This window comes from Achromobacter sp. LC458, assembly GCF_001005835.2.
Taxonomy (GTDB): domain Bacteria; phylum Pseudomonadota; class Gammaproteobacteria; order Burkholderiales; family Burkholderiaceae_B; genus Achromobacter; species Achromobacter spanius_B.
The window spans coordinates 54338-169118 of record NZ_LBHW02000004.1 but is presented as its reverse complement, the minus strand read 5'-3'; the positions used below and the strand labels follow the sequence as shown (position 1 = coordinate 169118).

Annotated in this window: 104 protein-coding genes and 2 pseudogenes (2 of these 106 cut by a window edge); 49 read left to right on the top strand and 57 right to left on the bottom strand. The window is 62.2% G+C overall.

From position 1 onward, the window contains the following. Positions 1-856: the 5' portion of a LysR substrate-binding domain-containing protein gene (locus YH64_RS05370; RefSeq protein WP_046803339.1), read on the bottom strand. It extends 92 nt beyond the left edge of the window; 856 of the gene's 948 nt are visible here — the first part of the coding sequence; its start codon is at positions 854-856; its stop codon lies beyond the left edge, outside the window. A 139-nt stretch (positions 857-995) separates the two neighbouring features. Here YH64_RS05370 and YH64_RS05365 point away from each other — a divergent pair, with 139 nt between their 5' ends. The 5 genes and pseudogenes from YH64_RS05365 to YH64_RS05345 all read left to right on the top strand — a co-directional run bounded on the left by YH64_RS05365 (position 996) and on the right by YH64_RS05345 (position 5456). Next, positions 996-1985, top strand: a complete 990-nt coding sequence (locus YH64_RS05365) for a tripartite tricarboxylate transporter substrate binding protein BugE (protein WP_006216191.1) — start codon at positions 996-998, stop codon at positions 1983-1985. 1 nt (position 1986) lies between these two features. Next, positions 1987-2844 (top strand): N-formylglutamate amidohydrolase, encoded by an 858-nt coding sequence (locus YH64_RS05360; protein ID WP_006216190.1) that lies wholly within the window; start codon positions 1987-1989, stop codon positions 2842-2844. Positions 2845-2922: 78 nt separating this feature from the next. After that, positions 2923-3743, top strand: a pseudogene (locus YH64_RS05355) (sulfite exporter TauE/SafE family protein). 65 nt (positions 3744-3808) lie between these two features. After that, on the top strand, positions 3809-4021 hold the full coding sequence (locus tag YH64_RS30745) for a JAB domain-containing protein (protein WP_006216188.1): 213 nt from the start codon (positions 3809-3811) through the stop codon (positions 4019-4021). 946 nt (positions 4022-4967) lie between these two features. Then, complete coding sequence (locus tag YH64_RS05345) at positions 4968-5456, top strand: hypothetical protein (RefSeq protein ID WP_143215256.1); 489 nt, start codon at positions 4968-4970, stop codon at positions 5454-5456. 27 nt (positions 5457-5483) lie between these two features. On the opposite strand, the gene YH64_RS05340 is transcribed toward YH64_RS05345, so the two are convergent. From YH64_RS05340 to YH64_RS05280, 11 genes and pseudogenes are all read right to left on the bottom strand, one after another. After that, a complete protein-coding gene (locus YH64_RS05340; RefSeq protein ID WP_026382169.1) occupies positions 5484-5990 on the bottom strand; it encodes a GNAT family N-acetyltransferase in 507 nt (168 codons plus the stop codon). Between the two features lie 6 nt (positions 5991-5996). Then, positions 5997-6641 (bottom strand): DUF1778 domain-containing protein, encoded by a 645-nt coding sequence (locus tag YH64_RS05335; protein WP_006216184.1) that lies wholly within the window; start codon positions 6639-6641, stop codon positions 5997-5999. 467 nt (positions 6642-7108) lie between these two features. Continuing rightward, positions 7109-7771, bottom strand: a pseudogene (locus YH64_RS05325) (SOS response-associated peptidase). Positions 7772-8185: 414 nt separating this feature from the next. Beyond that, positions 8186-10462, bottom strand: coding sequence for an SNF2-related protein (locus tag YH64_RS05315; protein ID WP_006216179.1), 2277 nt, complete (start codon positions 10460-10462; stop codon positions 8186-8188). Positions 10463-10542: 80 nt separating this feature from the next. Beyond that, positions 10543-11157, bottom strand: coding sequence for a hypothetical protein (locus tag YH64_RS05310; RefSeq protein ID WP_006216178.1), 615 nt, complete (start codon positions 11155-11157; stop codon positions 10543-10545). 33 nt (positions 11158-11190) lie between these two features. Next, the gene (locus tag YH64_RS05305) at positions 11191-11634 is read right to left on the bottom strand and encodes a hypothetical protein (RefSeq protein ID WP_006216177.1); all 444 of its coding nucleotides are present in this window, start codon (positions 11632-11634) and stop codon (positions 11191-11193) included. 288 nt (positions 11635-11922) lie between these two features. Further along, a complete protein-coding gene (locus YH64_RS05300) occupies positions 11923-13026 on the bottom strand; it encodes a DUF6094 domain-containing protein (protein ID WP_006216176.1) in 1104 nt (367 codons plus the stop codon). Between the two features lie 71 nt (positions 13027-13097). Next, on the bottom strand, positions 13098-13727 hold the full coding sequence (locus tag YH64_RS05295) for a DUF3275 family protein (RefSeq protein WP_039883689.1): 630 nt from the start codon (positions 13725-13727) through the stop codon (positions 13098-13100). Between the two features lie 141 nt (positions 13728-13868). Next, entirely contained in the window at positions 13869-14102 is a 234-nt protein-coding gene (locus YH64_RS05290) for a hypothetical protein (RefSeq protein WP_039882442.1), read from the bottom strand. 91 nt (positions 14103-14193) lie between these two features. Continuing rightward, positions 14194-14535, bottom strand: coding sequence for a hypothetical protein (locus YH64_RS05285; RefSeq protein ID WP_006216173.1), 342 nt, complete (start codon positions 14533-14535; stop codon positions 14194-14196). 91 nt (positions 14536-14626) lie between these two features. Beyond that, positions 14627-15229 carry a glycine zipper 2TM domain-containing protein gene (locus tag YH64_RS05280; RefSeq protein ID WP_006216172.1) on the bottom strand — a complete coding sequence of 201 codons (603 nt, stop codon included), beginning with the start codon at positions 15227-15229 and terminating at the stop codon, positions 14627-14629. Positions 15230-16694: 1465 nt separating this feature from the next. On the opposite strand from YH64_RS05280, the gene YH64_RS05275 reads away from it, so the two are divergent. Beyond that, on the top strand, positions 16695-17156 hold the full coding sequence (locus tag YH64_RS05275; RefSeq protein WP_006216169.1) for a DUF3577 domain-containing protein: 462 nt from the start codon (positions 16695-16697) through the stop codon (positions 17154-17156). Positions 17157-17655: 499 nt separating this feature from the next. Here the strand turns inward: YH64_RS05275 and pilM are convergent, their stop codons facing one another. The 13 genes from pilM to YH64_RS05210 form a co-directional block, all read right to left on the bottom strand. Then, the gene (gene pilM / locus YH64_RS05270) at positions 17656-18108 is read right to left on the bottom strand and encodes a type IV pilus biogenesis protein PilM (RefSeq protein ID WP_006216168.1); all 453 of its coding nucleotides are present in this window, start codon (positions 18106-18108) and stop codon (positions 17656-17658) included. A 206-nt stretch (positions 18109-18314) separates the two neighbouring features. Continuing rightward, complete coding sequence (pilV, locus tag YH64_RS05265) at positions 18315-19595, bottom strand: shufflon system plasmid conjugative transfer pilus tip adhesin PilV (protein WP_232294642.1); 1281 nt, start codon at positions 19593-19595, stop codon at positions 18315-18317. Continuing rightward, on the bottom strand, positions 19592-20587 hold the full coding sequence (locus YH64_RS05260) for an ATPase, T2SS/T4P/T4SS family (protein ID WP_006216165.1): 996 nt from the start codon (positions 20585-20587) through the stop codon (positions 19592-19594). The genes pilV and YH64_RS05260 overlap by 4 nt, the downstream gene beginning before the upstream one ends. After that, positions 20587-21150: a type 4 pilus major pilin gene (locus tag YH64_RS05255; RefSeq protein ID WP_039882440.1), complete on the bottom strand. Its 564-nt coding sequence runs from the start codon at positions 21148-21150 to the stop codon at positions 20587-20589. The genes YH64_RS05260 and YH64_RS05255 overlap by 1 nt, the downstream gene beginning before the upstream one ends. Positions 21151-21199: 49 nt before the next feature. Then, a complete protein-coding gene (locus YH64_RS05250) occupies positions 21200-22249 on the bottom strand; it encodes a type II secretion system F family protein (protein ID WP_081451494.1) in 1050 nt (349 codons plus the stop codon). Beyond that, a complete protein-coding gene (locus YH64_RS05245) occupies positions 22236-23942 on the bottom strand; it encodes a GspE/PulE family protein (protein ID WP_006216162.1) in 1707 nt (568 codons plus the stop codon). Before YH64_RS05245 ends, YH64_RS05250 begins: the two co-directional genes overlap by 14 nt. 6 nt (positions 23943-23948) lie before the next feature. Then, positions 23949-24464 carry a type IV pilus biogenesis protein PilP gene (gene pilP, locus YH64_RS05240; RefSeq protein ID WP_006216161.1) on the bottom strand — a complete coding sequence of 172 codons (516 nt, stop codon included), beginning with the start codon at positions 24462-24464 and terminating at the stop codon, positions 23949-23951. Beyond that, a complete protein-coding gene (gene pilO2, locus YH64_RS05235) occupies positions 24454-25782 on the bottom strand; it encodes a type 4b pilus protein PilO2 (protein WP_006216160.1) in 1329 nt (442 codons plus the stop codon). Before pilO2 ends, pilP begins: the two co-directional genes overlap by 11 nt. A gap of 4 nt (positions 25783-25786) precedes the next feature. Continuing rightward, positions 25787-27535: a PilN family type IVB pilus formation outer membrane protein gene (locus YH64_RS05230; RefSeq protein ID WP_006216159.1), complete on the bottom strand. Its 1749-nt coding sequence runs from the start codon at positions 27533-27535 to the stop codon at positions 25787-25789. Then, positions 27532-28524, bottom strand: a complete 993-nt coding sequence (locus YH64_RS05225; RefSeq protein ID WP_006216158.1) for a TcpQ domain-containing protein — start codon at positions 28522-28524, stop codon at positions 27532-27534. Before YH64_RS05225 ends, YH64_RS05230 begins: the two co-directional genes overlap by 4 nt. After that, positions 28525-29838, bottom strand: a complete 1314-nt coding sequence (locus YH64_RS05220; RefSeq protein ID WP_052945932.1) for a TrbI/VirB10 family protein — start codon at positions 29836-29838, stop codon at positions 28525-28527. Beyond that, on the bottom strand, positions 29835-30806 hold the full coding sequence (locus YH64_RS05215; protein ID WP_006216155.1) for a TrbG/VirB9 family P-type conjugative transfer protein: 972 nt from the start codon (positions 30804-30806) through the stop codon (positions 29835-29837). Before YH64_RS05215 ends, YH64_RS05220 begins: the two co-directional genes overlap by 4 nt. Continuing rightward, positions 30806-31615 carry a VirB8/TrbF family protein gene (locus tag YH64_RS05210; protein WP_006216154.1) on the bottom strand — a complete coding sequence of 270 codons (810 nt, stop codon included), beginning with the start codon at positions 31613-31615 and terminating at the stop codon, positions 30806-30808. The genes YH64_RS05215 and YH64_RS05210 overlap by 1 nt, the downstream gene beginning before the upstream one ends. 246 nt (positions 31616-31861) lie before the next feature. On the opposite strand from YH64_RS05210, the gene YH64_RS05205 reads away from it, so the two are divergent. Then, the gene (locus YH64_RS05205; RefSeq protein WP_006216153.1) at positions 31862-32074 is read left to right on the top strand and encodes a hypothetical protein; all 213 of its coding nucleotides are present in this window, start codon (positions 31862-31864) and stop codon (positions 32072-32074) included. Beyond that, entirely contained in the window at positions 32071-32232 is a 162-nt protein-coding gene (locus tag YH64_RS30070) for a hypothetical protein (RefSeq protein ID WP_006216152.1), read from the top strand. The genes YH64_RS05205 and YH64_RS30070 overlap by 4 nt, the downstream gene beginning before the upstream one ends. Positions 32233-32237: 5 nt before the next feature. On the opposite strand, the gene YH64_RS05200 is transcribed toward YH64_RS30070, so the two are convergent. The 9 genes from YH64_RS05200 to YH64_RS05160 all read right to left on the bottom strand — a co-directional run bounded on the left by YH64_RS05200 (position 32238) and on the right by YH64_RS05160 (position 39952). After that, on the bottom strand, positions 32238-33257 hold the full coding sequence (locus YH64_RS05200; RefSeq protein ID WP_006216151.1) for a type IV secretion system protein: 1020 nt from the start codon (positions 33255-33257) through the stop codon (positions 32238-32240). 1 nt (position 33258) lies between these two features. Further along, a complete protein-coding gene (locus YH64_RS05195; RefSeq protein WP_006216150.1) occupies positions 33259-33531 on the bottom strand; it encodes a hypothetical protein in 273 nt (90 codons plus the stop codon). Between the two features lie 32 nt (positions 33532-33563). Beyond that, a complete protein-coding gene (locus tag YH64_RS05190) occupies positions 33564-34190 on the bottom strand; it encodes a hypothetical protein (RefSeq protein WP_232294641.1) in 627 nt (208 codons plus the stop codon). A gap of 145 nt (positions 34191-34335) precedes the next feature. Beyond that, positions 34336-34980 (bottom strand): hypothetical protein, encoded by a 645-nt coding sequence (locus YH64_RS05185; protein WP_143215254.1) that lies wholly within the window; start codon positions 34978-34980, stop codon positions 34336-34338. After that, entirely contained in the window at positions 34964-37597 is a 2634-nt protein-coding gene (locus tag YH64_RS05180) for a VirB4 family type IV secretion system protein (RefSeq protein WP_006216147.1), read from the bottom strand. Before YH64_RS05180 ends, YH64_RS05185 begins: the two co-directional genes overlap by 17 nt. Beyond that, positions 37588-37920: a VirB3 family type IV secretion system protein gene (locus YH64_RS05175; protein WP_006216146.1), complete on the bottom strand. Its 333-nt coding sequence runs from the start codon at positions 37918-37920 to the stop codon at positions 37588-37590. Before YH64_RS05175 ends, YH64_RS05180 begins: the two co-directional genes overlap by 10 nt. Positions 37921-37924: 4 nt before the next feature. Further along, positions 37925-38299 (bottom strand): hypothetical protein, encoded by a 375-nt coding sequence (locus YH64_RS05170; protein WP_006216145.1) that lies wholly within the window; start codon positions 38297-38299, stop codon positions 37925-37927. Beyond that, positions 38292-39347 carry a CpaF family protein gene (locus tag YH64_RS05165; protein ID WP_006216144.1) on the bottom strand — a complete coding sequence of 352 codons (1056 nt, stop codon included), beginning with the start codon at positions 39345-39347 and terminating at the stop codon, positions 38292-38294. The genes YH64_RS05170 and YH64_RS05165 overlap by 8 nt, the downstream gene beginning before the upstream one ends. After that, positions 39347-39952, bottom strand: a complete 606-nt coding sequence (locus tag YH64_RS05160) for a lytic transglycosylase domain-containing protein (protein ID WP_046803183.1) — start codon at positions 39950-39952, stop codon at positions 39347-39349. Before YH64_RS05160 ends, YH64_RS05165 begins: the two co-directional genes overlap by 1 nt. A gap of 1240 nt (positions 39953-41192) precedes the next feature. On the opposite strand from YH64_RS05160, the gene mobH reads away from it, so the two are divergent. The 4 genes from mobH to YH64_RS05135 are packed head-to-tail and all read left to right on the top strand — an operon-like array spanning position 41193 to position 46519. Then, positions 41193-43121 (top strand): MobH family relaxase, encoded by a 1929-nt coding sequence (mobH, locus tag YH64_RS05150; RefSeq protein ID WP_232294640.1) that lies wholly within the window; start codon positions 41193-41195, stop codon positions 43119-43121. A 2-nt stretch (positions 43122-43123) separates the two neighbouring features. Continuing rightward, the gene (gene traD, locus YH64_RS05145) at positions 43124-45241 is read left to right on the top strand and encodes a type IV conjugative transfer system coupling protein TraD (RefSeq protein WP_006216140.1); all 2118 of its coding nucleotides are present in this window, start codon (positions 43124-43126) and stop codon (positions 45239-45241) included. Beyond that, positions 45231-45929 carry a DUF4400 domain-containing protein gene (locus tag YH64_RS05140; RefSeq protein ID WP_039882433.1) on the top strand — a complete coding sequence of 233 codons (699 nt, stop codon included), beginning with the start codon at positions 45231-45233 and terminating at the stop codon, positions 45927-45929. Before traD ends, YH64_RS05140 begins: the two co-directional genes overlap by 11 nt. A 35-nt stretch (positions 45930-45964) precedes the next feature. Beyond that, on the top strand, positions 45965-46519 hold the full coding sequence (locus YH64_RS05135; RefSeq protein ID WP_006216138.1) for a hypothetical protein: 555 nt from the start codon (positions 45965-45967) through the stop codon (positions 46517-46519). A gap of 122 nt (positions 46520-46641) precedes the next feature. Here the strand turns inward: YH64_RS05135 and YH64_RS05130 are convergent, their stop codons facing one another. The 6 genes from YH64_RS05130 to YH64_RS05105 form a co-directional block, all read right to left on the bottom strand. Then, the gene (locus YH64_RS05130) at positions 46642-48567 is read right to left on the bottom strand and encodes a hypothetical protein (RefSeq protein ID WP_006216137.1); all 1926 of its coding nucleotides are present in this window, start codon (positions 48565-48567) and stop codon (positions 46642-46644) included. Beyond that, the gene (locus YH64_RS05125; RefSeq protein ID WP_006216136.1) at positions 48564-52625 is read right to left on the bottom strand and encodes an HNH endonuclease; all 4062 of its coding nucleotides are present in this window, start codon (positions 52623-52625) and stop codon (positions 48564-48566) included. Before YH64_RS05125 ends, YH64_RS05130 begins: the two co-directional genes overlap by 4 nt. Before the next feature lie 268 nt (positions 52626-52893). Beyond that, the gene (locus YH64_RS05120; protein WP_006216135.1) at positions 52894-54348 is read right to left on the bottom strand and encodes a Shedu immune nuclease family protein; all 1455 of its coding nucleotides are present in this window, start codon (positions 54346-54348) and stop codon (positions 52894-52896) included. Positions 54349-54657: 309 nt separating this feature from the next. Continuing rightward, on the bottom strand, positions 54658-55407 hold the full coding sequence (locus YH64_RS05115) for a hypothetical protein (protein ID WP_006216134.1): 750 nt from the start codon (positions 55405-55407) through the stop codon (positions 54658-54660). A 333-nt stretch (positions 55408-55740) separates the two neighbouring features. Next, complete coding sequence (locus tag YH64_RS05110) at positions 55741-58797, bottom strand: TrlF family AAA-like ATPase (RefSeq protein ID WP_338075850.1); 3057 nt, start codon at positions 58795-58797, stop codon at positions 55741-55743. 211 nt (positions 58798-59008) lie between these two features. Beyond that, entirely contained in the window at positions 59009-59989 is a 981-nt protein-coding gene (locus YH64_RS05105) for a site-specific integrase (RefSeq protein ID WP_082134353.1), read from the bottom strand. A gap of 559 nt (positions 59990-60548) precedes the next feature. Here YH64_RS05105 and YH64_RS05095 point away from each other — a divergent pair. Further along, complete coding sequence (locus YH64_RS05095; protein ID WP_046803185.1) at positions 60549-61325, top strand: EAL domain-containing protein; 777 nt, start codon at positions 60549-60551, stop codon at positions 61323-61325. Here YH64_RS05095 and YH64_RS05090 read toward each other — a convergent pair whose 3' ends face one another. After that, a complete protein-coding gene (locus YH64_RS05090) occupies positions 61326-61577 on the bottom strand; it encodes a DNA-3-methyladenine glycosylase (RefSeq protein ID WP_046803186.1) in 252 nt (83 codons plus the stop codon). Between the two features lie 132 nt (positions 61578-61709). Next, complete coding sequence (locus YH64_RS05085; protein WP_046803342.1) at positions 61710-62165, bottom strand: fasciclin domain-containing protein; 456 nt, start codon at positions 62163-62165, stop codon at positions 61710-61712. Between the two features lie 172 nt (positions 62166-62337). Here YH64_RS05085 and YH64_RS05080 point away from each other — a divergent pair, with 172 nt between their 5' ends. After that, positions 62338-63309, top strand: coding sequence for a MerR family transcriptional regulator (locus YH64_RS05080; protein ID WP_046803187.1), 972 nt, complete (start codon positions 62338-62340; stop codon positions 63307-63309). A gap of 15 nt (positions 63310-63324) precedes the next feature. Here YH64_RS05080 and YH64_RS05075 read toward each other — a convergent pair whose 3' ends face one another. The 3 genes from YH64_RS05075 to YH64_RS05065 form a co-directional block, all read right to left on the bottom strand. After that, positions 63325-65427, bottom strand: a complete 2103-nt coding sequence (locus YH64_RS05075; protein WP_143215253.1) for a PhoX family phosphatase — start codon at positions 65425-65427, stop codon at positions 63325-63327. A gap of 164 nt (positions 65428-65591) precedes the next feature. Then, positions 65592-66815, bottom strand: coding sequence for an ABC transporter substrate-binding protein (locus YH64_RS05070; protein WP_046803189.1), 1224 nt, complete (start codon positions 66813-66815; stop codon positions 65592-65594). A 29-nt stretch (positions 66816-66844) separates the two neighbouring features. Continuing rightward, positions 66845-67600, bottom strand: a complete 756-nt coding sequence (locus YH64_RS05065) for an enoyl-CoA hydratase/isomerase family protein (RefSeq protein ID WP_143215252.1) — start codon at positions 67598-67600, stop codon at positions 66845-66847. Between the two features lie 177 nt (positions 67601-67777). Between YH64_RS05065 and YH64_RS05060 the strand changes: the two genes are divergently transcribed. Continuing rightward, positions 67778-69406 (top strand): AMP-binding protein, encoded by a 1629-nt coding sequence (locus tag YH64_RS05060; RefSeq protein WP_046803191.1) that lies wholly within the window; start codon positions 67778-67780, stop codon positions 69404-69406. 143 nt (positions 69407-69549) lie between these two features. On the opposite strand, the gene YH64_RS05055 is transcribed toward YH64_RS05060, so the two are convergent. Further along, positions 69550-70191 (bottom strand): TetR/AcrR family transcriptional regulator, encoded by a 642-nt coding sequence (locus tag YH64_RS05055; protein WP_046803192.1) that lies wholly within the window; start codon positions 70189-70191, stop codon positions 69550-69552. A gap of 230 nt (positions 70192-70421) precedes the next feature. Here YH64_RS05055 and YH64_RS05050 point away from each other — a divergent pair, with 230 nt between their 5' ends. The 5 genes from YH64_RS05050 to YH64_RS05030 all read left to right on the top strand — a co-directional run bounded on the left by YH64_RS05050 (position 70422) and on the right by YH64_RS05030 (position 75311). Further along, positions 70422-70904, top strand: a complete 483-nt coding sequence (locus YH64_RS05050) for a MaoC family dehydratase (protein WP_046803193.1) — start codon at positions 70422-70424, stop codon at positions 70902-70904. Positions 70905-70909: 5 nt separating this feature from the next. Further along, a complete protein-coding gene (locus YH64_RS05045) occupies positions 70910-71845 on the top strand; it encodes an SDR family NAD(P)-dependent oxidoreductase (RefSeq protein WP_046803343.1) in 936 nt (311 codons plus the stop codon). 119 nt (positions 71846-71964) lie between these two features. Next, on the top strand, positions 71965-72363 hold the full coding sequence (locus YH64_RS05040; RefSeq protein WP_046803344.1) for a thioesterase family protein: 399 nt from the start codon (positions 71965-71967) through the stop codon (positions 72361-72363). Between the two features lie 51 nt (positions 72364-72414). Continuing rightward, complete coding sequence (locus tag YH64_RS05035) at positions 72415-73992, top strand: aldehyde dehydrogenase family protein (RefSeq protein ID WP_052945933.1); 1578 nt, start codon at positions 72415-72417, stop codon at positions 73990-73992. 113 nt (positions 73993-74105) lie between these two features. After that, positions 74106-75311, top strand: coding sequence for an acetyl-CoA C-acyltransferase (locus tag YH64_RS05030; protein WP_046803194.1), 1206 nt, complete (start codon positions 74106-74108; stop codon positions 75309-75311). A 14-nt stretch (positions 75312-75325) separates the two neighbouring features. Here the strand turns inward: YH64_RS05030 and YH64_RS05025 are convergent, their stop codons facing one another. The 5 genes from YH64_RS05025 to YH64_RS05005 all read right to left on the bottom strand — a co-directional run bounded on the left by YH64_RS05025 (position 75326) and on the right by YH64_RS05005 (position 79253). Next, a complete protein-coding gene (locus YH64_RS05025; RefSeq protein ID WP_046803195.1) occupies positions 75326-75715 on the bottom strand; it encodes a hypothetical protein in 390 nt (129 codons plus the stop codon). A 61-nt stretch (positions 75716-75776) separates the two neighbouring features. Continuing rightward, the gene (locus tag YH64_RS05020) at positions 75777-77240 is read right to left on the bottom strand and encodes a caspase family protein (RefSeq protein ID WP_143215251.1); all 1464 of its coding nucleotides are present in this window, start codon (positions 77238-77240) and stop codon (positions 75777-75779) included. A 17-nt stretch (positions 77241-77257) separates the two neighbouring features. Further along, entirely contained in the window at positions 77258-77884 is a 627-nt protein-coding gene (locus YH64_RS05015; RefSeq protein ID WP_046803196.1) for an anti-sigma factor, read from the bottom strand. Between the two features lie 2 nt (positions 77885-77886). Then, positions 77887-78552 (bottom strand): RNA polymerase sigma factor, encoded by a 666-nt coding sequence (locus YH64_RS05010; RefSeq protein WP_046803197.1) that lies wholly within the window; start codon positions 78550-78552, stop codon positions 77887-77889. A 113-nt stretch (positions 78553-78665) separates the two neighbouring features. Beyond that, positions 78666-79253, bottom strand: a complete 588-nt coding sequence (locus YH64_RS05005; RefSeq protein ID WP_046803198.1) for a hypothetical protein — start codon at positions 79251-79253, stop codon at positions 78666-78668. Positions 79254-79465: 212 nt separating this feature from the next. Between YH64_RS05005 and YH64_RS05000 the strand changes: the two genes are divergently transcribed. From YH64_RS05000 to YH64_RS04935, 14 genes are all read left to right on the top strand, one after another. After that, a complete protein-coding gene (locus tag YH64_RS05000) occupies positions 79466-79927 on the top strand; it encodes a hypothetical protein (RefSeq protein ID WP_046803199.1) in 462 nt (153 codons plus the stop codon). Between the two features lie 105 nt (positions 79928-80032). Then, on the top strand, positions 80033-80938 hold the full coding sequence (locus YH64_RS04995; protein ID WP_046803347.1) for a hypothetical protein: 906 nt from the start codon (positions 80033-80035) through the stop codon (positions 80936-80938). A gap of 1 nt (position 80939) precedes the next feature. After that, positions 80940-82544 (top strand): hypothetical protein, encoded by a 1605-nt coding sequence (locus YH64_RS04990; protein WP_046803200.1) that lies wholly within the window; start codon positions 80940-80942, stop codon positions 82542-82544. Further along, positions 82534-83430 carry a glycerophosphodiester phosphodiesterase gene (locus tag YH64_RS04985; protein ID WP_223264759.1) on the top strand — a complete coding sequence of 299 codons (897 nt, stop codon included), beginning with the start codon at positions 82534-82536 and terminating at the stop codon, positions 83428-83430. Before YH64_RS04990 ends, YH64_RS04985 begins: the two co-directional genes overlap by 11 nt. A gap of 65 nt (positions 83431-83495) precedes the next feature. Then, positions 83496-83948 carry a hypothetical protein gene (locus tag YH64_RS04980; RefSeq protein ID WP_046803202.1) on the top strand — a complete coding sequence of 151 codons (453 nt, stop codon included), beginning with the start codon at positions 83496-83498 and terminating at the stop codon, positions 83946-83948. Positions 83949-84011: 63 nt separating this feature from the next. Further along, entirely contained in the window at positions 84012-84908 is an 897-nt protein-coding gene (locus YH64_RS04975) for an amidohydrolase (protein WP_370512723.1), read from the top strand. Between the two features lie 37 nt (positions 84909-84945). After that, positions 84946-86175 carry an MFS transporter gene (locus YH64_RS04970; RefSeq protein WP_046803203.1) on the top strand — a complete coding sequence of 410 codons (1230 nt, stop codon included), beginning with the start codon at positions 84946-84948 and terminating at the stop codon, positions 86173-86175. Between the two features lie 214 nt (positions 86176-86389). Further along, positions 86390-87028: an aldolase gene (locus YH64_RS04965; RefSeq protein WP_046803204.1), complete on the top strand. Its 639-nt coding sequence runs from the start codon at positions 86390-86392 to the stop codon at positions 87026-87028. A gap of 75 nt (positions 87029-87103) precedes the next feature. Further along, positions 87104-88441: an MFS transporter gene (locus YH64_RS04960; protein WP_046803205.1), complete on the top strand. Its 1338-nt coding sequence runs from the start codon at positions 87104-87106 to the stop codon at positions 88439-88441. A gap of 46 nt (positions 88442-88487) precedes the next feature. After that, positions 88488-89273 (top strand): 2-oxo-tetronate isomerase, encoded by a 786-nt coding sequence (otnI, locus tag YH64_RS04955; protein WP_046803206.1) that lies wholly within the window; start codon positions 88488-88490, stop codon positions 89271-89273. A 99-nt stretch (positions 89274-89372) separates the two neighbouring features. Further along, positions 89373-90347, top strand: a complete 975-nt coding sequence (gene denD, locus YH64_RS04950) for a D-erythronate dehydrogenase (protein WP_046803207.1) — start codon at positions 89373-89375, stop codon at positions 90345-90347. A gap of 22 nt (positions 90348-90369) precedes the next feature. Continuing rightward, entirely contained in the window at positions 90370-91296 is a 927-nt protein-coding gene (ltnD, locus tag YH64_RS04945) for an L-threonate dehydrogenase (RefSeq protein ID WP_255444167.1), read from the top strand. Beyond that, the gene (gene otnK / locus YH64_RS04940) at positions 91293-92552 is read left to right on the top strand and encodes a 3-oxo-tetronate kinase (protein ID WP_046803209.1); all 1260 of its coding nucleotides are present in this window, start codon (positions 91293-91295) and stop codon (positions 92550-92552) included. The genes ltnD and otnK overlap by 4 nt, the downstream gene beginning before the upstream one ends. 95 nt (positions 92553-92647) lie before the next feature. Then, positions 92648-93997 carry an amino acid permease gene (locus YH64_RS04935; RefSeq protein ID WP_370512726.1) on the top strand — a complete coding sequence of 450 codons (1350 nt, stop codon included), beginning with the start codon at positions 92648-92650 and terminating at the stop codon, positions 93995-93997. Here YH64_RS04935 and YH64_RS04930 read toward each other — a convergent pair. Further along, entirely contained in the window at positions 93978-94685 is a 708-nt protein-coding gene (locus tag YH64_RS04930) for a FadR/GntR family transcriptional regulator (protein ID WP_046803211.1), read from the bottom strand. The genes YH64_RS04935 and YH64_RS04930 overlap by 20 nt on opposite strands. A gap of 171 nt (positions 94686-94856) precedes the next feature. After that, positions 94857-95762: a LysR substrate-binding domain-containing protein gene (locus tag YH64_RS04925; protein WP_046803212.1), complete on the bottom strand. Its 906-nt coding sequence runs from the start codon at positions 95760-95762 to the stop codon at positions 94857-94859. Positions 95763-96014: 252 nt separating this feature from the next. On the opposite strand from YH64_RS04925, the gene YH64_RS04920 reads away from it, so the two are divergent. The 9 genes from YH64_RS04920 (at position 96015) to YH64_RS04880 (ending at position 106739) form a co-directional block, all read left to right on the top strand. Continuing rightward, positions 96015-97436: an MFS transporter gene (locus tag YH64_RS04920; protein ID WP_046803213.1), complete on the top strand. Its 1422-nt coding sequence runs from the start codon at positions 96015-96017 to the stop codon at positions 97434-97436. Then, positions 97433-98530, top strand: coding sequence for a M14 family metallopeptidase (locus YH64_RS04915; protein ID WP_082134355.1), 1098 nt, complete (start codon positions 97433-97435; stop codon positions 98528-98530). Before YH64_RS04920 ends, YH64_RS04915 begins: the two co-directional genes overlap by 4 nt. 343 nt (positions 98531-98873) lie before the next feature. Beyond that, positions 98874-99737, top strand: a complete 864-nt coding sequence (locus YH64_RS04910) for an ABC transporter permease (protein WP_046803215.1) — start codon at positions 98874-98876, stop codon at positions 99735-99737. A 3-nt stretch (positions 99738-99740) separates the two neighbouring features. Next, entirely contained in the window at positions 99741-100787 is a 1047-nt protein-coding gene (locus YH64_RS04905; protein WP_046803216.1) for an ABC transporter ATP-binding protein, read from the top strand. A gap of 8 nt (positions 100788-100795) precedes the next feature. Beyond that, complete coding sequence (locus YH64_RS04900; RefSeq protein WP_046803217.1) at positions 100796-101677, top strand: ABC transporter permease; 882 nt, start codon at positions 100796-100798, stop codon at positions 101675-101677. A gap of 25 nt (positions 101678-101702) precedes the next feature. Beyond that, positions 101703-102950, top strand: a complete 1248-nt coding sequence (locus tag YH64_RS04895) for an amidohydrolase family protein (protein ID WP_046803218.1) — start codon at positions 101703-101705, stop codon at positions 102948-102950. Between the two features lie 5 nt (positions 102951-102955). After that, positions 102956-104614 carry an amidohydrolase family protein gene (locus YH64_RS04890; protein WP_046803219.1) on the top strand — a complete coding sequence of 553 codons (1659 nt, stop codon included), beginning with the start codon at positions 102956-102958 and terminating at the stop codon, positions 104612-104614. Position 104615: 1 nt separating this feature from the next. After that, on the top strand, positions 104616-105599 hold the full coding sequence (locus YH64_RS04885) for a GTP-binding protein (RefSeq protein ID WP_046803220.1): 984 nt from the start codon (positions 104616-104618) through the stop codon (positions 105597-105599). Between the two features lie 90 nt (positions 105600-105689). Then, complete coding sequence (locus YH64_RS04880; protein WP_046803221.1) at positions 105690-106739, top strand: ABC transporter substrate-binding protein; 1050 nt, start codon at positions 105690-105692, stop codon at positions 106737-106739. A 63-nt stretch (positions 106740-106802) separates the two neighbouring features. On the opposite strand, the gene YH64_RS04875 is transcribed toward YH64_RS04880, so the two are convergent. After that, positions 106803-107282: a VOC family protein gene (locus YH64_RS04875; protein WP_046803222.1), complete on the bottom strand. Its 480-nt coding sequence runs from the start codon at positions 107280-107282 to the stop codon at positions 106803-106805. 94 nt (positions 107283-107376) lie between these two features. On the opposite strand from YH64_RS04875, the gene YH64_RS30740 reads away from it, so the two are divergent. The 5 genes from YH64_RS30740 to YH64_RS04855 all read left to right on the top strand — a co-directional run bounded on the left by YH64_RS30740 (position 107377) and on the right by YH64_RS04855 (position 111960). Continuing rightward, positions 107377-107499 (top strand): hypothetical protein, encoded by a 123-nt coding sequence (locus YH64_RS30740; RefSeq protein WP_370512725.1) that lies wholly within the window; start codon positions 107377-107379, stop codon positions 107497-107499. Continuing rightward, a complete protein-coding gene (locus YH64_RS04870; protein ID WP_046803223.1) occupies positions 107486-107743 on the top strand; it encodes a type II toxin-antitoxin system RelE/ParE family toxin in 258 nt (85 codons plus the stop codon). Before YH64_RS30740 ends, YH64_RS04870 begins: the two co-directional genes overlap by 14 nt. A gap of 116 nt (positions 107744-107859) precedes the next feature. Further along, positions 107860-109875, top strand: a complete 2016-nt coding sequence (locus tag YH64_RS04865) for a TonB-dependent receptor domain-containing protein (protein ID WP_240434183.1) — start codon at positions 107860-107862, stop codon at positions 109873-109875. Positions 109876-110019: 144 nt separating this feature from the next. Then, positions 110020-110805 carry a 2-oxo-tetronate isomerase gene (gene otnI / locus YH64_RS04860; protein WP_046803225.1) on the top strand — a complete coding sequence of 262 codons (786 nt, stop codon included), beginning with the start codon at positions 110020-110022 and terminating at the stop codon, positions 110803-110805. Between the two features lie 162 nt (positions 110806-110967). Continuing rightward, positions 110968-111960, top strand: a complete 993-nt coding sequence (locus tag YH64_RS04855) for a tripartite tricarboxylate transporter substrate binding protein (protein WP_046803226.1) — start codon at positions 110968-110970, stop codon at positions 111958-111960. A 26-nt stretch (positions 111961-111986) separates the two neighbouring features. On the opposite strand, the gene YH64_RS04850 is transcribed toward YH64_RS04855, so the two are convergent. Together YH64_RS04850 and YH64_RS04845 are read right to left on the bottom strand one after the other, a co-directional pair. Next, the gene (locus YH64_RS04850) at positions 111987-112892 is read right to left on the bottom strand and encodes a DMT family transporter (RefSeq protein ID WP_046803227.1); all 906 of its coding nucleotides are present in this window, start codon (positions 112890-112892) and stop codon (positions 111987-111989) included. Positions 112893-112949: 57 nt separating this feature from the next. Then, complete coding sequence (locus tag YH64_RS04845) at positions 112950-113594, bottom strand: LysE family translocator (RefSeq protein ID WP_082134356.1); 645 nt, start codon at positions 113592-113594, stop codon at positions 112950-112952. A gap of 291 nt (positions 113595-113885) precedes the next feature. On the opposite strand from YH64_RS04845, the gene YH64_RS04840 reads away from it, so the two are divergent. Further along, positions 113886-114356: an Lrp/AsnC family transcriptional regulator gene (locus YH64_RS04840; protein ID WP_046803228.1), complete on the top strand. Its 471-nt coding sequence runs from the start codon at positions 113886-113888 to the stop codon at positions 114354-114356. On the opposite strand, the gene YH64_RS04835 is transcribed toward YH64_RS04840, so the two are convergent. Continuing rightward, on the bottom strand, positions 114343-114781 hold the 3' end of the coding sequence (locus tag YH64_RS04835) for a tripartite tricarboxylate transporter substrate binding protein (RefSeq protein WP_052945935.1). Its footprint extends 548 nt past the window's final position; 439 of the gene's 987 nt are visible here — the last part of the coding sequence; the start codon falls outside the window, past its right edge; it ends in the stop codon at positions 114343-114345. The two genes, YH64_RS04840 and YH64_RS04835, sit on opposite strands and share 14 nt — an antisense overlap.

Below are 114781 nucleotides of genomic sequence, written 5' to 3'. Positions count from 1 at the left end.
CAGGCGGGGGACGGCGATTGGACGGAATGCACAGGAAGTAGCCACGCTCGAGCGTGATGGGTAGATCGAAGGGCACGGCGAGTTGGCCGGTTTCGAGTTCATGGCGCACGAGACAGCGCTGTACGAGCGCAATGCCCATGTCCGCGATCGCGGCACGAACAAGGATCGACACTTGATCGCAGGCCATGGACAGATTCGGCGCGGGTGCCTGCGGCCCCGCCCAACGCAGCCATTGTGTCCAGTTGCCCGGCGCGGTCGTGTGGTAGAGCAGAGGCTCCGCAGCGAGATCGTGCGGTTCGCGCCAGCGGCCCTCGGCCCTCATGCGCGCCAGACGTTCGGGGTGGCAGACAGGCACGATTTCGCGCCCGATGACGTAATCGCAATGCCAGCCCGGCCATTGGTGCTGACCCAGGCCGGTCAGGATGGCGGCATCCACGGTGTTGTCGCTGAAGTCCTCGCCCTTGCGATAAGGGGCAAAGTTGAGCCGCACGTCGGGGTGCAGCCGCCGGAATTCCGGCAGGCGCGGCACCAGCCACACGCTTGCGAAGGTCGGTACCACCGCGAGACTGAGCGGCCGGTCGGCAGGGGCCGTGCGCAATCCGGCGCTCGCCGCCTCGATCGCCATCAGCGGTTCCTGCACCGCGTCGAGAAAGGCGCGCCCCGCCTCCGTGAGCTGCAAGCGATGGGAGTCGCGCTGCAACAGAACCTGGTTGAAGTGGGCTTCGAGTCTTGCCACCGCGCGGCTGATCGCACCCTGAGTGACGCAGAGCTCATCAGCCGCCTGCGAAAAGCTGCCCAGCCGCACCACGGCTGCAAAGGCATGGAGTTCGGACATCGAAGGAGAATGCAGGCGCATGGCGGCTGGGTCGTGCACGGATTGTGACCATTGTATGACTTTCCGTCATACAGGCTTCCATTCTTGTCGTTTGCCAGTGGGCGGGCCCAGCCTGGACACTAGGCACGGTCTATAAATTTCCTTTCATGACGACAAGCCCATGACACTCCATGCCAGATATCGCGCCGGTTTCGCGGCGCTGGCCCTCGCGGCCGCCACTCCGCTCACCGCTACCGTGGCGCACGCCGAATTTCCCGACCGTCCGCTAAAGCTCATCGTGCCATTCGCGCCTAGCGGTTCTACCGACCTGGCCGCGCGGTTGATCGCCGAGTATGCCGGCCGCGAGTTGGGCCAGACCATCGTGGTGGAGAACCGCGCGGGCGCGGGTGGCTCGATGGGCATGGAGCAGGTCGCTAAGGCGGAACCCGACGGCTACACGCTCGGCATGGCCACGATGAGCACCCACGGCTCCAACGTCGCCGCCTACGGCGCGCGCCTGAAGTACGACCCGATCAAGGATTTCGCGCCGGTATCGAACGTGGCCACGGTGCCCAGCGTGTTCGCGATCAATCCCAAGATCCCGGCCAGGACAATTCAGGAGTTCATCGCGCTGGCCAAGGCTGAGCCGGGCAAATACAGTTATGCGTCGCCCGGCGTGGGTTCACTCGGCCATACCAACATTGAGCACTTTACGGCGCTCTCCGGCATCCAACTGCTCCACATTCCGTATAAGGGCGCCGGCCCTGCCATGAACGACGCCGTGGGAGGCCAGGTCGACGGCATCACCGACAATCTACCTTCGGCGCTGGCGCACATCAAAGCGGGCCGCCTGCGCGCGCTGGTCCTACTGTCGGACAAGCGTTCGCCCGCGTTGCCCGACGTGCCCGTGTACGGGGAGATCGGCTATCCGCAGATGGGCACGGGCGGCTGGTTTGGCATCGTCGCACCTGCCGGCACGCCGCCCGCCGTCGTGGGCAAGCTGAATGCCGCGATTCACAAAGCCATGCAGCAGCCAAATTTCGTACAAAAGATGGACGAAGCGGGCGCCACACTCATTCCCAACACGCCCGCGCAGTTCCAGGCACAGATCGAGCAAGCCGTGGCGCGTTACCAGGCAGTGGCGAAGGTCGCCAAGCTGTCGGCGGAGTGAAATGATGACGGATGCTCTGTACACCCTGCATCTGCCGGCGGACGAAGCGATCCCGCTGGTGTGCGACTCGCCGCATAGCGGCACGGACTACCCCGAGGATTTCCGACATGCGGTGCCGCGCGCCATCCTGCGAGCCGCTGAGGACACCCACGTCGAAGCCCTGTGGGCCGGTGTGCCGCGCGTAGGCGGCACGCTGCTCGAAGCGCATTTCCCGCGCAGCTACCTTGATCTGAACCGCATGCTCGACGATATCGATCCCGAGCTGCTCGAGAGCGCTTGGCCCGCACCCTTGCATCCCGGAGAGAAGACGCGCCTAGGCTCTGGCTTGATCTGGCGCTCCGTCAAGGGCGGCACGCCGATCTATGACCGCAAGCTGCCCGTGGCTGAAGTGCGGGCGCGAATCGAGCGGTGCTACCAGCCCTACCATGCCTCGCTACAGCAGGCGGTGCAGGGCGCGCACGCGCGCTTCGGCAAGCTCTGGCACCTCAACCTGCATTCGATGCCGAACAACGCCTACGAGCGCCTAAAGATCCGCAGCGACAAACCGCTTGCGGACTTCGTGCTCGGCGACCGCGACGGCACCACCTGCGAACCCGGCTTCCTCGACCTCGTGGAATCGCACCTGCGGGGCTGCGGCTACACCGTGGCGCGAAACGACCCCTACAAGGGCGTGCAGCTCATCGCCAATATCGGCCAGCCCGCGCTGCGGCGCTACAGCATGCAGATCGAGATCCGGCGTCCGATCTACATGGACGAGAACACCCGGGAGCGCAACGCGAACTTCGGCGTGGTCCGGCGCGATATCGACGCCTTGCTCACCCGAATCGCCGCCTACATTCGCGACGCCGTTGTGCGTTGAACCAGCGGGCGCAGCGCGCCCGGCATGCCTTCTGTCTTTCCGCGCCCGCCGTCGCAGCGGCGGGGCGTCCTGCATATTATGACTTTCGAATTCATTCCCCATTTTCTGGGACTAGCCGCGCTTGGCGTCGCGAGTGGCTTTCTCGCCGGATTGCTCGGCATCGGCGGAGGCATCGTGCTGGTGCCCGTCCTCACTTTCTTCCTGCAAGGGCAGGAATTGTCCGCCGGCCTGGCGGTAAAGATGGCGATTGCCACATCGATGGCAGTAATCCTGTTTACCTCCTTCTCGAGCGTGAGCGCGCATCATCGCCGCGGCGCCGTCGACTGGCAAATCGTGCGCGGGCTGACCCCCGGCATTGTGGCCGGCAGCCTCATTAGCAGCCTGGGCGTCTTCGCCCTGCTCAAGGGCAACGTGCTGGCTGTGGTGTTCAGTGTGTTCATGCTGTTTTCCGCGGTGCAGATGTTTCGCGGGCGCCAGCCGGCGGCGGCTCGCGGCCTGCCCGGGGCACCCGGGCTGCTCGGAGCCGGAAGCGCGATCGGCGCACTGTCGGGCTTGGTCGGGGTGGGCGGCGGCTTTATCAGCGTCCCATTCCTTTCTTGGTGCAACGTGCCCGTGCACCGTGCCGTCGCTACCTCCGCCGCGCTGGGATTCCCGATCGCGCTGGCGAACGTCGGCGGCTTCATCCTCGGCGGTCTCGACACCGCCGGGCGTCCTGCCCACTCGATGGTTTCGTCTGGACGCCAGGATTGGCGCTGGTGGCTGCCTTCAGCGTGCTGACGGCACCCCTCGGCGCGCGTGCGGCGCATCGTCTGCCCGTGGCGCGGCTCAAGCGCGCATTCGCCGGCATGTTGTTTGCCGTGTCGGCCTATATGTTGATCACCGGTGTACGCGGGGCCTGACCGGGGGCAAGGCGTGCGCATGCTCTGCCGACCTTTGGCGAAATGTTCCTTTATGCGCAATTGAGATGATCGCCTTTGAGGAAATGTTCAAAGGCATTTCGTCAGAGACCAGCGTGTATCGACGTGAGGTCGTCAAGGCGGGGATTCGGCACAACGCGCATTCCATCTTGATTGCCCACAATCGTCCGTCGGGCTCGTCGCAGCCGAGCTGGGCTTACGTCGAGGTTGCGCGGCGCTTGAGGTCATGTGCCGATAGGCTACTAACAGCTTGCGCATAGGCCGTAATTTGTCATTGACCACAGCCTGCTATTTTCTCACCGACCGTTGCGGTCGCAGCCAGATCTGGTCGGGATGGCCGTCGTCGTGGAACTCCGCCAGATAGTTGAGATATGAGGAGATCAGCCTTGGACTATAGCCTGCATTTTCCACAAGACGCTGCATTTCTCGCACTGTAGGCCGGTTGATCTCTTTGCTCGATCATTAACGCCGTGCCAATTGTTTGAATTGCCGGCGTCTTCCCACAGATAATCGTGCTGCGCTTCGGTAGCAGCGCATCCACCATGCTCTCGGCGTGGCTCGGTGGGTTCATGAACCATTCCGAGTCTCGCCCCGAAGCGATATGTTTGCGAGCAGAACCGAATGCGGTTCTTCCGTGTATGTAGTTCTCAATAACGCGCAATTCCTGTTGCGAGATCCCGTTGTGCATCTCGCTAGGTCGTAAGTTGTGAACAGGGTGACAAGGTTGTATGTCCGACCCTCGGCAATTCGCTGTCTGGGGACTCTTTTGTCGTAAGCCAGATCTTGGTGAAGGTCAGATATCGCATGCCGATCGCGATATAGAGCCAGCCGTACCGCACGGTTGGGTAAGACGCATACGCGGGCTTGATCTCCACCTTCATTTTCGTAGTTCATTGAAGGTCCTAGTGCAATGCACATGGTTGCGGCCTACGAACAACGGACGAACCCGAGTGCGTTTCCCCTGCCTTAGCCGACGGACGCTCCGGCCTCGGTGCTGGCGGAATTCGCGAGGAAGTGTATCAGGGTGAGTTGCGTGATCGCGGTGGTGGCAGGAATGTTCCGATGCGGGTCTTCTCTGGCATGCGTAGCCTACTGCGGCAAGGCAAGCATTAATTTTTGGTTGACTCGTGCCGTTATCCCCTATATGGCGCGCGAAAGACGCGACGCGCCGATCCATCGACGTAAAACCTAGTGAGGGGGAAGGACGTGGACCAGATTTCGCAGTTTCAGAGCATCGATAAGGAATATCCGCGGCTCCGATTTCCCGGCTTCGTTGCTGAAGGTACGTGTTTTGTTCGTGCTCGCATTCGGCAGGATGGGCTCGTGATTCTGTGCGCCCAGCTTTACGGATACAACGGGACTTCAGTCACGAATGCCATTGAAGAGGTGCGCAGGGCCGCTATCGAGCGTTTGCACGAAGAAGTCGGCCTGCAGCATCTCTTGCCTACCAAGAAGTGGTGGCAACGCGAGCGCACTCGTGATGAACTGCTTGCGATAGCGGCGGCTCAGACAGCCATGGTCGAGCACTATCCGAAGGGTCGTGGCCTAGCACCTGCAGGGTCTTTTGCCCTAGTCGAATTCGATGACGCAGGGCGGCCTGAGTGGGACTACAAGCCCTTGGCCACGGTGGCGCAGCAATGCGCAGTGGAGTCGGGATTTTTGACGATTGATCCGGAGCAGCTCCATTACCGCTAGAACAGCGGAAAAACGGGCGCTGGTAGTTTATTCTTCCAACTCTTCGAGCGCCTTCCGCACGTCTTTCGCGGTCATGAATAGCTTCAAGGGGTCGACATCCTGCAGGGCAGCGAAGCCATACTTACGATAGAACGCCGCAGCTTCTTCATCCTTGGCGTCGACCAGCACAACCGTCACGGCCAGGGGGCCAGAAACGATCATGGTCAACGCTTCGATAAGAAGCTGGCCTCCGATGCCCTGACCCTTGTACTTCAGATCCACGGCGAGCCGCCCGATTACAGCGGCGGGAACTTGAGCGTACCGGGCAACCTTCTTCAGGACCTTTTCAGGCAGACGCGTCAATTCCACGGCGCCGGCGGAGATCGTGAAGAATCCCGCCACCGAATCGTCCCTCATGAGCAGATGCGCGCGCGCGGCATCGCGCGCTTCGTCTTGCCCAAGCTGCTCGATGAAGTACTTATCAAGCTCCGGTTTGCCACAGCGAAAATCCTTGCGATCAATGGACTTCGAGAAAGGCACGGTTAGGCTACGCATACTGCATCAGTCCTTGTCTGCCTTCATGTCGTGAACGATCTTGTTCCGCATCGCGACGGCGCGTTTAAACGCAGCGGTCGGTTCGGCCGGCTCGGCATCGAGGGCCGCTGCGAGCGTTTCCGAGTCACGCTCAGAGAGCCGTAGAACCACCTGATGCTCAATTTCGAGGAGTGCTGCTTGATGGGCCGCGTGTATCACGAACTCTGAGAGCGAGCGGCCAGAAATATCTGCGGCGCGCTGAATCACGCTCCGCTCTTTCGCGGTCAACCTGGCGTCGAGTCGGGCAGTTCGCGGTTCGTCAACACGTTTGAGCTCTTGTCCGATGAGCTCGCGTAGCTGTTCAACGAAATCGATCGATAGCTGGTGACGGTCACGCTCTGCAGCTCGCGCTTTCTTGACTTGCGACCGGGCGGCGACAGCGGTTCGGGCGCCTCGGCGTTCGAGGCGGAGAAGCCTAGGGGGCTCCTCAGTCGGCGACCCGGCCGCTTTGGATCGCATCACGTTTGCCCAGCGGGCGTAGGCCGCTGCAAAGCCTGAGTCCGGCACGGCCACGACGAAGCTCTCAGAAGTGTTCTGCGAATCCTGCCGCTGGCGTTTCCGCTTCTGGCTGATCTTGGATGCCGGGGTTAGGTCTTCGTAATGTGTGCGCATGGCGTGTTCCTCCGTGTACGGGAATTAACGTACAAAAATATTGTACGGCATTCCTCGTACGGCGTCGATGGTTTGGCACACCGTGAGGTTGGGAAGCGAACGATAGAGTGCTGTCACCGTTCTTGAACTACCGCGGTGCCACTCCTTTACGAAGTTTGTCCGGCGCCTCCATCATGGCGCGAACCTCCTCATCTCGCTCTATTACACAGGGTTCTGCCGCGAGGCGAATCAGGAGTTCCTGATAGATGTCGCCCATGAGGCCGTGGGGCCGTTTGAGGTCACCGGACACCTGATGCAGCGCATCAGTTCCGAGCGGCGGCGCTTGGTTTCCCACAACAAGAGGATTACATCCGCATTTTGCGGATGGCGTTCACGAAGGGCGCGAAGCGCCTCGTAGGCCAAGGTCTGTTTGAAAGGCATAATGGAATCACTGGCTATCCATCCAGTATATTCCGCCTTTATCAGGGTCAGTTCACGGGCCTGGCGACCAGCATGTCGGAGGGGAAGGGCCGAAGAAAGTCCCGACTTTGCTCTGCGGGCGCCGCCAGCCAGTCCCTGTATGCCCCCTCAGGCAAAATCACAACCATCCGCTTTTCTTTGCCAGCTTGGTGGTAGTCGCGAAACAGCGGGTCCTCATCGGCGTTGATCGTCAACATGGTGTAGCTGTCCTGCCACTGACCGGATTGGTCCCGGTAGCGGTCCCAGAGTCCAGCGATGCCCATCGGCGCGCCGTCGGCACGCGCGAAGCGTGTAGCGACGGCCTTTCCCGACCGCCAGTCGGGCTCGAAGATAGCATCGGCGGGTATGACACAGTGTTGTGCGCGACGCTAGGCGTTGCGGAAGGTGAACGCATTTGCGACGCGGTCGTCACGAGCGTTAAATGTCGACAGCTTTTCCGCGCCCGCGAGATCGTCAGGACGGGTAGACGGCGATATCAAGCCCCACCGGCCGACGGCCGCTTCGCGCGGTGGAACCGCCTCATCGCCGACATCGTATTCGGGTGGTCGGCGGACGAAGACCCCTTGATATCGAGGCCACATATCGTATTTCCCGACTGTCGCTGGCCTTTGCGCGCCGAACTTTCTGAGCAGCAGCTCGGCGTCCTTCAGTGTTTGATAGTGGCTGCACATGAGGAGTTCCCCCAGAGAGAAGCCTCATAATAAATTGCCGGCGTCCTGCCGAAAGCGACCATAAAGCACCGCCTACTTGGTTAGGTGCTTACGGGCCTTCCATTGGCCGATGAATTCGTCCAGGCGGACGCGTTCGCAGCGGAAATGCAGGCGCTGCCACGCCGAGCGCATGCCGCATTGAGTCTTCACCATTCGAGCGAGCACTACCCGCTGGTCAACTTTCGGAGGAGCCCCGAAATGGTTCTATGCTCGCCATTGCACGCGCGATGTTGATCCAGGCAACGGGAAGGCCGAAATTAACCCTATTGGGTCGGAGCGAGTTTTGCGTTCATGTCTGGGCGTGCTGGGCGAGCCTCGGCTGTCGAAAAAAAAGGCCACCCTTTGTGGGGTGGCCAGTCCAGCTGAAAAACGAAGTCAGCTTACCAACTGCTTCGCAAGGGCGACTTCAATGCTGTCCCCCCCTTGATTGAGGATGTCCAGCCCCGAGTCAGGCATGTCTCCGGATGTGGATTGAGATACTGCGATTTTCTGAGCCATGAGTTGCAAGCAGCGCATCTGCGCCGTGCCCTGATAACCCAGAAAATCGACGTCCACATCTCGCGTCTGACCAATCCGCCAACTACGCCTTGCAGCCTGCTGCAGCGTGTAAACGTTGTAGCCGGTCTGCATGAACAAGATGGTCGGAAACTCCAACATATCTAGTCCAGTCTTGACGAGCTCTGGGTTGCAGATGAGCGCGTCTATCCCGCGATCGACCTGCTCCATCACCCAGTCTTCCCGCTTCTCGGCGGCTACGCTGGAACGAAGTACAGCGCTGCGCACCCCAGCCTGGTCGAAAAGGGCCTTTAGCCTGGCCGAAGTGTCGCGAGTGCCTGTGTACGTCGTGTACACCAGCGTGCGACGACCCTTCGCAGTCTCCCGCCGTACTCGTTCCAGTAGTGCCTCTTCTTTTGGAGCCATCTCCTGATTGCCGAATAGCGAGGGAAGGCTCGCAAGCACCGACTTAGTATGAGGATGTCGCACAGTCTCAGGCCGAAAGCAGCATTCCGGCCACGCGAGGAGAGCGTTGAGCACGACCCCCATAAGCGACTTGTCACCGGCGCGCAATGCCCGACGTAACTCGTCGACCAACGTTCGCTCAAGATACTTGTAGGCAGATTCCATGTCGGCAGACATGGCCACCTCCACCATGCTTTCGCGGTACGGAGGAAGAACGTCCTGACCAAGCTGGGAAAGCTTCAAGAACGCGGTGTAAGGAACCACATACCGCATGATTCCCTTGGGACCAAACCCCGGGCCTTTGACGGTAGAGATAGTCTTCTTATCCCCTTTTGCCGTGCGATGAGATCCTGAGTTCGATTCTTTGTGAATATCGATCAGGACTCCATGCTCGCGCATGAAAGCCATCGTCGCGGAAGCCATCGACCCCTTCGAGTTGAAGTTGAACCCGTCTTCAATCATCATCTGCGGGTGCAGGCGATAGAGAAGATGGTAGAGGTCGTCGGCATAGCCCCCCATTAGCGTGCCGGTAAGCGCAAGAGCCTTTGAGCACTTGCGCGCCAGAACTCCCATCGCTTGGCCCTGAGCAGAACCCTCGTTCTTATACTCGTGTCCCTCGTCTGCGATTAGCAGGCCGAAATAGCCCTGCGGAAGATAGCGCTTGATGAACTCAGTAGGTTGAAAACCACCCTGACCGAAGGACACTTCGGTATAGGCTAGTGCTCTTTCCATGCGCTTTGCCTGTCGGTCCGAAAACACCAGGTCCCCTTCATCGTCCATCAAGTTGATGAACTCGTAGACGTTGTCCTGCAGCATATCGCCAAGCATGGTTTCGCCGAATCGACAAAGAAGATTGTCCGCGGTGCGCGGGCCGACCGTTGGCATTTGAACAAGAGCCTTCTTAACCATGTCGCGGTAGCTTGTCGGCGTAGCCCGTTTGGGTACCAGCGTCCAAAGCCGTTCACCACATCCGCAGGCAGTTCGCCGTTCATTCAACGCTGATGTTGCTAGCGCTGGCGTGAATGGAACACCTTCCTCATCGCAGACGAACTTACCGCACTGAGGGCAGCAAGCGGCACTTCTGTAAACGCGGCCGAGCTCTGAGTCGTAAATTGCCGGACGAGTCGCGAAGGCGGGACGCCAATCGAACCCCATTCGCATGCGAACGCGGCCCAAGATGAAGAATTGCGGCACTACCGGCTTGCTTCGCATGCTCCTGAGCTGCAGCAGCTTTCGAAGCGTGTCGGGGCCGTTGAGGATCCAGACTTGCGCGTTAGGAACCGTTGCACGAATCTCACGCCGCCATTTGTAAACCAAGTGGGGAGGCGCAAGCACCAAAGTGCGCGGGAAGCCCGCGTGATGGAGGAGAGTCGCCACGAGGATGCCCATAAGGGTCTTTCCCGTGCCCATCTCCGCATTGATGACGCCGGCAGGTGCATGCTGTGTCAGAAGGGTGGTTATGGCGTGAACAACGCGTCGCTGAGCTGGAAACGGCGTGCGCGATAAGGAATTGATGATTCCGTCCCAGATGGGGTTGGACGCCTCGTCGAAGATAGGGGGATTCTGACTCCGGACGGCCTGTAACAGGCCAGAGCCAAATTTACTGATGAACTCCGATAGAGGGATGCTCGCGGTTTCATCGGATTGAACTTCTTCCAAGGCGACAACTTCGTCGTCAACGATTGCATTCATGGTGGTGCTCCAAACAAAGGGAATTAAGAGACACCGGCCCCTTCCGGGCGGGTGTCCCGGAAGGGGGGGGAGCGGCGCCGTTAGGCGTCCGCCAGGAGGGTCAGTCGGCCATCACGGACGTATGAGGAAATGCGGGAAGAGAAGTCACTCGGCAGGCGGACAAACGTAGGATGTATGCGCCCCACCGGCCTGGAAGTTTCGTCATCAAGATCGGCCAAAAGGTCGCAGCGAAGTTCGCTCATCACGAAATCACGCCAGTGGTCCAAGAGGGGAACCTCGGAGATCTGTTTAACTAGATCCCAGACGGGGTCAGAGGCCAGGTCAGGTGCTTGCGCGGCAGTAGAGTCGCGCAACACCCAGCCACTTCGAGTAGGGCGGGATGGTTTCAGCAGCGCCGGGTCATAGATCCAGCAGTGCAAGAGTCCGCCGAAAAGAGTCTGCTTGGGAAGCCGGCCTGTGTGCTTTTCAAGACGCTTCACATCCCCAACGGAGACCACGGTTTCGACGGTCGATGACGTCGTCATCAACGTCAACTGTCGTAGGCCTCCTTCTTGAGATCCCAGTTGAAGAGACGCAAAGAGCTGCTGTACTGATCCGTCTCTGCCATAGAACGAAAGAAATGCGAGATCGCCGCTTGGCAACCTGATGCAGGCATCCACATACAGGTCTTGCAGCTCACGAATGCGATACATCATGCTTTGCTCCAAGAGTTTGGTAGGTCTGGATCGTCACAGTGCGGGCTCTACTTCCGCCAAGTGGGGCAGTAGTTCCCGTAGCTGCTGGATCGACCGCGCCGACAGCTTCACTTCAAACAGGCGGTCTAAATCGACGATCTGTTCGGTCAGTGAGGGTGCGGCGTCGGAAACCATTCGGCAAAAGCTGAGAAGGCGACGTGCGCGCGAGTGGAGCTCAAGCTCGTGCACGGTCGCATCAGGAGGCGGGAAAGCGCCATTGCCCAGGTGGGAAACGGACAGGTCAACCCGTTCTCCTTCTTCGTGGAAGTCGTCATGTAGGAGTTGCAGCGCGCAATCTCCTGTCCATAGCGAACCACTCCCGAAAGCAGACTCCGCTAACTGCAAAGCGGCTAACTCATTGGCGGCAACCACGCCGACCTTGATGACGTGTTGGTACGCGACTTCAAGGGTCACGATGAACTTAGAGGACGTTGTCATTGGCATATCCAAGCGACAGCAGGCACCCTCGCGGGCAAGCCCGCAAGGGTTTAGAGGACACTCCAGGTCGATGCGACCTTGGTCTGGGCAAATGCCCATGGAGCCAAACCAAGAAGGGCGCCGGTTACGCCGGCAGCGGCCCAGTACCGTAGGGCTTCGTAGAACGCTGTCCTAAGCGCAGGTGAATGCGTTTAGGACAGCGCCCTCGTGGATACGAGGGGCTGATGTTGAAACCGCCATTGTTCTCCCCGGGGCGATGCGCAGCAGTCGCTGCTATCCCCGAGAGATTTAGCGGATGTTGACCAGGCGGCCAAGGGTCGGCCCGGGCGTGAAGTCGATTCCTACGATCGTTGGCACGAACTTGTCGCGCATCACAATCGTCGTGCGAATGTCTCCGTTATCAGCCTCTTCAAGCTGCACCTCCTGATCTTTGACCTTGATCGTGTCGCCGCGGATGAGTAGCTTGGTCCCGTCGTCGCTCTCTACCACGCCGCTTATCTGGCCGGCCGCCAGAGCAAGCGCCAGATGCCAGTCGGAGAGGTTGCACAGCGGGCGGCGATGGGCTAGTTGGCCGGTCGAGAAAACTCGATCAAACTGCGGCCACAACGTCGAAGCCTCCACGCGTTGCAGCTCAAGCTGCAACTGCTCCGCGTCGATCTTTGTCGAAATAAAGGCGGGCTCGCCTGGAACGTGCGGGATGAGATACGGAGCGGTTGTCCACTCTTCCGGTAGTTCCATTGGTAGCTGCCCTTGACCGATATCAACCAAGCGCTTCACCGTCTCTGGATCAGGGGACTCCGAGCGTCTCTTGATGCCGAATACGACCAACTGGCGAAACTCTTGCTCTGGCGCCAAGTAGGCTTGCACGCCTTCAAAGTTCCTGGAGATCATCGTCGCGAATTGCTTGTCCATGACGTAGTGCGGGACGATCAAAACCAGTACGCCTCCGAATGTCAGCGATGGCACGGCGGCCTGGTAGAAGACCTTTTCCAGACGGTCGTAGTGCCGATCGCCGGTGTGACCTTTGTCTGCAACTACAGCCCCATAAGGTGGATTCAGAAACAGAAGCCCCATGGATCGCGCAGATACAAAAACATCATGTACATCTGCATGGAGCCCTGATGAGAGAAGCTCCTTCGCGTGCCAGGCGCGGCCTTTGTCGTACTCGACGCCATAGGTCACCGTCGTTCGAGTTTCATGAAGCGTGTCGAGGTTGGAAGCCACCCAATGAAGTGCGCATCCTTCGCCGCAACACGGGTCATACAGCCTTGCCCCTGCGTCAGGATCGAGTAGCTCAAGTGCGGAACAAATCCGTCCAAGTGTCTTCTCATCGGTTGGAAAATAGCCGTTTCGAACAAAGTTCTGAGCCAGTCTTGGAAAAATAAGAGCCATAAAAATTTCCCTGTTTGTAGTCGTGAAGTGCGGGCCGGCGGAGGCCGGACCCGCCCATCTGGCGGAGAGTTCTACTTGATGTGCCACGTCTGCGAAGCAGCTCGGAAGCTGTACCCCAATCGCTTTCCAAGCCAGTCGCGTTGCGATCGGAACAGAGTGCGGTCGACAGACGGATCGAGCTTCACCGGTTGTCCATCCCTGATGAGCTCGGCGAGCTCATCACCGAAGATGGCAAGAAGCTCGCTATCGTCGAATTCAACGTCTGGCGACGTGGGCCGTTCCGCGGGCTGTGCCCCGGAAACACTGCGCGCCGGGGTCGCTGGTGCTTGATCTGTGATCGCATCAGGCAGGACTGTTGGTTCTGCCTGAGGCGTGGCCGATGGCGAAGTGCGTTCTTCGTCTGCAGGGTCCGGCTCACTCGCTTGCGCGGGGGGGTCGGAATCGTCGGGCTCGTCGCAGTCCAACATGACTTCTGCGAGCGAAGCCCGGATCTCGATGGTGATCTTTCCGTACCACGTGTAGGAGTGCGGATAGATCTTGGAAATGAGGAACTCGCCGGGATAGGAGCCCGATTGAAACTGCTCCAAGATCTTGTCTTTGATCTTGAACTCGCCGATCGCGGTCTGCAGTTCGCCGACGTTGAAGTCGCCGTTGCCGCCTCGAATCGTCTTGACCTCCAGGGTGCCGGGGATCTTGATCATGGTGTTGCTCCAGAAATAAAAAACGGCCCCGTAGGGGCCAAGATGAATGAGAGGGGCTGCGGGCATGAGGCCCGCATGAAGGATCAAAATATTTGCGTCAGGAGCTGCGGAACCGAGCTTCCTGGTGCAGTGCTACGCCGATTAGGCAGACGCGTCGCCGAGGTGCCTTTCGAGCTTGTCTTTGATTTCCTGGGCGACACCCCGCCATGAGTGAACATGAAACATCGGGTTCGCTGGCCAGGCTTCGAGTTCTGCATCGCTAAGCTGTGCCACGGTCGTGGCATGCTTAAGCAACGCATCTACGACGAACATCTGAGCGAGCGGGCCATAGGAGGAGAACTCCATAAGGTCCGCAACGCACTCGACGTTGGTCATCTTTTCTTCGTTCGCATGAAATGGCATATGGGGCCTTGAGGAAAACGAGGCCCCCCATCGGAGGCCCCGATGGGTGAGTAAAGTGCAGTAGTTACATGGAGCTTTCGGTGAACGTACCGTCAGCCTGGTGCGTCACGACGCGGTTTCCAACGTCGTTGAACATATCCTCCTCCACTTCCTTGAACATGCTTTCCGGCACGGAAATGCTGAAGTGGTTCAAGACATGGCGGTAATAATCAAGATCCATTTCGAACGGTTCTCGTTCGTGAAGGTTGGAGTAGAGGTAGTCTTCGTCGTCTACAAGCTGCGACTCGTCACGAAGTTCAACAGGCTTGGAGATGACCATGAAGAAGTAACTGAGCGGCCTGTCCCAGCCAAGGTTGACGGTAACAGGATGACCCTTGTGCGTGGTGGCGAAGTAGTGGTTGCTCATTGCATAGCCAGGGAGTGGACCCGTTCGCCCTTCCGGGCGTGGGCCCGGATTGGGAAAAGGCAGGGCGTTGAGTGGGCGCCGCTGCTTGGGTTTAGATCGGGACGACGCGCGTTGCGCCGGCACCGCTTAGAACGTTGACTCGTTGACCGGGCTTCAGCGGGATGTCCGCCTCTTGCGCGACCGCTTGCGTTTGACCGCTGTCGAGTTTCACCACGACTTCCAGGCCTGCGGCCTGAGACACCGCGCGTTCCACGGAATTTCCTGCCAGTCCGCCAAACAAAGCACCTAGCGCTGCGGCGATATAGGAGCCTTTGTGGCTTCCGATAGCGCTGCCTGCTAAGCCTCCAATTGCACTGCCGGCAGCCATGCCTGCACCCGAGTTGTAGCTGGCCTGAATGGTGATGGGCCGTGCCGAAACGACAGTACCCGGTTGGACCAGTTGCACCTGCTGGGCTTGCTGATAGCTGTAGACGCCGCCGGACGCGCTTTGATTTGCGCAGCCGGCTAGGCTTACTAACGCCATGGCAGCGAGGCATATGCGAAGGCGGAAGCGGAGTCCGCAAGCGACGCGAAGGATCGCGCCGCGCAGTTGGGCTGATCGTGTTGCGCCTACGGTGAAAGCGACCCAGGTTAGGGAGCCCAAGCCGAGGCCGAACGTGATGGAAAGGATCGCAACGCTAAGGGTTGAACTCATGTCGGTTCTCCTAAAGAAAAAGGGGAACCGCCGCCCCAGTCGGGGAGGAAGGTTCCCCGATGGGCTGAAAAGACACTCCTGGTCGCTAGACCTGCGGTCACCGAATGGTGGAGCCAAACCGCGGCACTGCAAAAGATGCCAGATGAGCTCTGGCGGGCGTACTGGGCCGAATCCTACACACAACACCAACTATTTGGCAAGGGGCGCACTGCGCTTTTTGGAACAGACGCACGGCTCTATGATGGCTGGGCTGGACCAGCGACACTCCCCTTTTCGTCGCGACTTGGGAATGACCTTGACCCCCGTACTTCCGCCTTTAAATCACGTGCCCCGGTTGCTGTATGCGGCTCTCTGCCTAATCGGAGCGATCTCAGTTGCGGGTTGCGGGACGCCTGTCTCCGATCTGCGGGTCGCACCGGAAAGGTTGGATTTCGACTACACGGTAAGCTCGGGCGGCGGCAATGGCGTGATGCAGGCGTTTGCACATGAGGGGAAAGCCATCTTGGTGTTGGACAAGCCCTTGCCGGCCGGCGTGAACTCGGTGCCAGTTGAGTTGCCCGGGAGTGTTCGCAGTTCTGCGGACGTGCAGGGAAACTACGTTCTTGTCCCCGGTCGGCCCGAGAGGTTTATCGTGGATCTGCCTTCGGGCCCCGTTGAAGTCACGCGATCGAGCTCAGGAGCAATAGCCGGTCGCACGAGCGTTACGCCCAGCAGCGTGTCGCTATGGAGCACTGATGCCGGCTCCGAGGATGGCGCCGGCGACGAGGTAGAGGACAGTGACGAGGTCGAGTCGAACCTCGACTGGGGAGTTGCAGACGGGGCGCGGGCGGTCAGTGATCCGACTATGGATCAAGGGGGGGCCGTCCCGGGTAGACCAGGTCATGACGGCGAGCAACGACGAGGGCCGCTCCCTACATCGATTGAACAACTTAGATAAAGGATTTTGGCGATGAACATCATTTCTCCTTGGGCGAATAAGTGTCCCGTTGGAACGCAGGCGCGGCATATCCGCCTTGGTGACGTGACTGTCCTTGTCGAGCTCGGCGAGAGCAGGGAGGTTGAGGCAATATCGTTGGACGCTGAGGGAAATGAAGTGCGCTGCGTTGAGCTCGTGCTGACGTCGGAGCTGACCGCGATCGACCCATGTCGGGATCTCGCACCGCCTCGCGCGACTGCGGCCACGATACTGCCCTTCAGGGCTTCGAGTCCGCAGTAAGGGACTTTTCTAAGCCCCAAGTGACAGCACTGCGGTGCGCAAATCTCGTTGCATTCTTCATTTCTGAAACGTAAGATGTCGGCTAGATAGCGCTCCGACGGCTTATGTCGGAATCTTTTGTAGCAATGCGGTTTGGCTCCACCATTCGGTGACCGCAGGTCCTAGCGACCAGGAGTGTCTTTTCAGCCCATCGGGGAACCTTCCTCCCCGACTGGGGCGGCGGTTCCCCTTTTCTTTAGGAGATCCGTCATGGCTCAAGCTAACACCCCTAAGTACTTCGATGCTCACCTTCGTGGTCTCGGCTATGTTCGTCGCGTTCGCGAAGTTAAGCCCAAGAAAGGTGCTCCGTTCCTTTCGTGCAGCATCAGCATCTTTCATGGTGAAGCGCAGGAAGGCAGTGCGGATTCACTCACCTGGCTCAATTGCGACGTCAAGATTGTCGGCAAGGAAGCCATCAAGGTCATGAGCGAAAAGCTTCAAGAAGCCGCGAACGACTCCAACCGAAAGGTCTTGGCGTCCGTGACCATCGGCGATCCGTACATCGATACCTATAAGATCACGAGCGGCACGCGTGCCGGTCAAACAGGGGTGGTCCTCAAGGGCCGTCTGCTGAAGATCCATATGGCGAAAGTCGATGGCGTGATGGTCTATCAGTACGTTGAACCCGAAGCTTCGGCAGAAGGCGTTCGAACTGGCACGGACGATAATTAAGTCCTAGCCAAACCCGGAAACTCCACTTAGGTGGAGTTTTCTTCAATGTGCGCCGTGGGCGCTTATTGAAGAGAACTTCACAGGTTGTTCAGTGTGCGCCACACTTAAAAAGGCGCATCCCGAGTATCTGGTTAGGCTGCTGAATAGGCCAGGTGAAAAAAGCAGTGTCCTCCACCCTCATTCGATTCGGTGAATTGGCGTTCCTCGATCGAGTCTGAGCTACCCGTCGCGGCCCTGAACCGGCCGCGGCTTCTCCCTCCATTCAAGGTCCTGCTCGAAGCGGGGCATACATAGCCCGAGTAGGCTTACCAGAAGCGATTCCGTCGCTTGTGGCAAGCCTACAATTGAGCTTACTCGGGCGCCAACCCACTCCAGCATCCCAGGCCAGCAGCGGCCCATAACGCTTGCACCTTTAGCGCAAGAGCGCTCCAACCCCCGTACGGCACACCCGGCGGGGGTTTTTTGTTGCCGCTCGCCGCGTGCGTGGTCGCCAGTTGATTTACAGCACGTAAACGACCGCGCCTTCAGGAATCCCCGTCGGGAGCGGGAGCGCGGCCGCGCCGGCAGATGGTGAATTCAAAAAGCCGTTCCTTGCCACGCCGAAGAGGAGAGGAAGGCCGACTTCGTCCTCAGGAAACATGCGATAGAGATCACCGGCGCCGTTGCTGGGCACGAAGAAGACGTAAGCACTGCCCGCGGCAACGACGTTGCTGGTCCCAAGCTGTGGATTGAACCAGGTCGGCAGGTCCAACGCGCTGGCGGTTGCGGTCCCTGAGAAGCCGGGGTTGGCCTTAGCAAACCTTGCCACAGCGTTCGCATAGATGCGCAAACTGCCGCCGGAAGCAACAGCTTCGTGTTGCTGCAGTAAATCTAGAGTCCCTTGCTCGGACGTTGAGGCAAGCGCGGCAACAAGAGCGAGCAGCGCCAGTAGTGGGATCATCAGTATGCTCATGGACGGCCGTCCTTCGGCGTTAGGGTGGGCAAAACTGGATTGCATGGTTGAACCCAGAGAGCAATCCCTGGGCAGGGACGCGTGACGTTATTGGCAATAGACCAGCGTTGATTCAGATCATCAAGGTGTCTGGCCAGGAAGCCAATGTGCCGACACCTCTGTGTCGGCCGTTCCATATCAGCATGCAAAGCGTCAATTACCCGAACTTAGCCGCACTTAACCATGGAAATTGAAGCGCGCGCGGGATCGTTTATATTGTGATCGCCGGTGCATGTGCCTCCGGCATCTCCACCTCCATTCGAGCATCCCATCGTGTAGTCCGTCATGTCTCCCACCGAGAACCAGCCAGTCGGGGAGCGTCCGCTGTAGGTGTTATAGAGCGATCCGTAGTACATGATGGCAGTTAGGCCTGCCGGGCAGCTCGTACCAGGCACCGTCATGAGCGAAGTAGTCGGCGCGCGCCACACACCGGATTGGCAAAACAGTGGTTCGCCATTTCCCGTCCTCCCCACCAAGCCATTTGCGTCGCAAGCCCAGCCTTCGTTGGCCACGCCGCCGACGTAGAGGTATTCGTATGCGTTGATCCGGCCGTGCGAATAGGTTTGTCCCATGGAGCGTAGCGCTCCGCCGCGGACTTCGCCGGCGGTAACTAGATGGTTGTCGTTGAGGACTCGAAGCCAGCCGTCATTGCCGGCGGTGTACCAGCCGCTACGGGTGGACCCATCCGCGTTCTGAATTACGAGCGCGCCCTTCGTATTGATATTGCCTGATGCTTCAACCGTCTGTGTGCGAACCGCGCGCGTGTTATTGAGGTCATTGCCATTGACGTCGATGCTGGTGTTCATCCGGTTAACTTCCGGTCTGCCAGCTACAGCATTCCGATACAGATAGTCTGTCACCTGCCCAGCGCTGTTGAAGAACAACGCGGTCGCGAGATTCCCACCAGGCAGCGACAGCCCGAAATCAGCGACGGGGACCCGCCAACTCCCCATCGAGCCCTGAGCGATTGTCGGTTGCCGCGCAAGGATGAACCCGCCTCCGTCAAGCAGCGCCGCGGTGCGGCGCACGTCCTGCTCAGGCACGTCGACGCCACTGGTCACAAGAAGCGCTTCGAGCGTGTCCTGTCCACCTTGCGAGGCCCGACGCACTGCAATCGTGTAGGCCTGCCCGTATGGATTCAGCAGAGGTAGTGCTGCAGGCAAGTTCCCGGCGAGTCGTATCGTGTCCAAAGAGACCGTGATCGGTCCGCCAGCCGTAGCGGACAGGAGGGAGGCGTAGTTGTTCTTGACGTAGGCCGCTGCGGCGTTGCCAACTTGCTTTTGGTGGTGTGCAGCTTGGCGGCTCGTGAGAGTGGCCAAATAGTCGGTTTGCTGCCAAAGCCAGGCTACCAAGCCAATGGCAAATAGAAGGAGCACCAGTGTTCCCTCCAATACTGTGAACCCCGCCTGCTTGCGTGCAGATGTGGCCATCCGACAACGTCGATTCATGTTCTGCTCCCGAAGATCGCGGCAGCCTTCTGCGCTGCGATTTCTGTGTTCAGGCCCGCAAAGTCCCCTTTGCGGATCTTCGCGCGGATGGCAGTGTCTTCTTTGCCGTCCAGCACCAGCCAGTTGATTTGAAGGCGTTTGGCACTTCCAGTGGCTGTCTTGACCGTTTCAAGCTGTTGGTGGATCACGGCGCTGATGTTGTCCGCCAGCATCGCGTTGAACGAATCGACTGTCGCGCCAGATCCACCGCATAGCGATTGGAGCTTTGTGAACGTCAGTTCTGGGCTATCGGCGTGCAGCGTGGTTAGCACGGGCCACCCGTTGCCGCTAACCCGGACGACCTCGATTGCGGATGGTGAGTCCCGAGTCTCTCCAAGATAGAAGATGTTCGCTCGGGACCGTAGCCCCCGCATAAGCTGCTCTTGATAGCCCCCGTGCTCGCGTGCGACCTCAATCTGAATTGCGCGTCCTCTGCCGTGCATGCCGTTCAACGACGTTTCTGGTGGGTCCGCGAGTGCGATCCCCAGCCCACCATGCCGCTCAAGACGATCGATGAAGATCGCATCGGCTGTAGATGTTTTTCCATGGCGCATGCCACCGGACACGACAATAAGCCCACTGAGCTTAGGCTGCGTTAAATGATTGAACAGCCGATCCGCCATACCAAGCGACTTCAGCGGCCTGGTCTTCACGTCTGCTCGGGCCAAGATAAATATGTCTTGTGAGTCCACATCGAAGAGTTGCGTGACCCTGAATTTCTCCTCGCCCAAGGTGGCGGTGAACTCTGACTTAGTCAGAGTTCTAAGTGCCTGCCTGCATTGCTGACGCAGCAAGCTGACGTCCGCCTGCAGGTGACCCGGGACCTTGTCCGATAGAGAGGGGCTTCCTTCCAATTCGCGAAGCTCGGCGTAGTCGGGTCCGATGATCATGTCGACGAAGCTCAGATCCAGCAGGCTGGTGGCCTGCTCCAAGGTAACGGGCACGGTTTCCATCAGCGGGCGGTCATTACGAAGTCGACGTTGCCCGTGGTTGGGCAGTTGGTCATGCTGACGAATTGTGCTGTCCGTGAGAGATTGGCCCGCAGAGGTATGCAGTTGCTGCTCGGAACGGCCCTATACGTGATCACGACTTGCGTGGCTGATCCGACGACTGTTACCTCCCCGTTCCAACTGTGGTACAGAGTGCCCGTCGTCGCTCCGATCATGTTGCTCGGAATGGCGCCCGCGGCCTGAAGTGCAGCGGTAGTGACATTGCCGTACCCGCTTATGTCTCGCAGTAGCTTGGCGCCCTTAACGAGCTGGGCGATATTCTGAGCCTCAGTATTGTTCTCAGTGTCTTTGTTGAGGACGTAATAGCCGCCGAAGATCGCGCCGGCGACAAGGACTGCCAGCAGCATCCAGGCCAGAAAGTCGGCGACGGACGCGCCCGCTTGGCGAGCGAGAGGCGTGCCTGCATGTGGAAGTGCGTGGCCGGCGGTGCCCGTGATTGCTGTGTGGGGCGCCGAATCAAGATTGGCAGGCGACGGGGAAAATGCGGACTGCTGGGTAGTAGTCATTTGTTGCTCCAGATCGAGAGTGGTTGTGCGACACGCGTAACGCGCGCAGTTAGAGAATGCGATCGCCCATGGCGGCGGTCTGCAGGCCGAATAGCCCTAAGAAGATCAGCGCGGCAAGCGCCGTAACACCAATCAAACCAAGGAAGAAGATGACCTTCCCCGACGCTTCAAGGCGGACGGCTGCTCCCTCCGCCGAATTGGTCGCGAATTCGGAGAGCGCATAGGCGAAGCCTTCGCGCGAGGCGATGGTCGTGATGTAGGCAATCGATTCTTCGTCCGGGAACTTGTGCCCCGCGAGGTCTAAGGCGACCCCCAAGTTCTTGCCCATGCTTAGGCCGTACATCGTGTCTTGCAGGCGCTGTTTCAGCCACGGGTTTGCGTGCTTGTGAATATGGACCATGGTCTGCAGTAGGTCCGCGCCTGCGTTGAGCAGAATGGCGAGATTCGAGAAGAAGATCGCGCCCTGCATGGTCTTGTAAGTGGACCAAGGCGGAAGGCACTCAACTGCCTGCCGAAGCGGGCCTGTCCAGTTGGGTAACGACCAGCGGATGGCTAAGACTAAGCCGATGAGTCCGGCCAACAGGAAGAGCCCGTAGTGCCGGATTGTCTCGCTCATCCAGTAGACGAAGGCCGTGTACCCAGTCCAAGTCGCTGGGTCAGAGCCCCTCGCAAAGACGGGCACCACCTTGAATGAGACAAAAGTGAGGAGGACAGTCGCCATCGTCAGAATTACTGCTGGATAAGCGACGGCGCCAATAATGGCCGCTCGGACGCGCGCCTGGCGCTTAATATGTTTGATCGCATCCTCGCATCCCGTGGCGATGGCGCCCGCCTTCTGAGCGGAGGCCAACATGGAGATCTCGGTGGCGGGAAGCCAACCTTCAAAGGCCTCGGCAAAACGATCGCCGCTCATTCCGCTGGACAAGCGGACAAGCACCTCATGTGCAAACACGGCGATAACGGCTTTTGGGCGACGTCCGTTGCGGCTGTGGGCCTTCTGAATGTCCACCAAGGCGTCGAAGACTGGTACTTTGGACCGTGCCATCGCGTAGAGAGTGCGGTAGATCACCATACGACGCCCTGAGCTAAGCTTTGCCATGGTGAGCCTTCCAGCGACGGGAAATGGACTTGTGTGAGCCTCGCCTAGAGGCGATGGATGTGCGTAGCACTACCCCCTCGTTGAGCCAGTCATCGCTGTCCAGTGGCCGAACCATGAGCTCCCCAAGGTCGGGGTCCACCCGCCCAGCTTCGATCAGGCGGATCAAGTGCGCGCATTGTGTTATTCCCCCCATTTCTTGAACCCAATGTTTCTGAGCTGCAAACGTCCCGTGTTTGCGATAGACCGCCATTAATGCAGGATTGGGAGACACGACCTCCGCACATACGGTGCGTCCGACCAGGCCGCGGCGACAATTGGGGCAGCCAGCACCCCGAACACGAACGCCCGACACATCGCAGAACCGTCTTACGCGATCACGCAGCCCCTGATCCAGAGTGGCTTCGCCGTCAGAAAAGGGGATGCTGCAGTGCGGACACAGCACCGGTACCAACGCCTGGTTGATGATGCCGATGAACAAGGTGGGATCGGTAAGCAAATTTCGAGGCACGCCCGAGTCTTCCAACCTGTCAAACGCACTGATAGCGTCCTTGACGTGGAGGGTGGCGAGAGTGGGGTGTCCGGTGAGCGCTGCGCGGATCGCAGACCGGACCGAGGCTTTGCCGCGGATCTCGCCAATCAATATCGAGTCTGGGTCAGACCGCAGCATGTGATCGATGGCGTCCACCCAAGCGGCTTCCACGTCCTCTTCACTGGTCCCCGCAGGAATGATTGGCTCTTGCACTGCGACATAGACGACTTCGGCGCCATTGCGGATGGTGACCACGCGGATAGGCTGCTCAACGGGGTCTTCAGCCGTGGCGATAATGAGTTCACCATCCGACTGCAGGAGCGCTTGCTTGAGGTAGTGATTCAACGTGGTGGATTTTCCTGAACCCGTGGTTCCGGTCACCAATACGATCCCAGACGTATTGCGAGCGAACTGGCGTATTTGCGCGCACTGCTCGGGCAAGAACCCCAGTTCGCCCATAGACTTCGGTGTGTCGCCTGTGTCGGGATAAAGACGAATGACGAGTTTTCGCCCTCGTGCGGCCGGGCCGGTCGCGATTCGGCAGACAAACAGCCCGGACTGACGAGCGTAACGCTCCATTAGGCGCGCGTTCTGCTTGCGGGACGGCTCATAGTTGTCGGGCTTTTCGCACATCGACGTGTACAGCGTCGACACCAGGTCTTCGGCAACGCTTCGGTCGAGGGTAAACCTCGCCTCTGGGATACCGTTGATCCGATACTTCACATAGGTCTTTTCCACGTCTGGCAGAAAGTGGATATCGCTTGCACCAAGGCGGGCCGCCTCGGAAATCATTCGATTGATCTGCTCTTGTTGGGCGGTCTTGGCGTTTCCCTGGCCCTCGGCCATCGACAACGACGCGCCGTCCTTGGCAGACTGCTGCAGGCGCTTCATTTCCGAATGGCTGACCTTCCGCTGCTCAAACGTCACGCGGTTAAGACGCAGGCGCGATATGTACGACATGACCCGCATGTCGTCGCTGTGCTCTTCATCCAAGTAAAGAATGCCGTCATCGGCAAGAACGACCCGGTCGATAACGTACTCGGGCGCTTGCCAGTCCGCACCTACAGCGCTCAGGTTTTGGATGCGGCGTAGCGGTCCTGCGGGCAGCGCGAGCGCATCGCCATCAGAAACGGGAGAATTGGGGGCATGGATCGTCGTGTCCATCGGCGCTTACCTACCTGGTTGAAAGGGCACCGCAGCGCCCGGGAAAGGAGAGCTGAGACGAGCCGGGCCATCTGATGTGCCTTGCGGGGCAGCTGCCGAGAACCCAAGTCGCAGGTCCTGGCCGTTGCGCGTAAGGACTACGCGATCCACGGACACCGACTTCACTCGGTATCCGCCAGGCACGTCCTCGCCGGCGCGCGCGGTTGCCTGAGCGCCGCCGACATAGACCAGTACCGCGGAGAGCTGTGCTCCGACCCCTTGGACAGATCGAACCGTGGGAACGCCGGACGCGCTGCGGTCTTCGACGCGGGAGGTCTTCTCGTAGGCGAGCTTCGCTTCATTCATCCCCGTTAGGGCTTCATAGGTCAGCCTCCGCAGTTGAATCTCCGTGAGATCCGCCAGCGTGTTCGCGGTCGAAGGGCTTTGGTCTGGTGTGCGTGCTGTCTGCGCAGATGCGTGGAAGGCTGGGGCAAGCAGCAGGGTTACGGCCCAGATAAGCGCAGTTTTCTTATTAATTTCCATAGATCTCTCCCTTAAGCGTGTAGGAGAGCTTGCTCTCCTTGATGGTCGTAGACTGCTCCAGCAGACGAACGCCCCGCGTATCGAAGCCATCAAAAATGGAGACTGCGGGCCAGTCTGAGTTGATTTCGAAGGTCGCGGTGCTCCAGTCCGGAGGCGGCATGGCCACCTGGCTCTCCGACGCGCCGTGAGTCTGCTGAGCCTTTGGAGCGACCTTGATTGAAATCAGCTGCTTCTGGAGGTGCGAAACGAGGTTGTCCACCCGGAAGTGGACGTCCTGCATCTCGTCATCGCCTCCGGCCGGCGCTTGCGAAATGACGTGCACTGTCGCTTGGTCTGCGTCTGCCTGGATGGACACCGTAGAACCCGTGGGGAAGGCGACGGCGGCGGCCGCTCTGAAGTCCAAGACGGTTGCGCGAGGCTGGCGCACATATGCCGCCTCGTAGGCATTTGGTGTGCAGTTATGACCTTGCAGCTCCCATGCTGCCAGGTACAGGGGCGTGGACCTAGCGGCGGCACGGCAGTGGGAGATCATGGCCTGCACCGATGGTGTCGTCGTCCAGGGGTGAACCAAAGCTGCAGGCAGCACATCCTGGCCGCTGTCCTTCAGAATTCGCGCGAGCTCGGCTTCTCGCTGCCGTTCGAGCTGCTCTTCGCGTTCTAGCTGGTGCTGGCGCCAAGTTTGGTAGGCGACAAGCGCGACAATTATTGCGACCAAAGCAGCGCCCAAGAGGATCCATTCGCGGCGGCTAAGGCCGAACCGAAGAGGCTTAAGCTTGTGGGTACGCGAAGCGGCACGCGCGAGGGCTTCCAGGGTGACCGATGAATCCCCACCAAATTCAAGCTCTGCGGGCGCGTAGACGGTGACTTCCTTGCCTTTCGACGAGAGCAACGCATAAAGCGCGCGAATAGCTTCCTGCGCTAGCGGCAGGGAAGCGAAAACGACATCGGAGTCCGGGACGACCCCGCCATCTTTGAACGCCACAATAGCGAATCGACCGTCGCCCACAGCAAAGGCGGCGATCAACGGATCAAGGGTGGATTGCCCATCTTTACGAAGGAGCAGGTCCGCCACGATCGAGGCCAGACTGAACATGCCCTTTTGCACGCCGGCTTGTTTACGAACAAAGCCAGCCTGAATGATCGTAGGAAGGCGACGTATCGCGACGATGTCCATACCGTCGCGTCTGCCGATCTCCCTGGCCTCCTTCATAACTTTCTGGGGTTGAGAGAGCGTTTGCCAGTACAGACCAGAAACGAGAAATTTTCCGTCGGCAGATATGACCGTGACGGTACCGGCCGCGGTTTGGTTCGGACCCATGACCTCAGCTCGCTCTTGCTTGGAGCGCGCCGGTTGCGCCGGCGCCCTCGTCGAACGCGGAGTCATCTTCCAGAACAATCGGAGTGATGAGGATCACCACCACTTCACGCCGGTTGTTGGTCGAGCCACCGCCTCCGGTGAGCCAATTTGACGGGCTAAACATGCCGCTCCTGTTGCCCCTGTCCACGTTCTGCTCGAAGCCGGAGAGAATTAGTGTCTGGCCGGAGCGCAAGCGCACGCGTTGAGAAAAGATCCGGCTGTCTACCTCGGGCACTTCGATCGAGTTGTCGCCGCTCGTGACAGTGCGCAAGCGCGGATCGGTCGACAGATTCATCGTGAACTGAAGGAGCATCTGTTCGCTGTCGATCATGAACGGCAGAAGATCCATCGAAAAGCCCGTCGTGACCGTTCCGGGCGTTAGTGCCGACGTCGAGCCCACTTGAGCCGTGGCGGTGTTGGAAACGGCGGCCAGGTAGCTTGTCTGCTTTGCGACTTGAACAGGAACTGGCTGGTAGTTCAGCGTGGTTACAGATGGCTGCGTCACGATGGACACGCGACCCTGGCTCGATAGGGCCCGGAGAATGGCTTTTGATCCGGCAAATTGGCCCGCCGTGCCAGTCGCGGTGTCCAGAATGCCTATCGAGGCTGAGCCAGCGCTGGAAGCGGCGGTAAATGCGTTGGCGACCGTAATTCCATAATTGCCGTTGAGCGACTTGTATACGGCGGTCAAGTCCAGCCCTTGGTCGTCGGTCTCCGTGCGCTGCACGACCGCCACGGTGATGTTGAAGAGAGCCTGCCGTGTGATGTTCCGGTTCTCGGTCTTCAGATACGCCGCGATGCGGGCGAGCACGTCAGGCGTGTCGGTAACGGCAATGGTTCCGGTGCTTACCGACAGACTCGATTGCCCCAGGCCTGGCGTGAGCATGCTCTTGACCATCCGATCTACGTCTTCTGCCAGGTTCGATTCAATCGAGACCATAGTGGTCTGCGTGGATCCCCCGGACACTGTGCTGCCGCCTGCGCCAGAGGACGAGGTGGCGCCAGTGGCGCCCTGGCCACCGGCACCAGAAGATGCGAGTTGCGTGCCGGATTGGACGACAGACTGCATGTTGGTCTTAGACTGGATCGCGTACACACGGAAGACCTTGGTGTCCAAGTAGTGGATCAGGACCGTGCCGTCGCGGAAGGTCCAACTGAGCCCGAGTCGGGCGGTGATGGCGTCCAGCAGGCCGGGGAGGGGTTTGCCGTCCCACCGAATGCCGGAGATCGTCGTGTCGCGCGCCGACATCGAGGGCGCCGCCGCCGCGCCACCGAGCGCGCTGACTCCACCTGGCGGCATGGGGCCACCGTTGGCGCCAGGTGGGGTCATGTCTGGCGCTCTGGCCGCACGGGAGCCACCGCTCAGGGCCGCAATCGCGTCAGGCGTGACTCGCACGGGGACCCCACATAACGCAGTGACCGTCTGCCCGAACTCAAAGACGCTGATAGGTGCCATCGGCACGAACGTGATCGGGCACTGCAGGGGTGCGGGATACGCGGCAGCAGACGGCCGGCTGATGGGCGTTTTGGACACCCAGGGACGATCGATCACTTCCACAGCCCGATCGCGCGTCTTGCGCAGGCTTTCCGCGCTGGCGGCGTGCTCGCCGTAGGCATCGTCTACACGAGCCTCGGTATCTTTGATTCGTTGCAGGGCGCATCCGGATAGAGCTGTCGTTACGGCGATCGCGAAGACGAGTGCTTTCTTCATCATTTCTTCTCCCACACTTCCAGTACCTTGTTGTCCCGATATGCGAGCCCTCGGAACTTCCTTTTCGCTGCGTCATACGCTGAAAGCAGATCGTTGGCTGCATCCAAGAACTCGCCTCGGAAGGAAGCCTGGGCCTCGATGACGTAGTCGTAATCGGGCTGCCATTTCACGGGTTGCCAGCCAGCTTCCTGCGCCCAGGCGTCGAGCGTTTGCTGAACGGTCTTTCCGACTTCGGCTTGCCAGGACCGATCGGGCGGCGGAGCCGGAGTTGCCGCGACCGTGCTCACGTCAACGGTTGCAATGGCGGAGGGCGGGGCGACTGCTGGCGCAGCGGCATTGGCGGCGAGTCCAGGCTCGGCCGCCAGCTGGGTCAGTAGCGGCCCGCCGATCGCGGCGCTCATGAATGCGGACAGGCTAGAGCCATCCGGGACAGAGGCCACAATAGGTTGGGCGGGAGCTTTAACGGGCGCTTGCAAGGGGGGCATGGAAACAACGATGGGCCGATACGAGGGATCGGGCCCTGCAGCGGCGTCGGCCGCTGTGCGCCGGAATGCCAACTGTTCTCTCGTCGCCGGCGTCGCTGCGCTGCCCGTCAAGCGCGCGGGCGTGGCCATACCGGTATAGCTGCCTTCAGGCGGGAGGCCCGCACGCCACGCGAGCGCCTCTCGCTTGCCAAGCCTGAACGCCAGACGCGACTCCATATGAGGCACGACGATATAGGGTGACTGCGACTCCCATGCGAGCAGGATTCTGCCGCCCGGAGCATCGGCGAAAATGGCGGGGATCTCGGTGCCAGGGGCGAATTGCAGATAGACCCGCTGTCCGTTATCGAAGATCTGCACGGGCGATATGCCACTGTCTCCGGATTGCTTCCAGTTGAATTCGTAGACAGCGGGGATTGGGGCCGCAATCTCCGGCTGTGCCATGGTTGCGGCTGGCGCTAGCAGCGCGACCCATGCAGTCGCGAGTAGATGGGTGAGGCGTTGCTGCATTCAGTAGCTCCTGACTATGTTCGGGTCAAGCACGAGATCTCGCGCGACGACGATGTTGATCTTGTCGGCAGGTTCAAGCGTGAGAGTCCTCTTGATCGATTGATTGCGTTGGAGGATTTGGCGGACGGTGTCGCTGAGAGCCTGCCCCGCCGTCCCGGTAAGCGTGGACGTTGCATTGCCGTTATTCGAGCTTCCACTGCCCACGTTGATGGTCACGTTCTGGCTGTTGTCATACCGACCCGCCAGGGCGGCGACTGCTGCGACCCCGAATGCGCTACCGAATCGCTCCCAGAAGTGGTCGTCAACCTTCGCGGCAATGCCGGCGGCGCCAGTGCGATCGGAGATGTCCCAGCCCCCAAGCGCGACTCGGCCGCCGCTCGGGAAGTCCATTCGGTTGACGGACATAATCATGCGACTCTGCCCCTCGGCGATGTCCGTACTGACCTCGCCGGTTAGTGCCGTGCCTCGCTCAATCAGGAGGTGCTCTCCGCGCAGGCTGTCGTAGACGTCCGAGGTCACCATGGCGCGGAAGGTTCCAGGGGCGTCAGTGTTCAAGGACTGCTGGATCACTGCGGGAATGATCCAACCCTCCCGGATGTAGTAGGGCGATGGAGCTGCAGACGCGAACAAGGGCGACTTGATGTCGCCTGCACCACCTCTTGGGCGGGCCGGATTGGCCTGCGGCCCGACGACTTGGCCAACCGTGTTGGCCGACTGGCCGCCAGACTGCATCCGGGCAGCAGCCGGGGGTGCGAAGCCGCTGGTGTCAATGCCGGCGGCGGCAGCGACCGCTGCAACATCGCGGAGTGCGCTATCAGGGTTGGTCGTTGCAATTGGGGGAGACCTGGCGGGCTCGTCCTGGTCCTGTGCCTCCCAGAAGCCTATTTCAATACCCGAAAGGTCTTCGTGCTGTGCAACTGCCGTCGTATTGCGATGGTCCTCGATGCGCTTGGCATCGGCCTCTGTGCGCGTCGGCGTGAGGTTAGAAGCCTCCGCTGCCGGCTGTTGTGCCGGCGCTTGTGAGCGAGGTGGCGCTTCATCATCGTTTCTGGCCAGCCGGTCGCGAAGCTGGTCAGCGATCAGCCGCTGCACCGCGAAGGGGTTGCCCGCCTCTTTTGCGGCGCGCTCCTGTTCCTCCTTCTTCGCGCGGGCCTCTGCAGCGGACTCGGGCGCTATTCCTGCGATTCGTCGGACAAGCACGAAGCCCAATACGACCACGATGAAGGTGATCAGCACGATCTTAATTAGGCCACGCGACACCGCAGTGCGGCGTTGGGGCGCCGGGCCGTTCGTTGTGGTGGTTTGAGCGCTCATTGATATGTCGCGTTGTTCAGGTTCTTGACGCCGGAGACGCCGCAGCCGAAGAGACCACATGCCTTGCCGCGGCGGTTGAAGATGCGGACTTCATCCTTCCGCAGCTTCAGCAGCGCGCCGTCGGGGAATAGGCGCTGAACCACGAAGTAGTTGCGGCGCACGGTAAAGTTGACGAGCTCTGCTGTACCGTCAGCGCCGAGTGCAAAGATGGCGGGAATTTCTTGTACGTCAGCGGGAAGCTGTATCCAGGTGAACTTGCCATCGTCGAACACCATGGCCGGCTTGAACGGGGCACTGCCATCAATGCGATAGTCGAAATTCGCCTTGGAGATGTCGACGATGTCCGCCGGCCGGCTGCCTTGGTCGGCGCGAGCTGAAGGCGACGTGCGGGAAGGGGAGGGCGCGGGCGCGTCCCATTCTGATCCACCCATCGGCCCATTTGTCCGGCTCGGCATAGGCCCGTTACCGCCGAATGTGTCGAAGCCCGCTGCGGCGAGATCTTGATCTGCGTCTCCAGCCCAATTGACGCGCTTGTAGTAGGAGCCCTTGGAGGCAGATACAAACGTCACTTGGTAGGTTCGAAGATTCGTGATGATCGTTGCAGTATTGAGCAGGTTGTCGCCCTTCGACATCACGAACAAGTCACGCTTAGTCCGCGCAGGCTTGAAGGTCCAGCGGCTCGCGCTGGTATCGGATGCGTAGTACCCCTTGAGAATCTCGCCTGGCGCGAACTCAAGGTGAACCATCGTGAATGGACGCATGAGCACGGGATAGTCGTAGTCACGATCGAAGTTGAACGTGACCAATCGAGCATCGAGCGGCATAGGAACCGCTGCGTTCGGGCCTGTGCTGGCGCGCTTCTGAGCCTGCGCGACTTCCGTACGGACGTCACTTTCCTGTGAGTGCGCTGGCGCCCCGATGCAGAGCAGGCCAACAATCGTCGCAATGAGGGAAAGGGCGTGACGCATTACTGAGCTCCCTGAATTCGGACGCTTGTGGGGCCAAAATAGTCTGTGAGCGTCCACCACTCGATCTTGACGCCGAGTGGGTTTGAACGCTGTTCGTCGATCGCCTGTTTGTCGGTCGAGAGAAGGAACCGCATCGTCAGAAGCTTTGTCTTTGGTTCTCCGAATTCCTTCCCATTGACTCGCTCCTGTAGGGTGAGAAGCATGTAGGCCTGTTTGCCGTCGACGCTGTATGTCGTCGAGTTTTCGGTGACCTCTCGCGTCAGGCCCTGTTGATCGGCAATGCGAACCCCGATCGGGTCGACCTTGGAGAAGTAGTTCGTGACCTGGTCGGTCGCGGTGCCGATCGTCCAACGCGTAGCCTTTGGAATGTCCACGTCGATGGAGTCGGACGGATTCGGCTTAATGGTTAGCAACCAGGTAGCCCACTGACGCAGGAAGAACGTCTTGTTGGCAGTCTCAGGCGTGAAGCGCTCGGCAACGCGGTCGGAGATCCAGACCGCGCCGGATCGCGAATCCCACTCCACAAAGTAGGGCGTCTGTTGCTTAAGCGGCACCAACTGATAAAGCGCGATGCCCTCAATAAGCGCCAATAGGAAGAACGCGAACGCGACGAGCGCTGAGCGGTCGGCCTGCTGTAATGGCCGTTGAAACACCGCGTAGTAGAGACGGTGTGCGCGTTCGGTCAGAGGCAGGGCGTGCGTATCGAATTCGGGCGTGGCGACCTGCGTTGCGGCTGGAGCCGCAGTTTCTAAGGGACGCAGGTCAGGGCGACGGCGGCGCAAGAATCGGCCCGTGAGTTTGAAGGGCATGGTTAGGCTCGGCGATGTGAGTTAAGCGTGCGCATCCGGCTCTGGAATCGGAGGATGCACTTATCTCTTGAAGAAAGTCCGTATGAAGGGATAAACTGATGGCGTGAGTTCGATCTTTGGCCGCAAGAAATGTCGGCCACACCAGCGGGCAGGGCACCCTTGGGGAGGCCCTCCATACCAGAGTGATTCGAGTTGCCGTTTGGTAGACTCGGATCCATCGAACAAGAAACGTATGGGGTGTCTTCCGTGTCCAAAGCAAAAATCGTCTTGCTTGTCGCAGCCATCGCAATTGCAGGCGGCGCGGCGGTCTTCGCACTGCAGAAGCCGCAGGGTCCCGCTGCTGCGACGTCGATTGAGCAGTCGAGCGTCGCCAAGCGGGAGGCCATCAAGCAGATGACGCCGCTTTGCCTGGCGGGCATGGATTGCCCCGCAAACGCATCTGCTGGAGGTAAGAAATGAGTGGATTTTTGGGCATCGTTGTTCTGGCGCTTATGGCACGCGCCTTCATGAAGGGGTACGCCTCGTCCGGCCGTGCCGATAACGCAGGCGAGACGTACGCCGACCGCTTCGACAAAGAGTGGGAAGAAGAGTGGGACCGGGAGCTGCGCGAAGGCTGAGCACTTCATCGCTTGCCTCCGCTTCGCAAGATCTTCGCGGCCATACCCCGGCCCACCATTCCGCGTCCAAAGCTTTGTGCGTTTGACCCCCCGCCCGAGACCAAGCCTTGTGCGAGATTTGGAACTTGCCACATCATGAAGGCTGCAATGAACCCGAGTAGGGCGATGGCGATCATCGCAATCTCGTTCGAAGCAAAATAGAGATCAGCCTCTTTCCTACTGTCAATCTTGTCGTAAAAGCCGACCAGAGTTGGCACAATTCCCTTTGTCACGAGGACGGCCACGAACCACGCGACTAGCTGTTGCAGAGACGCAGCGATCATGAACCGTAGCCAGCCGTCGAAGAGAAACGACACCGCGGGAATGATCGATAGTCCGACGAGCAATGGACCGAGTGCGAGGCCGAGCTGGAGCATCACGTACGACATCTGCAGGACGACGATGAACGCAATGGACATAAGCACCATCGCGATGATCGCCAAAACCTGACAAAGGAAAATCACCAGGATGATCGGCAGGTTCTTCAGAATCTCAAAGAATCCGATTTCATCCTTGCTGACACACTCGGAAGGTCGCGAGTCAATGATCCAGTCCAACGGGTTCAGCGACCAGCCACCGTGCATCTTGCAGTACAGCGATTTCTCTGACTCCTTTCGCTTGCCGTCGGCAATAAGCGAGATGGTGTCCATCGTCAGCTTCAGGATTTCCACAGGGTTGGCTGAACCCTTAGTAATCTTGGTCGCCGCCTCCTGGGTCGCGGTGACGAACATGTCCCGCGGGACGCCGTTCATGCTCTGGACAATCACCAGCACCACACCCATCCGCAGGACCAGATTGAACAGGCTCACAAGGAACTTGACGGTGTCGCTGGCGAGAAAGTAGTCGCGCAGCAGGAACCAGATGCCGGTCCCCGCCGCGCCTACAGCCAGGATGACCCGGCCCTCTTCCGCAAAGATATCGGCCATTGCGAAACCGGCCGTGTTTACTGCGGAGAATGCCTGATTGAATAGAGCGGCGACGTCCATGTCAGCCTCCGAATTGCCAACCGAGGGCGCGCACTCCCGCGTCGAGCGCAAAGAGCGCGGCCGACACGAAGAAGACGGCGATAAAGCCGGCAAGCGCGTTTGGGGACGTACAGTCGATTTGCACGATCGCGATGGCAAGCGACAACCGCATTGACTTCGCAGCCGCCCGCATCGGCTTGTGGTCGAGGCGCCCGCGTGCTGCTATCTCCACGCGGTAGCGGCGGCGTTCCTTGCATACGATGCGGAGCTCGCGGCGGCTGCGGCAGAGGGCCATAAGTACCCTTCGGAGAGGCTTACCCGTCATCGCTACAGACCGAAATCGAGACTTTGCATTTTTCCGATCGCCGAGCGCTTGTTCGCGGCCTCCTTGGCCACCGCGTCGTACCGCTGCTGAGCGCCCTCCACGGAAAGCTTGTTCAGGTCCTCTTTGGTCGCGCGGTCCTGCAGGTCGAGCACGACCTGGCGTTGCATTAGGCTGCGCATTTCAAGAAGCTCACCGGCGAGTACGCTTGACTGCTGATTGAGCAGTTGCAGGCCCTGCACGTTGCCTTCGATTCCGGGAATTTGGCGCGACAACTGCCGAAGATTGGCCGCTCGGGAGGAAAACGCCTCCATGGTGGCGAAGTCCTGATCGAGCTGCTTGCGGTACGCGCCGCCCTTGGTTTGCGCCAGGTGGACGTAAGCCGTTCCCCAGCGCTCGGGAGTCATGTCGAGAGACTTCATCTCGGCACTTGCACTGTCGTACATTCGCTGGAGCTGCGCTCCGGCTTGGTATAGATCGGAGACACTGGAAGCGAGGTCCCGCATCGCGACCCCCTGACCGCCATATGCCTGTTCGGCCAGGCTGAGGACGTTTCCGCCCAGGCTCTGCAGGTTCGTGAGGTTTTGCTTCACCATCATGGTCTGCTGCGTGAGCTGTTGAGTTTGGTTCATCACACTCAGCAGCTGTTGTGCAAAGTTCGCGCCGTCGAACGTCGGAATCCCCGACGCCCTAGATGCGGTCCCAATGCAAGTCAACGCGACAGCTGCGACAGCACGGAGGGCCGTCCTGCGAGAGGGAGAGTGCATAGTCGGTACCTTAGTAGTGAACACGGTTGTAGATCGCGCCATCGATGATGACGTCGATCGCACGGGGACCCTTGTAGGGCAACCACACGACGCTGCTGTAGACGTTGACGGTGGTCGGGACTCCACCGCCAGCGTCACCGCCGGGTCCGCAGTTGTCGCAGACGTCGTAACGGCCAACGTATCCGCTCACGCACGCGCGTTCACCGGGCCCGCTGCCCTCATCGGTAGTGGGCTCTGATGTGGCGTAGGTGCCTTGGAGTAGATATTTGGGACGAAATGGCTTGGTCTCGCCGGTAGGCGTGCCCTGGGCGACGACCTGGCCGCGCCGCGCCGGCTCGTGGCCTTCGGGACAAAGGTCATAGGGCTCGCGCGACTTCTTGGCGTAGTTGTTTGCCCCAGCGATCGCGCAGGTGGGGAACGGTCCCGGAGGAATCGCGTTGAGAACACGCCAGAGTCGGTTGAGGTAGCCGCTGCATTGGCTCGGCGGTTTAAGCCCGGCAAGGCATAACAGCACGCCGCATCCCCATTCCGAACCGCCGGGCTCATATTCGGACGTGTCTGGAAGCTGCGGCAGAGCAGCGGTGACGGGCAGGGCGCCCGTGAGCAACAGCAGCGCGGCCATCAGCCGCGCAACGGATTTACGGATTTGATCCACGGACAACCTCTTCAAAATATGCCTCGCGCCAGTCTTGCCGGCCGGACGCTCTGTGGTGATCGAACAGCGCCTGGGCGTCTAGTTCGCTTCGTAGCACCGCCAACGAGCGTGGATCCAACCTCAAAGCGACCTTGCGCATGAACCCGTCTTTCTGCGTCAGGAAGTAGTCTTGTTTGGGCGTCCCTTCCGCCAACTGATCGATCTGTTGCGGGTTCAAGCCCAGCTCGGTAAACGCCTTGCGCAGAGACGGAGACGTTTTTGCCGCGGGGTACGGCAGGATGATGCGGTTCGGCACGTTGTCGCGAATTGATGCGTAGATCGGTGAGTTGATGTATCGCTCTGGCGACTGTGCGTCCATCCACACACATCCGAGAAGCTTTCGAAGGGTGTCGATCCACTCGGCGAGCTTGCGCGCGAAGACTGGTTCCTCCAGGAATCCCCACACCTCGGGCAGCCCAATGAACGTCGGGGCGATCAGGCCCGAGTTGCGGCGGCTCTCGATTCGATCCTGGATGCGATAGAAGCAATAGATGAGGTAAGGGATGAGGACATCGGGCTGTGCCAAGAGCTTTCCCATTTCTATGCCCAGCACGGCGGCCGCGCGACCTGCCGCGATCTCGTCGAAGATGTCCAAAGCATTGTCGAACCAGCGCGCGTTCAAGGCCTCGCCGACCCACTCGGAAAGGGCGTTCTGGAACGAACCTACGGAGAGCTGCACATGCACCGCGTGCAGCCGCCAGTCCTTCCGTTTCAGTTGGCGTGTCGCCAGAATCGCCTTTTCGAGCTCCTCGCGGTCGGCGCTCGTTGCCACATATCCGCGTCGCTCAGCGAGCATGCAGATCCAATCCTTGACGAACTTCAGGTGTCGGACGTCGCCGATGAGGGACAGAGGATTGACAGTCAGTCGACCTTCGCTGGAGTCTTCTGGATCGCAGTAGACGCCTCCTTGCATCATGATGGGAATGCGACTTGAGAACGTCCTGTCGAAGACAAAGACGTCAGAGCCGAGGTATTTCCGGAACAGTGTCCACCCCAGATTGACGATCGTGGTCTTTCCCAAGCCCGTTTCACCAGACACCAACGTGTGTCCTATATCGTGATAGAAGCCAGTCCAGAAGTACGGCGTGCCGTAATCGGTCGGCAGCCCAGCCAAGGCCGGCGACGGCTGTTTCATCGTAGCGGCCAGGTGGCGATTCTCCTTCGAGCCTTGGGCCACCGTTCGAAGAGGTACGGCGCGTGCTACTACGGCAGCTCGCAAAGGCGCCCAGCGGGCAATATCGCGCCAGGCGCCCGGTATGGATGCCGTCCAGCTAGACAGCGCGCCCAAGGTCTCAACCAGGGGTAAAAACTTCGCGCCGATCAGCGCGTCTCCGACCTTTCCGGCCGTCGTTCGAGCCTGCTCCATGGCGGCGTCCCACTCCTCGACTTGGTCGCTGTGGAATGGAGCCGATAGCGATGTGACGCTCAGGGTGTATTGTCCGTAGGAGGTCTTTCCGCGGCTTACCCCCTTTTTTAAGTCTTCCGTTTCGTCAGCGGCTTCAACTCGGCCCTTGTCCTCGCGCGGAGCGTAGTTAGGATCTCCGGAGTTCGCGGCAACCGCAGCCAGTGCACGCAGGTCGAGTGCGTTCGTGCGGTGGTACGAGCCCATTTGGTCGATCATCCTGGCGCTGGCGTCGGCGTCCTGAATTCGATAGACGTGGCTGATCGTCAGTTCACCGGGGACCTTGAGTAGATCGTCCAGCGCGTGCGGCCGGAGGCGTGCCGGGTAGAACTGATGAGCGGCGGGTATCGCTGTAACCACGCCAATGCGCTTGCGGCCCTCAGCCTTGAAAAGAATGTAGTCTTCGGCGGGAATGACCTCCCCGTGAGACATGGACTCGTCGAGAAAGTCGACCATGGCGACCGACGCGCGGCGGGGTGCCGCTGGGGCGGCGCAGGACGCGAGAAACCCGCCAAGCTCCTCGCCGGCCAGGCGTGTGAGAGTCAAGGCGGGTAGACTGGCCCTCCAGCGGGTGAGCTGTTCTTCGAAGTCTTTCACGGCGGCCGCCAGCTCCACGGAGGTGTAGGCGAAGTCAGCTTGGTCAGACCAGATCCCGCGCAGAGCGTGCATAACTGCGCGGAACGGGCCCACCTTTTCATGTGCCATAGCATGGAAGAACCGTCCTGCCACACGGTCCAGGCCTGCGGAGGCACTTAAGGCAATGGCAAGGTAGTGTCGATTGATGTAGTTCGACTTTGTCTTGAAGGCATTGCTGCGCTCGTCTTCGACGATCTGCGAGTATGGGTCAGGCATTGAGGCGGGCGCGTAGGGGTCGCTCCGGCGTCGATGCGTGATGAACCAAAATGTCAGCGGGTTGCGGCTCGCAACCTGGAAGGCATGTTCAGCCTGGTGCATGAGCCCCAGCAACTGTGCTGACGACTGGCTGTCGGTGTCTGGGCCGGTGTACTCAAAGCAGGCCATCAACGCCGAATCTTTGTTGACGACGACCTGCTCGTTGTAGCGGAACATCCACGGAAGCAGTTCGGCAGTGGACGCCAAACCTTGTGTTCGCGCTGATTCGATTTCGCCAAGTGTGCCGGCATCGAGCAGGTAGCCGTCTTTTTCAGTCAGTAGCATGGGAAGTCCCTGCCGAAGCCGAACGGGCGCTTGTTTCGCTTCTGAGTGCGTGTAGCGCGGGGAACATAGTGATCGTGTTGAGTTTTGTAGGCTTGGTACACGTCGATCTTGTCTGGATCCTTGCGCATCACATAGCGGATGCCGAGGTACATCGGTATGGCTATGAGCGCCATCCAGAAGCTGCGGCTGATAAGCACCACTAGCGGCGCAAGCAACAGGAACGCGCCGGCAGCTCGTCGATCGAGGCCGATGATGCGCCGCTTTTCGATGAGGGCCTGGTCGACCTCCACCTCTAGCTCGTCGACTGGGTCGCGTTCTTCCATTGCCTTAAGCGCCGATGGTGCACATCAGATTCCGCCCGGATACGAGCGCGACAATGGTGGCGATGCCGAAGATCGACGCAATGCCGCCGGCCAGTCGCAGAGCAAACACCTTTACCTTCGATTGACCGTCATCGAGCAGCCACATCAAGATCGCGCCGACGCAGGCGACGAGGACAACGACCGAGATCAGCTCGTTGTTCACGACCGCTTGAAACGCGGTGCACAGGCGGCCCCCGAAGATGCTGGACTGTGCAAACGCAGGGGACGGCGCAACGAGTGCGCTCGCGGCATAACCGGCCAGTAGCAGCTTGTCCGCCGGCTTGGCGAGGGCGCGACCACGGAACCATTGACGGAGCTGGTTCAATCGGGGGCTATTCATAGTGTTGGTCCTGGAGTTGGATTTTCGAAAACAACAAGCGGGTCTGATACAACCCATTCGAATCGACGCCCAGGATTTCTCTGATCTCACGCGGGCCTCTGGATGAGCCGACGCGCTGGGCGTGGACAACGAATCTGAATGTGGACGCGATCTGGCGGCGGAGGTCATGCAGAGGCCAGTTCTGTGTTTCTGGTGCCATCCTCAGCATCGACTCCAAGCGGGGCAGAGCCATCGCGCTGGAGTCGGCGTGCAGCGATACCTGGCTGCCCGGATGCCCAGTGTTTAAGGCGTCCAATAGATCAAAGGACTCGGCGCCGCGAACCTCTCCCAGCACGATTCGATCTGGCCGGCATCGAAGGCTGAGGCGGACTAGGTCGCGCACACTGACGCCAAGTGCCTGGTTCGCTTCAAGGCCGACGTGATTGGGTACGTTCAAGCGGAGCTCGGCGGTGTCCTCTACCGTGATGACCCGGTCCGAGCTGGGCACAAGGTCGAGTAGGGCGTTAAGGAGCGTTGTTTTGCCAGCGGAGGTGGAGCCACTGAGGACAATGTTGTGCCGCCGCTCGATGACCCATTGGAAGAAGTCGCGGAGTGCACCGCCGCCATGCCGCATGGCGTGCTTGAGGGATGCCTGCTCTTGCTGGTCGGTTGCGGATTGCGACGGATCCTGCTTGACCACGTCGAAGGCGCCGCTCTCCACGTAGCTTTCCAGGGAGATCCGCCTCGCCGCAAATCGGCGTACGCAGAGCATTGATCCTCGAAGAGCAGTGGGTTTTCGCGCGGCGGCAATACGAAGGCCTGGCAAGCGCGCGTCGAGCAGGGGCGAATTCGCCTTGCCGTTCTTGCTCGCAATTAATGTGATTGCTCGGTCGACCTGTTCTTCGCTCAGGGAAGCGTCCACTTTGCGCATGACGCCACGCTCTTCTACCCAGATGTCGTCTGCCGCGTTGACCATTACCTCGTTCACTTCATTGGAGGTGAGGTAAGGCTCGATGGCACTCAGGTGTTGCCGCAGGATGCCCTCGGCGTAGCTAGTGGATGCGTCCATTAGCGTGCCTCTTCTTCATTTCGAACAATTGACCCCGCGGCTGAGGTCTGTGCAGACAGGTCTTCGGCGGCGTTGGAAGCGGTGGTCGAAACTGACGGTGACCTGCCCGCTGTCTGCGCAATGACCGCTCGTGGCGAGAAGGGGACGTGTACGGGTACTAGCGTGCCGGCTCGAATTGCGTTGAGCTTCGCCTGAATCTTGTTGGCATATGCAGCTCGCTTGGCCGGACTAGCCGCGTTGTACGCGCCGACCGCGTCCCAGGTGACACCTAGTCGGTCAAAGTTCTCGCCCAGAATCCAGGCGCCCACATATGCGGAGACGCATGGGTTGAAGAGGTCCTGCTTGGACACCCCGAATCGGTTTAGGCGTTCAAGGTGGATGCTGTTGATCTGCGCGAGGCCGTAGTCGCATGAAGCGTTTGCATTCGCGCAATTGACCGCCTCAGCCCGCCCAGACGACTCCTGCATCACGATGGCTTGCAGGAGCTGGATGTCAATTCGGTGATAAGCGGCGGCGGCAGCAATGCAGTCGGCGTGCGCCTGGGAAGACAGCAGGGCCCATATCGCGATGGCTGCGGCGAATCGAAACCGGGGTTGGAGCTGCACGTCGCACCTTGAAGGAAAAAAGCCCGCCAGGCATTGAGCCCAGCGGGTAAGCCAGCGGATCGGCAACGAGGGAAGCCGACGGCTGAACTTTCGCTTCGCCCACAGAAGTTGGCACTTGGTGAATTAAAGAGAATCCAAACGTTACGGTAGCGGCCCGCTTGTTTTGATGTGGCTTGCGTGCTAAAGCGGCTTTTTTAAACGTGCTTGTTTGCCAACAAAAGCTACCCTGCGGTTCACGACGTTCACGAGTAGTTGCAAAAATATGCGACGCTTGTGTTTCGTCGTTTGTGAGAAACGAAACTAAACGCTACGAAGGGGAAGGGGCTTACCCAAAGGCCGGGCACTAAAACAGGTGCCCTCAAAAGGCGCAAATGCTTAAGGGGGAAGGGCCACACCAAAGGGGGAAGGGGAAGGCAAATGCATGAAAGGAGTAAGCGCAAAGGATCTGGGCTCTCGATCTGTGCGCGCTCGCTTTAAGACGTGCAGCATTTGTCAACGTGTCGTAGATCGTTACGTATGCCGGCACGCCAGTTTGGTCGTTGACCCAGGTATCGACTGGCGGCGAGGCTTGTCGCATTTTCCCTGCTGCCGACACCAATGAACTACCTCAGGCATTCCACGTTTCGCCCGACCTGGCCGTCCCACGCGATGCCGTTGCCAGATAAGGCAAAAGCGGAGATGCACCGGGAACTTGGTCGTGTGTGTAGTGGACCGCAGCTCGCTGTAGCGTTGATCTGGCTTGGCCGATTTGACGGATGGCAGACCGCCACCGGTGGGGAAGGCGGTGACGAGCTTTACGACGTAGCGTGTCAGCAACTGAAGCGTCTAGCTGGCCCGTTTAGCAGCCCGATCTGCTTTGTCGAGTGGCTGGTGGACCTTCCGTGTACGCGCTGGCGGGCGGCCACCATTGACTCGACGAGGCAGTGGGACCCTCTCGCTGAACGCTTCAGTGATTTTCAAGCTGCCTCCGGCACGCTTGTCGTTGTGTACGCGTCTGAGGTCGGTGCAGACACCTGGCGCAGCTACGTTCGGGGCTACCTGGTTGCAGCACTGATTCAGCTTGAGGGCACAGACGGTGCTGACGGTGGAGTCTGACCTGGTACTTCTCGCGTGTGCTGGAGCTGCCGCCGGCGCGCTATGGTGGCTGCGAAGGGCACCACGCTCAAGCGTAGAGGCTGGTGGTCATCCCGAAGGCGAGTCGGCTCGCCGCATGGCTCCGAGCTCTCGACATCTGGAGGTCATGCCCGCACATCATCTGTTCGACGCTGTAGGGGCGACTCCATTACTGGAGCAGATTCGCCAGCGCATGGGGTTCACGCCTGAAAACTTTTCGCGGGATGTTCAGCCGCTACTGGATGCCTTCGCAGAGTTTGTCCAATTGTTGCCTGCATCTGAATCACATCATCATGCGCAGCCGGGCGGCCTTCTGGTGCATCTACTTGAGGTTGCGGCGCACGCCCTGCATTTTCGTGATGCGTACAAGCTGCCTATGGGCGTGGCGCCAGAAGAGCAAACACGGCTCGCTGCAAGGTACACGTATGCGGTGCTAGTTGCGAGCTTGTTGCACGACATTGGAAAGCCGGTTACGGACGTGTTGGTCCAAGTGCATACCGCAACGGGAGCTGCAAAGCCTTGGGTGCCGCTTGGGGGCACGATGCTGGAGCAGGGCGGTGAGTGGTACGTCGTCAATTTTCCTGAGCAGAAAAACTATCGCCAGCACGAGCGATTGAGCCTGCCGTTGCTGCGCACGCTCGTTCCCGGCCAGGCTCTGGCCTGGATCGGCGAGCATCCTGCCCTCATGGACGAACTCTTCGACTATCTTGGGGGAGAGCAACGGAAGGGTGTGATCGCGGAACTGGTGGGCAGGGCGGACAAACAGTCCGTGGCGAGCAACCTCGCGATTGGTCCAAGAACTCGTTTTGCGTCCGCTCGAGCGGTCCCGCTGATTGAGCGGCTTATGGGGGGGCTCCGTCGCGCCTTGGCCGAAGGGTCCGTGTCCATGAATCGGGCTGGAGCGGTTGGCTTTTGCGACGGAGAATCGCTCTGGTGCGTCTCTGGGTCAATTGCCAAGCTAGTCAGGGATCATCTGGCGCAAACCGAGCAGCGCCGGCCTGGCGCAGCGGGGATACCGGAAGACAACTCACGCCTGTTCGATACATGGCAGGAGTATGGCGCAGCGAAGTCGAATGACGCTGGCGCAGCCATTTGGACGGTCAGGATTGATATCGGTGCGTGGTCTCAACGTCTTACCGTGCTCCGATTTCCCCTTTCCTTGTTGTTCCTGGACGAATCTCAGTATCCAGCAGCGTTACCGCCTGGTGCAATTTCCGTAGTCGATGGAAAGTCCGGGGCTAGCGCGGCTGGATTGGAGCGGGGCAGCGACCCACTCCCAGCACCCGAGCCGCTGTCTCAGCGGCCCGAGGATGATGTGCCCCCACCGGAAGCAGTGGACGATGTGCTCCCCAGCGACCAGGCCCTCGCTGTTTCATGCGAGCCCGATGCGGTTCCGTCCATAGACGATCTCCCTGCGCTTGATGCTCATGAACCCGAAGATTTGGGGTTGGTGCAGGACGTTCAGGGGTTGGCGGCTGACCCTCTTCCAGCGGCAGACGACGGATATCTTGACGACATCGACTGCGCACTTCCGGAGCTGGTGCAAACCATTGAAGTTGAAGCACCTCAACTGATGAGTGCGCCAGTGGCGCCGCGCGTCAGGGCTGCGCCAGCTCCCAGCGCGCTGCCCACCATGCCCGCACGAAAAGCGAACGTTGAGCGGTTCATGGCGTGGATTCAGACGGGCGTTAGTACAGGATCGCTACCTTACAACGAGGCGAACGCGGCAGTGCATTTTTGCGAGGAGGGCATGCTGCTTGTCTCTCCAAAGATCTTTAAGGACTACGCGGAGAATTTCGAGGCCAGAATTGACGTGCCAGCGCCGGTGCACGGCGCCGCGGCCAAAGAGCCGTGGCGAATCCTGCAGCAGCAATTTCAGAAATCCGAGTATCCGCAGAAGAGCTCGTCCGGCTCCTTTCTGCATCGGTACAACGTGAGCGGGCCGGGCGGAAAGCAGCTAACCGGCATTCTTGTCAGAGGGCCCGAGCGCTTCTTTCAACCTGTCCCAACGCCGAACCAACTGTTGAAGCCGGCCTCCACGGGCGCGAGCTCTTGATCATGGCACATCCATACGAGAATCTTTTCCGGCGACCGTATGAGGCAATCTCATCGGTCGCCGCACTTGCGTCTGTCGGCGCTCTTTGGACTTTTCAAGGCCTGTTCCTGGTCACTCCTGCCACGGGCGGGATACTGAGCGCAGGACTGCTCTCGCTCGCGGCGATCAGAGCTCGTCAAGCGCGGCGCCTTGTTCGCTTTCAACGTAATCTGCGACAGTTGCCGACGTACTCGCTCACCGCCGATGAGATCCCTTGCTCGTCGACTGAACTGTTTTTAGGAAAGGGTTTTTACTGGACCCAAGAGCACACGCAGCGGCTCCACATTGCTCGCCTCCCCCAATACAAGCACCTGACTGCGAGGAACGAGCTTTATCAGTGGGCCCGTCGAGTAGAACGCCAACATCCTGGATGGCTAGCGGATCAGCTCCGAAAGGACGCTTGGTGGAACCCGGCCAAACCGTTGCCTCCCGTCGGTGGAGATCCCGCAATTCACGGCGTGGAGCCAGACGAACGGGATATGTGGTCCAACCTTGGCGAGCGAGTCGGGCATACGTTGGTGCTCGGCACAACGCGAGTGGGCAAGACGCGGCTATGTGAACTGTTAGTCACGCAGGATATCCGCCGGGGCGATGTTGTCGTCGTCTTCGACCCAAAAGGGGACGTCGAGCTGCTGCTTAGGATGTATGCAGAGGCTTGCCGTGCGGGGCGTGAGAAAGATTTCCGCTTTTTTCATCTTGGCTATCCGGATGCGTCTTCGAGGTACTCACCCATCGCGACGTTTTCCCGGATTACCGAGGTGGCAACACGACTCGCGGGGCAACTGCCTTCAGAGGGCCAGGCCGCGGCTTTCAGAGAGTTCGTGTGGCGCTACATCAACGTGATGGCGCGCGCGATGGTAGCGCTTGGCATGAAGCCCAGCTATGAAGTGATCTACCAGAACGCCGTCAACATTGATGATCTTTGTCTGAAGTACTTCGAATACTGGCTGGACCGAGACTATGCAGGCTGGCGTGATGAGATGGCGGAGCCAGACAAGCAGCTTCAAGCCCAGGCTCAAAAGACAGGCCGCGCGATGTACCCATTGCAGATTCTCAAGCTAATTCGAGACAAGGGCTGGCACGACCAGATTGCGGACGGCCTCGCCAGCGTTCTCACGAATGACCGGTCGTACTTCGAGAAGCTGGTTTCTTCCCTCTATCCCTTGCTGGAGAAACTCACAACTGGGCCAGTATCGAAGCTGTTGTCGCCCGACTATTCAGATCCTACGGATCCTCGCACAGTGTTCGACTGGCAAAAAGTCATAGACACAGGCGGTATCGTGTACGTCGGCCTGGACGCGCTGAGCGACTTTGAGGTTGCTGGTGCAGTCGGCAATTCGATGTTCGCTGACCTGACATCCACGGCCGGGCGCCTGTACAAATTCGGGTCGGGATACGGACAGACGACGCCAGGCCGTAAGCGGAACGTGTGCATCCACGCCGACGAGTTCAACGAGCTCGTCGGTGACGAGTTCATTCCCATGGTGAACAAGGCGGGCGGTGCCGGCTATCAGGTGACGGCGTACACGCAGACGGGGTCGGACGTTGAGTCTCGGATTGGCTCGAAAGCCAAGGCGGATCAGATCTTCGGCAACTTTAATACCCTGGTGATGATGCGGGTCAAGAACCTGCCAACTGCGGAAATTCTCACCGATCAACTGCCGAAGGTGCAGATTTACACGCGGCAATTGGACTCCGCGACCGGGGATGGAACTGACGACGGAGTAACGGATTTCACGTCGCGTACTCAGGATAAGTACTCGCCGCGGGAGGTGCCTTTGGTCGACCCATCGGATCTGGTGCAATTGCCTAAAGGACAAGCGTTCGCCCTCATTGAGGGCGGACAGCTCGTAAAGCTGCGTTTGCCCTTGGCCAGCAAAGACGCAGATCCGCTGATGCCAAGTGGGTTGGCTGACGTTGTCAAGAGTATGCGATCGACTTACCAGGCATACGCAGATGCGGCGGACGCGGGACGAATCATAGGCATGCAGGACTTTGAGGGTTCGTACTCAGTCGCTGAGCAGCGAATTGAGGCTGTATCGTCCCGTGTGACAGTGGAGGGGACTGGAAGTGGCTTCTAACGACAAAGCGTCGGGAGAGGATGGCGTACGAGCATTCTTTTGGCCGATACACGCCGCGCTTCATCTTTCCGTTTGGCTCATCATGGTGATGTTCCTGTCCGTTGTGGCCTCCCTTGTGGTTGCCGTAGGCCTCCAGACCGAACAGGAGCCGTCAAAGTACATGAGCGACCTGGTCGAGCACTATCTCGACCAAGCGCCCAACCGAAATGCCGCTGATGAGGTGGCTGGCATATCTCGGGCATTGGTGTTTGGTTGGCCAGGGGTGGCAGCGGCGCTATCGAGCGAGACAAGTGCTTCCCCGCCCAGTCTTCTCGGAGGCGCGCTGCAAAGGTCGACCCGAGGACAGGGGCGCGAGCTAGTGCTCGTGACTATGCATGCCGTCGAGTTGCTTGGTGTGCGGTTGCTGCTGCTGTTTAGCGCGCTGCCCGCCCTGGCGCTGCTGCTCGCGCTCGCTCTGACGGACGGGCTGGTGGCGCGTTATGTGCGACGGGAATGCGGGGGCCATGAATCGGCAACACGTCACACGCGCGCCAAGCGCCTGCTTAATCGGGGCATTGTTCCAATGGTGGCGGTAGTCTGGCTCATCGTGCCGGCACCGATGTCGCTGTCCATGTTCTTCCTTCCCGTCGCGGCGGGTGGAGCAGTTCTCGTTTGGATCATGGCCAAATACTTTAAGAAGTATCTATAAGTCAAAAAAGCGCCTACGGCGGTCAGGACGAATGAATGAAAGAAATTATGCGCGTTGCGGTCGGCCAGGTCTTCCTATGTATTGAAGGCCGGCCGAGCAGTCATCATGTCGAAATTCGGATCCGCGAGAGGAAGGACAACGGCCGGCCAGGTCGGACTATTGGACTGGGGGTTGAGCGGCGTTCGGGGCTCTTCGCAATTGCGATGGGAATTCTTGCCGTCGGTGGCTCACTGCCGCCTGAGCAGGCGTTCGATCAAAGCGAGACAATTGGCACCGCACGGAACACGCCACACCGCATCCCCCTGCGCCAACAGGATTGGCAGCTCTTGGATAGCATGCGTTCGGTTGACGCTGGCGAGCCTCAACGCAGCATCCAGGCCGTAAAGGCGATGCAGCGTAAGCTGCAGCGCCGTATGCACATCGTTCAGCGGTGTGTGCAACTGATGGAAGTGTTGGGGGACCAGGACGCGCAACAGATCGATCTGCTCCTAGCGCTCGCGGCAACGGGGCGCCCGTTGCCGTTTTCGATCCACGTCGGCTTGGCGCCGACGTCAGAGCAGGAAGAGCTTCGTAGCGGGGTGACGCATTGACGATGTGAACGGTCCGTTGTGAAAACGATATTGAAGAAAATTACCCACAGGCATGCGTCGTTTCCGCGGCTGACCGGACTTGCCCTTCAGCTTGCCCCTCGACGCCTATTTCCCTAGCGAGCCTACTTTCCTAGTGCCAGACCGAAGGCGGCATCGGCTTGCCCGCATGTTCCCCAAAGTTCCGGTACGAGATGAGCCATGGTCGCGAGATGGGACCGCAGGATGGCCGTTTCTTCCATACCCCAAGTTTGCATTGAAAGTTCAGTCATAAACTGACCAACGTACGCCGCCCAGTCGCCCAACTCGACATGCGCAGCGCAAGCAAACATTCCAATGCGAAAGCTCTCTTCAGCGGTGATCTGACCGGGGCAGACGCGCAAGCTAACCCGCAGCGCCTTATGGACGGCCTCGCACAGTTTCGAGTTGCGATTGATACCAGCAATCCTCGCCAAGCCGAGAAGGCAATGAGATACTGCAATCTGCTCGTTCACTGGGATATTGAAGTGACACCGCTCTAGAGCTTCAGCAGCCTGATTCGCCTGTTGTTCAGGTACACGGCAGAGCAGAGATGCATTGATTAAAGCTGTGAATGCCGAGGTGTCAACAGCCCCTTTCAAACGCTCCTCGATCTGCGCCGCGATCTCCCGTGGGGGCTCGATCTGCGGCTGAACACCACCCTCGAGTGGGCCCGGAAAAAAGGCTGCCGAGCGATCGATCTGCCGGATAATAGCTTGAGGAGTTTCACCGATAAGTCGTTCCGCAAGGCCTAACGCTTCGACGGCCTCCGGCGCGGCATTCGCCGCAACCCAGACACGGCCCAACAGCTCATTCTTCCAGTGCTCGGCCGAATTAAGCTCCGGAAACCAACGGGGCTCGACTCGCAAGTCGACGATGGTCTGCATGACGAAATGGGCCTGGTTAGCGCCGCGCAACCACTGGACGAACGCCGTACCGTCTGCGAAGTCCGATAAACAGTTATGAGCGACCAGACTCGCGTGGGTGAGTGCAGCCAGACGCCGAGCAAAGGGCGGCCACATTGGGAGGATGCGACATCTGGCCATTTGCCCATAGATGCAGCTGAACAAGGCGGAAAGAAGTTCGTACTCATCTGCCTTCTCATCGGGAACGCCGTCAAGAAACGCGTTAATCAATTCTGCCAACGGCTGCTTCAACGCCGAATTCTCGTGTACCCGGCTTAGACCCACCTCGATCGCACCTGTGCGGCTAATAGGATCGCCGTCATATGCGAGGCGCGCGAAACTGTCGGCCAAGACATCATCGCTGAACCTGCATTCCCGCTCAATCACATGGCTGATCGATTGGTGGGAACAGAGAGGCCAAGCAAGGACCAATGATTCTTGACGACCATCCGCGAGCAAATCGCCTAGGAACGGCACCGCCACCTCGCCAACGTAGGCTTCGAGCGTGTTAATGGTACCGCCTCCGCCAACTAATTGCCGATAGTAAGCTTCGCTGCGGGGCACCAGGGTTTCGAGTGATAGATTCCCGCTTTCTAGGCTCTCTCTAACGGCGTTGACGGCACCAAAGGGCGTGTTCCGAAGATCGCTGCGAAGCCCAATTATTTCGTGGTCTGTCGGCATCCTTTCAGAAAGCAGGGTGCGCCAGCGCTCTACGACATCCCCTGCGAGCTGGTGTTCGTCGGCGAACAATTGAAAAGCTTGGAGTCGTGCCTCAGCGCCCGGAGCCAGTAGGGCGAAATGAGCCACGAGCAGTTGTCGCCCCTCGTGCATGAGCGCCACATTGGGCGGCTTGGCTTCAGGAACAAAGGTCGCCAACCATACGTCGCCAGAAACGGTCGCAATGGCTGCGCTTGAAACTCCGGCATAGGCCCCCGCAATGGCAGGGAACAGTTGCGAGCGTCGAAACGACAAATTCCCGGCACCGAGAGTGATTACCGCGTCGGTTTCGATGTCATCCTGGCGCAAGATTTCGGGGTTTGAGAGTAGCTCATCCCTGATCAGTGGCGAATAGCCATTGGCGAGTGCGATGGCATAAGCCGCCTTAAGGTACGCGTCCTGGTCGGTCATGCCTCTTCCTTTGCGTCGGCCTTCACAGATTCACTGAGTAACTCTGTCGCTAAGGAGATGACTTGATTGAAGATCTCGGGCTCCGTTTCTTTCATCTCCCCGATAAGACGTTCATCGATCCATCTGTGATAAGGCTGGCTCTTTTGCTTAAGGGTAATCTCCGGAGCGCAGCTGAGCGAATGAAGTACTCCTGCATAGCTCATCACCGAAAATCGCCTCGCAGCCCCCTTCTCGGAAATCGATGCCCATCCGCGAATGTCAAGTCGAGCAAGGAGCCATTCGCAGCGGGCTTCCGCGGTCGCCGGATCACTCTCAGTGACCCAGACTGTGCGGACTGCGCGAATCAATGCGATCGTGTACTGGTTGAGCCAAGCGAGTTCGTGGGGAATTTGGAGGACCTTCGCCAATTGGAGCAGCTGCGCGGACTCTCGAATCGCTCGAAGCTCTGCGGTTTCGATAAGTGATCCGTTGTCGACCGGAGCCTGCATCAGATGATGCGTCAACTCATCTTCCCGTACGGGCACGAACGTATATCCGGATCGCCTCAACGTGGTCCGGTGCTCTCGACCTTCTTCGACTCGCAGGCTGCCGGAAGCTACCAGATATTCGACCACATCAAGGCTAGTCAATATCGGTGTCTGCTGGCCGCCGCGATCCATATGGACATAGCGATTCACGAAGCGATCATCTACAACGAATGCATCAATCGGCTTGTCCGTCGCCAGAAAATTCAATTGCGCTTGTAGCTCGGCATCTTCGTTATCGTTATCAGGCGACGCGATCGTCTCGACCCTTCCTGTGGCAAGCGCGGAGGTCAGCACAGAGCGAATGTTTTCGATCGTGGCCAGCTGCTCGCCGGCGAAGCTCTCATAAGTGAGCAGTTGATTGTCTTGATCCTCCAACGACTTTGTGACATGAGCCTTGAAGCCTGCACCCTTCAACTTATTAAGGACGCCCGCCATACGTAGGTAGGTCGTGGAAAGGTCATCCAGATATAGGATCGCGCCGTCTCGGATACGCGGCTCGGCGGGCCAACGCTTTTCATGAATACTCAGATAAGAAAGGGCACGCTGCTCCTCGGCGGCTGTGATCATTCCCTTTAGGCGCAAGACATCGATCACCGCCTGACAGCTGCACAAGCATGCCTCATAAGACTTGAGATCAGCCTCCTCTCCCATAACGTTGCCGAGGCGATGAACTGGCGAAGAGCGAACGACGTAAGCGTCGGTCGTGGACTGAGCCGCGGCTTCCAACATGGAAGCGAGGTCAAACCCAACCTCCCGAGCGAGGTTGGCATTGGCTTGCCTTTGAGAAGAGAAGATTTTCAGAGAACCGTCTGCAAGTAAGCGTCTCAGAAACCGAGCATTCGCAATCCTGCTTGGTTGATGGAAGGCGACACGCTGACGCTCTTGAAACAGCCATACCAGCAACCGATCCGGAATCAGCACGCGTTCGAAGTGAGCAATGAGCTTCGGCAGTAGGCCGAGCTGCGCGAAGGTGAAAATGGCCGTGAGATCAAGCGCTATGCGATCCGGCCTCAGTTGCAAAATTGCTGGTCGTGCTCCGCTGAAGGCATGAACAAGGCTACGCCTCCGCGCATCAGACTCCAGCCGATTGGCCGCAGGGCGCAGCAAGCAATTCTGAAACATCGACTGGTTCAGCACATTAGCTGCACCAGACACTGTGATCTTGCCGGCATTCAAGGCGGTGTAGATTTGATCTTGGCGACGATCCCAATCAGGCTTGAGCTCGAACAGCTCTTTCATGGTGACCGATTTTAGAGGCCCCTGATCCCCCGAGGTTTCTGCTGCACGCAGCAGCCAACCGCTCACCGTAGGATCGTCCTCCCATCCGGCTCTCGACGCATGAAAGTAAGACGAAGCCAAGATGTGAGGATTATCGGGGGCTGCTTCAGTTGCCGCGAGGATCAAGTCCCTCGCGTGTGGCGCATTGACGGCCTGTGCCAGTTGGACCGTGCGAAGCAATTCCTCCGCGGTGCGCTGGCCTCTTTGCTCCCACTCACGAGTCGTGTACCCGACCAACAAGTCCCATTGGCCAGAAGCGATAGCTAGGTTGACGAACAGCGCGCGGTCGTGGACGTGATCTCGCTTCGTCCGCAAAGGTGCCAGAACTTTCGATGCTTCACTAAATTGACCATCCTGATAAAGCGCCCAAGCAAGAAGCGCTTGCAGGTCGTCATCTTGAGCAACGATATCGGGGACTCGTTTCAGAAACTCCAGAACACGCTTTGAATCGCCGGCGTAGTTAAATGCGCGAGCCACGCGAACAGCATCTTCGACCGAGCGTGTCTGGTCGAACAGCAGTTCCGCCAATGGAAATAGATCCTGCCAAGCCTCTTCCTGTTCAAGGAAGTTCACTAGGTCTACGAGGTCGCGAAGTTCACCTGTTTTTTCGTAGAGTCTCCGCCGCTCGGCGGCCGGATCGGCCCCTTCGGCTTCTGCGATCATGCGTTGCAAGCGCTCGTAATTGAGCTCGCCGATATCGACTTGCTCCATTTGGGCTAGCGTTTGCTTTGCAGTTTCGATCTGTCTCGACTTGCACAGAAGTTCAATCTCCATACAAAGGAGCCGTGGTCGGTCCAAAAACTCGAATAGCTGATCACGATGCGCAGCGATGTATTCGACTATCGCGGCAGGATTCTTTTTAGTCATCGCGATCGCGAGGCGAGCCACGGCTTCGTCAGGCGTGCCTTTGCCGCTCAGAGCAACACGTTGGTTGATGCGCCGCTCGACCGCAACCAGGTCGACGTTGAGACCGAACTGCAAGGCCAGCGGTAAACGTCTGAGCATTATCGTGTCGTCATTCATTTGCTCACGCAGGACTTCCAAAGCGCGATCATGAAACTCGGAGTCACGAAGGCGAAGCCAAAGAGCCATTTCGACGCTCAGCTGTTTAGCCTCGACGGCGCCGAATTCTTCGGCGATGGTCGCCAGCTTTTCATACAACTCGATGGCACGCCTTCTATCCTGCAACGCCTGCTGATCGTCCGCCATGGGGAAGCGCGCCGCGTCAAATGGCACTTGGAACTGCGTCTGCCTCCGGAGGTCTTCGGGAATGACGCGGGCAAAATAGGCCTGAGCCGCCACATAGTTTAGAACTGGAGTTTCATCGAAGTCCGAAGGGCCGAGGAGTTGGACGTGCGCGTAGGCCTCGCTCCAGCGCCCGGCAAGCTCTTCGTTCATGATGAAGTTCAGTTTGCCGTCACTATCGAACGAACTGAAATCCAAGCCGGCTTTTTGCGCCCAATCCAGGCCGCCTGCTGGGCCCTTCTCATTGCTGACTATTCGCAGCATGGCGGACCGGGATTCAGGCGTACCCATCGGCGCGAGCTGTGACAGAGCAGCCGCGCTTGTCCCGGCTTCCGCAGCCACGATGAAAGCGCTAGCAATGTCTGCTTCTGGACCTCCCCCTAGATCACGCGATTTCGCTAATAGTTCCTTTGCTCGATCTCGATTCTCCTTCCAAGATAGGATCCTCGCGCACCAGGCTAGCGCTTGAGCCTTCACAGTGCTGGAGCCGCCCGCCAGTTCGTTGTTCTCGATGCTGGCCGCTAAAGCGCGCGCCTTTTCGGCGCCCGCATATCCAGTGAGATGCCGAGCCTGACGGATACGACGCGCTTCCGCGGCGATCTGCTGATCCGTCAGCTTCGTCGTGAAGGCTAATTGTTGAACCTGCTCGAGGCGACGCATAGCCTCAGCGGTTGCCGGCTGGAATTTTGCCTCGTGATCTCGTTTCCACTGCTTCAAAACCTCGGCAGGGTACTCTTGGTATTGGGTGTCCACCATCGGATGGTGAAAGCCACATAAGAGAATGAGATTCTCGGGGCTATTTCGCTCCTCATCAGTGAGATCGGGCTTTCCTCGCGGCCCGTTATCGGACGCTGCGAAAATATGGCATATCTGCCCCGCGACTGCGTTGTCGGATTGCTCCGTGCCAGAAACAATTACGGGGTTAGTACACTCGGGATGAGCGCACTGATTGCCACTGCTGCCAAATAAAACCTTGAGGGTCTTTTGGGTATATGAACGGTTTGCCATTCCTGTACGTAGCCTTGGCGATCAGGTGGATCCTGGTCAAGTAAAGGGTCGCATCGGGACAGGGAGTCTGCTCGGTCCACCTCGGACAGAGTGGCGCTCTCTGTTCCGGATCCTGACACGCTTGCGACAAATCCTGCCATCTGCCCATCGTCTTGACCAGTGATTGTTGTTAGGATGCTACTGGAAAACAAACCAGAGTGCGGGTAGAGAAAATGCCCGTCAACTTAGTGCAGGCGGGCTGCAATCAACAGATATGCTTGTTCAGGTTTTAGAACGGCACATCATCCTCGGGCGTGGTGAGCTGCGGCGGTGCATGCGGCGTCAGATGCTTCAACAACAGTTGTAGCTTGCCCAGCAGCTCGTCGAAGGTAATGATCTCAACGTTCTTGCAAGCGTTGCGGAACACTTCAAGGCTCTGTCGTTGCATCTCGTTTGTGGGCAACACTCCACTGATGACCACGCACTTGATCGCCTCCGGACGCGAGTTCTGAAGCTCTGGGCGGCTCTGATGAAATAGCCAGTTTTCATGAAATTTGCTCTGTTGGTAGAGTACTTGCGATACCGCGCCACTCAATTCTTCATCCGGCGCAAACACTTCCCTATTCCGGTAAGCCTTTTCGCGTAGCAGTGGACTACTCGGTCTCTTGATTTCCACGATGGCCATCGCGAAACCCTTTTCAGCGAGTAGGAAGTCGCCAATCTGCGCGCCAGTGCCGTCCAAGCCCCCACCTCGGGCGTGGAACTGTGCATGAAGGAGCCTGACCGGGCGGGCGAAAACCATTGTGAGAATGAATATGTTGCGTTCGAAGAATTTCTGCCATACCGGTTCGGGCAGGTTCTTCTGCAGCATGTCCTCGTACTTTTCAATCATCTGCTCAAGGGTGACCCGTTCGATCTCGGCGTGCAGCTCCAAGAGCTCCTTAGGGGCTTCTGCAGCTAGCGTTTCAACATTTGTGCGTACGGCTTCCACCGTGGCTTTTCTCGCTGCGCGTCCGGCGGCCTTGCTCTGCTTTCCGCGGTCCAGGCGAACCTCCATAAGCTCACCGCTTTTCGCGACATGTACTATCGGCGGAAACCGTTCAGGATCAAGCGGCGCCAGCAGCGCATTGCGAACGTGAATTGATTTGGACTGTCGAAAATAACCGCGTATTCTGCGTGCTTCACGGCTGAAAGCCCGGCGAATTTGATCAATGTCCTCTTCAGGAATCCGTACCGTATTTCCGTCAATCCGAGCTTCGCCGTCGCGCGCCACCACAAGGGTGTTGAGAGTTGGGAAACGCGAGAGGCCTAGCCAGACTTCATCCAGTTCCTGAATAAAACCTAATCCGTAGGTGCAGGGGTTGGATGACCGCCAGGGCAGCGCCAGCTCGATATCTGAAACTAGTGCGTCAGGGCTGTCGGGCAGCGTGTTCACCACTCGTCGTTCGTAAACGACGGTCGCGAATCGGCCGTGTCGAGTGGACAGGTAGCGCTGCGCATGAGGATTGGTAAATACGGGATAGGTGACGATGCGGTCCGAGAACACTCGGGCTAGCAAATGCCATTTGTTCTCGGGCTCGCTCTGCCAACGCCGATTTTGCATTTCCTCCTCTACGAAGGTTTGCATCATCAGATCCCTGTATTCTTGACCATCGGCTACGCCAGATCGAAATTGGAACGCTGGTTCCATGACCTGACCATCCGTGTACGACTCGGCCTGTTCTTGAAGTTTCCCATTTGCCATCGGTCTCCCTCCTGAGACATTGGGGCTGAGCCCTTAAGAAGAACGCAGAGTGATTATCGCGGACAGGCGTGTCCTTGTTAGCCCTGAGCTCGAAGCTTCTTACGCTCGGTCAGCGAGCTCTTCGCGCTGCTGCTGGCATAATCTTCGGGTGGAATTGCCACATCTCGGGGCGGCCTTTTCTCGGTGCCGGCTTTCGACTTTGAGCAGCAATTCTATCGGCCCTTGAATTGGGTACAGCTCAGTGATGGGCGTGGAGCGCTCGAGCAAAATTTCGATGCAAACGCTAACCCTCACGCGCGCAAAGGGCACCTAAGCAGCGGGGGGCTGTTGGCTGCCGTCGTCCGAACTGATTCCTCTGGAGGTCTCAAGCGCACTTTGCACCGTCTCGTAGACCTTTTGAATTGACCGAGAGATAACACGCTGAGACGCTTCCGCACCAATGTATTGGGGGTCACCGGGGTAGCTGCCAGTTTCCAAAAGGTGCTTGAAGACTCTATCTCTATCATGCTCTGGAATTGCGGCGCGATCGCATAGGTCGTCAAAGGGGCTAGAAGCTCCAGAAAGAGCGACGATTTCACTGCCTCGCAGTGGAACTTGCAGAACTACCTCGCTCTGACTGTCGCGGAAATTCAGAAGTGCTGTTGCGAACCTTCCCCCTCTATCAGAATAGGCTTGGACAGAGTTCGTGAACGCTGGGTCGGCCCACAACGCGGTCAAGTTAACTATTACGTTGGCGTCCGTAGGGCAGTGCTGAAAGATTGCTGCTGCGACGGCGTTCGTACGCACTAAGCCCTTCATGCGTTCGGCGAAACGCAGGTCGGTTGTCCAACTTGCGAGCCCTTCGTCCCGTGAGTTATCGAGGAGGATCTCCACCATTTCGCCCTTGTGAATAAAGCGCTTTCTGAAGCAGGGCTCGGACACGGTTCGATATCTCAGAGGGAGGCTTGCCGCTTCTGTCGTTAGCGCGAGCGCCAAGATGTCCTTGCGCGCTTGGTCTTCCCCCCAGCCGTTCTGCCAGGCGCCAAGAGCTTCGAGAAATTCGTCTGTAAATAAGGCCAACTTGTGTCTTCCTGCCGAAATTTTCTATATGCGCATCATCAACGATACTGACTCAGTGCCGCGGATGATCGCGACTCGACCATGGCGAGTCCGGCGGTGTGCAGTACCTTGGGGCAACGAGGGTATGAGACTCGAGAGTGGCCGTTAACCGATGCTCCGATCTGCGGGACTGCGGTCACGCGAGCGGATTTATGGAGTGGCAATATCGGGCGATCATGGTGAGTCTGCGCTCGACGCAGTCTTCACGCGGTTTCGCTCTCTTCGGTCATCGCAGCGTGGAGCTAATCGACTCTTACGGAGACAGCCTATTGCTCCCCGAGGCGTTTCCTCGCTTCAGTGAAAGTACTTCTCCCGTCGGTTGTCGAACGCCGGGATCGTGCCTTCCAGCACGTCCAGGACCGAGCGATTCAGCTTTGAACTCTCGATGGCGCCGGATGCGTATGCCAGTGCAAACTGGTCGCCACGGTCAAACTCAGCATGGATAATTTGCTCTGCGTCGCAGCACACCGCCAAATTGGCGTTGTGGGTCACCATTACGATTTGGCGGCGCTCCTTGGCGCGTTTGATGATGGGGACCAACATGGAATAGACGGTCTGGTTGTCCAGATTCTCTTCCGGTTGGTCCAGGATGAGCGGCGTTGGGTCCGTATCGACCAATAGATAGAAAATGAGAAGCAAAGCTCCGCGTTGACCTGGCGACATCTGTTGGATAGTCGTCCCTGCCAGACTAAGTGAGAACTTGGCCTCCACCTGCTTTAGGTCGAAAAGCTGCTCATACAGTTGTTCTGCTGTGACCTTGGTTCGAAGGATTGGCAATAGAGCAGGACCGGGTAAATCCGCACCAACGGTAATCGCCGCCCGGATCTTTCTGAGCCCCTTGGCCAAGCTCTCGGCGTCGTCGAAGTCGATGCCCCGAAGTAGAGCCATGAGCTTTGCTGGACCCTCATCGTCGCCCCGGAAACCTCCGGTGTTCTGTTTGACCAGTGTGAAGAACCGCTCAACAAAAGCCTGGCGGTCGAAGAAAAGGCCACTCTGGAATTCCACCTTGAGTTCGGTCGCTACACCCGGGACGCCCGCAACCAGATCTTCCACGACGGCGAACAACGGCCGGCGCGACTTCGCGATGGCCATCAGCTCTGCATGAATTTCCTTCACAAACTTGTCCTGTTCATCTTCTAGGACCTTACAGCGCCCAGGCAACTGAGCCAGTTCCGCAAGTCGGGCCTCGTAGAACGCTATCGTCTCGGCTTCGTCAGCGGTGCCAATCAAAGCCTTAACAGCCTTGTCCCAGGCTGTGAGCTGGATCGTATATTCTTGGTAAAGCTTGTTGGGCTGGTCGAGTTGCTCCTGCAGCAGCGTGCGCTCCGCATCTAAAGATTGTTGCTTGGCAACGCGATCCGATTGCTCGATCGCCAACTGTCCAAGCTCGGTTTCTGTGGTGCTAAGAACGTCCTGAATGGCAGCCCGCTGCGTCTCAACCTTCAGCACGTGCTGCACAGTCACGTTGACTTTCTGCAATTCAGCGACGAGCTCCTCGTTGGTCTTGGTCGCCTGCCGCTCGAGTGCCGACACACGCTGAGCAACGCTTGATAGCGTGGTCCTGCGCTCTACTCGCTCTCGCCGTGCGGCATCCGCTGCAGTCGTAGCCACCTCCAGCTGGGCGAGTTCTTTTGCTATGGCAGCCAGGCGTTGAGATTCAGTCGTTGGTGCTGCGGTGGCATTGGCGTCCACAGGCTTCACGACTTCAGCAGGCCTTTTTGCCAGAAGGTCACCAAGCTCAAGCTTCTTGGACGCAAGTCTCTCCTTAAGCTCATTCTCATGCGCAGTGCCCGAAAGACGCTCCAATTCGGCGAGTTGGGCATTGACCTTATGCAGCGTCTGGCGGAGCCCCTCAATCCGCTCCTGCGCTGGCTGCTCTTTGGCCGCGAGGTAGTCGTCCAAGCTCTGGTGGCGGCCACGGTCAGCCTGGTCCAGGTGCGAGAACAAGACCTTACGAATCTCGGTGCTGAAGCGATCCGACTTGCCGGTGATGTGATCGTTGCAAAGATCCTCAAAGTACGTTTGCGAGATGTACTTGACTCTTTCCGGCTGGTCGGCCTTGGCCTGCTGATTCAACGTGGCTTGACCAATGTCGCCGTTGCGCCAAGTCAGCTTCGCTTCGAAGGCGCTTGCACGATGACCACTGCCACTCTTGAAACGATCGTCCACGAGGAAGGTGAAGAAGTCGTGTGCTTTAGAGTTTCCCGCCAGAGCGAGTACCTCAGCCAAACCACTCTTGCCAGATCCCTTATTGCCAATGATAGCTACCAGATCTGGATTCAGTTTCAGATCGGTACCGCTAAACCACTTCTCGTCCGTCTTGACGCCAGGCTTTGTAGCGATCTGCAGGCGGTGCATGAAGAGGCGCCCGTTGGCATCAACGAATGCCTTTTTGGGTGGCACATCCCCAATGTACGAGCGAAACAGCGGCTCTTTGATGGCATGGCGCAGTCCCTGGAACGTGGGCTCAGACTTGATCCACGTCTTCATGTTGCTCGGAAAGACGCCATAGTCGGAAAAGCTGTGCGCGTCTGTTCCGCGAACGCAAAGACGTTCCTTTTTGTCCAGCGAGTCCCAAAAACTGTCGAAGTACTTCTCGTTGAGCTTGGTCTTGAGTCCGTGGAAGGCCAAGCGATTTCCCTCATCTTTGCACTCAAAGATGTCCGCAGCCGTCCGGAACCGCCTTACCTCGGCGTAGTGTGCCACCCAGTCGATGTCCGATAGGCCGCCATACGTGTCCCAGGGCATCAGGAGTAGACCTTTGTCACCTATCACTTTCAGGGCTTCTCTCAGTGACTCCTGAGTGACCATAGCGGTCTCCCAGCCCACCTCAAGTGCGTACTCGTCGTCGGTGGCTACCTTCCTGCCGTCGAAGCTGCCCCTCGCCAGCCGGTCGGCACCGAGCTCGCGGGAATGTTGGACTAGACATTCTTCACTCAAGGAACGATCGCCACCCCTTAAATTGATTTTGAGGACCGCCAAGACGTCCTTGAGAGTCTGTTGCGAAACCTCGGGATCAAGCACCAGGTGCACGTTCAACCGCTGCTTCAGCGAACTCTCTACGCGCAACTCGATCCCCGGAAAGATGACCTTGCCGGCAAGAGCCTCAGGATGCGCCCTTGCGTACTCGACGATCGTGAGGTACCCGTCGAAGGTCCAATAGTCCATCGTTACGAATACATCAGGGGCGGCCCTGCTCATTGCACTGACAGTCTGAGCAATTAGCTGGTCCCTCTCTGAACCAGCTAAGCCACGCAACTTTCGGCCTTTCCACTTGTAGGAAGCAGGTGTATGGCAATGAAAGTCCCACAGCCGCCACACAGATCCCTCGGGTGTGCTCGGCTTCGTCATCGTCGTAGTCACGTTACGCCCGGAATAGTTGACAAGATGAAAGAAGAGTTATTGATATGTCATGGTAGAAGAGTTGGTCCGAGAGTTCAATGGACTGGCCACAACCACAGTGTCTACCGCGGCGCGTAAAAGGGAAGGATGAATATACGGGCGCGCTTCGGTGCCGGGTTTCGCATCAGGAGGACGAAATGATCCGACCGCTTATGTGTCCCTAGTTTTGGTGTAGCCATGCGTCCTCAAGGCGGCGCATGGCGTCGTGAACTTGGTTTGGGGCCAGGTGCGCGTATCGCTCGGTCATTTCGATCGAGCAGTGGCCGAGAAGGTCGCGAACGACCAACAGCGGCACCCCAGCCATGACCAGCCACGACGCGCACGTGTGGCGAAGGTCATGGATTCTGAAATCCTCGATATTGGCTTTGGTGCAAACGGACCGAAAGCTTTTCTGAATGGTGGTCAGGGGTTTGGAGTGGTCCCTTGGGGAAGGGAACACCCAAGGCGAAGTCGGGCAGTGTTCCGCACGCCACGCCGCCATTGTTTCAAGGGCTTCAAGTGCCGGCGCATTCAGCGGAATAACGCGGTGCTTCTTGGTTTTGGTATCTTCGCTTTCGAGAGTAATAAGACCCTCCACGGTACGGACACGCTGCAGACGGAGCGTAAGCAACTCGTTGCGCCGGCAGCCGGTGTGCAGTGCCAACTGGATGAAAGCGGGAAGATGCGGCCTTGCCGCCATCGCTTGCGCGACGGTAATCATCCGCTGCGCCTCACTCCGCGTGATCCATCGGGTCCTTCCCTCCGGCACTGGGAGAGACATGCCGACGAGGGCATTAGGAAGGTTCAGTTCGTGGAGGAAGTTGTACCAGTTGATCGCGGCGCTCAGATCGTCCAGTTCGCGGTTGATCGTCGCCGCGCTCACGCCGGCTGCCTTTCGCAGGGTGATGTACCGTTGAACGGTCGCCCGGCGCAAGCTGCGAAGGGGACGGCCTTTGAAAAAGCGGTCCAGCTTGAGCTGGCTGTACCTGAATCGCTCCGTGTCTTTGCCGGATGCCTGGTAGGCCTCCATGACGGCGTCGTATGTCGGGTTTTCATCGACCCCGCTGTCCTCATGGATGCTATGCGCGGAGTGACTCACGCCCTCGACCGACGGATGGGCCGGTCCGGAAAGGTGCTGAGCTGTTGCGAGATTGTGGTCCATGTCAGTGGCCGGCCGTTACGCCCAGGAAGCGTTAAGGTAGGGGACGACCAACGACCGACATTCGCAAATATCTGGCAAATGATGATAACATATTGACATGAATCGATATTTTCGCATAGCTGCGGGGTCCGTTGGACGTAGGCGCTCAGAGCGCCTGCGGAATCTCGCCCTGGAATCGGGCCAGGGCGGAGCCAAAGACGTATCGATTCAAAAGCTCGGCGATCTTGCTCGGGCCGCGAAGACCACTGCGTTCGGGACGCAGGAGTCGGAGGTTCGAATCCTCTCGCCCCGACCACTCATTTGTGGTCGAATTTTTGATGGTGTTCTCGACACCAACAGCAAAAGCCGGAATCGCGACAGCGACGCCGGCTTTTTTGCGTCTGCGAGGCGTTTTTTTGCCTCCGCGCGTCTGTTAAAGTCGCCAGCTAAAGGCCAAAGCCAAGGCCAAAGCCAAAGCCAAGGTCAGGCCAAGCCCAACGCCCTTGCGCTTTCCTGCCGCCTGACACACACACGGGTCCAGCGCGTCTGTCTGCCCCTCCGAAATCCGTCACTCGCCAACATGATTCCTATCCACGGCCAAGCAGAGTCGACCGCGTCAGGCGGCCAGTGCCAAGGTTGCAAATCTGACGAGGCCGCGCCCATCGACATGGCGTTTGCATTTCAGCCCATCGTCGATCTGGCGTCTGGCCAGGCCTATGCCTACGAGGCGCTGGTGCGCGGGCCTGAAGGCCAGCCCGCAGCCTCGGTGTTGTCGCAAGTGGACGACGCCAACCGCTACCATTTCGATCAGCGTTGCCGCACCACCGCCATCGAACTCGCGGCCAGGATGGGGATGGACCGTTTCCTGTCCATCAACTTCATGCCGAATGCGGTCTATCAACCCGCCGCATGTATTCGCACCACCTTCGAGGCCGCGGAGCGGCACGGCTTTCCGGTGAACCGGATCATCTTCGAAACCATCGAAGGCGAAAGCATCACTGACCGCGCCCATCTGCTGAAGATCTTTCAGGCCTACAAATCCTACGGCTTTCAGACGGCCATCGACGACTTTGGCGCGGGCTATTCGGGCTTGACGCTGCTGGCGGACTTCCAGCCTGACCTCATCAAGCTGGACATGGCGCTTGTGCGCGGTATCGATGTCGATACCGCGCGTCAACGCATCATTTCAGGCGTGCAGAAGATTTGTACCGATCTTGGCATTCGCGTCATCGCCGAAGGCGTGGAAACGGTGGGTGAACGCGACTTTCTGGCGGCGCAAGGCATCACGCTCATGCAGGGCTATCTGTTCGCCAAACCCGCATTCAAGGCGATGCCGCCGATAGCCAATGTGGGCTGATTACCCCAAGCCGCCTGTGGCTCGGCTTCGGGCATCCAGGTCGGCGCCTCGCCGGTAGTCTTCTGCCCGGGCCAAGGTGCGGTAAAAGTCCGCGCCCAAATTGATCAGGTCGTTCATCTCTTGCGCAGTCAGTTTGTGCTGCACGGTTTCAAGACACGCGGCGTAGGCGGCCAGAACTTCTGGCCAGTCCTCGAAGCGCCGCATGGGCGATGTCCTGACGATCATCTGCGCTACCAGTTCCTGGGTATCCATAAAAAGCCTCCTGCTACTTGCCCGGTTGATCAGTCACCGGTCACGTCGACCCAGGCACAAGACCGCCCGATGGCGGTCTTGTACCGTTTGCTACGCGCAGAGGGTCGGGGCGTGACCCGTGAATGTCCCGGATTACTTGGGCATCAGCACCGTGTCGATGACGTGGATGACGCCGTTGTCGGCGGCAATGTCCGTCTTGACCACATTGGCATCGTTCACCTTGACCTTGCCGTCGGCGACGGTGACGGCGATGGTGCCGCCCTCAACCGTCTTGACCTGGCCCGCCTTGACGTCCTTGGCCATGACCTTGCCCGGCACCACGTGATACGTCAGCACCTTGGTCAGCGCGGCCTTGTCTTTCAGCAGCGCGTCCAGCTTGTCCTTGGGCACCTTGGCGAACGCCGCGTCGGTGGGGGCGAAAACGGTGTAGGGACCCGGGCCCTTCAGCGTTTCGGTCAGGCCGGCGGCCTGCACGGCGGTCGTCAACGTTTTGAAATCGCCCGCCGATTTGGCCGTATCCACGATGTCGGCGGCATTGGCCCAGCCGCAGGCCAGGGCAATCGTCGTTCCAATCAGAAATCGCTTCATGGTGTGCTCCAGAATGTCAGGGTTATCGGCGCCCGCATCAAGGCGGGCGCTCAAGAGCGCGTCGCAACTTGGAAAACGCGATGCGTGAGGGTAGAGTAGGCGGCATCTTTCACTTCGTCCATATTTTGAACCTATAAATGCGGGTATTTAACGGTTCAAAGGCGGGTCAAAAATGCCAAACACCTCCAGCACTGACCTAGACGAGGCCGGTTCAACGGCCGCTTACCGCACGGGAGTCGCCGCCAAGTTGGCCGGCCTGCCCGTCGAAACCCTGCGGGTCTGGGAACGGCGCTATCAGCTGTCTTCCCCCGCGCGCTCGGCACGCGGCCAGCGGCTGTACTCGGCCGAGCAAGTGCGCCGGCTAAGCCTCTTGAAGCAGCTGGCGGATCAGGGTCACGCCATTGGCACGCTTGCGTCGCTACCGCTGGAGCAGTTGCAAGCAATGCTGGGCGCGCAGCCCAGCCGGGCCGGCCCGCCGCTGCGCGCCGTGGCGGTTGGCGCCACGCTGGCCCCGCGCCTCTTGGCCGGCGGGGTCGCCCAAGATGGCTCGACGGGCTTCATGGCCGGGCCGGACGTTCACGTGGTTGGCGCCTGCGCGCGCCTGGAAGACGCAGGCTCGCTGCCGCGCCATGCCGACGTGCTGATCGTTGAAATTTCAGAGCTGGACGTGGACGCGCTGGCGCCTATCCAGCGCGCGCGCGACGCCACCGAGACGAGCGCCGTGGTGGTGCTCTACCGCTTTTGTGCCAGCACCACCATTCGGACCCTGCGTGCGCAGGGGTGCCTGGTTGCCCGCATTCCGGCGCAGTTGAACGAGCTGGCGCCGTTGTGCCGATCGGCGGTCGTCGGTTCGAACCTTGGCGCGCTGGCTCCGGCGTCGGCCATTGAGTTCGATGAAGAAGCCCTGGCCAAGATCATGGCGATGCGCAACCCGATCACATGCGAATGCCCCAGACATCTTGCCGAATTGCTGATGATGGTGGGCAGCTTCGAACGTTTCAGCTCGCAATGCGCATCGCGTGACGAAGCCGACGCGCAATTGCACCTGGCGTTGCAGCAGGCCGCGGGCCAAGCCCGCGGCATCCTGGAAAACGCCATGGCCCGCCTGCTGCACACGGAAGGCATGTGGCCGCTGGCCGGCTAGGCGCCGGCCAGCTCATCACACCCCGATCGGGCCGCCGTCGGCGCGCTGGATCACCACCGTCGATGAGCGCGGGCGCACCGTGCCCGTGGTCGCGACCGTTGCATCATCCGTCCCATACGCCGGCCAGTTTGCCGGGTGCTGGATGTTCAGGAAGATGCTGGTGTAGTCGGGCGTGAACGCAAAGCCGGTCACTTCGGCTTCGTTCGGGCCAACGAAGAAGCGGCGCAGGTCAGCCTGGTTGGACGGGTTGATGGCGGGACCCGTGCCGGTGCTGTCGGCCAGCGCGCCCGGGATCACGGCCAGCATCTGGTCGTTGGTGGCGCGGGCCACGTTGTTGTTGCGGCCGCCGTCGATGCCGTTGTCCGTTTGAATCCACAGGATGCCGCGCGTGTCGAAGCCGATGCCGTCGGGGCTGGCCAGCTGGTTCAGCGCGGTCAGGCCCGAACGGTTGGTGTCGGCGTCGGCGCCTGCGTCGGAACCGAACACAAAGATATCCCACTCGAACTTGGTCGAACCCGCTTCGTCGTGCCAGCGGATGATGTGGCCGTTGACGTTGTTCAGACGCGGGTTGGGCGGGTTGGTGCCGGTGCCGGCGTTGCGGCTGCTGTTGTTGGTCAGCGTCAGGTAGATGTCGCCGTTGGTCGGGTGGGTGGCGGTCCACTCCGGGCGGTCCATCGGGGTGGCGCCCACGAAGTCGGCCGCGCCGCGCGTGTTGATGAGGATGGCGTCCAGGCTGCCGAACTCGTCGGCCAGCGTGCGGCCGCCCACGCCCGTCGTGGTGCCGACCAGGGGCAGCCATTCGCCCGAGCCGTCCGCGTTGAAGCGCGCCACGTACAGCGTGCCCTTGTCCAGGTACTTGGCGCCGACAGCCAGGCGGTCGCTGCGCTCGGCGTCCTTCGGGTCCCACACGGCCTCGGACACGAAGCGGTAGATGTACTCAAAGCGCGAGTCGTCGCCGCTGTAGAACGCCAGGGGCTTGCCGGCTTCGGGCTTGCTGTAGGCGCAGCCTTCGTGGGCGAAACGGCCCAGCGCCGTGCGCTTGGTGGCGATGCTGGACGGGTCGTACGGGTCGATCTCCACCAGATAGCCGAAGCCGTTCACTTCGTTGCGCCAGTCTTGCGTGGCGTCGATACCGGTTTGCGTGACGTTGAAGCGCGCGAATTCGCCCAGCACTTCCGACGCGTCGCCCGCAGCGGTCTCCCACTGGTAGCGGCCGGCCGGGCCGCCCGACACGCCAACGCGCAGCTGGTGCGCGGGGCGGGTGCCGGTGTTCACAAAGCAGGCCGCCCAGTTTTCTTCGGCGGTGATGTACGTGCCCCACGGCGTGTAGCCGTTGCCGCAGTTGTTGTTGGTGCCGCGCACTTGCGTGCCGTTGGGCGAGAAGGGCGTCTTGACCCAGTCCGTGCCGCCCACCGGGCCGGCCAGCTTCATGGCGGTGGCCGATGTGAAGCGGCGGTTGTAGCGCGAGTTGTTGACGATGTTCCAGCGGCCGTTTTCGCGGCGCACGTGCAGGATCGCCACGCCATGCGCGTTGATTTCCTTGCGCACTTCCTCGGCCGGGCGCTTGCCCGCCACCAGCGTCGGGCCGTTCGGGTGCAGCGCGGCCTGGTCGATGTACTCGTGGTTAACGGCCAGCAGGCCTTCCGTAGAGCTGCCTTCGATGGGGAAGAAATGCATGCCGTCGTGATGCATGCCGGTGGAGTTGAGCAGGTCGTTGGACGTGTTGTTGCCGTTCTGGTCCCAGGGCTGCGCGTTGTCGTTCAACGGCGTGCCCCACGGCGCAAACACGTGGGCCACGTAGCCTTGCGGCACGACGCAAGCGTCCGTCATGGACGTGGGCAGCGAGTCAAAGCCCAGTTTCAGCGGGGGCGGGGCGGGGGTCTCGGTGCCGCCGCCGGGCACTTCGGGCGTGGGGTTGGGGTCACCGCCGCCGACGGGTTCGTCATCGTCATCGCTGCTGTTACAGCCGGCCAGCCCAAGGCTGGTCATCGTGGCGAAGGCAGCGGCCAGACCGCCGCGCATCACCATGCGGCGCGACAGGTTCTTTTCCAGAATTTCGCTGAAAGGGCTGCTCTGGCTGGGGTTGCGGACGATTTTGTCGGAGATGGATTTGCTCATGTGGATTCCTGGCTTGGGGGCTGTGCCTGAATGGGACGAGCAATACTAGAAGTCGCAAATGAAAGGTTAATGACAGATGGCTGAATGCGATATCGGGCATACGGCGCGCAAACGAAAAGGCCGGCCTCGTTTGCACGGGGCCGGCCGGATGGGCACCGACACGCTTATTGGGTGGCGACCGCCTTGGACTTGACCAGCGGGCAGCCGCCCTGGTCCAGCGGGCGGAAGGCGTTGTCACCCGGAATCGTGCGCAGGATCTTGAAGTAGTCCCAACGCGCCTTGGACTCCGACGGCTTCTTCACTTCGACCAGGTACATGTCGTGCACCAGCCGGCCGTCTTCACGCAAATACGCATTGCGGGCGAACATGTCGTCGATCTTCATGCCGCGAATCTGCGTCATCACCGCATCGCCTTCGAGCTTGCCGCTTTCCTTCACGCCTTTCAAGAACGTCAGCACGGCGGAATAGACGCCGGCTTGCGCCATGGTCGGGACGCGGCCTTTCGTGCGCTCGGCGTAGCGTTTGGACCAGGCGCGCGTCCGCTCATCCATGTCCCAGTAAAAGCCGCTGGTCAATACCAGGCCCTGCGCCTGTTCCAGGCCCACGCCGTCCACATCGGTAATGAACATCAGCAGGCCGGCCAGCTTCTGGCCGCCCTTGATCAGGCCGAATTCGTTGGCCTGCTTGATCGCCATGGTGGTGTCGCCGGATGAATTCGCCAACGCCACGATCTCGGCTTTCGAGGCCTGCGCCTGCAACAGGAATGAAGAAAAGTCGTTGGAAGCGCGCGGGTGCTTGACCGAGCCCAGCGTCTGGCCGCCGGCCTGCTTGACGGCGTTCTCGGTATCCGCCTGCAAGGCATGGCCGAACGCATAGTCCGCCGTCAGGAAATACCACTTCTTCATGCCGGATTCGGTCAGCGCGCGGCCGGTGCCGTTGGCCAGCGCATAGGTGTCGTAGGTCCATTGCGCGGTGGAGGCCGAGCACGCCTTGCCGGTCAAGTCCGACGTGCCGGCGGTGGACGCCAGGAAGGCGATGTTGGCGGTGCGCGTGATTTCCTGCACCGCCAGCGCTACGGACGACGTCGGTACATCGACAATGGCTTTCACATTTTCCTGATCGATCCAGCGGCGCGCGGTGGCAGAGCCGATGTCCGCCTTGTTCTGATGGTCTCCGGCAATGACTTCGATCTTGCGACCCAGCACGGTCGGCCCGAAGTCTTCCACCGCCATGCGCGCCGCCTCGACCGAGCCTTGCCCGGACAGGTCGGCATTCATGCCGGATAGATCGGTCAGGACGCCGATGCGGATGGGCGCGTCGGACTGCGCGTGCGCGCTGGGCAAGGCGAATGCGCCGGCAACAAGCAAGGCGCCAAGTAATGGGTTCATGTCTTTCCTCCAGGTGGGCGTCCGCTCTTTCAGGCGGATCTTTGCGGCGGGGTCGATACGGCGGTGGCGGGGGACAGCAGATGGCACAACAGGAATTGATCGGTTTGCGCATGCGCCAGGTGGCTGGCGTCGAACTGCGCGTCGATGGCGCGCTTGGACAGGCGCAGCGCCAGGGGCGGGCAGGCGGCGGCCTCGCGCGCCAAGCTCAGTGCGGCGGCCAGTGCATCGCCCTGCGGGGCCAGGGCGTCCGCCAAACCCCAGGCTTGCGCGGTGTCGGCGTGCAGCGTCAGGTCGGTAAACAGCGCCCGCTTGGCGCGTGCGGGCCCGACCAGCGCGGCCAGGCGGGGCAGGCCGCCCCAGGCTAGCGGCAGGCCCAATCGCACTTCGGGAAAGCGCAGCAAAGCGTTGTCCGACAGCACGCGCCAATCGCAGGCCAGCGCCAGCACGGCGCCGCCGCCCACCGCCGCGCCTTCGATCGCGGCGACGGTAACTTGCGGCAGTTCGGTCCAGGCGCGGCACAGTATTTCGCCACGCGCCAGGGCGCGTTGTGTGATCAGCGGGTCGTCATGGCCCCATAGCGCGGGGTCTTTCAAATCAATGCCGGCGCTAAAGAGGGCCGATGTGCCGGTCAGCACCACGGCGCGGATGTGGTCGTCGCGGGCCAACTCGGTCGCCGCCTCGATCAGCGCGTCCATGGCGGCCAGGTTCAGGGCATTGGCCTTGCCGCCTCGGTCATAGCGCACGATCGCCACGCCGCCATCCCGCTCGATTGAAACCATGCTCATGGGGTTCTTCCGTGCTTGATTGGGAAAATCTGCTGGATATACTACCAAGTATGTTGAAACCCGCAAGACTTCAGGAACGCCTCGGGGGCCACCTGCGGGTAAGTCCGTATCCGGCGGTGCTGGATGGCCGGAAGAAAGTCATGAAAAATAAGGCAAATAACAAGGAAGGAGACATTGATGAACGACGACGTTCGGGCGGCGATTCCTGACCGCCAGGCTTGCGTGCTGCGCTATTTGCTGGAGGCGCAAGCGGAAAAGATACCGGACAGAATCTTCGCCCGTTTCCACGGCGGCCCCACGTGGACGTACGCCCAGACGCTGGCGCGGGTTCAGCAACGGGCGGCCACCTTGCGTCGGGAAGGCGTCAAGCAGGGCGACCGCGTGCTGTGCTGGATGGGCAATGGGCCTGAACTGTTGACCAGCTGGTTCGCCATCAATTACCTGGGTGCGGTGTATGTGCCGCTGAACACGGGCTTGCGTGGGCGGCCGCTGGCGCACGTGTTGGACAACGCGCAGGCGTCGCTGATGGTGGCGCATCGCGCGTTGGCGGGCCGCTTGCATGACGTGGCGCCGGGGGCGCTGACGCGTGTGCTGCTGACCGGAGAAGACCCGCGCGACGCCCCGTTGCAGCCTCCCGCCGGGGTGTCCTTGGCGCCCTTGTCGGACGCGGCCGAGCCACCCCCGCCGGCGCTGCTGGCGCTGGACGCGCCGATCGAACCTTGGGATACGCAGTCCATCATGTACACGTCCGGCACCACCGGCTTGTCCAAGGGCGTGGTCACGTCCTACGTGCAGATCTACACCATGGGGCCGGACGCATTCGACTGGATCACGCCGGACGACCGCTGCATGATCGCCGGCCCGATCTTTCACTGCGGCAGCACGCTGTACGTGTACGCCATGCTCGCCTACGGCGGGTCGATTGCGATGGTGCCGGAATTTCGTACCGACCAATTCTGGGACGCCATCCGCGACACCGAAAGTACCGTGGTGCTACTGCTGGGCGTCATGGCGAACTTCCTGCTCAAGCAGGCGCCGTCTCCGCGTGACCGCGAACACCGCTTGCGCGGCGTCTTCATCGTGCCATTCGGCGAGGACGCGCCCGCGTTTCAGGCGCGTTTCGGGGTGGACCTTTACACCGTGTACAACATGACCGAAATCGCCAGCCCCTTGAGCGCCGGTCCGGGGTTGACCGAGGCCGGGCGCTGCGGCAAGCCGCGGCCCTGGTTCGAACTACGCGTGGGCGATGCGCAAGACCGCGCGGTGCCGGACGGCACGGTGGGCGAACTGCTGATTCGTTCGCATCGGCCCTGGGCCTTGTTCTCGGGCTATTACCGCAACCCCGAGGCCACCGCCGCGTCCATGCGCAACGGCTGGTTCCACACGGGCGACGCGTTTCGCCGCGACGCCGACGGCACGTTTTTCTTTGTCGACCGCTTGAAGGACGTGATTCGTCGGCGCGGGGAAAACATCTCGTCGTTCGAACTGGAAGGGGAAATCTGCGCCCACCCGGATGTGCGCGAAGCGGTGGCCGTGGCCGTGCCCAGCGTACACAGCGAAGACGAGGTGCTGGCGGTGGTCACCGCCGTGGACGGGGCGAGGGTGGACGAGGCGGCGCTGATCGCATGGCTGGCCGAACGCGTGCCGCACTACATGGTGCCGCGCTATGTGCGCGTGGTGGACGACCTGCCCAAGACCGCCAGCGGCAAGCTGCAAAAGCATGTGCTGCGCAGCGAAGGCCTGGCCGACGGCACGTGGGACCGCGAAGCGGCGGGCATCAAGCTGCGCCGCGAACGGCTGGCTTGATCGGGCCGCGAGCTACGCGGGACGGCATGAATGGCGCGCGACGCGTGGCGCGCGATACATGGAGCGAGATACATGGAGCGAGATACATGTATCGCGATACATGGCGCGCGATACCGCGCACGCCATCCCGTGCCGCCCTGCGCTCAGGCGCGCGTGCCCAGGCCCGCGATGATGGTGTGCACGACTTTGTTGGCCAGGATCTCGCGGTCGTCGCGCGTTTCGCCCAGGCGTGGGCGATACCAGACGGCCAGCCAGTTGATGGCGCCCAGCGCCGCCTTGATGGCCACCGATACGTCGTCGATGGCCAGTGATCCATCTTCCACGCCCTCGTAGGCCACGCGCTTGAACAAGGCTTCAAAATCGTCGCGGATGGTCATCAGTTCGGCCAGCGTCTGCCGCTGCGCGGGTGTGGTCGCGCCCAGCCGGTGCATGTGCACGCCCTGCACCACAACGGTCTCGAACGCCAGGTTCTCCATCATCGACAGCGCGTGATGCTTGAGCATCAGCGCCAGCCGGTGGGCCGCCGTGCCGGGTTCTTTCATGACCGGTCGCACCGCCTCGAAATTACGCCGCATGCCTTCGCGGTGCACGTCAAAGAACAGGTCCGTCTTGGAGCGGTAGTAGTGGTAGACGCGGCCCTTGGTGGCGCCCAGCCGGCGCGCAACATCGTCAATGCTGGACGCGTGGAACCCTTGCTCCATGAAGCACTCGGCCGCCGCGGTCAGCAGTTCAATGTTGCCCATGCCGTCATCGCGTGCAGCCGTCACCGTAGGTTCCCCATTCATGCGCGTTTCTCCATCCATGCGTCGCGGCAAAGCGCCCAGTTTAGCCAATCGCCCGGGGCTGGGGCGGGGTGCCGCAGCGCTGGGTGCAGGGGCGCCGCCTCGTTCGCACGGCCTATACAAATCCAAAAACCGAAGTTTATACTACTCGGTATGTTTTTGACTCCGGCATGTAAATTCCGCTCGCCCTGTTTGCCCCCGTCATCGTCTTCCCCTTTCACCAACGGCCGTCCATGACCCAAGACCTTGTTCAAGAATCCCTTATCGACCCGCAAGCCCTGGCGGCGCGGGTGTCGCAGGAAATCGGGGTGTCGGACTGGTTGACCGTCACGCAAGAACGCGTCGATCTGTTTGCCGATGCCACCGGCGACCACCAGTTCATCCACGTAGACCCGGAACGCGCCGCGCGCGAAGGCCCGTTTGGTGGCCCCATCGCGCATGGCTTCCTGTCCTTGTCCATGCTGACCGCATTCAGCTTGCAGGTGCTGCCGGTATTCGAAGGCGCCGTCGGCATCAACTACGGCTTCGACAAAGTCCGCTTCCTGACCCCCGTGCGCGTCGGTGCGCGGGTACGCGGCCGCTTCGTACTCAGCGAATTCACGCCGCGTAACGACCGTGAATTCACCACCCGCTATGCCGTCACCGTGGAGACCGAGGGCGCCGCGCGGCCCGCGCTGGTGGCGGACTGGATCACCATGACCGTGCTTGAAGGATGAATGCCATGACCATACGCTTTGATGATCGCGTTGCCATCGTGACGGGCGCCGGCCAGGGGCTGGGCCGCAGCCACGCGCTGCAACTGGCCGCACGCGGCTGCCGAGTAGTGGTCAACGACTATGGTGGTGCGGTGCAGACCGGCGTGGTGCAAACCGGCGTGGTGCAAACCAGCGCGGTGCCAACCAGCGCCGCGCAAGCCGTTGTCGACGAGATCATCCGCGCCGGCGGCCAGGCGATTGCCGACGGCGGCAACGTGTGCGACAGCGCTGCCGTCGACGCCATGGTGGCGCGCGCGATGCAGGCGTGGGGCCGCGTGGACATCCTGATCAACAACGCCGGCATCTTGCGCGACAAGACCTTCGCCAAGATGAGCGCCGACGATTTCAACGCCGTCATCGACGTGCACTTGCTGGGCTCGGCCAACTGCGCGCGCGCCGTCTGGCCGATCATGCGCGAACAGCGCTATGGCCGCATCCTGATGACGACGTCCACGTCGGGGATGTACGGAAATTTCGGCCAATCGAACTACGGCGCGGCGAAGGCCGGCGTGGTGGGCCTGATGAACGTGCTGCACCTGGAAGGCCAGAAGCACGGCATCCATGTGAATGCGCTGGTGCCCACCGCCGCCACCCGCATGACGGCCGAGATGTTCGATGCCGACACGCTGCGCGCGCTGGACCCCGCGTTCGTCACCCCGGCGGCGCTGTTCCTGGTGGCGCAGGCGGCGCCCAGCCGCACGGCGTTGCTGGCGGGCGCCGGCACCTACGCGCGCCTGGCCATCGTGGAAAGCGCGGGCATGTATTTTCCCGAACACGAACGCACGCCCGAAAGCATCGCCGCGCACTTTGACGAAATCGCCAGCCTGGACACGCTGATCGAACCGCCCGAAGGCCTGGCGCACGTTGCCCGCATCCTGAAGCGCGCGCAGGAGGCGGCATGAGCGCAGACGCGAACGGCCGCGGTAACGCGACTGCCCCCACCGCCGCCGCGTCCGAAGTTGCCTCCGGCCCCGCCCCGCAACGCGCCACGCCCCACGCGCGCGGCGACTACTCGCGCTTGATGCCGATGACTACACGGCTGCGCGACACCGATGTCTACGGCCACATGAATAACGTGGTCTACAACGAATATTTCGACACCGCCGTCAACCAGACGTTGATCGAACTTGGCGTGCTGGACCTGCGCCAAAGCGCGGTGATCGGGTTGGTGGTGCACAGCCAGACGTCCTACTTCCGCCCGGTGTCGTTTCCGGATTCCGTCGTGCTGGGTCTGCGCGTGGGCCGCCTGGGCCGCAGCAGCGTCACCTATGAATTCGCGCTGTTCCGTGGCGACGACGAGACCGCCGCCGCGCAGGGCAGCTACACCCACGCCTATGTCGACCGCGCCACCAGTCAACCGGTTCCGTTGCCATCGGCGTTGCGCCGTGCGCTGGAGTCCTTGATTCTCAAGTCTGCGTGATGCGCTGCCTTGCGTGGCCACGCTGACCAGAACGCCGCGCCGGGAGCCCCTGTGAACGCCCACACCCTGCCTCGCGTCACGTACTCGAATATCCACGCGGATTTTTCTTCGCTACACGACCTGCTGGACCAGCGCCTTCCCGACTTTGAAACGCGCATGCTGGGCCGCGACCATCGTCACCGTCTGAACGGCGAATTCGTGGCGGGCGAAGCGTTGCAGGAGGCGTATTCGCCGATCGATCATTGGTTGATGGTCGGCCGCTTTCCGTGCGCCGATGCCGACACGGTTGACCGCGCCATCGCGTGCGCCAAGCGCGCGCAGCCGGCCTGGGATGCGCAAGGTTGGACTGCCCGCATCGCGGTGTTGCGGCGGCTGGCAATGGTGCTGTCCGAGCGCAAGCTCGACTTCGCCATGGCCACGATGATTGAAATCGGCAAGTCGCGCCTGGAAGCGTTGGGCGAAGCCGAGGAAGCGGTGGACCTGATCCGCTACTACTGCGATCAGGCTGAACGCAGCGACGGCTACCGGCAACCCCTGGCGCGCGCGTTCGACAACGAAAGCACGCAGGACGTGTTGCGCCCGTATGGCGTGTTCGCGGTCATCGCGCCGTTCAATTTTCCGCTGGCCCTGTCGGTCAACATGGTGTGCGCCGCGCTGCTGGCCGGCAACGCCGTGGTCTACAAGCCGTCGCCACGCGCGGCGCTGACCGGGGCTTTGCTGCTGGGCGCCTGCGATGCCGCGGGCCTGCCGCCCGGCTGCGTCAACGGCGTGCATGGCGGCGCGAAGACGGGCGCGCTGCTGGCGCAGCACACTGCCATCGATGGCTACGCATTCACCGGCAGCCTTGATGTCGGCATGGACCTGCTGCAAACCGTGGCCGCCGGGGCCTACGCGCGGCCCGTCATTGCCGAGATGGGCGGCAAGAATCCCACCTACGTTACCGCCAGCGCCGATATCGACGTGGCGGTGCAAGGCGTGCTGCGATCCGCGTTCGGCCTGCAAGGGCAGAAGTGTTCGGCCGGGTCCAAGGTCTACGCGCATTCGGCCGTGTACGACCGATTCCTGGAACGCCTGTGCGCGGCGGCCGACGACATCGTGGTGGGCGACCCGCGCGACCGCGCCGTCTTCATGGGGCCGCTGATCGACGAAGCTGCGTGGCGGCGCTACCGCACCGCGTGCGAAGACGCCGACGCCTGCGGTCGAGTCCTGGCCGGCGGCCGCCGCTTGAATGCAGGCGAATTGGCGTACGGGCACTATGTGCGGCCTACCGTCGTCGCCGGCTTGCCGGCCGATCACCGCTTGAACCGCCAGGAATTATTCCTGCCCTTGGTGTCGGTATTGCCGTTCGACGATCTGCACGCCGCCATCGACGACGGCAACGCGGTGGATTACGGGCTGGCCGCCGGCTGCTATGCACGCGGGCAAGCCGAGATCGACACGTTCCTGAACCGCGCCCAGGCCGGCGCGCTGTACGTCAACCGCGCCAGCGGCGCGACGACGGGCGCGTGGCCGGGCATCCAGACGTTCTGCGGCTGGAAGGGCTCGGGCATGACGGGCAAGGGCGGGCTGGGTCCGTACTACGTTGCCCAATTCGCACGAGAACAAAGCCACACCGTCTGGGGCGCCTGATCCCGCAGTAGCCACAGTCCGCAGCGCCTACAGTCCGCAACACTCCCTGCCCACAGCACCCCCGGTCCGCAACACCGCGCCGTCACCCGCCTACGCCATATCAGGAACCCATCATGAGAGAAGCCGTCATCGTCTCCACCGCCCGCACGCCCATCGGACGGGCGTATCGCGGGGCATTCAACGACACCACCGCCCCGACCCTGGGCGGCCATGCGATATCGCACGCGGTGGCGCGCGCGGGCGTGGCGCCTGGCGAGGTCGAAGACGTGATCCTGGGCGCGGCGTTGCAGCAGGGCACCACGCACATGAACGTGGCGCGGCAGGCGGCATTGCGCGCCGGGTTGCCGGTACATGTAGCCGCGATGACGCTGGACCGCCAGTGCGCGTCCGGGCTGATGGCCATTGCGACGGCCGCGCGACAGGTCACGCAGGAAGGCATGGACATCGTGGTGGCGGGCGGGCTGGAGTCGATCTCGTTGGTGCAGAACGCCAGCATGAATCGCAACCGCTGGCTGGACGACGCGCTGATGCGCGAGCAGCCGGAAATATTCATGAGCATGCTGGAAACCGCTGAAATCGTAGCCAGCCGCTACGGCATCCCCCGCGCCGCGCAGGACGCGTACGCGTTGCGTTCGCAACAGCGCACCGCCGCCGCGCAGGCGGCCGGGCGCTTCGATGACGAGATCGTGCCGCTTTCCGCCGTCATGCAGGTCACCGACCGGGCCACGGGCCAGACCACCGCGCAGCCGGTCACGCTTGCGCGCGACGAGGGCAACCGGCCCGACAGCACGCTGGCAAGCCTTGCGGCCTTGCAGCCGGTGTTCAAAAACGGTCAGCGGCTGGATACGGGCCTGCACATCACCGCGGGCAATTCATCGCAGTTGTCGGACGGCGCCTCGGCCTGCGTGGTGATGGAAGCGGGCGTGGCGCAACGGCGCGGGCTGACGCCGCTGGGCATTTATCGCGGCATGGCGGTGGCCGGTTGTGGCCCCGAGGAAATGGGCGTCGGGCCGGTGCATGCCGTGCCCCGCCTGCTGGCGCGGCATGGGTTGACCGTTGATGACATCGGTTTGTGGGAGCTGAACGAAGCGTTCGCGTGTCAGGTGCTGTACTGCCGCGACCAGCTGGGCATCCCCGATGACCGCCTGAACGTCAACGGCGGGGCTATTTCCATCGGGCATCCGTATGGCATGTCGGGGGCGCGCATGGCCGGGCACGCGTTGATTGAAGGCCGGCGGCGCGGGGTGCGTTATGCCGTCGTCACCATGTGCGTGGGCGGTGGCATGGGCGCGGCCGGCCTGTTTGAAATCGCGGGATGAGCGCGCGTCGGCGGCTACTTGGCGACGTTCTCGTCGTCCACCGACAAGCCGCCGTCTTTCATGATGCCCTGCGCGATGTCCTCGGCCGACTTGCCGCCAAAGCCGTGTTCGCCCGCGGTGATGCGAAAGCTGTCGCCTTCCAGCGGGCTCATCAGCGTGGCCGACGACAGCAGGATGCCGTTTGACCGGATCTGGATGCGCTTGCCGACGCGGTCACGGGTGAAGTCGGCCAGGGCCTTGCGGCTGTCGGGTTTGAGTTCAATATCCACCACGCGTGCGCCGGTGTGCGGGTCGGATGACGCGGTGGCGCGCTGGGCTTGCAAGGTGACGCTTTCGGCGTGCGCGGCCAGCGGCATCGCCACGGCGGCGGCCACCGCCAGGACCAGGTGTCTCATTAGGGGCATCGCGGACTCCTTCTGTTGGACAACGCCAATATCCTAGCCGAAGTCGCACGCCCCGTTAACGTCAGGGCTGGCCGGCCGGGCGCACGCCCAGCGCGCGCATCCAGGGCGTGTCCGGCAGCCCCTGGATGGGCGGCATGCCGGGCAACGCCATCCCCATGGGATTGCGCGTCACGTCTTGCAGCACGGCGGCCCACTCGCGCGGGTCCAGCGGTTCGCCCATGCGTACGCGCAGGTCCAGCAGATCCAGCGCGGCGCGGCGATGGCCGGCTTCGGCGGCGTCGCGAAACAGCCGTTCGGCCACGTTGTAGTTCTTGGGTACGCCGCGCCCCATCCCGGCCAGTTCGCCCAGATAGGTTTGCGCGGGCGCAAAGCCCTGGTCGGCGGCGCGCTGATACCAGCGGGCGGCAGCCTTGTAGTCTTGCTGCACGTGTTCGCCGTTCTCCAGGATCAGGCCCAAGGTCGTCATGGCCACCACGTCGCCCGCTTGCGCCCGCGCTTGCAGCGAGGCCAGGCGGGGTTCGTCCAGGTACTGCGCGCCGCGTTCGACTTCGTATTCCCACGCGCTGATGCGCGCCTTGATCAAGTCGCGGCCCAGCGTGGGCGACGGGCCGCGCCCCGCCTGGCCGGGCTGGCCGGCTTCGGTCGGGGGCGTGGCGGGCGTCTGGCCGTCGGCCAGACTGGTGAAGGTCACCGTGCCGACCAGGCTGCTGGCGTAGTGCGGAACCTGGCGGTAAGCGGTGGCCACCTGCACATCGCCCGTCAATTGCTTGAAGAAGGTTTCAACCGGCGCGGACGCGGGCAGCTCGGCCAACCCTTGCGCGAAATAAAACGCATAGGGGCTGTGGCGCGGGCCGTCATTGCCAAAGCCGTCTTCGGCCGTGGCGCCGGGCTGCGTCGAAAACGCGATCAGCTCGCCGCCCGCCGGCACAGCGCGAACCAGGCCCACCGACGGTGCGCCACGCGTCAGGTTGGTACGGCAGGCGTCCAGCACCAGCAGACGCGCACGCACCTGCGCGCGGCGCAGCGCCTGCGACACGCGCCTCAGGCTTAACGAGCCCTGCTGCGCCGTGCGGATGCGCACGTCGGCCAAGGCCACGGGCAGCTCTACGCCGAACAGGTAGTTCACGTCATCCACCGCCACCGCGTGGCCGGCGAAGTACACCAGCGCCAGGTCGGCGCCGTTTGCTCGCGTGGCGAATTCGTCGACGGCCGCTTCCATCTGCGCGGTGGTCAGGTCGGTCAGCAAGGTGACGTCGACGTTGCGGCGGCGCAGCGTGTCGGCAACCAGACGCGCGTCATTGACCGGGTTCGCCAGTGCATTGGTGGGCACGGCGTAGCGGGCGTTGCCGATGACCAGCGCATAGCGGCGGGTGGCCAAAACGGGAGTGGGCGTGGGCGCGGCGGTGGCGGCGCCCGGCAGGCCGGCGCCTAGCAGGCCGGCGCCGAGCAGGGCGGTGACCAGGCGGCGGCGGGTCCGGCTAACGCTGGGGGCGGACGTGATGGGCATGGCGGACGTGGCGGACATGGCGGATCGGCATGGCTTCATGGCGTGGGGCAGGCTCCAGGCAGTGCCGCCGCAACGCCTGCCGCGCCCAGCGCCGTGGCGGCATCGTGCAGCGAGGATTCGCGCGCGGCGCTCAACACAAAGCGGCCGTCTTCGTCGGGTCCGGCCACGATGGACACCGCGTACTGCGCCAGGGTGTTGCGCAATTGCTTGGCGCTGACGGCGTCGGGCAGGTCCACCACCAAGCGCGGGCAAGCGCCGCCGCCGCGCTTCAGTGTGCCGTCCTGCACCGGCACGCCGTCGGACTGGAAACCCTCGCGCGGGGCTTGCAGCAGCACGACCACCGACAAGGCGATGGCCAACGCCCAGCCCAGCGGCATCAACGGGCTGGCGGGCGTGGGCCACAGCCATTGCCACAGGCGCGCGCGTGGCGAAAGCGGTGCGGGCGCGGGGCGAACGTGTTCGGCCAGCGCGTGCAGAAATTGCGTGTCGCGCTCGGCCTGGCCGATTTCGTTATGCGCGATCTGGCGTGCTTGCGCCAGCAGGCGCCATTCGTCTACCTCGGCCTGCAATTCGGGGTTGCGCGCCAGCTCGGCTTCAAACGCGCGGCGCTCGTCGGCGTCCAATTCCCCGGACAGGTAGGACAGTACGCGGTCTTCAGACATGATCAGTCCATTCCTTTGCGCGTGCAGTCGGTCACCAGCTTGCGCGCGGCATGCAGCCGGCTCTTGACGGTGGGCACGTGCAGGTCTTGCTGCTTGGCGATCTGTTCCATCGGCACTTCGTCCAGATACAGGAACATCGTGGCGCGCAAGGTGTCGCTCAGTTGGTTCAGGCAGTCGCGCATGCGCTGCACGACGGACAGGTGCTCGTACGCTTTGGCGGGGTCCGAGAAGGGCGATGGGTCGCCCACGTCTTCGGCGTCGTCAAACACGTTGTCCTCGTGCTGGGCATCGGCGTCCGGCCCGGTCCATGGCACTTCATGTCGCGTGCGCCGATGCATCTGGATCAGCTCGTGCAAGGACCCCCGGTACAGGTAGCCGCCCAGCTTGCTGACGGCCAGCTCGTGCGCCGCCCAGCCGCCGGCCGGCTGGCCATGCAGAAAGCCTTCATCCTTGAACGTGCGCGTTTGCAGGAATTTCATCAGCGCGTTGTTGAAGGCGTCGACCACGCCCTCCGGCGACGCGTTGAAGAATTTCTTGCGCAGCTTCAGCGTGATGTGCTGCTCGGCCTTGTTGCGGAAATCCAGCGCGTAGCGCGGGTCGGCATGCATGATGCGCAGCAGCGCGTCGACGTTGTTGATGACGTAGCGCTTGGGGTCGAGCGTGTTCATGGTTCAGTTTCTTGTTGTCGAACTGGACGCAGTAAACGTCAGCCCATCGGCAGGGAACGCCGCCGCCCTGCAAACCGAGGGCAGCGGCACCTTAGCCGTGCAAGGGCGGAAAATCAAGCGCGGCGGCGCAGGATGGCAACGCCACGGAGGGTGAAGCCGATCACGATGGCCAGCGACAGGTAGAAGCCAAATCCAAAGCTCATGTTGTTCCACAGGCCGGACGCCATATCGCCCGCCATGCCACGGCTGGCGCGCGAGCCGCCCATGAAACCGGCGAACTGGCGCGTGGCCGCCATCAATTCACGCACCTGCGACACCACGCCCATCAGCGCGATCAGCCACAGCGCCAGCGGCATGAAATACCCCAGGCGCGCCGCGCGTTGCGGCATCAGCGACGGCAGCAGCGGGCCCACCACGGCCAACAGCCACAACAGCGCATAGATGCCCGCGCCGGGTGCCTGGCCGCCCATCGACCCTTGCATGCCGCCGCCATTCTGCAAGCGCAGCAGGTCATAGAAGCTGAGGCTGGCGTTCGATCCCATCATGCGCACGGTCAGCACCGAGAACACGGTGGTGGCCAACAGGAACAGCAGCGCGCCCACGGCGTCGCCACGGTTGACGCGGGCGGCGGCGGTGGCGGCCCAGCGCCCGCCGTGGGTCTTGGCCTGGGTCAATACGTCGCGCAGCTCTTTACCTTGCATGGTCATTCCTTTTCGGTTGCGGCAAATGGATGCCTGTACCAATGGCTATGCGCGGCGGGCGAAAAGGTTCGATTTATTTTTGACGGAATTTTTTTTCGATCTTTCTTCAATCTTTCTTCGATTTTTTTTCGAACCTTTTTCGATGCCGTGCGTAGCAAGAGGCAAGGGCACGGATTTTCCCGCTGCCAACCTTCCACACGGAGAACCTCACCATGTCCAACCCCACCGCCCTGGCCACCCTGTATCAAACCGTGGTCCAAGATGAACTGGGCCTGGTCGCCCGCATCGATGAAGACGGCGACGTGATGTTCCGCTATCCCGACCTGGGCACCATGTTCTTCAGCGTGAGCGACGCCGATCCGGAATTCCTGCGCCTGGTGTATCCCAGCTTTGTCGACGCCAATGAACTGGGCCTGACCCGCGAGCAACTGCTGGAAGTCATGAACGCGGTCACGCATCGCTGCAAGGCGGTCAAGCTCAGCCTGGGGCAGGACCGCGCCGACAAGGCCGGGCGCATCTCTGCCTCGGTGGAAGGCTTTGTGGCGGGGCCGGACTCGCTGCCGGCCGAAGCGCTGCTGCGCGGCATCGTGGCGCGCTGCGTCAGCGTCATCCGTCATGCGGCCGGCGAACTGGTCAAGGACGCGCTGGAACAGAAGCAAAGCGCCGCCAGCTAAGCCGCGCTGAGCCTGACTACCCGCCGGAATTGAAACAAGCCTGGCCCTGCCTTGTAACTTTGAGATACATTGCGGGGCCGGTTTCCCGACACCTTGATGATTTCGATGCACCCGTTCTTATTCCGTTCGTTGCCCCTGCGCCTGATAACCATGCTGTTGTTGCTGGGAGGGTTGAGCGCGTGCGCGGTCCAGACCAACTCGCGCGGCAAGCTGGTCTACGGTGTGGACACGGCGGCGTTGTTCGGCACCGAGATCGGCCAGTTCCCATTGCAGGACGGCGGCGAGGGCACGCTGCGGCGCGAAGGCAAGAACTTCTCGGTCAAGCTGTCCGGCAACCAGCGCGTGGTGCCCCTGAAAAACGTGGACTCGGCTCGCATCGCGCGCACCGAGAACGTCGGCCCGCGCACCGTCGTGGTCATCGAGACCCAACGGCGCAACTGCGACTATCGCTATACCGTGCTGGCCATCCAGGGGTCGGACGTGCTGTCCTGGGACCTGGGCAACTGCCGCGACCGGCCCGCCGTGCTGGTGCAAGACGACCGCGCCGCCCTGACGCTGGACTTCCCGAAGGGGTCCGGCATCGAACGCTTTGTTTATACGCAGGACGGCCGCATGCGCCGTGGCGACGTGAAGTCTGTTGCCGGTATGAACCCGCGCGCCAAACCCTTTGCCGACGAATCGCTGTACCCGGCGGGCTACCAGGAATCGCTGCGCCAGTACGGCGTCTATCCGCCGCCCGCCGCGCCCGCCAAGCCCAAGCCTGGCAGGGCACCCAAGGCGCCCAGGCCGGGCAAGTCCGCGCCAGCCGCCCCGCCGGATTCGGCCCCGACCACGGCGGTTGCCGCGCCCGGCAACGGCCGCATGGTGCCGCCGCCCGTGCAGCGCATGCCCGGCAGCGACACGGCCGCCGCCGCCAGCGCACCACCGCGTGGCGGGGCGTCGCGCGTGCCCGCCAAGCTGGACCTGCCCGACGAGGAAATCACCTCGACCCGAATCGACCTGAGAGATTGACGTGCGGCAAGCCCAGATTCGCCAAATCCTTATCCTGATCGCCCTGACCGTTGTCTACCTGAGCTTTGAACTGGGTTTCAACGCCCGCCTGCTGGACGTGGTGGGCAGCCGCGCCACGCCGCACGACATCGAAGAGCTGGAGTTCTTCGGCCGCACGCTGTCGGGCATCGCCGCCGCGCTGGTGGTGCTGCAACTGCTGTGGACGCGCCGCCTGCGAACGGGTGGTCAGCCGTCGTTCCTGAAGATCGTCGTGGCCTGCGCGGTGACCGCGCTGGTGGTGTTCGGCGCCATCAAGATGCTGGTGAACGTGCTGGTGGACACGCGCGATGCCGACTTTCGCCGCGTCGCCACCAACGCCGGTCTGCTCCAGCGGTCGTTGGTGCAGGGCGACCTGCATCTGGATGGCCTGGTGGACGATGGCGTCTATGCGCGGCCCGAGGGCAAGGCGTTCCTGGCCGTGTTCCAGGTGCTGCTGTCCAACATCGACAACCTGGACGAAAAGGTCGAGCCCAAGAAACGCCAGGTCATCCGCAGCGACCTGCAACGCCAGATGAAGACGTTTTCGTTCGACGGCCGCGACGTGCGCATGACGGCGCCGGGCATCCGCGGCTATCACCAGGTCTACACCAGCGTGATGCAGTCGGTGGCGGACCGCTGGAAGAAATATGCCGGCGTGCCGGTTGCGTCCGACATCGGGCTGGCGCGCGAGCAGGACCGCGCGTGGTCCGATTACCGCAATAGCCTGTCGCGGCGCGGCTGGACGCCGGAACGCGTGCCCGCCCGCTACCAGGGCCGCGTCACGCAAGATGTGCGCAAGCGCATCCCGGTGCCTGCCGATTGGCAGCCGCACGACCGCGCCACGTTCAACGAGGCGGTTGCCCAGCAGTATTGGAAGACCATGCGCAGCCGCACCGTGCATGTGGAAGGCGACGCCATTCCGCCCGGCCTGTCCTACGAGGATTTCGTGGCGCGACCCGGCGTGCAAAAGCTGCTGCGCCAGACGCTGATGGTGCCGGCCAGCATGAACGTGGCCGCCAACTACACCGATCCCGCCAGCTTCAAACGCTTGTACGACGGCATGCTGGACCGCGCCGTCGACGAGGCGATGCCACGCTTTTCCGCCAGCGCGTCTGACTTCCAGCGCGGCGGCCAGCATCAAAAGCTGGGCGAGGACGCCGCGCGCGCGGCGATCGTGCCGCCGGTTGCATTGCTGTGTTCGCTGCTGGGCGCGGTGGGCCACTTTGCCAAGCTGCTTTATCTGATCGCCAAGCTGCTTGTGTGGCTGCGCACACCCGCCGGCCAGCAGCCCGGGCGCACGGCAACGCGCGCCGCCGGCCTGGCCTTGGTGCTGACGCTGGTGTGTGTATGGACGGCGTTTTCGTTCATGCAGAACAGCGTGACCCAAAGCGAACTGTTCCAGCAGATGTCGCGCGCCGAGGTCGGCCGCGATGATGAATCGCTGGGGCAGGCGCTGCGCCGCCGCGTGCTGGCCAACGTGGCGCACGTGGTGGTGGTGGGCCAGGCGTACACCTATCCCTTCAACGAAGCGGTGCGCACCGGCTTGCTGGGCGGCATCAAGTATGGATATCACGGCGATGCAGGCTAAACGTTGGATGGCGGCGCTGCTTGCCGCCGCCATGCCCTGGTCGGGCGCCAGCGCCGCGTGCCTGGGCATGCAGGTGCACGCGCATCGCGGCGCGCCGACGTTGCCGGAGAATTCGCTGGCGTCCATTCGCGCGGCGTATGCGGGCCAGTGGGACGGCGTGGAAATCGACATGCAGCGCCTGAAGGATGGCCGCTGGGTGTTGCACCACGATGTGCTGACCGGCAGGTCGGTCACCGGCGTCGGACGCCGCGCCGTGCTGCAACTGAGCAGCGCGGATTGGCGAGGCGCCAAGCTGGCCGGGCAGGGCGGCGGGCAGCCGCCGCCGTTCCTGGACGACGCGCTGCAAGTGGCCGCCACGCAGCCGGCCAAGACCTTCAACGCCGAACTCAAGGTTGTCTACCGCGATTGCGCGCCGGTGGGCAAGCTGGTCGCCGGCATGAAGACCGCGCTGCCGCACGGCAACTGGATGATCACGTCGGCGTTTCCCGAGGCACTGCGATGCGTGCGCGGCACGGACCCCGATGGCTATCTGGGCCTGATCGTGTTCGACCCGCGCCACGCGGACGCCGTCAGCGCGAACCCGCTGGGCAAGTACGTATCGCAACGCGCCACCGCGCCCTCGCTTAACCGCCAGTGGCTGGCCAATCTTGCCAAAACGGTGGGCGCGCCTGTCGGTGTGCATGTGGACGCGATGACGCTGGCCGCCAACCCGCAATTGCTGCGTGACGCGGCGGCGCAATCGGTGCGCGTCTTTGTCTACGCGGTGGGCGGCGATGCGGCCTTGGCGCAGCAACTGCGCGCGACGCGGCAGCGCGAAGGCTACCTGCCGTCGGGCGTGATCATCGACGGCGACGCGCAGGCGTTCTGCCGCGCCGTCGGGGGTTGAAACGCCGGGGATTGGGCATACACTGAACGGCAAATTTTTCCGTTCACCGTCCGCAAGGAAACCCCATGCACGCCCGCGCGATTTCGTTCTTGTCCTGCCTGCTGCTGGCAGGCGCCGCCCACGCCGGCTCGGCGCCGGCCGAACTGTCTTGCGTATCCGATAGCGGCAAGGTCGCGATAAAGGGCACGATTCCGTCGCCGTCCTCCGAGGACCTGGACATCACGCTGAGCTACTTCGACGCCACCCTCGCCCTTAACGACACGACGACCCAGGGCAGCTATGTGGTGTCGGACTTTCCGCAGTCCGTGTTCCTGTTGCTGGTGCCTTCGCCAGGCACGGCGCTGACGCTTTACGCGCTGCCGTCCACCATGGCGGTGGAAAAGACCAGCGACAGCGGTGACATGGCGGGCAAGTTCCAGGCCAAGTTGAAGGCGCCCCGGCCGCGCTCGGCCACGGGGGCGCAGACCCCGGCGGCGCTGACGGCGACGCTGAACTGCGAATATCGGTATTCGCTGTAAAGCCACAGGATGGGCCTTCGAATGGTCCGTTCAATAGGCCACAGGCCATTTGAGGAGACAACTTTGAACACCACCCCGATCGCGGGCGAACCGCCGTTGTGCCTGGCCCCGCTGCCCGACATGGACGCCGCCACCTTCGACATCCCGCCCGGCGCCTGCGACACGCACGCGCACGTCGTCGCCCCGGACACCGCGGCCTACCCCTTGGTGCCCGAGCGCACCTACACGCCGCCGCCCGCGCCGGAATCGGCCTACCTGGCCATGCTGCAAAAAACCGGCATGTCGCGCGGCGTGCTGGTGCAGATCAGCGTCTACGGCACCGACAACCGCTACATGCTTGAGGTGCTGTCCCGCCACCCCGACACGTTGCGCGGCATTGGCGTCGTGTCGCCCGATGTCACCGACCACGAACTGGAAGCCATGCACGCGGCCGGCGTGCGCGGCCTGCGCATCAATGTGCTGTTTGGCGGCGGCATCGGCTTTGACGCCATGGAAACGCTGGCGCATCGCATTGCCGATCTGGGCTGGCACATGCAGTTCCTGATGGACGCGCGGCAATTGCCCGAGCTGCTGCCCCGCATGCGCAAGCTGCCGGTGCCCGGCGTGGTGGACCACATGGGGCACATGCCGGTGGCTGATGGCCTGGGCAGCCCCGGCTTCCAGGCGCTGGATCACCTGGTGCGGGACCACGGCTGGTGGGTGAAGCTGTCGGGCGCGTATCGCATCAGCGAACGCTTTGACGATTTCAGCGACGTGACGCCGTGGGCGCAGGCGCTGATCCAGGCCGCGCCCGACCGCATGCTGTGGGGCAGCGACTGGCCGCACGTGCACCAGACCCGCATGGTCAATACGGGACGCTTGCGCAACCAGCTGGCGCTGTGGGCGCCGGACCCCGACGTGCGCCATCGCATCCTGGTCAGCAACCCCGAACGCCTGTACGGGTTCGCCCCGACGCGATAGCCGCGCATCGCCAGAACAACAACACAAGAGACAAGCCATGCAATGGTATAGAGAGCTGAACAAGACCGAACGCCGCACCTTCATCGCCGCGTTCGGCGGGTGGGCCATCGACGCGCTGGACTTCATGGTGTTCACGTTTGTGATCGCCACCTTGATGACCCTGTGGGGCATCGACAAGGGCCAGGCGGGCATGTTGGGCACCGTGACGCTGCTGTTCTCCGCCATCGGCGGCTGGCTGGCCGGCATCCTGGCCGACCGCTACGGCCGCGTGCGCGTGCTGCAATACACGATCCTGTGGTTTTCGGCCTGCACGGTGGCCATCGGTTTTGCGCAAAACTTCGAGCAGTTGTTCGTGCTGCGCGCGTTGCAGGGCCTGGGCTTTGGCGGTGAATGGGCCGTGGGCTCGGTGCTGATGGGCGAAATCGTGCGCGCCGAACATCGCGGCAAGGCCGTGGGCACGGTGCAAAGCGGCTGGGCGGTGGGCTGGGGTGCGGCAGCAATCCTGTACACGGTCGCGTTCTCGGTGCTGCCCTCGGAATGGGCGTGGCGCAGCCTGTTCTGGATCGGCGTCCTGCCTGCGCTGCTGGTGCTGTACATCCGCAAGAACGTGCCGGAACCCGAGGTGTTCCAGCGCGCGCAGGCCAAGGTGCAAGCCGGCCAGGAGCGCGCCTCGTTCTGGACGATTTTCTCGCCGGCGCTGATCAAGACCACCGTCATCACCGCCATCCTGTGCACGGGCGTGCAGGGGGGCTATTACGCCATTACGACGTGGTTGCCCACCTACCTGAAAGTCGAGCGGCAATTGTCGGTGCTGAACACGGGCGGCTACCTCATGGTCATCATCCTGGGGTCGTTCTGCGGCTACATCGCCGGCGCCTATCTGGCCGACCGGCTGGGCCGACGCGCCAATCTGCTGATCTTCTCGGTGCTGTCCACCATCAGCGTCTACGCCTACACGCAGTTGCCGTTGACTGATCACCAGATGCTGTTCCTGGGCTTTCCGCTGGGCTTTGCCGCATCAGGCATTTTCAGCGGTATCGGCGCCTACCTGACCGAACTGTTCCCGTCCGGCGTGCGCGCATCGGGACAGGGGTTTGCGTACAACTTCGGGCGCGGCATCGGCGCTTTGTTTCCCAGCCTGGTTGGTTTTCTCAGCCAGACGCACGGGCTGGGTTGGGCCATTGGCGCCTTCGCCACCGGCGCTTATGCGGTGGTGATCGTGACGGCGCTGCTGCTGCCGGAAACCAAGGGGCGCGTGCTGGAATAAGCGCTACCCGGCAACACTCAAAACGCCGACAAGGCCCGGGCATCGTCCGGGCCTTTTCTCTTTCGCCTAGGGTTTACCCGGTAGGGTTTGCGATCGTAAATTTGTATGATGACCCGATAACTTATATTCATGAGACAAGTCATCATGCCGTCCTGGCCATCACCTTCCCATTGCGTTCCAGCGCCTGTCCGCCCCTGCTTTCCAGGGGTTTTTCATGACTGACGAAGCCCGCATCCGCGAAGAAATCTGCGTCGTCGGGGCCAGCCTTTACCAGCGCGGCTACACGGTCGGCGCCGCCGGCAACATCAGCGCGCGGCTGGACGACGGCTGGCTGATCACGCCCACCGACGCCTGCCTGGGCCGGCTTGACCCGGCCGAACTGGCCAAGGTCGACCTGGACGGCAACTGGGTGTCGGGCGCCAAGCCGTCCAAGACGCTGGTGCTGCACCAGGGCATCTATCGCGCCAGCCCCGAATCGCGCGGCATCATCCACACGCATTCCACGCATCTGGTCGCGCTGACGCTGGCCGGGGTCTGGAAAACCGACGAAGTGCTGCCGCCCATCACGCCCTATCAAGTGATGAAGGTGGGCCGCATTCCGCTGATCGCGTATCGCCGCCCCGGCGACCCGCAAGCCGCGGCCGAGGTCGAAGCCGTGGCCAGCCAGGTGCGCGGCGCGCTGTTCGAACGGCTGGGGCCGGTGGTGTGGGAACGCTCGGTGGCGCATGCCTCGTATGCGCTGGAAGAGCTGGAAGAAACCGCGCGCCTGTGGCTGATGAGCCAGCCGCGTCCCACGCCCTTGTCTGCCGACGCCATCGAAGAACTGCGCACAGCGTTCGGCGCGCGCATCTAAGCCCATCAACCGCAAATAAAGTCGCCTGGCCGCCTTGGCGCGGACCGGTGCGGCGCATTCTCCTGGAGACTTTTCATGCCCCCGATGGAACTGGCGTCCGGCGCCAACCCCGCTGCCGCTTCGGCATCCCAACCTGAATCCCGCGAAACCGCGCGCGCCTACGCCAAGGTGTTCTGGCGGCTCGTGCCGTTTCTGATGCTGTGCTATGTCATTGCCTACCTGGACCGCGTCAACGTCGGCTTTGCAAAGTTGCAGATGTCGCAAGACCTGGGCTTTAGCGAAACCGTGTTCGGGCTGGGCGCGGGCGTGTTCTTCATTGGCTACTTCCTGTTTGAAGTGCCCAGCAACCTGCTGATGCATCGCCTGGGCGCGCGCATCTGGATCGCGCGCATCATGATCACGTGGGGCATCCTGTCCGGCATGTTCATGTTTGTGGAAACGCCCACGGGCTTCTACATCCTGCGCTTCCTGCTGGGCCTGGCCGAAGCGGGCTTCTATCCCGGCGTGATCCTGTACCTGACCTACTGGTACCCGGCGCATCGCCGCGCCAAGATCATCGCGCTGTTCATGTCCGCCATCCCCGTGGCCGGCATCTTCGGCAACCCGCTGTCGGGCTGGATCATGGAAGCCTTTCACGGCACGCACGGCTTGCAGGGCTGGCAGTGGATGTTCCTGATTGAAGCCATTCCCGCCCTGCTGATCGGCGTGGTCACCATCATGTACCTGGACAACGGCATCGCCAGCGCCAAATGGCTGACGCCCGACGAAAAGCAGCTGCTGACGCGCGAGATCGAACAGGACCAGAAGCAGACCGGCACGCAAAAGCACTCGTTGCGCGCGGTGTTCGGCGACAAGCGCGTGTGGTGGATGTGCCTGATCTATTTCGCCTTCGTCGCGGGGCAATACGGCCTGACGTTCTGGATGCCCACGCTGATCAAGTCCACCGGCGTCACCGGGGCACTGAACATTGGCCTGCTGTCGGCCATTCCGTTTATCTGCGCCATCATCGTGATGAACCTGCTGGGCCATTCGGCGGACAAGCGTCGCGAACGCCGCTGGCACTTGATCGTGCCGGCGCTGGCGGGCGCCATCGGCTTTACCGCCGCCGCATCCTTTGCCGACAACACCGTGGTGTCGCTGATCTGCCTGTCGTTGGCCGCCGCCGGCGTGCTGACCTGCGCGCCGTTGTTCTGGTCGTTGCCCACTGCCTTCCTGTCGGGCACCGCGGCGGCGGCGGGCATTGCCATCGTCAACTCCGTGGGCAACCTGGCCGGGTTCGCCAGCCCCTACATGATCGGCTACCTGAAAGACCTGACGAACTCCACGGCGTCCGGCATGTACGTGCTGGCCGCCGTGCTGGTCATCGGCGCCATCGCGGTGTGGTTCACGCCCGCCAAGCTGGTCAATCGCTAAGGCGTTATTGCCGCGTAGATAAACGTTATTGAACAAAGGACTCGCCATGCCGCGCCTGGCCGCCAACCTGACCATGATGTACACCGAGCATCCGTTCCTGGATCGCTTTGCGGCCGCCGCAAGCGATGGTTTTCAAGGGGTGGAGTTTCTGTTTCCCTACGACTACGCCGCCGCCGATATCCAGGCGCGGTTGCGCGATTACGGCTTGACGCAGGCCTTGTTCAACGCGCCGCCGGGCGACTGGGCTGCGGGCGAGCGCGGCATTGCATCCTTGCCGGGGCGCGAAGATGAATTCCTGCGCGGTCTGGACCAGGCGCTGGAATATGCGGCGCAACTGGGCAACCGCAGCCTGCACGTCATGGCCGGGCTGATTCGACCGGAGCAGGACCGCGCGGCGCATCGCGAGGTGTACGTGAAGAACCTGGCCCACGCCGCGCGCATTGCGGCAACGGCCGGCATCACGGTCGTGATCGAACCCATCAACACGCGCGACATCCCTGGCTTCTTCCTGAACCGGCAAGACGACGCCCAAGCCATCTGCAAGGAAGTCGGCGCCGACAACCTGAAAGTGCAATTCGATTGCTATCACTGCCAGATCGTCGAAGGCGACATCGCCAAGAAGCTGGAGCGCGACATGGCCGGCATCGGCCACATCCAGATTGCCGGCGTGCCTGACCGCCACGAGCCCGACGTGGGCGAACTGAACTATCCCTACCTGTTCGACCGCATCGACGCGCTGGGCTATACGAGCTGGATCGGCTGCGAATACCGGCCCAAAGCGGGCACGCGCGCGGGCCTGGGCTGGGCGCAACCCTATCTTGCCCGGCGCTGAGTCGTACAAGGCTGCGTTGATCAACATCACGTTGCTTAGCACCGAATTGCACATCAACGAATTGCACATCACCGAATTGCAAACCACCGAGATCGCATCATGAAAATCCTGATCACCGGCGGCGCCGGATTCCTGGGCCAGCGGCTGGCTCGCAAACTGCTGGAGCAGGGCACGCTGACGCTGGACGCCAATGGCCCGCAAGCCATCACCCGCATCGACCTGCTGGACGTCGTCAAGACCGATGCGTTCGCTGACCCGCGCGTGCACTCGCAAGTCGGCGACATTGCCGACCCGGCCGTGCTGCGCCAGGCCATCGACACCGACACGCGCGCCGTCTTCCATCTGGCGGCCATCGTCAGCGGGCAGGCCGAGGCCGATTTCGACTTGGGAATGCGCATCAACCTGGACGCCTCGCGCGCCTTGCTGGAAGTGTGCCGCGCGCTGGGTCACCAACCGCGCGTCGTCTTTACCAGCTCGGTAGCCGTGTACGGCGGCGACTTGCCCGACACCGTGCGCGACGACACCGCGTTGAACCCGCAGTCGTCCTACGGCACGCAAAAGGCCATTGCCGAACTGCTGCTGGCCGACTACACGCGGCGTGGTTTTGTTGACGGGCGCGTGCTGCGTCTGCCCACCATCAGCGTGCGCCCGGGCCGCCCCAACGCCGCGGCATCTTCCTTTGCCAGCGGCATCATCCGCGAACCACTTAACGGCGAAACCGCCGTCTGCCCCGTGGGCGCCGACACACGTCTGTGGCTGTTGTCGCCGCGTGCCGCCATCCAGGCCTTGATCGCCGGGTGCGAGCTTTCGCCTGACGCCGTGTCCGACCGCGCGCCCATCAACCTGCCGGGCGTGTCCGTCACGGTGGCCGACATGGAACAAGCGCTGCGCGAGGTCGCGGGCGATGACGTCGCCGACCGCATCACGTGGCGCCCGGACGAACGCGTCGAACGCATCGTGGGCAGCTGGCCCGGCCGCTGGGACACCACGCGCGCCAGCCGCCTGGGCTTGAAGGGCGACAACAGCTTTGCCGACATCGTCCGCGCCTACGTGGCCGACGACTTGCCGCGTTGATACGCGGCGCCATTCTTACGACATTCCGGACGAACCCGCCATGAGCCTTCCGCAATCCACTCCCCGCCGCGTCGGCGTCATCGGCCTGGGCGCCATGGGCGCGGGCATCGCCCAAAGCCTGCGCCGCGCCGGCCACGATGTGCACGTGTACGACATCCGTTCCGAAGCGGCCGCAGCCTTTGCCGCTGATGGCGGCGTGGCCTGCGCCACGTTGGCCGACATGGCAGCCGCCTGCGACATCATCATCAGCGTGGTGGTCAACGCCGCGCAAACCGAATCGGTGCTGTATGGCGACGGTGGCATCGCCACCGCCTTGCGGCCCGGCGCCGTGTTCGTGATGTGTTCCACCGTGGACCCCAACTGGTCCATCGCGCTGGAAGCGCGCCTGGCCGAGCAGGGCGTCCTGTACCTGGACGCGCCGATTTCCGGTGGCGCCGCCAAGGCCGCCGCCGGCCAGATGACGATGATGACGGCAGGCGCCAACGCCGCCTACGACGCCTGCGGCGCGGTGCTGGAATCCATGGCCGGCAAGGTCTATCGGCTGGGCGACCGCGCGGGCGCGGGCAGCAAGGTCAAGATCATCAACCAGTTGCTGGCCGGCGTGCACATCGCGGCGGCGGCAGAAGCGATGGCGCTGGGTCTGCGCGAAGGCGTGGACGCCGATGCGCTGTACGAGGTCATCACGCATAGCGCGGGCAACAGCTGGATGTTCGAGAACCGCATGCCGCATGTACTGGCCGGCGACTACACGCCTTTGTCGGCCGTGGACATCTTCGTGAAGGACCTGGGCCTGGTGCTGGACACCGCGCGGCACAGCAAGTTTCCGCTGCCGCTGGCCTCCACCGCGCATCAGATGTTCATGCAGGCGTCCACCGCCGGGCATGGCCGCGAGGACGACAGCGCCGTCATCAAGATTTTTCCGGGCATCACCTTGCCGGAGGCAACATGAGTATCAACATCAAGCTTGGCTGCATCGCCGACGACTTCACGGGCGCCACCGACCTGGCCAACAACCTGGTGCGCGCCGGCATGCGCACCGTGCAGACCATCGGCGTGCCGGGTGAGCCCTTACGCGCCGATGCGGACGCCGTGGTCGTGGCGTTGAAAACCCGCACGCTGCCGGCTGATGAGGCCGTGGCGCAATCGCTGGCCGCGCTGCGCTGGTTGCAGCAGCAGGGCGCCCAGCAGATCTATTTCAAGTACTGCTCTACGTTCGACAGCACGCCGCAGGGCAACATCGGCCCGGTCACGGACGCGCTGATGACGCAGCTGGGCACGCCGTTCACCATCGCCACGCCCGCGTTTCCCGACAACAAGCGCACCGTCTTCAAGGGCTATCTGTTCGCGGGCGACGTGCTGCTGAACGAATCGGGCATGCAGCATCATCCGCTGACGCCGATGACCGACCCCAACCTCGCGCGCGTGTTGCAGGCGCAAACCTCGCGCAAGGTCGGGCTGATCGATTACAGCGTGGTGGCGGCGGGCGCGGATGCCATCCGCGCGCGCATCCAGGCCTTGCAGCAAGAGGGCGTTGAGATCGCCATCGTGGATGCCGTGTCCAACGACGACCTGCTGACCCTGGGGCCCGCGCTGCGCGACATGCCGCTGGTGACGGCAGGCTCTGGCGTGGCCATCGGCCTGCCCGGAAACTGGGGCCTGGCGCCCAGTACCGTGGCCGTTGACGTGCGCGCGCCCGGCTTGCAAGCCGTGGTGGCGGGCAGCTGCTCTACCGCCACCAATGCGCAGGTAGCCGCGTTCATTGAAAGCGGGCGGCCCGCGATGGCGTTGGATCCAATGAAGCTGGCATCGGGCGAAGACGTGGTGGAGCAGGTGCTGGCATGGGCCGCGCCGCGCATGCAGGACGGCCCGGTGCTGGTGTATTCCACCGCGCAACCGGATGCGGTGAAAGCCGCGCAAGGCGCGCTGGGCGTGGCGCGCGCGGGCGAGATGATCGAGGCGGCCATTGCGCGCATCGCGGTTGGCCTGGTGGAGCGCGGCGTGCGCCAACTGATCGTCGCGGGCGGTGAAACCTCCGGCGCCGTGGTCCAGGCGCTGGGGCTTGCGCAGATCACCATCGGCACGCAGATCGACCCGGGCGTGCCGTGGTGCGCCGGTCATTCGCCCGTGGCGAATGAAGACGTCAGCATCGCGCTGAAGTCAGGCAACTTTGGATCGCGCGACTTCTTCATCAAGGCGTTTCGCTGACGCCGATTCAGCCATACACACAAGCAGGAGGGCAGGCAGTGGCCAGCAAACAGAACAACGCGCTGAAAGGCGGCTTGAAATCACGGCACCTGACGATGATGTCCATCGCCGGGGTCATCGGGGCGGCGCTGTTCGTCGGCTCGGGCAAGCAGATCGCGCTGGCCGGCCCCGCCGTCATCCTGGCGTACCTGGGCGGCGGCATCCTGGTCATCCTGGCGATGCGCATGCTGGGGGAAATGGCCGTGGCGCAGCCGGACACCGGCTCGTTTTCGACCTACGCCGACCGCGCCATCGGGCGCTGGGCAGGCTTCACCATCGGCTGGTTGTATTGGTATTTCTGGGCGTTCCTGATGGGCTGGGAAGCTTACGTCGCCGGGCAGATCCTGCATGGCTGGTTTCCGCAGGTGCCGGATTGGGGCTACGCGCTTTTCATCACGGTGTCGCTCATCATCGTCAACTTCATGAACGTGCGGAACTACGGTGAATTCGAGTTCTGGTTCGCGCTGATCAAGGTGATTGCCATCGTGGCGTTCCTGGTGATCGGCAGCCTGGCGGTGGTGCACCTGTGGCCCTGGGGCGAGGCGCGCGGCGTGTCGCAACTGACGGCGCAGGGCTTCATGCCCAATGGCATCAAGTCGGTGGTGGTGGCCATGCTGGGCGTGATGTTCGCGTTCATCGGCGCGGAAATCGTGACGGTGGCCGCCGCCGAATCCGCCGACCCCGCGCGCGAGATCATCAAGACCACGCGCTCGGTGGTGTGGCGGATCTGCCTGTTCTATGTCGGCTCGATCTTCATCATCGTGTGCCTGGTGCCGTACAACGACCCGCTGCTGTCGCAGCCCACGCACGGCAGCTACAACGTGGCGCTGAGCCGGCTGGGCGTGCCGCATGCGCAGGCCATCGTCAACTTCATCGTGTTGACCTCGGTGTGCAGCTGCTTCAATTCGGCCTTGTATACCGCGTCGCGCATGCTGTATTCGCTGTCGCGTCGCGGTGATGCGCACCGCATCATGCAGGTGACTGGCCGGCGCACCGGCACGCCTTATGTCGGCGTACTGGTGTCCAGCGTGTTCGCCTTCGTGGCGATCTGGATGATGGCGACGTCCAAGATGGATTTGTACGACGTGCTGATGCAGGCCACCGGCACCATCGCGCTGTTCGTGTACCTGGCGATTGCGCTGTCGCAGCTGCGCATGCGCTATCGCTTGCAGGCGCAAGGCGTGGAACTGACGTTCAAGATGTGGCTGTTTCCGTGGCTGACCTATGCCGTCATCGTGTGCATCATCGCCGCGCTGATCACCATGGTGGTCGAAGGCACATACCGCAACGAAGTGGCCTATACGTCGTTGCTGGCGGGCGTGATTGTTGCGATGGGGCTGGTGGCGCAGCGCTTTGGCATCGGCACCGGCGGGCGCCGCTTGCAGGTCAGCGGTGCGCCCGGCTAAGGCGCTTGGCCGCGTTGACCATGTGGATGCGCGCGGCTTCGCGCGCGCCTTCCACGTCTTGCCGGCGGATGGCCTCGACGATGGCGACGTGCTCTTGCAGCACGTCGCGCATCAGGTCGGCGTGGCGTGCTTCGTTGCCGCGCGTGACGCGCGTGGCGGCTTCCAGAAACTGGCTGACAAAGGCCAGCGTGGTCAGAAAATACGGGTTGCCCGTGGCGCGCGCGATGCTGCGATGAAAGGCCACGTCTTCCTTGACGCCGTCGCCGCCGTCCGCCACCGCCTGCGAAATGGCGGCCAGCGCGTTGTCGATATCCGCCATGTCGCGCTTCTTGCGCATGGCTGCGGCCTGCGCCGCGATTTCGGTTTCCAGCGCGCGCCGCAGATCCACGATGTGCAGCACCGCGTCCAGTGAGGTGAGTTCCGTCGCATCGATCCGCAGCGCCCGATTACCCGTCAGGCCGGTAACGAAGACGCCGCTGCCTTGCCGCGCTTCCACAATACCGTCCTGCCGCAGGCGCGACACCGCTTCGCGGATGACGGTGCGGCTGACGCCGAACTGCTCGGCCAGCGCCGCTTCGGTAGGCAGTTTTTCGCCCGGCGGCACGCGGCCTTCGTCGATTTCGGCGAGCAGGCGCTTGGTGACCGTGTCGGTCAGCGTGGGCTGGGAAGGAAGGCGGGGGAACACCATGGGTATCAAGGGCAGGAGTAAGGCGGGTGCGGGGCAACGACGCCGGTCGCGGATGGCGATGTCGGACGTCTGTCGCGTGTTGACGCTGACGTTGATGTTGACTTTGACGTTGACAGCAGCGCGTGGCGAGGCCCGGCGGCAATGATAACCGGTAGACCGGCGCTACCGACGCTATCGGCGGGGTGGGCGGTGCTGGGCGTGGGCCTCGTGCAGGCAGTCGATGAAGCAGCGCGCGGCGGGCGTGGGCGGCGAGTCGGCGCGCGTCAGGATCGACACCCGCGCGGCTGGCAGTTCGTGCAACAGCGGCACCATGCGCACGTCGCGCGGCAGCAGCCGGTGGTCGAACAGATTACGCACGAAGATGCCCAGCGCGTCGCTGTCGGCGATGATGGCCAGGGCCACCGCGATGGACTGGCACGGAATCACATCGCGCGGCGCAGGCAGTTGTTGCGTTGCGAAAGCCAGCCGCAGCAGGTTGGCCGGCGCCTGGATGTTGCCGGGCAGCAGCCACAGGGCCTCGTGCAGATCGGCCAGGGTGCGGGCGTGGCGCAGCGGATGCCCGGCTCGTGCGCCCACCGCCAGCGGCAGCGTGAACAGTGTCGTGCGGGCAAAGCCGTCGTCGATGTCGCCGTCGTATTCCGTTTGCACCAGAAAGTCGTAGCGGCCCGATTCCAGTTGTTCGTGGCTGAAGGGCGGCGCCACTTCGTTGAACGCCACCGATACGCGCGGCATGCGCGCCCGGAAGGCCGACAGCGCGGCGGGCAGCACCGTCAGCGCGGCCGAACTGATGGCCAGGTTCAAGCTGCCGCCTTCGCCGTCGCGCATCTGCCCGATCTCTTCCTGCGCGCGCCGCGCTTCTTGCAGGATCACCACGGCGCGCTTGTACAGCGCGTCGCCGTACGGGGTCAGTTCAACGCCGCGCGCGCTGCGGCGCACCAGTTCGGCGCCCACGCTTTGTTCAAGCTCGCGCAGGCTGCGGGTGGCGGCGGGCTGCGTCACGAACAGGGCGCGCGCCGCCGCGCGGATGCTGCCGTGCTCGGCGATCAGGACAAAGGCGCGCAATTGGCGAAGATTCATGGCGTGGGGATGGCGGGTGGAGAAAGTGGTGACGGGGCTGGGGTGGGCGGGGGTATAACAAAAAGCTTTCACTGGAACAAAAATACTGTCTTTTCCTTATCGTCCGCCATCCGTATATTCACGCGGACGGGGCAGGCAAAGCGACCGGGACATGACGCCCGGCGGCCATCAGCCCAACACGGCGCGGTCAATGCGTGACGCGCGCCGCGTGACGCGGACCATCGCCCCGGCAACGGACATCAAGGGGAAATCATGTCTATCGCCATCGGCGCCGATTCCGGCCGGCAGCATCTGCATTCATCGACGATGCGTCGGCGCGTCATTGCCGGCACCACCATCGGCAACGCGCTGGAGTTCTTCGACTTCACCGTTTTCACGTTCCTGATGCTGGTCATCGGGCCGCTGTTCTTTCCGGCTGCCTCTGGCTACGGCCAGTTGCTGTTGACCACAGCCACCTTCGGCGTGGGCTTCCTGATGCGGCCCGTGGGCGGCATGCTGATCGGGTCGTACGCCGACCGCCACGGCCGCCGCGCCGCCATGACGCTGACGCTGTGGCTGATGGGGCTGGGTTGCGCGCTGATCGCCGCCGCGCCCACCTATGCGCAGATGGGCGTGGCCGGGCCGGTGCTGATGGTGCTGGCGCGGCTGATCCAGGGTTTTGCCGCCGGTGGCGAGGTGGGCGCGTCCACCACCTTGCTGGTGGAACACGCGCCGGCCAACCAGCGCGGCTTTTATTCCAGCTGGCAGTTCGGCAGCCAGTCGCTGGGCGTGATGCTGGGCGCGCTGACGGTGGCGCTCTTGACCGCCACGCTTAGCCCCGAACAGATGCAGGCGTGGGGCTGGCGCGTGCCGTTCGTCATCGGCATCCTGACCGTACCGGTGGGCGCCTACATCCGCCGCAACCTCGAAGAAACGCTGGAGGCGCCGGAATCGTCGCCGGGGAATCACGCCCGCCAGGCGGTGCAGGCGGGGCATACCACCCCCGCCGCGCATTCCCCGGCCAGGGCGGCCGACTCGCGCCTCACCCCGGCGGCCTCCACCGCGCCGTCCCATCAACCGCTGCGCCGCGTGTTCACCGAGCACAAGGCGCTGGTCGTCAAGGGCATCCTGCTTGTCATCGGCGGCATGGTGTGCGCGCAGATCATCGGCTTTTACATGCCCGCCTACGCCAACAAGCAGCTGGGCCTGCCCGCCACGTCCACGCTGTTTGCCAGCGTGGTGCTGGGCGCCATCGGCTTTTTGATCGCCCCGTTTGTCGGCATGCTGGCGGATCGCGTGGGGCGCAAGAAGGTCATCTTCTGGTCGCGCGCCGCCACGGTGTGCGCTTTGCTTCCGTGCTTTGAATGGCTGGTGTCCGCGCCCAGCACGGCGCGGCTGATGACGGTGATTGCGCTGCTGGCCGTGTTGCTGGCCTTGCAGACCGCGCCCGTCATCACGATGCTGCCCGAGCTGTTTCCCAAGGCCGTGCGCACCACCGGCATGTCCGTCGTGTATGGTCTGGGCATCTCGGTCTTTGGCGGCTTTGCGCAGTTCTTCGTGACCTGGCTGCTGCATGTCACCGGCAACCCCATGGCGCCCGCCTGGTATTTGATGGTGACCGTCACGCTTTCCACCGTGGTGCTGTTCTGGATTCAGGACCGCACCGGCCATGCAATCGACACTCAGGAGGCATGATGCCCAGCAGTACAAGCTACTTTCCCCGCAGCTACGCCGAATCGCGCGAGCGCTTTGTGGCGGATGCCGAGCGCCTGGGCGCGTCCGTCGCGTCCTACCCGATCGAGGCGGTGGGAAGCGAGGGCGAAGCCTTGGCCACCGACGTTGCGCTGATCGGCGCGCCCGACGCCAAGCGCCTGTTGATCATGACGTCCGCCACGCATGGCGTCGAAGGCTTTTGCGGGGCGGGCTGCCAGTTCTCGCTGATGGACGACGCGCCGATGCTCAAGCGCGCGCGCCAGGCGGGCGTGGCCTTGCTGCTGGTGCACGCGGTAAACCCGTACGGGTATTCGTGGATGGCGCGTACCGACGAAGGCAACGTCGACTTGAATCGCAATGCGCAGCCCTTTGACGGCGCGCCGCTGCCGGTCAACGCCGGCTACGGCGCGCTGCATCCGCTGCTGCTGCCCACGCAATGGCCGCCGTCCGACGACAACCAGCGCGACCTGGCGCGTTACGTCGCCGAACATGGGCAGGCCGCCTTTGCGCAAGCCGTGTCGCGTGGCCAGTACACGCACCCCGACGGCTTGTTCTACGGCGGCGCGGCGCCGGCGGCCTCGCTATCCAACCTGCGCCGCATCCTGCAAACGCATGCCAGCCCCTATGCACATATTGGTTGGATCGATGTGCACACCGGCCTGGGGCCGCGCGGCCATGGCGAAAAAATCTACGCCGGCCGCCGCGATGACGCCGAAGTGGCGCGGGCGCGGCAGTGGTGGGGCCTGGACATTGCCGTGCCGTTTCAGGGGACATCGGCTTCCGTGGACATCACGGGTCATCTGGCCAGCTTGATCTATCAGGCCTGCCCGCAGTCGTCGCCCACGCTGATGGCGCTGGAATACGGGACGGTGCCCTTTGACGACATCGTGCTGGCGCTGCGCGGGCGCAACTGGCTGCGCGCCAACCCGGATGCCCCGGCCGCGCTGCGCCGCGACATCCTGCAAGCCACGCAGGACGCGTTCTATTGCCACGCCTATGACTGGCACGGCATGGTGCTGGGGCAAAGCCGCGTGGCGGTGCTGCAAGCGCTGTGCGGGCTGGAGGCGGCGCGCTGAGGCGCTGACACGCCGGTGCGCCGATGCGCCGGTGCGCCGGTGCGCCGCTGCGCCGCTGCGCCAGCGCATGACGGACGGTGCCGAGGCCTCGGCACCGTCATTCTCATTGAAACCCCGGGTTGCACCTGCCCCTGTTTTCACACCGAGACGGGTTGCACCTGCTCGCGCCGCGCGCGTCGGGAATTACCCGCGTCGATGCGGCGTCGGGCGCGCAATGTTGGGTAATCCCTAGTTGAACGGCGCAGCAACCCATCGATATGCTTCGGTTAACCGAGAGAACCGAAGAGTTCCATGCGGAGGAGTTTTAAACCGAGCCGGCACCTCGCTGACAAGGAAACAGGATTTGCATAGCGCGCCTCCTTTGAACTCGGCCGTCACGGCCGCCCGGGTCAAGCCCATACGCGTGATCCCCTGGGCAACGTGGCTGCATCGAGTTTTCGTCGTACTGATGTATGCGTTCATGCTCTGCCCCATCGTGCTGGTGGTCTGGCTGAGCTTTTTCAAGGACGCCATTCTCTACTTCCCCCCGTCCGGCTACACGCTGTCCTGGTACGTCAAGGCCTGGGAAAATCCCGCGTTCGCCAACGGCTTCCTGTTCAGCCTGCAAGTGTCCCTGGTGGCCGCCGCCATCGGCGTGGTGATGGGCGTGCTGGCCGCGGTCGGCATTGCGCGCTACCGCTTCCAGGGCAGCAAGGGCATCAACACCTTGCTGCTGTCGCCGCTGCTGATCCCCGGCATCGTGGCGGGCGTGGGCATCTACCTGTTCTATCTGCGCGCCGAGGAAATGCTGGACCAGGACATCATCGGCACCTTCGGCGGCCTGGTCATCGCGCACGTCTGCCTGACGATTCCGTGGACGGTGCGCCTGGTCACCGCCGGCATGGCGGGGCTGGATGGCTCCATCGAGGAAGCGGCGCGCAACCTGGGCGCCAGCGCGCCCAAGGCCTTCATGCGCGTGACCCTGCCCATGCTGCGCCCGTCCATCGTGGCGGCGGCGCTATTCAGCTTCGTGGTGTCGTTTGAAAACCTGGAGCTGTCGCTATCGCTGGTGGGCCCGGGGCGCACCACGTTGCCGATCGCCATCATGCAGTACCTGGAATTCAATCTGGACCCGACCATTGCTTCGGTGGCTTCGGTGCAAATCCTGCTGTTGGGCATCATCATGCTTGTGACCGACCGCTATGTGAAACTCAGTCAGGTGGTGTAAGAAATGGCGAAGGTCTCAATCGAGAATATCCGCAAGCAGTTCGGCGCGGCGGTGGCGGTGTCCGACTTTTCCCTGGAGATCGCCGAAGGCGAACTCGTCACGTTCCTGGGGCCCAGCGGCTGCGGCAAGACCACCACGCTGCGCATGATTGCCGGCTTCATTACGCCGACGGCCGGACGCATCCGCATCGGCGATACCGACGTCACCCGTTTGCCCGTGCACAAGCGCGATACCGGCATGGTGTTCCAGCGCTACGCGCTGTTTCCCCACATGACGGTGGCCGAAAATGTGGCCTTCGGGCTGGAGATGCACAAGGTGCCCAAGGCCGACCGCGACGCCAAGATCCGCCGCGTGCTGGACATGGTGCGCATGACGGAATTGCGCGACCGCTATCCGCGCCAATTGTCGGGCGGACAGCAGCAGCGCGTGGCGATTGCGCGCGCGCTGGCTATCGAACCCAAGGTGTTTCTGCTGGACGAGCCGCTGTCCAACCTGGATGCCAAGCTGCGGCTGGAAGTGCGCGAGGAAATTCGATCGTTGCAGCAGCGCTTGGGCCTGACCACGGTATTCGTCACGCACGATCAGGAAGAGGCGCTGGCCATTGCCGACCGCATGGCCATCATGCATGACGGCATCGTGCAGCAGGTGGGCGCGCCCGCCACGCTGTACGAGCGTCCGGCGAATCTTTTCGTGGCCGACTTCCTGGGCAAGATGAACGTGTTCACGGGGCGCGGCCAGGCCGACAACCAGTTCCATACCGATGCAGGCCAGCGCATCGCTACGCCGGACGGCGCGGGTGCCACGCATGTGGGCGTGCGGCCCGAGCGGGTGCGCCTGGCCGAGCAGCCCCTGGGCGGCAACGCGCTGGCGGGCGTGGTGGAATCTTCGCTGTACCTGGGGTCGGTGCTGGAAGTGCGCGTGCAGCTGGAAGGCGGCAACCGCATGATCAGCCAGATCGTCAATGGCGGCGCAGGCCGCGCGCAACCGGCAACCGGCTCGCGCGTGTACGCGTGCTTCGAGCCGGAAGACTGCGTGGCCTTCACGCAATAGGAGCCGCCATGACGACCGCAACCGTAGACGGCCGGCCCAGCCGCTGGCTAGGGGCCGGGCTGGCCTTTCCCGCATCGCTGGTGGTGCTGGTGATCATCCTGGTGCCCATCCTGCAACTGGCCCGCTACAGCTTCAACCATTTCGATCCGGCGGAGCTGATGCAAACCGCCTTCACCTTCGAAAACTACGCCAAGTTCTTTGGCGACCCTTACTACCGCGACATCTTCTTCACCACCTTGTGGGTGGCGGCACTGTGCACGGTGCTGGCCCTGGTGCTGGGCTTTCCCGTGGCGTATTTTCTGGCGCGCACGCAAAGCCGGTACAAAAGCCTGTTTGTGATTCTGCTGGTGTTTCCGCTGATGGTGGGCAACGTGGTGCGCGCGGCCGGCTGGATGGTGGCGCTGGGCAACGCCGGCGTGGTCAATGCGGTGTTGCAGGGCCTGGGCGTGATCGACAAGCCCATCACGCTGATGTACACGCCCACGGCGGTGGTCATCGGCACCACGGCCGTGGTCATGCCGTACCTGATCCTGACATTGCAAAGCGTGCTCGAAGGCATGGACCTGTCCGTGGAAGAGGCGGCGCGCAATGTCGGCGCCAACTTCTTCACGACGTTTCGCCGCATCGTGTTGCCGATTGCCGCGCCGGGCGTGGCGGCGGGCACGATGCTGGTCTTTATTCTTTGCATGAACGCCTACGCCACGCCCGTGCTGCTGGGCGGCTCGGGCCTGACGATGATGGCGCCCGCGCTGTACGACCAGATCACCCGCGCATCGAACTGGCCGTTTGGCGCCGCGCTGGCCGTCATCCTGGTCTGCGGCACGCTGGTCATCGCACTGATATCGAACTGGCTGATCCATCGGCGCTACATCAAGACCATGGCGTCTTGAGCCCGAATCACAACAAGGAAATTTCATGGCATCCGTATTGTTCAAGAACGCGAACCTGCTTGATCCCTTGCAGGCCGAATTGCTGGAAGGCCACCATGTGCTGGTCGAGGACGGCGTCATCAAGGAAGTGTCGGACAAGCCCATCACCAGCGCCTCGGCGCAGGTGATCGACGCGGCTGGCCGCACGCTGATGCCCGGCCTGATCGACCTGCACGTGCACGTGCTGGCCACGCAGTTGAACCTGAGCACGCAGGGCGTGCTGCCCGATGCGCTGGTGATGATGCGCGCGGTGCCCATCATGGCGGCGATGCTGCGCCGCGGCTTCACCACCGTGCGCGATGCGGGCGGCGCGGGCTGGGGCCTGAAGTGCGCCGTCAACGAAGGCACGGTCAAGGGGCCGCGCCTGTTCATCTCGGGCCGCGCCATCAGCCAGACGGGCGGCCACGGCGACCCGCGCCCGCGTTCGGACCATCTGCGCCCCATGAGCTTTTGCGGCTGCTGCTTTCGGGCGGGCGACATCGGCCGTGTGGCCGACGGCATCGACGACGTGCGCAAGGCCGTGCGCCAGGAACTTCAGATGGGCGCGGACCAGATCAAGATGATGGCCTCGGGTGGCGTCGCATCGCCCACCGACCCGATTGCGTCCTTCGGTTATTCGGAAGAAGAAATCCGCGTCATCGTCGACGAAGCCGCCAGCCGCCAGACGTATGTGATGGCGCATTCCTACACCGCTGATGCCATCGAACGCGCCGTGCGCAACGGCGTGCGCACCATCGAGCACGGCAACCTGGTGGATGAGCGCGTGGCGCGCTTCATGGCCGAGAAGGGTGCCTTCGTGGTGCCCACGCTGGTGACCTACGAAGCGCTGGCCAACGAAGGCGCCGACTATGGCCTGCCGGCGGACTCGGTCGCCAAGATTGCCACCGTGCGCACCGCCGGCCTGCACTCGCTGGAAATCTACAAGAAAGCGGGCGTGAAAATCGGCTATGGCTCGGATCTGCTGGGCCCCTCGCAACGCCTGCAAAGCGACGAATTCCGTATCCGCAACGAAGTGCTTTCCACCCAGGAAGTGATTCAGTGCGCCACCACCACGGCAGCCGAAGTGTTGAACCAGGTGGGCCAGCTTGGCCGCATCCAGCCGGGCGCGCTGGCCGATGTGCTGCTGGTGGACGGCAACCCGTATCGGGACTTGTCCTGCCTGTTGGGGCAGGGCGAGCACATCGCGCTCATCATGAAGGGCGGCGAAATCGAACACAACGGACTGGGGGTGTAAGCGCCATGAGCGATCCCACGTTTTCGCAATCGGAAGTCGGCGAAGAATCCCGCGACGTCAACGCGGCCAAGGGCTGGCATCCGCCTTCGGCGCCGGTGTCGCGCGACCGTGGCCTGGGGCCGTTTCCCCGGCTGATCCTGCGCGGCGCAACCATCATCGACGGCACCGGCGCGCCGCCCTGGGGGCCGGTCGACATCGTGATCGAAAACGACCGCATCACTGCGCTGGTCAACGTGGGCACGCCGCACAAGGCTATCGACCCCAAGCGCCGCCCGGGGCCGGGCGACCACGAAATCGATTGCCACGGCAAGTTCGTCACGCCTGGCTTTGTGGACGCACACGCGCACATCGGCACGCCGTATCACGCCATGAGCGGCATCGTTCCGCCCGCCGACTACATCTACAAGCTGTGGCTGGCGCATGGCGTGACCACGGTGCGCGAAATGGGCGCGATGGGCGGGCTGGGCTGGACGATGGAGCAGCGCGAACTGTCCGCCGCCAACAAGATCGCCGCGCCGCGCATGGTGGTGCACAGCGTGTTTCCCGCCGTGAACGACCGCGTCAAAACCATCCACACGCCCGAGCAGGGCCGCGAATGGGTGCGCAAGCTGGCCGCGCGCGGTGCGGACGGCATCAAGTTCTTTGGCGCGCCGCCCGCCATCATGGAAGCCGCGCTGGACGAAGCCGCGCAACTGGGCCTGCGCTCGGGTTGCCACCACGCGCAGATGGCCGTGACCCGTGTGAACGCATTGAAGTCCGCGCGCTGGGGGCTGACCAGTTCCGAACACTATTACGGCCTGCCCGAAGCGCTGTTCGAAGACCGCGTCGTGCAGTCGTTTCCCACGGACTACAACTACAGCGACGAGTACTACCGCTTTGCCGTCGCCGGCCAGACGTTCATGCAGGCCGCGCAGCCGGGCTCGGCCAAATGGCGCCAGGTGATGGACCAGTTCCTGGAGCTTGGCCACACCTTCGTGCCGACCTTCAATATCTACGACGCCAACCGCGACCTGATGCGCGCGCGTCGCGCGGACTGGCACGACGACTACACCTGGAAGGCAGTGTGGAAGTACTTCCAGCCGCAGCGCGGCGGGCATGGCGCCTACTGGTATCGCTGGAGCACCACCAACGAAATCGAGTGGAAGCAGAACTACCGGCTGTGGATGCAGTTCATCAACGAATACAAGAACCTGGGCGGTCGGGTGTGCGCGGGCAGCGATTCCGGCTTCATCTTCCAGATCTACGGCTTTGGCTTCGTGCGCGAACTGGAACTGCTTCAGGAAGCCGGCTTTCATCCCATTGAAGTGCTGCGCGCCGCCACCTCGCAAAGCGCCGCGTTGCTGGGCATCGATGACGACACCGGGTCGATCGATGTGCAAAAGCGCGCCGACCTGCTGATCCACGATCAAAATCCGCTGACCGATTTCAAGCTGCTGTTCGGCACCGGCGCCATGCGCCTGAACGACGAGACGGCCAAGGTCGAATGGCAGCGCTGCCTGCGCACCACCATCAAATCCGGCGTGGTGTACGACACCGCCGAACTGCTGGCCGACGTGCGCAAGATGGTCAAGGACAGCTGGGCGGAAGACGTGGATGGCGAACGCCCGCCGTTTGGCGGCGCGCCGTCGGGTTCGCCTTGCGACAGCGCGGGCGAGGCAGGCTGACATGGCCGTCGACCTGTTCCTGTTGTGCGGTTTCCTGGGCAGCGGCAAGACCACGCTGCTGGTGGATTACCTGCGCGATCCGGCGTCCCGCGACACCGGCGTCATCGTCAACGAGGCAGGTGAAATCGGCGTGGACGGCGCCATCGTTGCAAACGACAGCGACAACGTGCCGATGACGCTGATGGCCAATGGCTGCGTGTGTTGCTCGTTGCGCAGCGACCTGGTCTATACCTTGTCGGCGTTGCTGGACGCGCCGCGCCCCGAGGGCGAAGGCCCGTTGCAACGCGTGATCCTGGAATGCAGCGGGCTGTCGCGGCCCGGCCCGATCATCGCGTCGCTGGCCGACCCGGAACTGGCCAGCCGGGGCTTGCGGCTGACGGTGGTGTGCACCGACGATTGCGCGCGCGACCCGGATGCGTTGGCCGAGATGGATGAGGCCATGGCGCAGTTTGGCGCCGCGCACCGCATCGTGCTGACCAAGACCGATCTGTTGCCGGCATCCGAGCTTGCCGGCCGCGCCGCGCGCGCCGCCGCGCTGAACCCGCTGGCCGATGTCATTGCCAACCCCGACCGCCGGAGCGCCGTGCAAGCCGCCTTTGCGCTGTCGCAAGGCGTCGCCGACTTGGCCGGGCTGGCCGCGCGCATGCTGATCGCGTGCGGCGCCGGCGCCAATGCCGCGCACCCGCGCATCCGCGTGATGGCAGCGCGTGCGCGGGACGGCATGAGCTGGACCGATTTTTCCGAATGGCTGGATAACCTGGCCGGCTTGTGCGGCGAACGGCTCTTGCGGCTCAAGGCCGTAGTGCGCGTGACGGAATGCGCCGAGCCCATCCTGATCCAGTCGGTAGGCACGACCTTCAGTGCGCCGCAACGGCTGACGCGTCAGCCCGATGCACGCGATGCCATCATCGTCATCGCGCGCGACATCGACGCGGCCGAAATCCAGGCGCTGGCACCCGATGCGCCGGTCCAGATGCTGGTCTGACCGGTTTGAAAACCCAAGGCGCGCGGGCGGGCACAGCCGCTTGCGCGCCACCGTAGCAAGTCGTCAGTTCCCCTTCGATACGAGGTTGTTATGCAAGAGAAAAACCTGACTCGCCGTGGCTTCATCAAGACCGCCTCGGGCCTGGCCCTGGCCCCCGCGTTGGGCTGGGTGCCCGGCATGGCGCACGCCGCCGAAAAAGACCTGGTCGTGGGCACGTGGGGCGGCGATTACCAAAACCTGCTTCAGCAGATCATCAACCCCATCGTCGACAAGCAAGGCGTGAAGGTGGTGTACGACACGGGCAACGCCGTGGGCCGCGTGACCAAGTTGCGCGCGGAAAAGAATTCGCGGCGCGGCAGCATGGACGTGGCCCTGCTAGGCGAAGTCGATATGTATGACGCCGAACGTTCCGGCACGCTGGAGCCCATCGACGTCAAGAAGCTGCCCAACCTGGCGCACGCGATTGCCGCGCTGAAAACGCCGTATTCGATTCCGCACATCTTCAGCGCGATGACGCTGGTGTACAACACCGAAAAATTCCCGACGCCGCCGGACTCGCTGCAAGTGCTGCTGGACCCGAAGTGGAAAGGGCAGGTGGGTTTCTCGGACATTCTGTACCTGTACAACTCGGTCTTCGTCGGCCTGGGCGCGGGTGGGGACACCAAGACGTTTGACGGCGGCAAGCGCTTCCTGGCCAAGCTCAAGCCCAATGCGCCGCGCATCTATCCGTCCAACGAGGCGGTGGCGTCCGCATTCAAGTCCGGCGAAATCGCCATCGCATGCATGTGGAAGGCGCGCGCATTGCAGTGGAAGGACAGCGGCCTGCCGCTGGGTTTCGTGATCCCGAAGGAAGGCTCGGTGCCGGTGTCGTTCGAAGCGGGCGTGGCCAAGAACAGCCGCAACAAGGACGCGGCGTGGGAATACCTGAACGCCATGCTGGACCCGCAAGGCCAGATCGGTTTCGCCGAAAAAATGGGCTACGCGCCCACGGTGACCAACGCGACACTGCCCGAGAACCTGAAGCGCGTCGGCTTCACCGATGCCGAAGTCAAGCTGCTGCACGCGTACGATTTGAAGGGCCTGACCGAACGCAAGGCCGACATCCTGGAATTCTGGAACAAGGAATTCAAGGCGGGTTGATGGGGCGGATGATGTGGCGGCGGGGCCGGGCGCCCGGCCCGCCCGTCGCCGCGCTTGCCGCAATCATCCCCGCCGCGCCGCCTCGATCCGGGCGACGTCGATCTTGCCCATCGTCATCATCGCTTCGAACACGCGCTTGGCGGCGGCGCGGTCCGCGCCCGTGTAGGCCTCGGTCAACACACGCGGCGTGATCTGCCAGGACAAGCCCCACTTGTCCTTGCACCAGCCGCACTCGCTTTCCCGCCCGCCGTTGCCGACGATGGCATTCCAATAGCGGTCGGTTTCTTCCTGGTCGTCGGTCGCCACCTGAAACGAAAACGACTCGTTGTGCTGAAACGCCGGCCCGCCATTCAGGCCCAGGCACGGGATGCCCATCACGGTGAACTGCACGGTCAGCACTTCGCCTTCCTTGCCTGACGGGTAGTCGGACGGCGCATGATGCACCGCGTCCACCGAGCTATCGGGAAACGTCTGCGCATAGAACCGCGCCGCCTCCAGCGCGGTGCCGTCGAACCAAAGGCAAATGGTGTTCTTGGGAATCATCGGGAGTCTCCTGGTGGGATGAGAACCCGTTGACGCCTGGCGTCCGAACAACCGGCGCGCATCGCGTGCAGGGTCTCGTGATGTCGAGAATACTCTGTGTTTTCGCGCAAAGGTCCAGGAGGCGCTCGTCGATACGCGTCCAGCGGTTTCCCACCAGGAGGTGATGGCCGAGGCGCGTGCCTTGATCGGCAAAAAGAAGCATCGTGCCGGTTCTTGAATGGCGCCAGACGGCTCGCGAAGACCTGCTGGCGATTGTTGAATACATTTCGGACGACAGCCCGGCGGCTGCGCTTCGCTTGCTTGATGAGATTGAGCAGAAGGGCGCCAAGTTGCGCCGGCGTCCACGGCTTTATCGCGTGGGGCGGGTCGCGGGAACCAGGGAGATGGTGGTCAAGCCCCAAAACTTCATCGCGTTGATTCTGAAATGTTATATCATTCGTCCGCCGTTTGTAATGATATAACATCCGAGAGAACGTAGATGAAAGGCAAGAAGCTGGGGTTCAAGAAGGCAGGCCGGGTGGCAGCGAAGGCGCGCGGGCCGCGTCGGGGAAGCCTGAAACCGTTGGTGTGTTCGTTGATGCTGATCGCGCCGGTGGCGCAGGCCGAGAGCGATGCGGACGTCAACCGCGCCAAGACGTTGGCGCCCATTACCGTGTCGGCCAATCCACTGGGTCTGGACCTGAACAGCACCACGCTGCCGGCGTCCGTGCTGGAAGGCGACGCATTGATTGAGCAGCGCACCGGTACGCTGGGCGAAACGCTGAAGAACCTGCCCGGCGTGAACAGCGACACATTTGGCGGGGGCGCCAGCCGCCCGGTGATTCGCGGCCAGACCGCGCCGCGCGTGAAGGTGCTGTCCGATGGGTCCGAAGTGATGGACGCATCCAGCATTTCGCCGGATCACGCCGTCACCGTGGAACCGCTGCTGGCCGAGCGCATTGAAGTGCTGCGCGGGCCGGCCACCTTGCTGTACGGCGGTGGTGCGATTGGCGGCGTGGTCAACGTGGTCGACAAAAAAGTGCCGACCGCCGTGCCGGAAAAGGGCGTCGAGGCCGAAGCGGAACTGCGCGGCGCAACCGGCACGAAGGAACGTGCGGGCGCCGTCGGCATCACCGCGGGCGAGGGCCAGTTTGCCGTGCGCGTCGAAGGGATGAAGCGCCGCACCAGCGACTACGACGTGCCCGACTGGCCGGGCGGCAAGCTGGAAGGCTCGTACAGCGAATCCGCGCAAGGCTCCGTCGGCATGTCGTGGATTACGCCGCGCGGCTACGTCGGCCTGGCGTTCACGCATCTGGAAAGCAAGTACGGCTTGCCCGGCCACAACCATGAATACGAAGGCTGCCACCCCCACGGCACGCATTTGCATTGTGGCGGACACGACGATCACGACCACGAAGAAGAAGGCCACGACCACGACCACGATCACGAACATGGCGGCGTGCCGTACGTGAAGCTGCGCAGCAACCGCCTGGACCTGCGCGCCGAATACCAGGACCCCTTCGCCGGCTTCGAGAAAATCCGTGTGCGCGGTGGCTTGACGGACTATCAGCACGACGAGATCGAAGGCGGCGAAGTCGGCACGCGTTTCAAGAACAAGGGCTATGACCTGCGCGTGGAATTGCAGCACAAGCCCATCGCCGGCTGGCGTGGAGTGATTGGCATGCAGAACGCGTATAGCGACTTCAGCGCAGAGGGCGAAGAAGCCTTCCTGCCCCGCAGCCGCACGCGATCAAACGGTTTGTTCGTGCTTGAGGAATACCAGCTGAACGACTGGCGCTTCGAAGTGGGCGCGCGGCAGGACTGGCAACGCATTTCGCCCGAAGGCGGCGCGCCGCGCAGCAGCCTGTCCGGCACGTCGTTGTCAGCCGCCGCCATCTGGGACTTTGCGCCGCAGTATTCCGTGGCACTGTCCTTGTCCCGTTCGCAACGCTTGCCCAACGCGCAAGAGCTGTACGCCGATGGCGTGCACCTTGCCACTAATACGTATGAACTGGGCAACGCGGACCTGGGGCGCGAAACGTCCCACAACATCGACCTGACGTTGCGCAAGCATGCCGGCGACACCACGTTTTCCGCCAGCGTGTTCCACAACCGCGTGAAGAACTATATCTATGCCAACACGCTGGACCGCTACGAAGACTTTCGCCTGATCGAATACACGCAACGCGACGCGGAATTTACCGGCGTGGAAGGCGAGCTGCGGCACCAGTTCACGCCTGTGTTCTCGGCCGCCGTTTTCGGCGACTACGTGCGCGGCAAGCTGACGGGCGGCGACGGCAACCTGCCGCGCATTCCGGCGGCACGCGCCGGCGTGCGCGGCAACGTGAAGTGGCAACAGTGGTCGGGCGGCGTGGAATACGCGCGCGTGTTCTCGCAGAAGGACATCGCGTCGTACGAAGACAGCACGCCGGGCTACAACATGGTCAACGCCGTAGTGGCCTATCGCGGCCGCTATGGCGACACGGGCTACGAAGTCTATGTGCGCGGCACCAACCTCTTGAACAAGCTGGCCTACAACCACGCGTCGTTCATTTCCTCGGTGGCGCCGCTGCCGGGTCGCAGTGTGATGCTGGGCGTGCGCATGACGTATTGATGCAGTGCGGCACACCACGCGGGGATCGCGCGCATCACTTCGCGTGGTTCCCGCGTGCAAATCGATTGCACGAAACCGGCCGGCGGTGTGCTAAGTTGCCGGAATTCCCGTTCGGAATTCCCGCTGGAACCCCAAGCCGCCGCCATGCTGAAATTCGCCGCCAACCTATCCATGATGTATCAGGAATATCCGTTCCTGGACCGTTATGCCGCCGCCGCGTCGGATGGCTTCACGGGGGTCGAATGCATGTTTCCGTACGCCGAACCCGCCGCCTTCGTGCGGGAACGGATGGACGCGGTGGGCGTGTCGCAAGTGCTGTTCAATGCACCGCCGGGCGTGACGGCGCGCGGTGAACGCGGGCTGGCGGCATTGCCCGGCCGGCAGGCGGAATTCCAGGCGGGGATTGAACATGCCTTGTCGTATGCGACGACGCTGTCTTGCTCCAATGTGCACGTCATGGCGGGGTTGGCGCCCGACGGCGTGCCGCGCGAATCGCTGCTGGATTGCTACCGGGAAAATCTGGATTGGGCGGCGCGCCAGGCGCGATCGGCGGGTGTCACGTTGCTGATCGAACCCATCAACACGCGCGACATCCCGGGCTACATCCTGAACCGGCAGAGCGAGGCCCACGCCATCGTGCAGGCCGTGAACGCCTCGAACCTGAAAGTGCAGATGGACCTGTACCACTGCCAGATCGTCGAAGGCGACGTCACCACCAAACTGCATGAGTACCTGCCCACGGGCCGCGTGGGCCACGTGCAGATCGCGGGTGTGCCGCACCGCCACGAACCGGATCGCGGCGAGCTTGATTACGGCTGGGTATTCAACGTACTGCGCGCACTGGACTACAGCGGCTGGATCGGCTGCGAGTACCGCCCGGCGGGCCACACGTCGGCGGGCTTGCGCTGGCTGAACGCGGCGCGCGGCTAATCGCGGCGCGGCTGAACGCCGCGCTGTCCCTGTCCCCTGTCGCCTTCTTCTGCCCTCATTTCCCCCTGCATTGCCGCCCGAAACGCCGGGCTTGCGGTCGTGCCGAAAATAGTTAATATGTTAAGCAAAATAAACGCAAACCAAGGTCGAGGAGGCCGGGACATGATGACAAGCATCTTGCCACGCACGTGGCGGGCCGTGGCGCTGACCAGCGCCGCTGCATGGTTCAGCCTTGCATGCAGCGTCGCTTCGGCGGGTGAATTCCCCGACCATCCCATCCGCTGGCTGGTGCCGTTCAGCGCGGGCGGCGGCAGCGATATCGCCACGCGTATCGTCGCCAGGCACGTGGGCGAATCGCTGGGGCAGACGGTCGTGGTCGAGAACCGGCCGGGTGCCGCCACCATCGTCGCCGCGCAAGAGACCGCGCGCGCCGCGCCCGACGGCTACACCTTGATGACCGCAGGCATGAGCACGCTGGCCTTGAACCCCTGGCTATACAAGAACCTGCCCTATGACCCCGCCCGCAACCTGACCCCGGTGTCCACGCTGGTGTCCCTGCCGATCGTGCTGGTGACCTCGCCCACTTCCGACCTGTCAGACATGCCCGCCGTCATGCGCTACCTGCGCAGCGACAAGCCGGGCAGCTATGCCTCGCTGGGCGTGGGCAGCCCGCATCACCTGGCCATGGAGCTGTTCCTGGAATCCATCGGCGGACGCGCCACGGCAATTCCGTACAAGGGCACGCCGCCCGCCTTGCAGGACGTGGCGTCGGGCGTGGTGCCGATGATGATGGCCGACCTGGCCGCCGCGCGGCCGTTGATCCAGGCCGGCAAGCTGCGCGCCATCGCGGTGCCGGCCGCGCAGCGCTCAGCCCAGTTACCCGACGTGCCGACTTTTGCGGAAGTGGGCGGGCACACGTTCGAGGCGGCGGCCTGGCAAGGGGTGGTGGCGCCGGCCGGCACGCCCGCACCCATCGTCGATAAGCTCAGCCAGGCCATCGTGGCCGCGTTGAAGTCGCCCGACGTGGTCAAGCAACTGACCTTGCAGGGCATGGAACCCACGGGCAGCACGCCGCAAGCCTTTGCCGACTATGCGCGCGCGGAAAACGAACGCTGGGGCGCGGTGATCCGGCACAAGGGCATTTCGGCGGAATAGCGCGGGATCAGTCGCGCCTGGGGCGCTTAGTCGCGCACCCTGGCGCGGCGCTTCTTGCCGCGCTGCGCCGTGGCCGCGCAACCCGCCGACGCGATGACGATGCCGGCAATTGCCAGCCATTGGGTTTGCGACAAGTGTTCGTTCAGCACGATCACGCCGGCCAGCGCGCCCATGGCCGGCTCCATGCTGAGCAGCACGCCAAACGTCTTTTGCGGCAGGCGCCGCAGCGCGATCATTTCCAGCGAGTAGGGCAGCGCGCTGGACAAAATGCCCACGCCAATGCCCGCCAGGATCAGCTTGGGGTCCAGCAAGGCCATGCCCGCATGCGCGACGCCCACCGGCAAGGCCACCATCGTGGCCGCCAGCAAACCCAGTGACGTCGCCTGGCCGCCATGCACGTTGCCGGCCATTTTTCCGAAGACGATGTATAGCGCCCAGCACACGGCGGCGGCCAATGCGTAGGCAATGCCGGTCGGGTCCAGGTCGTGCAGCGACTGGCCGGTGGGAATCAACAGCACCAGCCCTGCCAGCGCGCAGCCGATCCACACAAAATCAATCGCCCGCCGCGACATCAGCACGGCCAATGTCAGCGGGCCGGTGAATTCAATGGCGATGGCGATGCCCAGCGGCAACGTGCGCAGCGCCATGTAGAACAGCAGGTTCATGCAGGCCAGCGTCACGCCGTACAGCGCGATCTTCGCTGCGTTTTGCCGGGTCAACGCAAAGCGCCACGGACGCCAGAACGCAATCAGGATGATGGCGCCGATAACGATGCGGTAGGCGGTCGTGCCCTGCGCGCCCACCTGGGGAAACAGGGACTTGGCGAACGACGTGCCGATGCACAGCGATGCCATCGCGCCGATCAGCGACAGGGTGGGAAGCAGGGTCGAGCCCGAGGCGTTGTGCCCGGTGTTCAAGGTGGCGGCGGTCATGGGTGCTAGGTAACGCTCAATGCAGGAACGCGCGGACGCGCAACGAAAAACGAAGGTTCAAGGCGCCAGCGTGGCGGCCGTGGAGTAAAGCACATACAGCGCCAGGCCCAGCATCACGGCGCCCAGCAAGCCTTGCTGCATGCGCAAGAACCAGGGGTTACGCCCGACCCAACCACGAATGCGCGACGCGCCGTAGGCAAAGCAGCTGCCGTAAGGCAGGCTGAGTACTTTCATGGTGATGCCCAGCACCATCATCTGCACCCACACGGGGCCGTTTTCCGGCGAGGTGAACTGCGGCAGGAAGGCGATCATGAACAGCAGCACCTTCGGGTTCAGCAGGTTCGTCATGAAGCCCTGCCAGAACGCATCGCGCGCATCGCCCGGCCGCGCTGACAAGGACACGTCGGCCGCCTGCGCGCAGCGGATCATCGCCTTGATACCCAAGTAACCCAGATACAAACCGCCCGCTGCCTTGATCGCCACGAACAGCGTCGGAAAGGCTTGCAGCACCGACGCCAGGCCCAGCACCACGGCGGGCACCTGGATGAAACCGGCCGCCACGTTGCCCAGCACGCTGTGCAAGGCCGGGCGAAAGCCTTGCGTCATGCCGCGCGACAGCGTCAACGCCATGTCCGGGCCGGGCGTGAGTTTAAGCGCCGCGTCGGCGGCAAGAAAAAGCAGAAAAAGGTGGAGCGACGGCATTGCAACGGCGGCTGATTGGCGTGTCCCACGGCAGGGCACCGGGGACGGAGGGCTCTCAGTGTACGCACGCCCGCTGATTTTTTCCTGCGTCCGGCGGCGGCCAAATGAAGTTTCCCGTCGAATTGGGGCCGGACCTGTTCGCGCCCAGGATTAGAATCTGCGCAAGCCCGGAATCAACCCCGACCTTGGCCCGCAGCCCGCCCACAGCACGGGCCGTTATCCGGCCTGTAGTCCGGCCCGCCAGCCGAAGCCGCCACCGCGTTTCCGACCTCCCCCCGTTCCGAGACCCCAATGGAACTAGACGATTTTGATCTTCAAATCCTGCAAAGCTTGCAGGAAGACAACCAGCGCACCAGCCAGGACGTCGCCGAACGCGTGAACCTGTCGCCGGTATCCTGCCTGCGCCGCATGAAGCGGCTGCGCGAATCCAAGGTAGTGACGGCCGATGTGTCCGTGGTGGACCCGGCCGCCGTGGGGCGCGCCATCATGATGGTGGTGCTGGTGTCGCTGGAGAGCGAACGCGCCGACAAGCTCGACCTCTTCAAGCGGGCCATGCATGGCGCGCCCGAGGTCATGCAGTGCCTGGCGGTAACGGGCGAAGTCGACTTCGTGCTGACGCTGACCATGGCCGACATGGCCGAATACGACGACTTCGCCCAGCGCCACTTCTGGGGCAACCCGAACGTCAAGCGCTTCTCGACGCTGGTGGTGATGAGCCAGGTGAAGAACACGTTGACGGTGCCGGTGGCTACATCGGCTTGAGGCCCAGCGTCTGGATCATCTGGCGGTACTTGGCGACCTGAGCGCTGGCGTAGGCGTCTGCGTCGGGCTGGCTCATCGGCGCCAATAAGCGGCGCCCCTCGGCTTCCATGCGGGCGCGCAGGTCGGGCTGTTCCAGCGCATAGCCCACGGCACGACGCAAGGTGTCCACTTCGGCGGCGGGCGTGTCCTGGCGCACGCAGTAACCGCCCGCGATCGTGTAGACGAAATCGGGGATGGTCTTGCTTTGCGATATCAGCGGCAGCTTGGCCAGCGCAGCGGGCAGCGTGTCAGAAAAGCTGGTCAGGATCTTCAACTGCTGTTGCGCGGCCATGCCCTCCATCGCTTGCTGGTAGGGCAGTACCGCAAAATCAACCTGGCGTCCGATCAGGTCTTGCAGCGCGGGCGCCGCGCCGCGATAGGGCACG

What these genes read in the sequence shown, in the direction of transcription:
- pilP (WP_006216161.1), bottom strand. Translation starts at nt 24,464, where the DNA reads ATGGAAATTAATAAGAAAACTGCGCTTATCTGGGCCGTAACCCTGCTG.
- YH64_RS05065 (WP_143215252.1), bottom strand. Translation starts at nt 67,600, where the DNA reads ATGAGCATGGTTTCAATCGAGCGGGATGGCGGCGTGGCGATCGTGCGC.
- YH64_RS05010 (WP_046803197.1), bottom strand. Translation starts at nt 78,552, where the DNA reads ATGAACACGCTCGACCCCAAGCGCTACGTCATCAACAACGTCGACGCG.
- YH64_RS04930 (WP_046803211.1), bottom strand. Translation starts at nt 94,685, where the DNA reads ATGGTGTTCCCCCGCCTTCCTTCCCAGCCCACGCTGACCGACACGGTC.
- YH64_RS04935 (WP_370512726.1), top strand. Translation starts at nt 92,648, where the DNA reads ATGATGTCCATCGCCGGGGTCATCGGGGCGGCGCTGTTCGTCGGCTCG.
- YH64_RS05030 (WP_046803194.1), top strand. Translation starts at nt 74,106, where the DNA reads ATGAGAGAAGCCGTCATCGTCTCCACCGCCCGCACGCCCATCGGACGG.
- YH64_RS30745 (WP_006216188.1), top strand. Translation starts at nt 3,809, where the DNA reads ATGATCGCCTTTGAGGAAATGTTCAAAGGCATTTCGTCAGAGACCAGC.
- YH64_RS05195 (WP_006216150.1), bottom strand. Translation starts at nt 33,531, where the DNA reads ATGGCCCTCTGCCGCAGCCGCCGCGAGCTCCGCATCGTATGCAAGGAA.
- YH64_RS04895 (WP_046803218.1), top strand. Translation starts at nt 101,703, where the DNA reads ATGGCATCCGTATTGTTCAAGAACGCGAACCTGCTTGATCCCTTGCAG.
- YH64_RS04915 (WP_082134355.1), top strand. Translation starts at nt 97,433, where the DNA reads ATGATGCCCAGCAGTACAAGCTACTTTCCCCGCAGCTACGCCGAATCG.
- YH64_RS30070 (WP_006216152.1), top strand. Translation starts at nt 32,071, where the DNA reads ATGAGTGGATTTTTGGGCATCGTTGTTCTGGCGCTTATGGCACGCGCC.
- YH64_RS04995 (WP_046803347.1), top strand. Translation starts at nt 80,033, where the DNA reads ATGCACCCGTTCTTATTCCGTTCGTTGCCCCTGCGCCTGATAACCATG.
- YH64_RS05225 (WP_006216158.1), bottom strand. Translation starts at nt 28,524, where the DNA reads ATGCAGCAACGCCTCACCCATCTACTCGCGACTGCATGGGTCGCGCTG.
- denD (WP_046803207.1), top strand. Translation starts at nt 89,373, where the DNA reads ATGAAAATCCTGATCACCGGCGGCGCCGGATTCCTGGGCCAGCGGCTG.
- YH64_RS05090 (WP_046803186.1), bottom strand. Translation starts at nt 61,577, where the DNA reads ATGGATACCCAGGAACTGGTAGCGCAGATGATCGTCAGGACATCGCCC.
- YH64_RS05075 (WP_143215253.1), bottom strand. Translation starts at nt 65,427, where the DNA reads ATGAGCAAATCCATCTCCGACAAAATCGTCCGCAACCCCAGCCAGAGC.
- YH64_RS05285 (WP_006216173.1), bottom strand. Translation starts at nt 14,535, where the DNA reads ATGAGCAACCACTACTTCGCCACCACGCACAAGGGTCATCCTGTTACC.
- YH64_RS05305 (WP_006216177.1), bottom strand. Translation starts at nt 11,634, where the DNA reads ATGACAACGTCCTCTAAGTTCATCGTGACCCTTGAAGTCGCGTACCAA.
- YH64_RS05180 (WP_006216147.1), bottom strand. Translation starts at nt 37,597, where the DNA reads ATGCTACTGACTGAAAAAGACGGCTACCTGCTCGATGCCGGCACACTT.
- YH64_RS04855 (WP_046803226.1), top strand. Translation starts at nt 110,968, where the DNA reads ATGATGACAAGCATCTTGCCACGCACGTGGCGGGCCGTGGCGCTGACC.
- otnI (WP_046803206.1), top strand. Translation starts at nt 88,488, where the DNA reads ATGCCGCGCCTGGCCGCCAACCTGACCATGATGTACACCGAGCATCCG.
- YH64_RS05310 (WP_006216178.1), bottom strand. Translation starts at nt 11,157, where the DNA reads ATGATGTATCGCATTCGTGAGCTGCAAGACCTGTATGTGGATGCCTGC.
- YH64_RS05230 (WP_006216159.1), bottom strand. Translation starts at nt 27,535, where the DNA reads ATGATGAAGAAAGCACTCGTCTTCGCGATCGCCGTAACGACAGCTCTA.
- pilO2 (WP_006216160.1), bottom strand. Translation starts at nt 25,782, where the DNA reads ATGGGTCCGAACCAAACCGCGGCCGGTACCGTCACGGTCATATCTGCC.
- YH64_RS05015 (WP_046803196.1), bottom strand. Translation starts at nt 77,884, where the DNA reads ATGTCTGAAGACCGCGTACTGTCCTACCTGTCCGGGGAATTGGACGCC.
- YH64_RS04970 (WP_046803203.1), top strand. Translation starts at nt 84,946, where the DNA reads ATGCAATGGTATAGAGAGCTGAACAAGACCGAACGCCGCACCTTCATC.
- YH64_RS05000 (WP_046803199.1), top strand. Translation starts at nt 79,466, where the DNA reads ATGTCCAACCCCACCGCCCTGGCCACCCTGTATCAAACCGTGGTCCAA.
- YH64_RS04925 (WP_046803212.1), bottom strand. Translation starts at nt 95,762, where the DNA reads ATGAATCTTCGCCAATTGCGCGCCTTTGTCCTGATCGCCGAGCACGGC.
- YH64_RS05335 (WP_006216184.1), bottom strand. Translation starts at nt 6,641, where the DNA reads ATGCGCACACATTACGAAGACCTAACCCCGGCATCCAAGATCAGCCAG.
- YH64_RS05260 (WP_006216165.1), bottom strand. Translation starts at nt 20,587, where the DNA reads ATGGAAACCGTGCCCGTTACCTTGGAGCAGGCCACCAGCCTGCTGGAT.
- YH64_RS05245 (WP_006216162.1), bottom strand. Translation starts at nt 23,942, where the DNA reads ATGGACACGACGATCCATGCCCCCAATTCTCCCGTTTCTGATGGCGAT.
- YH64_RS04960 (WP_046803205.1), top strand. Translation starts at nt 87,104, where the DNA reads ATGCCCCCGATGGAACTGGCGTCCGGCGCCAACCCCGCTGCCGCTTCG.
- YH64_RS05105 (WP_082134353.1), bottom strand. Translation starts at nt 59,989, where the DNA reads ATGGACCACAATCTCGCAACAGCTCAGCACCTTTCCGGACCGGCCCAT.
- YH64_RS05055 (WP_046803192.1), bottom strand. Translation starts at nt 70,191, where the DNA reads ATGAATGGGGAACCTACGGTGACGGCTGCACGCGATGACGGCATGGGC.
- otnI (WP_046803225.1), top strand. Translation starts at nt 110,020, where the DNA reads ATGCTGAAATTCGCCGCCAACCTATCCATGATGTATCAGGAATATCCG.
- YH64_RS05045 (WP_046803343.1), top strand. Translation starts at nt 70,910, where the DNA reads ATGACCATACGCTTTGATGATCGCGTTGCCATCGTGACGGGCGCCGGC.
- YH64_RS05275 (WP_006216169.1), top strand. Translation starts at nt 16,695, where the DNA reads ATGGCTCAAGCTAACACCCCTAAGTACTTCGATGCTCACCTTCGTGGT.
- YH64_RS05220 (WP_052945932.1), bottom strand. Translation starts at nt 29,838, where the DNA reads ATGAGCGCTCAAACCACCACAACGAACGGCCCGGCGCCCCAACGCCGC.
- YH64_RS04985 (WP_223264759.1), top strand. Translation starts at nt 82,534, where the DNA reads ATGCAGGCTAAACGTTGGATGGCGGCGCTGCTTGCCGCCGCCATGCCC.
- YH64_RS05170 (WP_006216145.1), bottom strand. Translation starts at nt 38,299, where the DNA reads ATGAATAGCCCCCGATTGAACCAGCTCCGTCAATGGTTCCGTGGTCGC.
- YH64_RS05060 (WP_046803191.1), top strand. Translation starts at nt 67,778, where the DNA reads ATGAACGACGACGTTCGGGCGGCGATTCCTGACCGCCAGGCTTGCGTG.
- YH64_RS04880 (WP_046803221.1), top strand. Translation starts at nt 105,690, where the DNA reads ATGCAAGAGAAAAACCTGACTCGCCGTGGCTTCATCAAGACCGCCTCG.
- YH64_RS05120 (WP_006216135.1), bottom strand. Translation starts at nt 54,348, where the DNA reads ATGGCAAATGGGAAACTTCAAGAACAGGCCGAGTCGTACACGGATGGT.
- YH64_RS05085 (WP_046803342.1), bottom strand. Translation starts at nt 62,165, where the DNA reads ATGAAGCGATTTCTGATTGGAACGACGATTGCCCTGGCCTGCGGCTGG.
- YH64_RS05165 (WP_006216144.1), bottom strand. Translation starts at nt 39,347, where the DNA reads ATGGACGCATCCACTAGCTACGCCGAGGGCATCCTGCGGCAACACCTG.
- YH64_RS04965 (WP_046803204.1), top strand. Translation starts at nt 86,390, where the DNA reads ATGACTGACGAAGCCCGCATCCGCGAAGAAATCTGCGTCGTCGGGGCC.
- YH64_RS04875 (WP_046803222.1), bottom strand. Translation starts at nt 107,282, where the DNA reads ATGATTCCCAAGAACACCATTTGCCTTTGGTTCGACGGCACCGCGCTG.
- YH64_RS05210 (WP_006216154.1), bottom strand. Translation starts at nt 31,615, where the DNA reads ATGCCCTTCAAACTCACGGGCCGATTCTTGCGCCGCCGTCGCCCTGAC.
- YH64_RS05110 (WP_338075850.1), bottom strand. Translation starts at nt 58,797, where the DNA reads ATGACGAAGCCGAGCACACCCGAGGGATCTGTGTGGCGGCTGTGGGAC.
- YH64_RS05020 (WP_143215251.1), bottom strand. Translation starts at nt 77,240, where the DNA reads ATGTCCGCCACGTCCGCCATGCCCATCACGTCCGCCCCCAGCGTTAGC.
- otnK (WP_046803209.1), top strand. Translation starts at nt 91,293, where the DNA reads ATGAGTATCAACATCAAGCTTGGCTGCATCGCCGACGACTTCACGGGC.
- YH64_RS05025 (WP_046803195.1), bottom strand. Translation starts at nt 75,715, where the DNA reads ATGCCCCTAATGAGACACCTGGTCCTGGCGGTGGCCGCCGCCGTGGCG.
- YH64_RS04980 (WP_046803202.1), top strand. Translation starts at nt 83,496, where the DNA reads ATGCACGCCCGCGCGATTTCGTTCTTGTCCTGCCTGCTGCTGGCAGGC.
- YH64_RS05360 (WP_006216190.1), top strand. Translation starts at nt 1,987, where the DNA reads ATGATGACGGATGCTCTGTACACCCTGCATCTGCCGGCGGACGAAGCG.
- YH64_RS05080 (WP_046803187.1), top strand. Translation starts at nt 62,338, where the DNA reads ATGCCAAACACCTCCAGCACTGACCTAGACGAGGCCGGTTCAACGGCC.
- traD (WP_006216140.1), top strand. Translation starts at nt 43,124, where the DNA reads ATGGCACATCCATACGAGAATCTTTTCCGGCGACCGTATGAGGCAATC.
- pilV (WP_232294642.1), bottom strand. Translation starts at nt 19,595, where the DNA reads ATGAATCGACGTTGTCGGATGGCCACATCTGCACGCAAGCAGGCGGGG.
- YH64_RS05200 (WP_006216151.1), bottom strand. Translation starts at nt 33,257, where the DNA reads ATGGACGTCGCCGCTCTATTCAATCAGGCATTCTCCGCAGTAAACACG.
- YH64_RS04890 (WP_046803219.1), top strand. Translation starts at nt 102,956, where the DNA reads ATGAGCGATCCCACGTTTTCGCAATCGGAAGTCGGCGAAGAATCCCGC.
- YH64_RS05290 (WP_039882442.1), bottom strand. Translation starts at nt 14,102, where the DNA reads ATGACCAACGTCGAGTGCGTTGCGGACCTTATGGAGTTCTCCTCCTAT.
- YH64_RS05295 (WP_039883689.1), bottom strand. Translation starts at nt 13,727, where the DNA reads ATGATCAAGATCCCCGGCACCCTGGAGGTCAAGACGATTCGAGGCGGC.
- YH64_RS05095 (WP_046803185.1), top strand. Translation starts at nt 60,549, where the DNA reads ATGATTCCTATCCACGGCCAAGCAGAGTCGACCGCGTCAGGCGGCCAG.
- YH64_RS05315 (WP_006216179.1), bottom strand. Translation starts at nt 10,462, where the DNA reads ATGAATGCAATCGTTGACGACGAAGTTGTCGCCTTGGAAGAAGTTCAA.
- YH64_RS04920 (WP_046803213.1), top strand. Translation starts at nt 96,015, where the DNA reads ATGTCTATCGCCATCGGCGCCGATTCCGGCCGGCAGCATCTGCATTCA.
- YH64_RS05365 (WP_006216191.1), top strand. Translation starts at nt 996, where the DNA reads ATGACACTCCATGCCAGATATCGCGCCGGTTTCGCGGCGCTGGCCCTC.
- YH64_RS05215 (WP_006216155.1), bottom strand. Translation starts at nt 30,806, where the DNA reads ATGCGTCACGCCCTTTCCCTCATTGCGACGATTGTTGGCCTGCTCTGC.
- mobH (WP_232294640.1), top strand. Translation starts at nt 41,193, where the DNA reads ATGCCCGCACATCATCTGTTCGACGCTGTAGGGGCGACTCCATTACTG.
- YH64_RS05125 (WP_006216136.1), bottom strand. Translation starts at nt 52,625, where the DNA reads ATGGCAAACCGTTCATATACCCAAAAGACCCTCAAGGTTTTATTTGGC.
- YH64_RS04840 (WP_046803228.1), top strand. Translation starts at nt 113,886, where the DNA reads ATGGAACTAGACGATTTTGATCTTCAAATCCTGCAAAGCTTGCAGGAA.
- YH64_RS05255 (WP_039882440.1), bottom strand. Translation starts at nt 21,150, where the DNA reads ATGACTACTACCCAGCAGTCCGCATTTTCCCCGTCGCCTGCCAATCTT.
- YH64_RS05005 (WP_046803198.1), bottom strand. Translation starts at nt 79,253, where the DNA reads ATGCAAGGTAAAGAGCTGCGCGACGTATTGACCCAGGCCAAGACCCAC.
- YH64_RS05300 (WP_006216176.1), bottom strand. Translation starts at nt 13,026, where the DNA reads ATGGCTCTTATTTTTCCAAGACTGGCTCAGAACTTTGTTCGAAACGGC.
- YH64_RS05040 (WP_046803344.1), top strand. Translation starts at nt 71,965, where the DNA reads ATGCCGATGACTACACGGCTGCGCGACACCGATGTCTACGGCCACATG.
- YH64_RS04865 (WP_240434183.1), top strand. Translation starts at nt 107,860, where the DNA reads ATGCTGATCGCGCCGGTGGCGCAGGCCGAGAGCGATGCGGACGTCAAC.
- YH64_RS05280 (WP_006216172.1), bottom strand. Translation starts at nt 15,229, where the DNA reads ATGAGTTCAACCCTTAGCGTTGCGATCCTTTCCATCACGTTCGGCCTC.
- YH64_RS04850 (WP_046803227.1), bottom strand. Translation starts at nt 112,892, where the DNA reads ATGACCGCCGCCACCTTGAACACCGGGCACAACGCCTCGGGCTCGACC.
- YH64_RS04885 (WP_046803220.1), top strand. Translation starts at nt 104,616, where the DNA reads ATGGCCGTCGACCTGTTCCTGTTGTGCGGTTTCCTGGGCAGCGGCAAG.
- YH64_RS04845 (WP_082134356.1), bottom strand. Translation starts at nt 113,594, where the DNA reads ATGCCGTCGCTCCACCTTTTTCTGCTTTTTCTTGCCGCCGACGCGGCG.
- YH64_RS04900 (WP_046803217.1), top strand. Translation starts at nt 100,796, where the DNA reads ATGACGACCGCAACCGTAGACGGCCGGCCCAGCCGCTGGCTAGGGGCC.
- YH64_RS05130 (WP_006216137.1), bottom strand. Translation starts at nt 48,567, where the DNA reads ATGACCGACCAGGACGCGTACCTTAAGGCGGCTTATGCCATCGCACTC.
- YH64_RS05135 (WP_006216138.1), top strand. Translation starts at nt 45,965, where the DNA reads ATGAAAGAAATTATGCGCGTTGCGGTCGGCCAGGTCTTCCTATGTATT.
- YH64_RS05050 (WP_046803193.1), top strand. Translation starts at nt 70,422, where the DNA reads ATGACCCAAGACCTTGTTCAAGAATCCCTTATCGACCCGCAAGCCCTG.
- YH64_RS05190 (WP_232294641.1), bottom strand. Translation starts at nt 34,190, where the DNA reads ATGAACCAAACTCAACAGCTCACGCAGCAGACCATGATGGTGAAGCAA.
- YH64_RS05250 (WP_081451494.1), bottom strand. Translation starts at nt 22,249, where the DNA reads ATGGCAAAGCTTAGCTCAGGGCGTCGTATGGTGATCTACCGCACTCTC.
- YH64_RS05175 (WP_006216146.1), bottom strand. Translation starts at nt 37,920, where the DNA reads ATGGAAGAACGCGACCCAGTCGACGAGCTAGAGGTGGAGGTCGACCAG.
- YH64_RS05070 (WP_046803189.1), bottom strand. Translation starts at nt 66,815, where the DNA reads ATGAACCCATTACTTGGCGCCTTGCTTGTTGCCGGCGCATTCGCCTTG.
- pilM (WP_006216168.1), bottom strand. Translation starts at nt 18,108, where the DNA reads ATGAGCATACTGATGATCCCACTACTGGCGCTGCTCGCTCTTGTTGCC.
- YH64_RS04905 (WP_046803216.1), top strand. Translation starts at nt 99,741, where the DNA reads ATGGCGAAGGTCTCAATCGAGAATATCCGCAAGCAGTTCGGCGCGGCG.
- YH64_RS05340 (WP_026382169.1), bottom strand. Translation starts at nt 5,990, where the DNA reads ATGCGTAGCCTAACCGTGCCTTTCTCGAAGTCCATTGATCGCAAGGAT.